This window comes from Lysobacter terrae (assembly GCF_054782215.1).
Map to the genome: position 1 here is coordinate 89,420 of NZ_BAAGSX010000010.1, position 113,100 is coordinate 202,519.

102 protein-coding genes, 2 tRNA genes and 1 pseudogene (1 of these 105 running past the window's edge) are annotated in these 113,100 nt (G+C 65.2%); 43 read left to right on the plus strand and 62 right to left on the minus strand.

The annotated features are described in order from the left end of the window. Positions 1-24 precede the first annotated feature (24 nt). Positions 25-99 (minus strand) — tRNA-Val (locus ACYVJ8_RS15350). 109 nt (positions 100-208) lie between these two features. Continuing rightward, complete coding sequence (uvrB, locus tag ACYVJ8_RS15355; RefSeq protein ID WP_460713976.1) at positions 209-2,239, minus strand: excinuclease ABC subunit UvrB; 2,031 nt, start codon at positions 2,237-2,239, stop codon at positions 209-211. 155 nt (positions 2,240-2,394) lie between these two features. On the opposite strand from uvrB, the gene ACYVJ8_RS15360 reads away from it, so the two are divergent. Further along, positions 2,395-2,937 (plus strand): GspH/FimT family pseudopilin, encoded by a 543-nt coding sequence (locus tag ACYVJ8_RS15360; protein ID WP_460713979.1) that lies wholly within the window; start codon positions 2,395-2,397, stop codon positions 2,935-2,937. Positions 2,938-2,990: 53 nt separating this feature from the next. Further along, positions 2,991-3,067, plus strand: a tRNA-Asn gene (locus ACYVJ8_RS15365). A gap of 118 nt (positions 3,068-3,185) precedes the next feature. Here the strand turns inward: ACYVJ8_RS15365 and pilV are convergent. Genes pilV through ACYVJ8_RS15385 form a run of 4 tightly spaced genes read right to left on the minus strand, consistent with a single transcriptional unit; the run spans position 3,186 to position 8,538 of the window. Further along, a complete protein-coding gene (gene pilV, locus ACYVJ8_RS15370) occupies positions 3,186-5,495 on the minus strand; it encodes a type IV pilus modification protein PilV (RefSeq protein ID WP_460713980.1) in 2,310 nt (769 codons plus the stop codon). 10 nt (positions 5,496-5,505) lie between these two features. Next, on the minus strand, positions 5,506-7,152 hold the full coding sequence (locus ACYVJ8_RS15375; RefSeq protein WP_460713982.1) for a pilus assembly PilX family protein: 1,647 nt from the start codon (positions 7,150-7,152) through the stop codon (positions 5,506-5,508). Positions 7,153-7,165: 13 nt separating this feature from the next. Then, on the minus strand, positions 7,166-7,960 hold the full coding sequence (locus tag ACYVJ8_RS15380) for a PilW family protein (protein WP_460713984.1): 795 nt from the start codon (positions 7,958-7,960) through the stop codon (positions 7,166-7,168). Then, on the minus strand, positions 7,948-8,538 hold the full coding sequence (locus tag ACYVJ8_RS15385) for a pilus assembly FimT family protein (RefSeq protein WP_460713986.1): 591 nt from the start codon (positions 8,536-8,538) through the stop codon (positions 7,948-7,950). The genes ACYVJ8_RS15380 and ACYVJ8_RS15385 overlap by 13 nt, the downstream gene beginning before the upstream one ends. Positions 8,539-8,699: 161 nt before the next feature. Here ACYVJ8_RS15385 and ACYVJ8_RS15390 point away from each other — a divergent pair, with 161 nt between their 5' ends. Then, on the plus strand, positions 8,700-9,128 hold the full coding sequence (locus ACYVJ8_RS15390) for a type IV pilin protein (protein WP_460713988.1): 429 nt from the start codon (positions 8,700-8,702) through the stop codon (positions 9,126-9,128). Between the two features lie 61 nt (positions 9,129-9,189). Here ACYVJ8_RS15390 and ppnN read toward each other — a convergent pair whose 3' ends face one another. From ppnN to grxD, 5 genes are all read right to left on the minus strand, one after another. Further along, positions 9,190-10,581 carry a nucleotide 5'-monophosphate nucleosidase PpnN gene (gene ppnN, locus ACYVJ8_RS15395; RefSeq protein WP_460713990.1) on the minus strand — a complete coding sequence of 464 codons (1,392 nt, stop codon included), beginning with the start codon at positions 10,579-10,581 and terminating at the stop codon, positions 9,190-9,192. A 117-nt stretch (positions 10,582-10,698) separates the two neighbouring features. Then, positions 10,699-14,115, minus strand: a complete 3,417-nt coding sequence (locus ACYVJ8_RS15400) for a TonB-dependent receptor (RefSeq protein ID WP_460713992.1) — start codon at positions 14,113-14,115, stop codon at positions 10,699-10,701. Positions 14,116-14,346: 231 nt separating this feature from the next. After that, positions 14,347-14,949, minus strand: a complete 603-nt coding sequence (locus tag ACYVJ8_RS15405) for a MarC family protein (RefSeq protein WP_460713994.1) — start codon at positions 14,947-14,949, stop codon at positions 14,347-14,349. A gap of 12 nt (positions 14,950-14,961) precedes the next feature. Next, on the minus strand, positions 14,962-15,708 hold the full coding sequence (locus tag ACYVJ8_RS15410; RefSeq protein WP_460713996.1) for an SDR family NAD(P)-dependent oxidoreductase: 747 nt from the start codon (positions 15,706-15,708) through the stop codon (positions 14,962-14,964). Beyond that, complete coding sequence (gene grxD / locus ACYVJ8_RS15415) at positions 15,705-16,025, minus strand: Grx4 family monothiol glutaredoxin (protein WP_460713998.1); 321 nt, start codon at positions 16,023-16,025, stop codon at positions 15,705-15,707. The genes ACYVJ8_RS15410 and grxD overlap by 4 nt, the downstream gene beginning before the upstream one ends. Before the next feature lie 184 nt (positions 16,026-16,209). On the opposite strand from grxD, the gene sodB reads away from it, so the two are divergent. Together sodB and ACYVJ8_RS15425 are read left to right on the plus strand one after the other, a co-directional pair. Beyond that, positions 16,210-16,788: a superoxide dismutase [Fe] gene (sodB, locus tag ACYVJ8_RS15420; protein WP_460714001.1), complete on the plus strand. Its 579-nt coding sequence runs from the start codon at positions 16,210-16,212 to the stop codon at positions 16,786-16,788. A gap of 149 nt (positions 16,789-16,937) precedes the next feature. Further along, on the plus strand, positions 16,938-17,432 hold the full coding sequence (locus ACYVJ8_RS15425; RefSeq protein WP_460714003.1) for a hypothetical protein: 495 nt from the start codon (positions 16,938-16,940) through the stop codon (positions 17,430-17,432). A gap of 66 nt (positions 17,433-17,498) precedes the next feature. Here the strand turns inward: ACYVJ8_RS15425 and ACYVJ8_RS15430 are convergent, their stop codons facing one another. Together ACYVJ8_RS15430 and purE are read right to left on the minus strand one after the other, a co-directional pair. After that, on the minus strand, positions 17,499-18,638 hold the full coding sequence (locus tag ACYVJ8_RS15430; protein WP_460714005.1) for a 5-(carboxyamino)imidazole ribonucleotide synthase: 1,140 nt from the start codon (positions 18,636-18,638) through the stop codon (positions 17,499-17,501). 9 nt (positions 18,639-18,647) lie between these two features. Next, positions 18,648-19,151, minus strand: a complete 504-nt coding sequence (gene purE / locus ACYVJ8_RS15435; protein ID WP_460714007.1) for a 5-(carboxyamino)imidazole ribonucleotide mutase — start codon at positions 19,149-19,151, stop codon at positions 18,648-18,650. Positions 19,152-19,208: 57 nt separating this feature from the next. On the opposite strand from purE, the gene ACYVJ8_RS15440 reads away from it, so the two are divergent. Together ACYVJ8_RS15440 and nadC are read left to right on the plus strand one after the other, a co-directional pair. Continuing rightward, entirely contained in the window at positions 19,209-19,478 is a 270-nt protein-coding gene (locus ACYVJ8_RS15440) for a Trm112 family protein (RefSeq protein ID WP_460714009.1), read from the plus strand. Continuing rightward, on the plus strand, positions 19,475-20,359 hold the full coding sequence (gene nadC / locus ACYVJ8_RS15445) for a carboxylating nicotinate-nucleotide diphosphorylase (RefSeq protein ID WP_460714011.1): 885 nt from the start codon (positions 19,475-19,477) through the stop codon (positions 20,357-20,359). The genes ACYVJ8_RS15440 and nadC overlap by 4 nt, the downstream gene beginning before the upstream one ends. 80 nt (positions 20,360-20,439) lie before the next feature. Here nadC and ACYVJ8_RS15450 read toward each other — a convergent pair whose 3' ends face one another. Next, positions 20,440-21,231 (minus strand): FHA domain-containing protein, encoded by a 792-nt coding sequence (locus ACYVJ8_RS15450; RefSeq protein WP_460714014.1) that lies wholly within the window; start codon positions 21,229-21,231, stop codon positions 20,440-20,442. A 67-nt stretch (positions 21,232-21,298) separates the two neighbouring features. On the opposite strand from ACYVJ8_RS15450, the gene ACYVJ8_RS15455 reads away from it, so the two are divergent. Further along, positions 21,299-21,664 (plus strand): DUF3301 domain-containing protein, encoded by a 366-nt coding sequence (locus tag ACYVJ8_RS15455; RefSeq protein WP_460714016.1) that lies wholly within the window; start codon positions 21,299-21,301, stop codon positions 21,662-21,664. A gap of 9 nt (positions 21,665-21,673) precedes the next feature. Here ACYVJ8_RS15455 and ACYVJ8_RS15460 read toward each other — a convergent pair whose 3' ends face one another. From ACYVJ8_RS15460 to ACYVJ8_RS15485, 6 genes are all read right to left on the minus strand, one after another. Next, on the minus strand, positions 21,674-22,168 hold the full coding sequence (locus tag ACYVJ8_RS15460) for a ClpXP protease specificity-enhancing factor (protein WP_460714018.1): 495 nt from the start codon (positions 22,166-22,168) through the stop codon (positions 21,674-21,676). 112 nt (positions 22,169-22,280) lie between these two features. Then, complete coding sequence (locus tag ACYVJ8_RS15465) at positions 22,281-22,916, minus strand: glutathione S-transferase N-terminal domain-containing protein (protein WP_460714020.1); 636 nt, start codon at positions 22,914-22,916, stop codon at positions 22,281-22,283. Positions 22,917-23,157: 241 nt separating this feature from the next. Beyond that, entirely contained in the window at positions 23,158-23,913 is a 756-nt protein-coding gene (locus ACYVJ8_RS15470) for a cytochrome c1 (RefSeq protein WP_460714022.1), read from the minus strand. Then, entirely contained in the window at positions 23,906-25,165 is a 1,260-nt protein-coding gene (locus tag ACYVJ8_RS15475; RefSeq protein ID WP_460714024.1) for a cytochrome b, read from the minus strand. Before ACYVJ8_RS15475 ends, ACYVJ8_RS15470 begins: the two co-directional genes overlap by 8 nt. 3 nt (positions 25,166-25,168) lie before the next feature. After that, positions 25,169-25,786 carry a ubiquinol-cytochrome c reductase iron-sulfur subunit gene (gene petA, locus ACYVJ8_RS15480; RefSeq protein WP_460714026.1) on the minus strand — a complete coding sequence of 206 codons (618 nt, stop codon included), beginning with the start codon at positions 25,784-25,786 and terminating at the stop codon, positions 25,169-25,171. A gap of 185 nt (positions 25,787-25,971) precedes the next feature. Beyond that, entirely contained in the window at positions 25,972-26,916 is a 945-nt protein-coding gene (locus tag ACYVJ8_RS15485) for a lytic transglycosylase domain-containing protein (RefSeq protein WP_460714028.1), read from the minus strand. Positions 26,917-27,084: 168 nt separating this feature from the next. Between ACYVJ8_RS15485 and miaB the strand changes: the two genes are divergently transcribed. Then, complete coding sequence (gene miaB / locus ACYVJ8_RS15490; protein WP_460714030.1) at positions 27,085-28,509, plus strand: tRNA (N6-isopentenyl adenosine(37)-C2)-methylthiotransferase MiaB; 1,425 nt, start codon at positions 27,085-27,087, stop codon at positions 28,507-28,509. Positions 28,510-28,530: 21 nt separating this feature from the next. Here miaB and ACYVJ8_RS15495 read toward each other — a convergent pair whose 3' ends face one another. Genes ACYVJ8_RS15495 through ACYVJ8_RS15510 form a run of 4 tightly spaced genes read right to left on the minus strand, consistent with a single transcriptional unit; the run spans position 28,531 to position 32,253 of the window. Further along, the gene (locus tag ACYVJ8_RS15495; protein WP_460714032.1) at positions 28,531-29,619 is read right to left on the minus strand and encodes an ABC transporter permease; all 1,089 of its coding nucleotides are present in this window, start codon (positions 29,617-29,619) and stop codon (positions 28,531-28,533) included. Further along, positions 29,616-30,545: an ABC transporter ATP-binding protein gene (locus ACYVJ8_RS15500; protein WP_460714414.1), complete on the minus strand. Its 930-nt coding sequence runs from the start codon at positions 30,543-30,545 to the stop codon at positions 29,616-29,618. Before ACYVJ8_RS15500 ends, ACYVJ8_RS15495 begins: the two co-directional genes overlap by 4 nt. A 41-nt stretch (positions 30,546-30,586) precedes the next feature. Further along, positions 30,587-31,537, minus strand: coding sequence for an HlyD family secretion protein (locus ACYVJ8_RS15505; RefSeq protein WP_460714034.1), 951 nt, complete (start codon positions 31,535-31,537; stop codon positions 30,587-30,589). Then, a complete protein-coding gene (locus tag ACYVJ8_RS15510) occupies positions 31,534-32,253 on the minus strand; it encodes a TetR/AcrR family transcriptional regulator (protein ID WP_460714036.1) in 720 nt (239 codons plus the stop codon). The genes ACYVJ8_RS15505 and ACYVJ8_RS15510 overlap by 4 nt, the downstream gene beginning before the upstream one ends. Before the next feature lie 371 nt (positions 32,254-32,624). On the opposite strand from ACYVJ8_RS15510, the gene ACYVJ8_RS15515 reads away from it, so the two are divergent. Together ACYVJ8_RS15515 and ybeY are read left to right on the plus strand one after the other, a co-directional pair. After that, complete coding sequence (locus ACYVJ8_RS15515; protein WP_460714038.1) at positions 32,625-33,611, plus strand: PhoH family protein; 987 nt, start codon at positions 32,625-32,627, stop codon at positions 33,609-33,611. Between the two features lie 39 nt (positions 33,612-33,650). Further along, positions 33,651-34,133, plus strand: a complete 483-nt coding sequence (gene ybeY, locus ACYVJ8_RS15520; protein WP_460714040.1) for an rRNA maturation RNase YbeY — start codon at positions 33,651-33,653, stop codon at positions 34,131-34,133. 98 nt (positions 34,134-34,231) lie between these two features. Here ybeY and ACYVJ8_RS15525 read toward each other — a convergent pair whose 3' ends face one another. Beyond that, positions 34,232-34,879 carry a DUF6496 domain-containing protein gene (locus tag ACYVJ8_RS15525; RefSeq protein ID WP_460714042.1) on the minus strand — a complete coding sequence of 216 codons (648 nt, stop codon included), beginning with the start codon at positions 34,877-34,879 and terminating at the stop codon, positions 34,232-34,234. 147 nt (positions 34,880-35,026) lie between these two features. Between ACYVJ8_RS15525 and ACYVJ8_RS15530 the strand changes: the two genes are divergently transcribed. From ACYVJ8_RS15530 to ACYVJ8_RS15550, 5 genes are all read left to right on the plus strand, one after another. Then, positions 35,027-35,890 carry an HlyC/CorC family transporter gene (locus ACYVJ8_RS15530; protein ID WP_460714044.1) on the plus strand — a complete coding sequence of 288 codons (864 nt, stop codon included), beginning with the start codon at positions 35,027-35,029 and terminating at the stop codon, positions 35,888-35,890. A gap of 55 nt (positions 35,891-35,945) precedes the next feature. Then, positions 35,946-37,127, plus strand: coding sequence for a lipoprotein N-acyltransferase Lnb domain-containing protein (locus tag ACYVJ8_RS15535; RefSeq protein WP_460714416.1), 1,182 nt, complete (start codon positions 35,946-35,948; stop codon positions 37,125-37,127). Between the two features lie 65 nt (positions 37,128-37,192). Further along, positions 37,193-38,194 (plus strand): magnesium/cobalt transporter CorA, encoded by a 1,002-nt coding sequence (corA, locus tag ACYVJ8_RS15540; protein WP_460714046.1) that lies wholly within the window; start codon positions 37,193-37,195, stop codon positions 38,192-38,194. Between the two features lie 632 nt (positions 38,195-38,826). Then, the gene (locus ACYVJ8_RS15545; protein WP_460714048.1) at positions 38,827-40,899 is read left to right on the plus strand and encodes a carbon starvation CstA family protein; all 2,073 of its coding nucleotides are present in this window, start codon (positions 38,827-38,829) and stop codon (positions 40,897-40,899) included. An 8-nt stretch (positions 40,900-40,907) separates the two neighbouring features. Further along, positions 40,908-41,102, plus strand: coding sequence for a YbdD/YjiX family protein (locus tag ACYVJ8_RS15550; protein ID WP_460714050.1), 195 nt, complete (start codon positions 40,908-40,910; stop codon positions 41,100-41,102). A gap of 22 nt (positions 41,103-41,124) precedes the next feature. On the opposite strand, the gene ACYVJ8_RS15555 is transcribed toward ACYVJ8_RS15550, so the two are convergent. The 3 genes from ACYVJ8_RS15555 to ACYVJ8_RS15565 all read right to left on the minus strand — a co-directional run bounded on the left by ACYVJ8_RS15555 (position 41,125) and on the right by ACYVJ8_RS15565 (position 46,108). Continuing rightward, the gene (locus tag ACYVJ8_RS15555) at positions 41,125-41,301 is read right to left on the minus strand and encodes a hypothetical protein (protein ID WP_460714052.1); all 177 of its coding nucleotides are present in this window, start codon (positions 41,299-41,301) and stop codon (positions 41,125-41,127) included. 152 nt (positions 41,302-41,453) lie between these two features. After that, entirely contained in the window at positions 41,454-43,532 is a 2,079-nt protein-coding gene (locus ACYVJ8_RS15560) for a S9 family peptidase (protein WP_460714054.1), read from the minus strand. A gap of 575 nt (positions 43,533-44,107) precedes the next feature. Continuing rightward, entirely contained in the window at positions 44,108-46,108 is a 2,001-nt protein-coding gene (locus ACYVJ8_RS15565) for an OPT family oligopeptide transporter (RefSeq protein WP_460714056.1), read from the minus strand. Between the two features lie 216 nt (positions 46,109-46,324). Here ACYVJ8_RS15565 and ACYVJ8_RS15570 point away from each other — a divergent pair, with 216 nt between their 5' ends. Continuing rightward, positions 46,325-48,334, plus strand: a complete 2,010-nt coding sequence (locus tag ACYVJ8_RS15570; protein WP_460714058.1) for a peptide MFS transporter — start codon at positions 46,325-46,327, stop codon at positions 48,332-48,334. Between the two features lie 96 nt (positions 48,335-48,430). Here ACYVJ8_RS15570 and ACYVJ8_RS15575 read toward each other — a convergent pair whose 3' ends face one another. The 20 genes from ACYVJ8_RS15575 to ACYVJ8_RS15670 form a co-directional block, all read right to left on the minus strand. Further along, positions 48,431-50,407, minus strand: coding sequence for an alpha/beta hydrolase family protein (locus ACYVJ8_RS15575; RefSeq protein ID WP_460714060.1), 1,977 nt, complete (start codon positions 50,405-50,407; stop codon positions 48,431-48,433). A gap of 129 nt (positions 50,408-50,536) precedes the next feature. Continuing rightward, positions 50,537-52,525: an alpha/beta hydrolase family protein gene (locus ACYVJ8_RS15580; protein ID WP_460714418.1), complete on the minus strand. Its 1,989-nt coding sequence runs from the start codon at positions 52,523-52,525 to the stop codon at positions 50,537-50,539. 248 nt (positions 52,526-52,773) lie between these two features. Continuing rightward, positions 52,774-53,667 (minus strand): dTDP-4-dehydrorhamnose reductase, encoded by an 894-nt coding sequence (gene rfbD / locus ACYVJ8_RS15585; protein ID WP_460714061.1) that lies wholly within the window; start codon positions 53,665-53,667, stop codon positions 52,774-52,776. 4 nt (positions 53,668-53,671) lie between these two features. After that, positions 53,672-54,229, minus strand: a complete 558-nt coding sequence (gene rfbC, locus ACYVJ8_RS15590) for a dTDP-4-dehydrorhamnose 3,5-epimerase (protein WP_460714063.1) — start codon at positions 54,227-54,229, stop codon at positions 53,672-53,674. After that, entirely contained in the window at positions 54,226-55,113 is an 888-nt protein-coding gene (gene rfbA, locus ACYVJ8_RS15595) for a glucose-1-phosphate thymidylyltransferase RfbA (protein ID WP_460714065.1), read from the minus strand. The genes rfbC and rfbA overlap by 4 nt, the downstream gene beginning before the upstream one ends. A gap of 42 nt (positions 55,114-55,155) precedes the next feature. Continuing rightward, positions 55,156-56,211 carry a dTDP-glucose 4,6-dehydratase gene (gene rfbB, locus ACYVJ8_RS15600; RefSeq protein WP_460714067.1) on the minus strand — a complete coding sequence of 352 codons (1,056 nt, stop codon included), beginning with the start codon at positions 56,209-56,211 and terminating at the stop codon, positions 55,156-55,158. A gap of 115 nt (positions 56,212-56,326) precedes the next feature. After that, a complete protein-coding gene (gene ssb / locus ACYVJ8_RS15605) occupies positions 56,327-56,815 on the minus strand; it encodes a single-stranded DNA-binding protein (RefSeq protein WP_460714069.1) in 489 nt (162 codons plus the stop codon). Positions 56,816-57,149: 334 nt separating this feature from the next. After that, the gene (locus ACYVJ8_RS15610; RefSeq protein ID WP_460714420.1) at positions 57,150-57,500 is read right to left on the minus strand and encodes a helix-turn-helix transcriptional regulator; all 351 of its coding nucleotides are present in this window, start codon (positions 57,498-57,500) and stop codon (positions 57,150-57,152) included. A gap of 31 nt (positions 57,501-57,531) precedes the next feature. Further along, entirely contained in the window at positions 57,532-58,440 is a 909-nt protein-coding gene (locus ACYVJ8_RS15615) for a LuxR C-terminal-related transcriptional regulator (RefSeq protein ID WP_460714071.1), read from the minus strand. Positions 58,441-58,448: 8 nt separating this feature from the next. After that, a complete protein-coding gene (locus tag ACYVJ8_RS15620; RefSeq protein WP_460714073.1) occupies positions 58,449-60,167 on the minus strand; it encodes a hypothetical protein in 1,719 nt (572 codons plus the stop codon). A 10-nt stretch (positions 60,168-60,177) separates the two neighbouring features. Further along, positions 60,178-60,759 (minus strand): hypothetical protein, encoded by a 582-nt coding sequence (locus ACYVJ8_RS15625; protein WP_460714075.1) that lies wholly within the window; start codon positions 60,757-60,759, stop codon positions 60,178-60,180. Further along, complete coding sequence (locus ACYVJ8_RS15630; RefSeq protein ID WP_460714077.1) at positions 60,756-61,190, minus strand: hypothetical protein; 435 nt, start codon at positions 61,188-61,190, stop codon at positions 60,756-60,758. The genes ACYVJ8_RS15625 and ACYVJ8_RS15630 overlap by 4 nt, the downstream gene beginning before the upstream one ends. An 82-nt stretch (positions 61,191-61,272) precedes the next feature. Beyond that, positions 61,273-61,563, minus strand: coding sequence for a hypothetical protein (locus tag ACYVJ8_RS15635; protein WP_460714079.1), 291 nt, complete (start codon positions 61,561-61,563; stop codon positions 61,273-61,275). Positions 61,564-61,616: 53 nt separating this feature from the next. Then, positions 61,617-61,919, minus strand: a complete 303-nt coding sequence (locus tag ACYVJ8_RS15640) for a hypothetical protein (protein ID WP_460714081.1) — start codon at positions 61,917-61,919, stop codon at positions 61,617-61,619. Between the two features lie 111 nt (positions 61,920-62,030). Then, a complete protein-coding gene (locus tag ACYVJ8_RS15645) occupies positions 62,031-62,795 on the minus strand; it encodes a response regulator transcription factor (protein ID WP_460714083.1) in 765 nt (254 codons plus the stop codon). A gap of 226 nt (positions 62,796-63,021) precedes the next feature. Further along, positions 63,022-63,507: a DUF4019 domain-containing protein gene (locus ACYVJ8_RS15650; RefSeq protein ID WP_460714085.1), complete on the minus strand. Its 486-nt coding sequence runs from the start codon at positions 63,505-63,507 to the stop codon at positions 63,022-63,024. 86 nt (positions 63,508-63,593) lie between these two features. Beyond that, positions 63,594-64,397 carry an OmpA family protein gene (locus ACYVJ8_RS15655; protein ID WP_460714422.1) on the minus strand — a complete coding sequence of 268 codons (804 nt, stop codon included), beginning with the start codon at positions 64,395-64,397 and terminating at the stop codon, positions 63,594-63,596. A gap of 110 nt (positions 64,398-64,507) precedes the next feature. After that, entirely contained in the window at positions 64,508-68,071 is a 3,564-nt protein-coding gene (locus ACYVJ8_RS15660; RefSeq protein WP_460714087.1) for a YadA-like family protein, read from the minus strand. Between the two features lie 923 nt (positions 68,072-68,994). Beyond that, positions 68,995-73,836, minus strand: coding sequence for an ATP-binding protein (locus ACYVJ8_RS15665; protein WP_460714089.1), 4,842 nt, complete (start codon positions 73,834-73,836; stop codon positions 68,995-68,997). Between the two features lie 157 nt (positions 73,837-73,993). Further along, positions 73,994-74,929 carry a helix-turn-helix transcriptional regulator gene (locus ACYVJ8_RS15670; protein ID WP_460714091.1) on the minus strand — a complete coding sequence of 312 codons (936 nt, stop codon included), beginning with the start codon at positions 74,927-74,929 and terminating at the stop codon, positions 73,994-73,996. A 376-nt stretch (positions 74,930-75,305) separates the two neighbouring features. Here ACYVJ8_RS15670 and ACYVJ8_RS15675 point away from each other — a divergent pair, with 376 nt between their 5' ends. The 3 genes from ACYVJ8_RS15675 (at position 75,306) to ACYVJ8_RS15685 (ending at position 78,293) form a co-directional block, all read left to right on the plus strand. Beyond that, the gene (locus ACYVJ8_RS15675; protein WP_460714093.1) at positions 75,306-76,433 is read left to right on the plus strand and encodes a sensor histidine kinase; all 1,128 of its coding nucleotides are present in this window, start codon (positions 75,306-75,308) and stop codon (positions 76,431-76,433) included. Further along, a complete protein-coding gene (locus ACYVJ8_RS15680; protein ID WP_460714095.1) occupies positions 76,430-77,221 on the plus strand; it encodes a LytR/AlgR family response regulator transcription factor in 792 nt (263 codons plus the stop codon). The genes ACYVJ8_RS15675 and ACYVJ8_RS15680 overlap by 4 nt, the downstream gene beginning before the upstream one ends. A gap of 64 nt (positions 77,222-77,285) precedes the next feature. Then, positions 77,286-78,293 (plus strand): polyprenyl synthetase family protein, encoded by a 1,008-nt coding sequence (locus ACYVJ8_RS15685; protein WP_460714097.1) that lies wholly within the window; start codon positions 77,286-77,288, stop codon positions 78,291-78,293. 195 nt (positions 78,294-78,488) lie between these two features. On the opposite strand, the gene ACYVJ8_RS15690 is transcribed toward ACYVJ8_RS15685, so the two are convergent. From ACYVJ8_RS15690 to ACYVJ8_RS15705, 4 genes are all read right to left on the minus strand, one after another. Further along, positions 78,489-79,268 carry a dienelactone hydrolase family protein gene (locus tag ACYVJ8_RS15690; RefSeq protein WP_460714099.1) on the minus strand — a complete coding sequence of 260 codons (780 nt, stop codon included), beginning with the start codon at positions 79,266-79,268 and terminating at the stop codon, positions 78,489-78,491. Positions 79,269-79,386: 118 nt separating this feature from the next. Then, on the minus strand, positions 79,387-80,847 hold the full coding sequence (murD, locus tag ACYVJ8_RS15695; protein ID WP_460714101.1) for a UDP-N-acetylmuramoyl-L-alanine--D-glutamate ligase: 1,461 nt from the start codon (positions 80,845-80,847) through the stop codon (positions 79,387-79,389). Further along, positions 80,786-82,147: a UDP-N-acetyl-alpha-D-muramoyl-L-alanyl-L-glutamate epimerase gene (gene murL / locus ACYVJ8_RS15700; RefSeq protein ID WP_460714103.1), complete on the minus strand. Its 1,362-nt coding sequence runs from the start codon at positions 82,145-82,147 to the stop codon at positions 80,786-80,788. Before murL ends, murD begins: the two co-directional genes overlap by 62 nt. A 5-nt stretch (positions 82,148-82,152) precedes the next feature. Then, positions 82,153-84,738, minus strand: a complete 2,586-nt coding sequence (locus ACYVJ8_RS15705; RefSeq protein WP_460714105.1) for a bifunctional aspartate kinase/diaminopimelate decarboxylase — start codon at positions 84,736-84,738, stop codon at positions 82,153-82,155. Between the two features lie 164 nt (positions 84,739-84,902). On the opposite strand from ACYVJ8_RS15705, the gene ACYVJ8_RS15710 reads away from it, so the two are divergent. The 3 genes from ACYVJ8_RS15710 (at position 84,903) to ACYVJ8_RS15720 (ending at position 86,653) form a co-directional block, all read left to right on the plus strand. Further along, positions 84,903-85,787, plus strand: coding sequence for a PhzF family phenazine biosynthesis protein (locus tag ACYVJ8_RS15710; RefSeq protein WP_460714107.1), 885 nt, complete (start codon positions 84,903-84,905; stop codon positions 85,785-85,787). A 70-nt stretch (positions 85,788-85,857) separates the two neighbouring features. Further along, positions 85,858-86,553 carry an SDR family NAD(P)-dependent oxidoreductase gene (locus ACYVJ8_RS15715; protein ID WP_460714109.1) on the plus strand — a complete coding sequence of 232 codons (696 nt, stop codon included), beginning with the start codon at positions 85,858-85,860 and terminating at the stop codon, positions 86,551-86,553. Next, a complete protein-coding gene (locus tag ACYVJ8_RS15720; protein ID WP_460714111.1) occupies positions 86,495-86,653 on the plus strand; it encodes a hypothetical protein in 159 nt (52 codons plus the stop codon). Before ACYVJ8_RS15715 ends, ACYVJ8_RS15720 begins: the two co-directional genes overlap by 59 nt. An 87-nt stretch (positions 86,654-86,740) precedes the next feature. Here the strand turns inward: ACYVJ8_RS15720 and ACYVJ8_RS15725 are convergent, their stop codons facing one another. The 4 genes from ACYVJ8_RS15725 to ACYVJ8_RS15740 all read right to left on the minus strand — a co-directional run bounded on the left by ACYVJ8_RS15725 (position 86,741) and on the right by ACYVJ8_RS15740 (position 88,980). Then, positions 86,741-87,493: a glycine zipper 2TM domain-containing protein gene (locus ACYVJ8_RS15725; RefSeq protein ID WP_460714113.1), complete on the minus strand. Its 753-nt coding sequence runs from the start codon at positions 87,491-87,493 to the stop codon at positions 86,741-86,743. 104 nt (positions 87,494-87,597) lie between these two features. Then, positions 87,598-88,284 (minus strand): alpha/beta fold hydrolase, encoded by a 687-nt coding sequence (locus tag ACYVJ8_RS15730; protein WP_460714115.1) that lies wholly within the window; start codon positions 88,282-88,284, stop codon positions 87,598-87,600. A gap of 9 nt (positions 88,285-88,293) precedes the next feature. Beyond that, entirely contained in the window at positions 88,294-88,731 is a 438-nt protein-coding gene (locus ACYVJ8_RS15735; RefSeq protein WP_460714117.1) for an OsmC family protein, read from the minus strand. 45 nt (positions 88,732-88,776) lie between these two features. Further along, positions 88,777-88,980: a hypothetical protein gene (locus ACYVJ8_RS15740; RefSeq protein WP_460714119.1), complete on the minus strand. Its 204-nt coding sequence runs from the start codon at positions 88,978-88,980 to the stop codon at positions 88,777-88,779. On the opposite strand from ACYVJ8_RS15740, the gene fusA reads away from it, so the two are divergent. Continuing rightward, the gene (fusA, locus tag ACYVJ8_RS15745; protein ID WP_460714121.1) at positions 88,979-91,027 is read left to right on the plus strand and encodes an elongation factor G; all 2,049 of its coding nucleotides are present in this window, start codon (positions 88,979-88,981) and stop codon (positions 91,025-91,027) included. The genes ACYVJ8_RS15740 and fusA overlap by 2 nt on opposite strands. A gap of 45 nt (positions 91,028-91,072) precedes the next feature. On the opposite strand, the gene ACYVJ8_RS15750 is transcribed toward fusA, so the two are convergent. Continuing rightward, entirely contained in the window at positions 91,073-91,768 is a 696-nt protein-coding gene (locus ACYVJ8_RS15750) for a class I SAM-dependent methyltransferase (protein WP_460714123.1), read from the minus strand. A 165-nt stretch (positions 91,769-91,933) separates the two neighbouring features. Here ACYVJ8_RS15750 and ACYVJ8_RS15755 point away from each other — a divergent pair, with 165 nt between their 5' ends. The 6 genes from ACYVJ8_RS15755 (at position 91,934) to ACYVJ8_RS15780 (ending at position 95,436) form a co-directional block, all read left to right on the plus strand. Beyond that, a complete protein-coding gene (locus ACYVJ8_RS15755; RefSeq protein WP_460714125.1) occupies positions 91,934-92,065 on the plus strand; it encodes a hypothetical protein in 132 nt (43 codons plus the stop codon). Between the two features lie 194 nt (positions 92,066-92,259). After that, a complete protein-coding gene (locus tag ACYVJ8_RS15760; RefSeq protein ID WP_460714127.1) occupies positions 92,260-92,901 on the plus strand; it encodes a LysE family translocator in 642 nt (213 codons plus the stop codon). A gap of 56 nt (positions 92,902-92,957) precedes the next feature. Continuing rightward, positions 92,958-93,527, plus strand: a complete 570-nt coding sequence (locus ACYVJ8_RS15765; protein WP_460714129.1) for a DUF1439 domain-containing protein — start codon at positions 92,958-92,960, stop codon at positions 93,525-93,527. 28 nt (positions 93,528-93,555) lie between these two features. After that, on the plus strand, positions 93,556-94,197 hold the full coding sequence (locus ACYVJ8_RS15770) for a hypothetical protein (protein WP_460714131.1): 642 nt from the start codon (positions 93,556-93,558) through the stop codon (positions 94,195-94,197). Next, positions 94,197-94,931 carry a hypothetical protein gene (locus ACYVJ8_RS15775; protein ID WP_460714133.1) on the plus strand — a complete coding sequence of 245 codons (735 nt, stop codon included), beginning with the start codon at positions 94,197-94,199 and terminating at the stop codon, positions 94,929-94,931. The genes ACYVJ8_RS15770 and ACYVJ8_RS15775 overlap by 1 nt, the downstream gene beginning before the upstream one ends. Before the next feature lie 7 nt (positions 94,932-94,938). Continuing rightward, positions 94,939-95,436: a putative toxin-antitoxin system toxin component, PIN family gene (locus ACYVJ8_RS15780; protein WP_460714135.1), complete on the plus strand. Its 498-nt coding sequence runs from the start codon at positions 94,939-94,941 to the stop codon at positions 95,434-95,436. On the opposite strand, the gene ACYVJ8_RS15785 is transcribed toward ACYVJ8_RS15780, so the two are convergent. Next, positions 95,437-97,743 carry a DUF5916 domain-containing protein gene (locus ACYVJ8_RS15785; RefSeq protein ID WP_460714137.1) on the minus strand — a complete coding sequence of 769 codons (2,307 nt, stop codon included), beginning with the start codon at positions 97,741-97,743 and terminating at the stop codon, positions 95,437-95,439. It abuts the gene before it with no gap. Positions 97,744-98,092: 349 nt separating this feature from the next. Further along, positions 98,093-98,557, minus strand: a pseudogene (locus ACYVJ8_RS15790) (SET domain-containing protein); the annotation flags it as partial. 172 nt (positions 98,558-98,729) lie between these two features. Between ACYVJ8_RS15790 and ACYVJ8_RS15795 the strand changes: the two are divergent. The 11 genes from ACYVJ8_RS15795 (at position 98,730) to ACYVJ8_RS15845 (ending at position 109,334) form a co-directional block, all read left to right on the plus strand. Continuing rightward, positions 98,730-99,194 carry an SUF system Fe-S cluster assembly regulator gene (locus tag ACYVJ8_RS15795; protein ID WP_460714139.1) on the plus strand — a complete coding sequence of 155 codons (465 nt, stop codon included), beginning with the start codon at positions 98,730-98,732 and terminating at the stop codon, positions 99,192-99,194. A 70-nt stretch (positions 99,195-99,264) separates the two neighbouring features. Next, the gene (gene sufB, locus ACYVJ8_RS15800) at positions 99,265-100,746 is read left to right on the plus strand and encodes a Fe-S cluster assembly protein SufB (protein ID WP_460714141.1); all 1,482 of its coding nucleotides are present in this window, start codon (positions 99,265-99,267) and stop codon (positions 100,744-100,746) included. A gap of 106 nt (positions 100,747-100,852) precedes the next feature. Then, positions 100,853-101,647, plus strand: a complete 795-nt coding sequence (sufC, locus tag ACYVJ8_RS15805; RefSeq protein WP_460714143.1) for a Fe-S cluster assembly ATPase SufC — start codon at positions 100,853-100,855, stop codon at positions 101,645-101,647. Position 101,648: 1 nt separating this feature from the next. Further along, on the plus strand, positions 101,649-102,944 hold the full coding sequence (gene sufD, locus ACYVJ8_RS15810) for a Fe-S cluster assembly protein SufD (protein WP_460714145.1): 1,296 nt from the start codon (positions 101,649-101,651) through the stop codon (positions 102,942-102,944). Next, a complete protein-coding gene (locus ACYVJ8_RS15815) occupies positions 102,941-104,176 on the plus strand; it encodes a cysteine desulfurase (protein ID WP_460714147.1) in 1,236 nt (411 codons plus the stop codon). Before sufD ends, ACYVJ8_RS15815 begins: the two co-directional genes overlap by 4 nt. Positions 104,177-104,245: 69 nt before the next feature. Next, positions 104,246-104,503 (plus strand): hypothetical protein, encoded by a 258-nt coding sequence (locus ACYVJ8_RS15820; protein ID WP_460714149.1) that lies wholly within the window; start codon positions 104,246-104,248, stop codon positions 104,501-104,503. Then, positions 104,500-105,048 carry a GNAT family N-acetyltransferase gene (locus ACYVJ8_RS15825; RefSeq protein WP_460714151.1) on the plus strand — a complete coding sequence of 183 codons (549 nt, stop codon included), beginning with the start codon at positions 104,500-104,502 and terminating at the stop codon, positions 105,046-105,048. The genes ACYVJ8_RS15820 and ACYVJ8_RS15825 overlap by 4 nt, the downstream gene beginning before the upstream one ends. A gap of 26 nt (positions 105,049-105,074) precedes the next feature. Further along, positions 105,075-105,398, plus strand: a complete 324-nt coding sequence (locus tag ACYVJ8_RS15830; RefSeq protein WP_460714153.1) for a non-heme iron oxygenase ferredoxin subunit — start codon at positions 105,075-105,077, stop codon at positions 105,396-105,398. A 131-nt stretch (positions 105,399-105,529) separates the two neighbouring features. Next, positions 105,530-107,881 (plus strand): TonB-dependent receptor, encoded by a 2,352-nt coding sequence (locus ACYVJ8_RS15835; RefSeq protein ID WP_460714155.1) that lies wholly within the window; start codon positions 105,530-105,532, stop codon positions 107,879-107,881. A gap of 59 nt (positions 107,882-107,940) precedes the next feature. Continuing rightward, the gene (locus tag ACYVJ8_RS15840) at positions 107,941-108,627 is read left to right on the plus strand and encodes a Fe2+-dependent dioxygenase (RefSeq protein WP_460714157.1); all 687 of its coding nucleotides are present in this window, start codon (positions 107,941-107,943) and stop codon (positions 108,625-108,627) included. Positions 108,628-108,656: 29 nt separating this feature from the next. Then, a complete protein-coding gene (locus ACYVJ8_RS15845; protein WP_460714159.1) occupies positions 108,657-109,334 on the plus strand; it encodes a PepSY-associated TM helix domain-containing protein in 678 nt (225 codons plus the stop codon). Positions 109,335-109,377: 43 nt separating this feature from the next. On the opposite strand, the gene ACYVJ8_RS15850 is transcribed toward ACYVJ8_RS15845, so the two are convergent. Continuing rightward, a complete protein-coding gene (locus ACYVJ8_RS15850) occupies positions 109,378-109,983 on the minus strand; it encodes a HutD/Ves family protein (protein ID WP_460714161.1) in 606 nt (201 codons plus the stop codon). Positions 109,984-110,209: 226 nt separating this feature from the next. Beyond that, on the minus strand, positions 110,210-110,545 hold the full coding sequence (locus ACYVJ8_RS15855; protein ID WP_460714163.1) for a ComEA family DNA-binding protein: 336 nt from the start codon (positions 110,543-110,545) through the stop codon (positions 110,210-110,212). Between the two features lie 230 nt (positions 110,546-110,775). Here ACYVJ8_RS15855 and ACYVJ8_RS15860 point away from each other — a divergent pair, with 230 nt between their 5' ends. Both ACYVJ8_RS15860 and ACYVJ8_RS15865 read left to right on the plus strand, forming a co-directional pair. Next, positions 110,776-112,266, plus strand: coding sequence for a M20 family metallopeptidase (locus ACYVJ8_RS15860; protein WP_460714165.1), 1,491 nt, complete (start codon positions 110,776-110,778; stop codon positions 112,264-112,266). Between the two features lie 153 nt (positions 112,267-112,419). Next, a complete protein-coding gene (locus tag ACYVJ8_RS15865; protein ID WP_460714167.1) occupies positions 112,420-112,680 on the plus strand; it encodes a GlsB/YeaQ/YmgE family stress response membrane protein in 261 nt (86 codons plus the stop codon). A 49-nt stretch (positions 112,681-112,729) separates the two neighbouring features. On the opposite strand, the gene cysN is transcribed toward ACYVJ8_RS15865, so the two are convergent. After that, positions 112,730-113,100, minus strand: partial view of a sulfate adenylyltransferase subunit CysN gene (gene cysN, locus ACYVJ8_RS15870; protein ID WP_460714169.1) — the end only. The gene runs 1,531 nt beyond the window's last position; 371 of the gene's 1,902 nt are visible here — the last part of the coding sequence; its start codon lies beyond the right edge, outside the window — the gene reads right to left on this strand; it ends in the stop codon at positions 112,730-112,732.

Genomic DNA, 113,100 nt, shown 5'->3' on the forward strand with positions numbered 1-113,100 from the left:
GGATCGCGCCGTTTGCATTGGATCTGGTGGGCGGTACAGGGTTCGAACCTGTGACCCCTACCATGTCAAGGTAGTGCTCTACCGCTGAGCTAACCGCCCGCTGCAGCCAAACCCCGCTGCGAGGGGCGCGCAGTGTAGCCCGGCAGCGGCATCGCGGGCAAGGCTTTTTGCCCGCCTGCCGGCTCGGAATCCGACCCCGCAGCCGTACCTAGGCCGCGAACCCCGCCTCGCGCAGGCGGCGCAGTTGGTCGCGCACGGCGGCCGCTTCCTCGAATTCGAGGTCGCGCGCGTGCTTGTACATCTTTTGCTCCATCGCCTTGACCCGCGCGGCGAACTGGGCGGGGCTGAGCGCCGCATATTCGGCGGCCTCCTCGGCCACCTTGCGCGCCCGGCCCTTGGCCTTGAGCGCATCCGGATCGACGCGCGCTCCTTCCATGATGTCGACGATGGGCTTGGCGACCGAGCGCGGCGTGATGCCGTGAATGGTGTTGTATTCGACCTGCTTGTGGCGGCGGCGGTCGGTTTCCTCGATCGCGGCCTTCATCGATTTGGTCATCGTGTCCGCATACAGGATCGCCTTGCCGCGCACGTTGCGCGCGGCGCGGCCGATGGTCTGGATCAGCGAACCGGCCGAACGCAGAAAGCCCTCCTTGTCGGCGTCGAGAATCGCGACCAGCGATACCTCGGGCATGTCCAGGCCCTCGCGCAGCAGGTTGATGCCCACCAGCACGTCGAATACGCCCTTGCGCAGGTCGCGGATGATTTCCACGCGCTCCACGGTTTCGATGTCCGAGTGCAGGTAGCGCACGCGCACGCCGTGTTCGCCGAGATATTCGGTCAGGTTCTCCGCCATGCGCTTGGTCAACGTGGTGATCAGCACGCGGTCGCCCATCGCGACACGCTCATGGATTTCGCCCAGCACGTCGTCGACCTGGGTCGCGACCGGGCGGACCTCGACTTGCGGATCGATCAGGCCGGTGGGACGCACGACCAGCTCGGTCACCTGCCCTTCGCTATGCCGCAGCTCATACGGGCCCGGCGTCGCCGACACGAAGATCGTACGCGGGGAACGCAATTCCCATTCCTCGAATTTCAGCGGCCGGTTGTCCAGCGCGGACGGCATGCGGAAACCGAATTCCACCAGCGTTTCCTTGCGCGAACGGTCGCCCTTGTACATCGCGCTGATCTGCGGAACAGTCACGTGCGACTCGTCGACCACCAGCAGCGCGTCGGGCGGCAGGTAATCGAACAGGCACGGCGGCGGCTCGCCCGGCATGTGCCCGGTGAGATGCCGGCTGTAGTTTTCGATGCCGTTGCAGTAGCCGACTTCCGCCAGCATCTCCAGGTCGAACTGCGTGCGCTGCGCGAGACGCTGCGCTTCGACCAGCTTGTTCTGGGCATAAAGCTGTTCCAGGCGCTCGCGCAGCTCTTCCTTGATCGCAGTGACCGCGTCCAGCACGGTGCGGCGCGAGGTCACGTAATGCGAACCGGGATAGATCGTATAGCGCGGCAGCTTGCGCAGGGTCTCGCCGGTGAGCGGGTCGAACATGGTGAGGTTTTCGATCTCGCCGTCGAACAGCTCGATGCGCAGCGCCTCGGCATCGCTTTCGGCCGGATGCACGTCGATGACTTCGCCGCGAACGCGGTAGGTCGCGCGGCGCAACTCGGTGTCGTTGCGCGTGTACTGCATTTCGGTGAGGCGGCGGATCAGCTCGCGCTGTTCGATGCGTTCGCCGCGCACCATGTGCAGCACCATCTTGAAGTATTCGTTGGGGTCGCCCAATCCGTAGATCGCCGACACCGTGCAGACGATCAGCGCGTCGCGCCGTTCCAGCAGCGCCTTGGTCGCCGACAGGCGCATCTGCTCGATGTGCTCGTTCACCGAGCTGTCCTTCTCGATATAGGTATCGGAGGACGGCACGTAGGCTTCCGGCTGGTAGTAGTCGTAGTAGCTGACGAAGTACTCGACCGCGTTGTGCGGGAAGAACGATTTGAACTCGCCGTAGAGCTGCGCGGCCAGCGTCTTGTTGTGCGCCATCACGATCGTCGGCTTCTGCACCTGCTGCACGACGTTGGCGACGGTGAAGGTCTTGCCGGAACCGGTGACGCCCAGCAGGGTCTGGTGGGCCAGGCCGTTCTCGAACCCGGCCACCAGTTTTTCGATCGCCTGCGGCTGGTCGCCGTTCGGCTGGTACGGCGAGACCAGTTGGAAGCCTACGGGATGGATCAATTCGTTCATGGGGCCTGCGGGGGAGACGAGGCAATCGCTGAGTGTAGCCAGTCCCGGTTATGCGGGCGGGTGCGGCGTTTTCCTACCCGACAGTGCGGGCCCGGCCGACGGGCAGCCATGAACGGCTCAGCGAGCATGCCGGCGTACGCGACCGGAGATCCTGAATGCGCCCGCCCCCGAAAGGATTCACCCTGATCGAAGCCCTGATCGTCTTGTGTGTCGTGGCGATTCTGCTAGCGATCGCCGTGCCCGCGTGGTCGAACGCGCTGGCCGCGGCCCACTCCGGGGCTGTGCGCGCCGATTTGGCTGCCAGCCTGCTGGCCGCGATCCGCCACTCGTCGTTGGCGGGCAGCGAGGTGGTTATCTGCCCGGTCGCGGCAACGGCACAATGCAGTGGCGCGGCGAACTGGGACCAGGGCTGGATGGCTTTCGCCGACCTCAACGGCAACCGGATCGCGGACGCCAACGAGACCCGGCTCGGCACGCATGAGGCGCTCCCGCACGGGGTCCATCTGCGCTCGACACAGGGACGAAAGAAGATCGTTTTCCAGCCCAACGGCGGGAATGCGGGCTCGAACATCACCTTGACGTTGTGCGACGCGCGAGGCGTCAATTCGGCGACCACCCTGGTGCTTTCCAACACGGGAAATCTTCGGGGCGGCAAACCCACCTCGGCAGCGGCCTCGAACTGCGTTTACGGCAATTGAAGCAGCCGAACGGGCTTGACCCCTGCCCGGCCCACACCTACCATACGCGTCCCGCCCGAATAGCTCAGCCGGTTAGAGCACTTGACTGTTAATCAGGGGGTCGTTGGTTCGAGTCCAACTTCGGGCGCCAAATTTGTTTGAAAAAGGCCTGCAGCGATGCAGGCCTTTTTTGTTGCCCGTCGAGCGGAAACTGCTGACGCGCCGTCGCCCGAAAACAAGAAGCCCGCCTTTCGGCGGGCTTCTTAGCATCATGGGCAATCGACCGGTGTGACGGTGTAGTTGTTGTCTTGGCCCGTATTGTTGCCTGTGTACTTACAGGTATACGACTCCGTCGAGGAATCGAGCTGCAGCGTCAGCGTCAGCGCGGCACCGTTGGCGATCGACCCGTAGTTGACCGTCGTCGCTTCCGCAATCAGCCCCGCATCACTCGGCGAGCTGCTCACCGCACCGCCGCCCGAAGCGCTCAGGATGCTGTAGTTGCGGCACATGTTGATGGTCTTGCCCTGCCCGTTGAACGTATGCGAGAACGTCGTGTTCGTCGCCGTGTCCGTGCAGGTCAAGGTCGCCTGCTTTATCGAGTCCTGGGTGTTGTAGTGGCCGACCGACAGCAGCTGCGAGCCGGTCAGCAGCGTCGTCGTACAGGTGTACGGATTCGGCCTGGACCCGCCATTGGTAGCGTAGTTGCACGTCGTGTTGGGCGCACTGATCGTCGGATACGACGACGTCGTGTCGCCGAACGTATAGCCGGTGAACGTGACGCTATAGCTGCCGCCGTTATTGCCGCTACTGCCGCCCTGGATGCGGAACTGCTGGTTATCCGTCCAGGTGGAAGCGTCGTCCGTATCGATTTCGCCCGTCTGCGTGGTCAGACCGGTATTGGAACGGCGCATCGTCGCGATCGCGTCGATGGTCTGGTTGTTGGTCGGACTGCTGCCAGGAGTGACCTTGCCGCGGATCGGCGTCGTATCTGTCGAGGTCTTGAATTCGCCGTTCGTCACGACGATCTGCGAACCGCTCTGTGGTGTCCAGTTCGCGAGTTCGCTCAGGTTGATCGACGTGAACGGAAGCACGCGCAGCACGCATTCGCGCAGGTCGGTGCTGGTCGGCGCGCCGCCGCCGGAGGCGGTGCAGTTGTTCTTCGCGTCGTTGATCGCCTGGACGGCTTCGTCCTCCAGGTAATCCACGTACAGGCCGCGATCGTGCAGCCACTTCATGCCGCTGCTGGAATTGATATCGATGGTCGCCGGGTTATTGAGCGAATGCGTCGATTCCAGCGTCGTCACCGTCGCCGGCGAGGTCAGGGGCAGGATGTTGTTGTAATTGCCCGCAGCGGCGACCACCTTGGTGTTGAGGTAGTCCAGAACGAAGTTCTGATAGTTGGTCGTCGCCGTTGCCGTGGGCAGATAGGCGCCCGTAGAACCATCGTTCTTCGTCTCCAACAGGTTCATGTAGTCGTTGTACATGTCCGCGGCGACGCGGAAGAAACCGTCGACGCGAATGAGGCGACAGGCTTCCGTATAGGTTCCGGTGAGCCGCGGCCCGGCGATGGAACCGGTGGACGAATCCAGCAAGTAATGGCCGCTCACGTGCGAGGAGTTACGCGGGTCGAACTTGGCGCCGGCGACACCCGACGGATCGTGGTGGTCGCGGCAGCACGCCGTGCACAGGCCGCTCTGCGACGAGTTGTTGTTCAGGCTCGCTTCGCCCGCTAGCGGCGCGTAGCTGGCATCTGCAGGAGAGACGTAGCGCGTACCGTCCCAATAGGTCGGACGCTTGGCTATCGCAGTGCTGCTGCGGGTACCGTAGTCACAGGTGCAGCCCACGACCGCTGTCTCCACGCGCGAGGTCGCCAAGGCCGTGGCCCCGTTGGCGCCCGTGTAAGTCAGCACGTCGAAGCGGGTTTCGATCAGGCGCTGGTTGTTGCTGTTGCCTGCGGTGATCGGCTTCGGGTTGGTCGCTGCAGTATCGGTGTTGTCGCCGATCGCGATCGGGATGACGCCGCCTTCGGTCGTCGGGTCGTGGATCATCACCTGCGGGCCGCGAACGGCGCCGCTATTGGTCATGCGCGCGAGTTTGGCGCTGTCGGCAGGCGAAAGCGCGGCGATGGCGTCTTCCAGACTGACCGTCTGGCCATGGCCTTCCGCATCCGTCCAGCCGACATTGACCTGGATGCGCTTGAACTCGTTATTGGCGACGTAGGTTGCAGCGGTCGCACCGGTGTTGGTTACCGAGGCGAAGCTGCCGCCTGCGGTCGGATACGCGTAGCGCGTGACCGTCCAGGAGCGCGTAAAAGTGACGCCGCCGATCGTTTGCGCGGTGTCAGTGCCACCGGTGATCGCCTGGTAGTCGGAGGTCGTCTTGTAGCCGCGGTAGTACTCGAGCTTCTCCTGCGCCAGGCTCAGCCCCACTGACTGGGCCTTGGCTTCTGCGGAGGCCTTGAACAGCGCGCCTTGCAGCGCCGCCAGCGCCAGCAGGCCGAAACTGAGCACGATGACCGCGATCAGCACTTCGATGAGGCTGAAGCCTGCGGCGCGTCGGGATGAGGTATGAGTAGTCATTGCATCTTCCTCAGAACGCGGTCTTGGCATCGAGCCAGGAGCCAGGGACGCGCCCGAACTTGGCGCTCTTCGGCAACTTGTGGGTATCGCTGGAAACAGAGGAGTCGTCGTAGATGACGGTCAGGCTGCCGTTGAAGTCGACACTGCCTTCGACCACGACCGCGCCGAACACCTTCGCGTTGCCATTGCCGCGCATCGAAGCGGACTGGTCGTCGCTGTGAAGGAACAACATGCCGTAGAACAACAGCTGGGAACCGATGTGCAGTTCCGTCGATCCCTGGTTGATGACCACGATCGCAGGACTTTCCGGGGTTCCCACCTGGGTCGGCAGGCTGGTGCACGCGCCGGTGACGTAGATGATGCCGCTGGACGAAGAACTCAGGCCGGAACAATCGGCCATGATCTCGGGATCGAATTCCTCGCGCATCACGTAGTCGAAGCAGTTCTGGGTACCCGTGTCGCCGCAATTGACCAGTGTGGTACCGGTGGCGTCGTGATCCGCGACTACGTTGGTCACCGGATTGAAGGTGTATTCGAACAGCGAGTCGTCGGTGTTGTCGCCGACCTTGTCCAGCCCGGCGCCCGGGAAAAACGTGATGTCAGGGAGCGTGCCGAGGTTGCTGTCCACGTCGAGAATGTCTTCGCGCTCGCGCTTCACCGAGCCGGCGTGGCCAGACAGATAGGTCGTGGCCGTATCCGAGGAGGCATCGCAGCCGCAGGCGTTATTGCTGGTGGCGCACGTGGTCTTCAGATCGGCCTCAGGCGTGGACTTGAGGTAGTCACCGACATAGCAGGTCGAAACGCTGCCGACGCCGCCACCCGAAGTGGCCTCGATGTCCACGTCATGGGGCGACCAGATCGAACCTGGCAACCCGTAGCCGCCGGCGTTCGGCGCGGCCACGATCTGGCCGTTACCCAGGCCCTGCACGTAGCCGCTGGCGATGAGCGGAACCGCGGCGGTCGGCACGAAGGAGCTGTAGGTTGCCCAGGCTTCCTTGGCTTCGGCCTGCCCGGATTCGTTGGTCAGCTGCGCGTCGGAGATTAGGTAGAGCGCGACGCGGTTGCCAGACGTAGGCTCCAGTGCGCACTGGACATTGGAAGGATCGCTGGTGTCCAGGCGGCACAGCAACGCGCGGACATTGGTAGTCGTCGCGAAGGCCGCCGTCCCGCCCATGCCCGCTTCCGCCTCGGCGACATCGGGAATGATGCTGCGGTAAGGCAGTGCCTGATTGCCGTCGACGGCACCAGTGTCCGTCCAGAAGTACAGCTTCGCGCGGCGAGCCGGAAAACGCTCCGAGAGGCAAGGATGGCCCGTCGGGAAGTCGGCGTCCGCGGTACCCACATCCGAGCACTTGACCCAGCGGCGGTTCGCCCCGGTCGCGAGCCAGCCGGTACCCGTATTCGAGATCAGCAGATTGCGGTTGGCCTTCAGGTACTCGCCCGCCAGATTGAGCGCGTATTCGGAGGCGGACTGCGCCATGCGGGCGCGGTTCTCATTCGTCGTCGTGCGCTGCTCGAAGAAACCGACGTTGCTGGAGAACACGACCATCAGCGAGATGATCACCAGCAGGATCAGCGAGATCGCCAATGTCGTGACGCCGGATTGGCGGCGGCGCGCTGCGAGACCTGCGGGAAAATGGTTGCGATGAGCGATCATGATTTCGGGCCTCTTACGGCGTTGGCGCAAGTGCACAGTCGTTGGCGTCGGCACGCAGACAGTCGGACCTGACTTTCACGTTCGATTGAACGGAGCGGCTGATGGTGCTATCGGACACCAGCACGCCGGTCAGGTTCAGGCGATATTCGCGGATGCGCAACGGCATGAAACCGGTGGATGCCGCGATTTCCTGAATACCGTGGCTGACGCCGGCGGCTGCCGTGTCGTCGATCGTGAAAGTCTGGACGTCGAGGACGCGCGGATCACTCAACGGGCACCAGCCGGAGGCCGTGTTGCAGGTCGGCGGATAGGCGGAATAATCCGGCTGTGCGCCATCGCAGGAAGGATTGACGGTGGCGGTACTTTCTGCGACTTCGATCACGCCGATGTTTCTTCCGCCGATCGTGGCGATCGCCCGGCGTATGGCGCGGATTTCCGAATTCGCCTGGTCGATGGCGCCGGGAGTACCCGGTTCGCGGTCATAGGCGTACTTGATGCAATTGGCGCCGGCAGTCTTTTCCAGATAGATCGGCGCGAATGGAGATACGTCGGTGGAGGAGTTGCTCGCTACATAGTCCATCGCGTTTTCGTCGTAGCCGGCACGCCTCAGCTCGTCGACCAGGTGATCGTTGACGTTACGCAATTCCTGCGTGAGCTTGGTGGAACGGGTGAACTCGGAGTTCGCCCGCACGCTGGAGACCGTGAACGCCAGCACCGCGCCGACGACAATCATCCCGGCCACCAGGGACACCATCAGCTCCACTAGGGAGAAACCGGTTTGTCGTGGAATCCTGATCATGGCGCGCATGTCCGGGTGGAATATTCCGTAAGAGTCATCGGCGAATCGGTAGGCTGGCAGAGATAGGCACGCGCCCAACGATCGACATAGAACCTCAAGCGGTAGTTGTTGCCGCCTGGCGACTGCACGGTCAGACCGCCGTCGTCATCGTCGTCGCTGAGATAGCCGCGCTTGGGATCAATGACCCCCAGTCCTACAGTGTCGCTGTCGGTAGGCCCAAGCGTCGGATTGCCGACCGGCGTGACGTGCCGCCAATCCGATTGCGCACTCGGGTACTGACTTACGTTGCAAGCACCGCCAGTGAAACAGTCGCAGGCCGAAGTACCGGTAGCGGCACCGATGCACATGTCCGTTCCGGACGTGCGAACTGTGACCGCGATCACCTGATTGCGCTTGAGCGCTTCGAGCCGCGCATTGGCCCAGAAGGAAACCAGCTGGTCACCCGCCCCCCGCACCGCCACCCGCTCGCGAAAATCGACGAACGCCGGCACGGCCAATGCGGTGAGGATCGCCAGGACGGCGATCGCAACCATCAGTTCGATCAGGGTAAAGCCGCGAATTTTCTTTCCCCAAGTCCCGTATTGCATGGGAGCCCCCTCGGCAGCAGAGCCTAAGATCGCCCACCGTTTCCGAGGCAGCAAGCAGCTACGGATGAACGGCCAGCATCTCCGGACAAAGGGCGGCAGCTGGAACGTCGAAAATGGAGCGTGATGTTAGGATGGCCCAGTCGACACATGGGGGGTGCCAGATGCGCAGCCGCAGGGGTTTCACGCTTATCGAACTGGTTGTGGTGATCGCCATTGTCGGGATCCTGGCAACGATCGCCATTCCCACGTTCATGGACCAGATCCGCAAGAGCCGCCGCTCCGACGCCATGCAGGCGCTCAGCGAGCTGCAGCTCAAGCAGGAACGTTGGCGCGCCAGCCACACCACTTACACCAGCACGCTGTCCGACATCGGCGGCGAGTCCCCGCTGCCGAGTGGTTACTACACCGTTGCGGCCAGCACGCCCGCGGATGCGAGCGGCTGCACCTGCAGCTCGTCGACCTGCTATGCGTTCACCGCAACGGCTACGGGTAGCCAGGCCAGCGACAGTAAATGCGCAACGATGGTGCTGAGCGTTCAGTGCGGCAAGGTCACGAAGACGTCGACGCCTTCGGGTAATACCTGCTGGTAACCGACAACAGGTAGCCGTAGGACGATCTTGCAATAGAGAAATCGAGAACCGCTGGCCTGAATCAGGCCAGCACCCGATAACAAGGTTTGTACTCCCCGGCGATCTTCATACGCCGCTGCTCGACGAACGCCCGCAACAGGGCATCCAGCGAATGCATGATGTCGGCGTCGCCATGGATCTCGAAGGGGCCATGCTCTTCGATGCGACGCATGCCGTCTTCCTTCACATTACCGGCGACGATGCCGGAAAACGCGCGGCGCAGGTCCGCCGCCAGTTCGTGCGGCTTGCGGCCGTGGTGCAGATCGAGCGCGGCCATCGCCTCGTGCGTCGGGACGAAGGGGCGCTGGAACGCTTCGGGAATCTCCACGGACCAGTTGAAGAAGAATGAGTCCTTCTGCGCGATGCGGTGTTCGCGAACCTTGCGGATGCCAGCGGTCATGCGCCTGGCGACCTCGGCGCTGTCGCCGGTGATGATCTGGTAGCGGCGCGTCGCTTCGTCTCCCAAGGTCAGGCGGATGAAGCGATCGATCTGTTCGAAATACGGCGCCGACGTGGTCGGTCCGGTAAAGATCAGTGGGAACGGCAGACCCGCGTTTTCCTCGCGCAGCAGGATGCCCAGCAGATAGAGGATCTCTTCGGCCGTGCCAACGCCGCCCGGGAACACGATGATGCCGTGACCGAGCCGCACGAAGGCTTCGAGGCGCTTCTCGATGTCCGGCATGATCACCAGGTGATTCACGATCGGATTCGGCGATTCGGCGGCGATGATGCCGGGCTCGGTGATGCCGATGTAGCGCGTGTTGCGCTTGCGCTGCTTGGCATGCGCGATGGTGGCGCCCTTCATCGGCCCCTTCATGGCACCCGGTCCGCAGCCCGTGCAGATGTCCAGGCCACGCAGCCCCAGCTCGTAACCCACCTGCTTGGTGTAGACGTACTCTTCGCGCGAGATGGAGTGGCCGCCCCAGCACACGACCAGGTTCGGGTCGGCGGGCCGGAGCAGGCGCGCGTTGCGTAGCACGCCGAACACGGAGTCGGTGATGCCTTCGCTGCTGGCGAGGTCGCGGCCGCCCTCTTCGCCGAGTTCGATGGCGATGTAAGCCAGATCGCGCACGGCCGCGAACAGCAGGTCGGCGACACCGTGAATGATTTCGCCATCGACGAACGCCATGGCCGGTGCGTTGCGCAGGTCGATGCGCACGCCGCGATCCTGCTGCTGCACTTCGATGTCGAAGTGCGGATAGAGCTCGCGCGCCGCGCGCGGATCGTCCGAAGCGCTGCCGCTGGTCAGCACGGCCAGCGCGCAACGGCGCAGCAGATCGTGCATGCCGCCGGCGGAGGCATCGCGCAGGCGCGCCACTTCGGTGCGCGAGAGCACGTCGAGTCCGCCGCGCGGATAGATGTGGGTGTTCACCGTCGGCAGACGGGTGTCGATGGATTCGAGGTTTGCGTTCATTTTTCCGACTCTTGCGTTTCTTCGTCTTAACCGGGCGACTCTAGCGCAGCGGCGCCCACAAAAAAACGGCCGGGTTTCCCCGGCCGTTTTTGCACTGCTTTGGTTCCGACAAACTGATCAGAACTCGTACTTGAAGCCCACCTGCGCCGACCACTGCGAGATGCCGTTGGTCTGGCTGTCGGCATTGGTCGGGATGCCCTGCGCGATGGTCTGGCCGAATTCCGGCGTGCCGGCAGGCGAATTGCCGCGGTAGCTGTAAACGTACTTGCCGCCGTTGATACCGACCAGGGTGGCAACCGAGTTGTTGGCGTTGAAGCCGTAGTCGATGACGTGGCCCCAGTCCTTGTTGATCAGGTTGCCGACGTTCTGGATGTCCACCCAGACCTTCGACTTGTGACCCTTGAAGAAGCCCGGCAGCTCCTGGCTGATGCGCAGGTCGAAGGTGTTGACCCAGGAAGCACGGAAGCCGTTTTCAGGGGCGAACTGGCCGCGGTAACGCTGCAGCTCGGGGTGGGCGTCCATGAAGCGCCAGAAGTCCGCTTCCATCTGCGCATTCGGCGTGAACACGCCGGTGGCGCTGATGGTGCCGAACTTCACGTCGCCCGGGCCGGCCGGCACGTAGAACAGGTCGTTGAAGGTACGGTTGTCGCCGTTGGCATCGCCGCTGAAGATGTAGCTGTACGGACGGCCGCTGCGGCCTTCGTAGAACAGGCCGACCTGGGTGTGGTAGTCACCGAAGAACGCGTGCTTCCAATCCAGGGAGCCGCTGAAGCGGTCCTTGATCTCGTAGCGCGCCGTGCTGCTGGTCGGCTCGTTGATGTTGAAGCCCAGCTGCGACCCGAAGCCCGAACCGGCGGTCGAGCTGGTCAGCGCGGCCACTTCTTCGGCATTGGTGTAGGTGTAGCCCAGGGTCCACGACCAGTCGCTGCCGGCGAACGGCTTGTTCAACGAGACCGTGAGCTGCTGGCCCTTGCCCTTGTTGGTGTTCTCGATCAGGAACACGTCGCCGAAGTAGGTGTTGCGGCCGAAGCGCGCGCCGTTGGCCGGAATGCCGCCGGTGGCGGTGGTGTTACCGAACGGACGCGGGCTGTTGGGATTCCAGTACAGCGTACGGCCGTACGGATCGGTGTAGCCCGGACCCACGTTGAGGGTGCGGTAGAACAGGCCGTTCTTGACGTCCGTCAGCAGCACTTCGGCCGAAGCGACGATGCCGTACCACGGCAGTTCGTGATCCATCGCCAGGTTGGCCTTCCACACCGACGGCAGCTCGAAGTCGTCCGCGATCGCATTGACGTTGCGGACACCTGTGCCGCCCGCCGGAATCGACGGAGCCAGGCCATTCGCGGTGAACTGGACGCCGTTGTCGCAACGGCCGTCGGCGTTCGCGTCCACGCAGACCAGGTTCTGGTACGAGATGTAGTTCATGCCCGTGCTGCTGTAGGCATTGCCGACCCACACCTGCGGCGCATCGCCCTGGAACAGGCCGACGCCACCGCGCAGCTGCGTGGGACGCTCGCTGTCGAAGGTGTAGTTGAAGCCGAAGCGCGGCTGGATGATGAACTTGTCGCTATAGGTGTGCGAGTTGTCGATACCGAAGCCACCGGTGTAACCCGCGCCGCAAGCCGCATTGGCCGTGCCCGGGGCCGCCGCGAAGCAGGCGTTGAACGGCGGAGCCGGAGTGGCTTCCGGACGATCGCCGCGCACGCCGAGGGTCAGCGTCAGCTTGGAGTTCACGTACCAGGTGTCCTGCAGGAACAGGCCGAGGTTCTTGCTGGTGTAGCGCGCCGCGATCGCGTTGGGATCGGTCGGATTGGTCTGCAGGTCGTAGTCGAAGTAACGGCCGTTGAGCAGGTTGGCGAAATTCGGCGTACCGGTCGGGCCGACCGGATTGTTCGGCACGTAGAAGCTGTAGTTGCCCCACGCGTCCTGCAGGAAGAAGTTGTAGATGTCGTTGTCGCTGTACTCGCCGCCGAACTTGACGTCGTGGTCGCCCAGCGTCCAGGTGCCCGACGCGAAGTAGTTCCAGGTCTTGGTCTTCAGCGCATTGCCCATCGAGCTACGCTCGGTGCCGATGCGGATGAAGTCGAGGCCGGAGGTGCTGTTGTTGTTCGTGCCGACCGGATTGTCGTTGCCGTTGCCGACGATGCCGTCGTCGAAGAAGATCTGGATAGTCGGCGCGTGGGTCGGGTTGACGCGGATCGCGGAATAGTCGCGGTACGAGACCTTGAACTCGGTCGAGAAGTTGTCGGACCAGTCGCTGAACAGCTGGCCGACGTAGCTCTCCACGGTCTTCTCGTGGTTGAACCAGTTGGAGCTCAGCGACAGGCCGCTGGCGCTGGAAGCTTCCGGACGCACGCGGGTCTGCTCCAGCTTGCTGTAGCGCAGGCTGGCGCGGTGGTTGTCGTTGATGTTCCAGTCGACCTTCAGTGCCTTCTCTTCAAGCTCGGTGTCGCCGCCGGTCAGGCCGCCGGCATCGAAGCCCCACACGTCGCGGGCGATGCGCTGCACTTCGGCCACGTCCGCGGCGTTGAAGTCGGCGCCCGCCACCAGCGGGTTCGTACCGGTGCTGCTGCCGGCCGGACCGATCTCGGTCTGCTTGAACTTTTCGTAGTTGGCGAAGAAGAACAGCTTGTCCTTCAGCAGCGGACCACCGAAGGTCGCGCCGTAGGTTTCTTCCTTCTTGTATTCGTCGAACGGCCGATCGGTGACGTCCAGCGTGCTGCCCGCGACGCGGGTCGGGTAATCGCCGAACCAGTCGCCATCGCGGTAGGTGCCGTAGATCGAGCCGTGGAACTCGTTGGTGCCCGACTTGGTAACGGCGTTGACGTTGGCGCCAGCGGCGCCGGCGACTGTCACGTCGTAGCTCGACAGGTCGATGTCGATGGCTTCGATGGCTTCCATCGAGACCGGCTGGCGCAGGGTCGGCATGTTGTTGCCTTCCAGGCCGAAGGTGTCGCTGGCCGACACGCCGTCGATGGTGATCTTGTTGAAGCGCGGATTCTGGCCGCCGGCGGTGATGCTGCCCGAGGCGCGATCGGTGAAGGCCACGCGCGGGTCGAGGCGCATGAAGTCCTGGATGTTGCCGTTCATCGACGGCAGCGCCTGGATCTCCTGCTGCGTAACGCTGGTGCCCGAACCCATCTTGTTGGCGCTGAACACGCTGGCGCCGCTGATGGCGACGGCCTGCACGGCTTCGAGCGTGGTGACATCGCCGGTCAGTTGCGCGTTCACCGTGGCGACCTGGTTCAGCGGCAGGTACACGCCGTCTTCAGTGTCGGTGCCGGAGCCCGACTTGGTCACGGTGATGGTGTACGGGCCGCCGACACGCAGACCGCGCGCGTTGTAGCGACCGCTCGCGTCGGTGACGGCGCGGCTGATGGTGCCCGATTCGTTGTGCGTGATGGTGACTTCTGCGCCGACGACAGGTGCGCCGCTTGCGTCGGTGACCATGCCGCCAACACCGGCGGAGGTGCTTTGCGCGAACGCAGGTGCAGTTGCGAGAACGGCGAGCAGGCCAAGCGTGAGCTTCGACATGCGGACGCGGTTGGATTGAGTCATTGTTCGGATGCCTCGAAGTGAAAAAACGGAAGACAAGCGGCGACAGGCCCGCGTCCTGCCGGCCCTTATGGCGAAAACTTCTTTTGGAACCCCCTGGACCCAGCCGCTTGGCTGGGTTAACGCCAGTTTAACCCATACTATGGCGTTTAGATTTCACTTTCTTGACCGGCGCCACAGTCTGGCGGGGGGCGGGGGGTATGGAACCGGTCAGGCCCCCGGGACCGGGATGCGCAGATAAGTCCCCAGGCCGTCCAGGAACATCTGGACCGAAATGGCCACCAGCAGCATGCCCATGAGGCGCTCGACCGCGATCAGCACGCGCGTGCCCAGCCATTTGTAGAGATAGGTGGCGCTGAAGAGGATCGCGGCGGTCGTACCCCAGGCCAGCAGCAGCGCGAGGCTCCAGTCCGCCAGGCGGCCCGGGTCGTTGCTACCCATCAGCATGACCGCCGCCATGCCGGACGGCCCCGCCACCAGGGGAATGGCCATCGGCACGATGAAGGGCTCGCCATCAGGCAGTTCCCCCATCAGCCCCTCGGGCGGCGGGAAGATCATCCGGATGCCGATCAGGAACAGGACGATGCCGCCGGCGATCGATACCGACTCCTGACGCAGGTGCATCAGCTCCAGGGCGTACTTGCCGCCCCACAGGAACATCATCAGCACGCCCAGGGCGATGGTGAGCTCGCGTGCCAATACGATGCGCTGACGTCGCGCCGGCAATCCCCGCAACAGGCTGAGGAACACCGGAATGTTGCCCAGCGGGTCGAGGATCAGGAATAGCAGTAGCGCGGCGGAAGCGATCGTCATCGGCGCAGTAGGTTACGCGGCGGCGGGAGCCCAGATCTGGCCGCGGTGCGGGGCGCCCGCAGCGGACAGCAGGGTAACGCAGTGCGGCGCATACGCCTCGGGGTCGCGGGCGATGCGATCGTTCTCCTCGACATAGGCCTTGGCGCGTAGCGGCGTGCGCATCGGACCAGGCTGCAAGCCGGAAATGCGGATCTTCGAGGTGGCCAGCTCGGACTGCAGCATGCCCACCATGCCGGCGAGCGCGTGCTGGGCCAGGCCGTAGCCACCCCAGAACGCCTGACCGACCCGCGCCAGGTCGTCGAGCACGAACACCACCGCTGCATCGTCCGCCTTGGCGAGCAGCGGGAGACAGGCCTGCGTGAGCCACCAGCGTGCGGTGAGGTCGACGTGGATTGCGCGCGCGAACGCTGCTGGGTCGGTCTGAAGCAAGGGTGTGAGCCCCGGGAAGTTCGCCGCGCAGTGCAGCACGCCATCGAGGCGGCCGAGCTCGGAGCCGATGCGCTCCGCCATCTCGGCGTAGTCGTCGGCGGAGGCGCCTTCAAGGTCCAGCGGATACAGCAGCGGCTCGGCACCCGCCGCGGCCACGGCGTCGTATACGCGGTTCAACCTCGGCACCTTGCGGCCAAGCAGTACCACGGTCGCCCCCGCACGCGCGCACGCGACGCTCGCCGCGGAGCCCAGGCCGCCGTGTGCGCCCGTGATCAATACGACGCGGCCTTGCAGTACCGGCTCCGCCGCCGGCGCGGAAGCGGCGCTCACTGCTGCTGGGCTTCGCTGATCATCCGGGCGAGTTCGCCGGATTCGAACAGTTCGAGGGTGATGTCGCAGCCGCCGATCAGCTCGCCGTTGACGAACAGCTGCGGGAAGGTCGGCCAGTTCGAGTAGCGCGGCAGATTGGCGCGGACCTCAGGGTCTTCCAGCACGTTGATGGTGTGCAGCTGCGAGGCGCCCGCGGCCTTCAGCGCCTGCACCGTGCGGCTGGAAAAGCCGCACATGGGGAACTGCGCGGTGCCCTTCATGAAAAGGACGATCGGATGGCCTTCGACTTCGGCCTGGATCCGCTCAATGACAGACATGGACTGCTCCTGCTTGGCGCTGCATGGACGTCACTGGAATGGCGCGTCCCCGGCAAGTGAGGACCGGGCAGCTGAACGTGGGGATACAATGCGTATTGTAAAAGCTTTCTCGCTGCCCCCGATGCGATCACCGGATCGTTGCGGACGGCGCCCCCAGCTTCCACTCGCCAGCAAGGAGCCAGCCATGGCCATCGAACTGCCCCCGCTTCCGTACGAACGCTCCGCGCTCGAGCCGCACATTTCGGCCGAGACCCTCGAATATCACTACGGCAAGCACCACCAGACCTACGTGACCAACCTCAACAACATGATCGCGGGCACCGAGTTCGCGGACATGCCGTTGGAGGACATCATCCGCAAGTCGCAGGGCGGCATGTTCAACAACGCGGCCCAGGTGTGGAATCACACGTTCTATTGGAACTGCCTCAAGCCCAATGGCGGCGGCGAGCCGACCGGCAAGCTGGCCGAACTGATCAACAAGGCCTTCGGCGACTTCGCCAAGTTCAAGGAAGAGTTCACCAAAGTCTCGGTCGGCACCTTCGGCTCCGGCTGGGGCTGGCTGGTGCAGCGCCCGGACGGCTCGCTGGCCCTGGTCAGCACCTCCAACGCCGGCACGCCGCTGACCGGCGAAGACAAGGCGCTGCTGACCTGCGACGTGTGGGAGCACGCCTACTACATCGACTACCGCAACGCGCGCCCGAAGTACGTCGAGGCCTTCTGGAACCTCGTCAACTGGGACTTCGTCGCGTCGAACCTGCGCTGACCCGCGCGGTTCTCGGCAAAGAGACGAAAGCGGCCGGGGCGACCCGGCCGCTTTTCTTTTGCCCGGGACTTTGCCGAAACTGACCTTTGGCACCTCGCGACGCCCGATGGAGCGCATAAGCTGCCGCCCAATCCCGAACGGACCTTGCCATGGCCACCGCCGCGCTCCCTGCCCTGCTCCCGTATGCGATGACCGCCGGCATCGGCCTGATGTACTACCGCCGCATCCGCCGCCAGTTCGGACGGCAGCCGTGGCAACCCCGGCGCACGATCGCGCGCATCGTATTGCTCTCGCTGGTGTTGGGTTCGCTGGTATTGGCCGGCATCTTCGTGCCGGGCGCCGCTTGGGCCGTCTCGGCCGGATTCGCAGCGGGTCTGCTGCTGGGCCTGTACGGCGTGTCGCTGACCCAGGTCGACCTGATCGAGGGTCAGCGCACTTACCTGCCCAACCCGTGGATCGGCGGCGCGCTGTCGCTGCTCCTGGTCGGGCGGCTGGCCTGGCGCTTCATGCATGGCGGGTTCGTGCAGGCGCAGCCGGGCACGGGAGCCAGCCCGCTGACGCTGGCTTTCGCGGCGACGCTCATCGGCTACTACCTCACCTACGCGATCGTGCTGACCGTGCGCATGCGACGGCTTACGGCTTGATTCGGCGGCATTGAAAGCAGAACGGCCGGAGATTCCGGCCGTTTCTCATTGGGTGATCGAACCGCTTCAGCGCAGCGAGGCGATCACGGGCGCGACCTGCGCCTGCCTGCCCAGAGCAGCGCCGACACGCTTCAGCGTTGCGGCGAGATCCTGGGCCGCATCGGCGCGCAGCGTCGCGTGGCCTACCTTGCGTCCGGACCGCGGCTCTTTGCCGTAGTCGTGCCAGTGACCACCGGCTTCGCCCAGCACCGCCTTCGCATCAGGCATCGCCCCGATCCAGTTGAGCATGCACGCCATGCCGACCATGCGCGTATCGCCCAAGGGCAGGCCCAGCACGGCGCGCAGATGGTTCTGGAACTGCGAGGTTTCGCTGCCTTCGATCGTCCAGTGCCCGGAATTGTGCACGCGCGGCGCGAGCTCGTTCGCCAGCAGCTCGCCGCCGCGGCTGAACAGTTCCAGCGCGAACACGCCGACGTAGTCGAGCGATTCGGCCAGCTTCTTCGCATACGCGTACGCCGTTTGCGCGGTCGCGTCATCGGCCTTGGCCGGAGCCAGGCTGGCCGATAGCACGCCGTCGACGTGCCAGTTCTCGGTCAGCGGCCACGTGCGGAATTCGCCGTCGCGTCCGCGCACGGCCACGACGCTCAGTTCGCGCTCGAATGCGATGAATCCTTCGAGGATGAGCCCGACGGTCGATGCCTGCGCACCCAGCGCGTCCCAGGCGCCCTGCGCATCGCCGGGCGACTTGATACGGAACTGGCCTTTGCCGTCATAGCCCAGCCGCCGCGTCTTGAGAATGCACGGTGTGCCCAATTGCGCGATCGCGGCGTCGAGTTCTTCGCGCGTGGCGATCGCCGCGAACTCAGGCACGGGAATGCCGAGCTCGCGGAACAGCGTCTTCTCGGCCAGCCGGTCCTGCGCCACGGCCAGGGCGCGCGGTTGCGGAAAAACCGGAACGCGTTCGGCCAACCATTGCGCGGATTCGGCCGGAACGTTCTCGAAGTCGAACGTCGCAACGTCCACCTTGGAAGCGAATTCGCCCAGCGCTTTCTCGTCGCGCCAGTCGCCGACGATCAGCGGCGCGAACTGGCCGGCGCACGCGTCGGCCACGGTATCCATCACCAGGAAGCGCAGCCCCAGCGGCGCGCCCGACAGAGCCATCATGCGGGCGAGCTGGCCGCCGCCGAGAATTCCAACCGTCGTCATGGCGAGGCCCTACTTGCGCGGATCGTCGTTGGCGATCACGTCTTCGGTCTGCTTGGCGCGGAAGGCGTCGAGCGCGCTGCCGATGGCGGGAAACTCACCGGCGAGCATCGCCGCAGCGAACAAACCCGCATTCGCCGCGCCGGCATTGCCGATCGCGAATGTCGCCACCGGAATACCCGCGGGCATCTGCACGATGGACAGCAGCGAATCCATGCCGTTGAGCGCCTTGCTCTGCACCGGTACGCCGAGCACCGGGACCGCCGTCTTCGAAGCGAGCATGCCCGGCAGGTGCGCGGCGCCGCCAGCGCCCGCGATGATCGCGCGCAGGCCGCGTTGCGCGGCAGATTCGGCGTAAGAGAACAGAACGTCGGGCGTGCGATGAGCGGACACGACGCGGATTTCGTGCGGAACACCGAGGGCTTCGAGCCGCGCCGCAGCGTGCTGCATGGTCTCCCAATCGGAGCGCGAGCCCATGACGATGCCTACCAGCGGGCTTTGTTCGGTTGCTGCCATGACGGTTCCAGGCGTCAAAAAGGTATTCTACCGGCCTTCAGCCGCACCTACATCGTCATGGACCGCAAACTGCTGGACCTGCTCGTCTGCCCCACCACCCGCCAGCCGCTGGGCCTGCTCGACAGCCGCGGGTTGCAGGCGATCAATGCGGCCATCGCGGCCGGTGGCGTCGCCCGCGGCGACGGCAGCCTACAGAGCGAGGCCTTGCGCGAGGCCCTGGTGACCCGGGACCGCAAGACCGTCTACCGCGTCGACGACGGCATCCCGGTGCTGCTGGCCGAAGAGTCCCTGGCGACGGTACAGGTCGAAGGCTTCCCTGCCGCATGAGCACTGCGTCGAGCCGCGACTTCGCGCCACCGCCGGCCGAAGCCATCGAGGCCGACGTCGCGCGGGCGCTCGCCGAAGACATCGGCAGCGGCGACGTCACCGCGGCCTTGCTGCCGGATACGGCCGACAGCGCTTACCTGCTGTGCAAGGAAGACAGCATCGTCTGCGGCCGGCCGTGGTTCGACGCCTGCCATCGTGCGCTCGATCCGGACGTGCAGATCGCATGGCGCGTGGAAGAAGGCGAGCGCGTGCGCAAGGGCACGGTGCTGGCCACCTTGCAGGGGCGCGCCCGCGCGCTCGTCAGCGCCGAGCGCGCTTCGCTCAATTTCCTGCAGACCCTGTCGGCGACTGCGACGGTGACCGCACGTTACGTGGAAGCGGTGCAGGGTACCGGCGCACGCATCCTCGACACGCGCAAGACCATTCCCGGTCTGCGGCTGGCGCAGAAATACGCGGTGCGGGTCGGCGGCGGCGTCAACCATCGCATGGGCCTGTACGACGCGGTGATGTTGAAGGAAAACCACGTCCGCGCGGCCGGCTCGATCACCGCGGCGATCCGTGCTGCGCGTGCGACCTATCCCGCGCTCCCGCTGATCGTCGAAGTCGAAACGCTCGAACAATTGCAGGAGGCGCTGCGCGTAGGCTGCGACCGCATCCTCGTCGATGACTTCGATGCCGCCACGCGCCGGGAAGCGGTGCGCATCGCGCGTGCGGAACCGTTCAACGGCCGCATTCCCCTGGAAGTCTCGGGCGGAGTGGACATGACGACGCTGCGCGCGATCGCGGAGGACGGCGTCGACTGCATTTCGATCGGCGGCCTCACCAAGCACGTCCAGGCCATCGACCTGTCGTTGAAGCTGGGTCCGCCGCCGGGCGGCTGAGCCGTCTTCGGGCATGAAAAAGGCAGGCCATCGGCCTGCCTTTTATTTAGCCGCTGTCGTCCACGGCCCGCGCCGTTACATCAGTTGCTCAATACGATCGTGATGACGGCCGCCGCGACCGCGACGATCAGGCCGATCCACAGCCACTTGCCCCCGCTGCGCGAAGTGTTTTGCGGAGCCTTGGTCGCTGCGATGTGCACGGGCTCCTGGCCGGCAGCGCCGGACAGGCGGAAGCGCAGCTTGTCGAAGCCGATTTCGTCGCCCTTGCGGGCCCTTTCCTTGATCACCCGACGATCGTTGATGAAGGTGCCGTTGGTCGCAGACAAGTCTTCGATGACCACACCGTCTTCGCCCGGCACCAACCGCGCATGGACGCGCGACAGGCCCAGATCATTGATATGGATATCGCACTCCGGCGAGCGGCCGATGGTGACCGGCCCCTGCAGCGGATAGCTGCGGCCGAACGCGCCGCCGGTGAGGCCGCGCAGCACGTACATGGGCACGATCTGGCGCACCGCGGTCACGCCGGGATCGTCGTTGGCGGCATGCGGGTACCCGACTGCGGCGCTGTTCGCGCTGCGGGGCGCCACGGCATCGACGGCGGCAAGCCGCGCCAGCACGTGATCGAAGGTCACGCTGTCGCCGGGACGCAGTGCGATCAGTCCGTCAACATGGCGACCGTTGACGCTGACGGTGGTACCCGCGGGCACTTCCAGCATCACGCCGCTCGCGCTGACGTGCAGCTGGCAGTGCTGCGGCAGCACGCCCGGCGTGTCCAGCACGATATTCGAACCCGGATCGGAACCGACCTTGTTGACACCCGGCCCCAGCAGGACCTGCGGGTGCTCCCCACCTGGAAAAACCAGTTTCATCGGCACGTCGCCCCTCCCCAGCGGACGTAGACTTGTGGCGCGCATTCAGCGCCACTACTTTGGAACGATGCTGACTCTAATCATCCTGATGATCGTGTCTGCGATGGCGTTCGCGTTCTGGAACGACAGCCGCGCGGCCGCTGAACGAGCAGAAATCCTGGGCCGTGACGCCTGTCGCATCGCGGGCGTGCAGTGGCTCGACCAAAGCGTGCACGCGATCGGCCTGCGCCTGTGCCGCATGGAAAGCGGTTGGCTGGGTTTCGAGCGCACGTTCCGCTTCGACTATTCGCATGACGGTGAAGACCGGCATATCGGGCGGCTGGTGTTGCGGGGGGACCGGCTGGTGTCCTTCAGTGGTCCCGCCCATAGGGAGGTCGGTTCGACCCTTTACATGAATGCCGCGCGGGCGGCTGATGACGACAAACAGCCCTGATTGCTTCCGTCACTTCACGATACGCAGGTGCCCACTGCGACGCGGCGTAGGCGTCGGCGGCTCGTCGCCGTCGTCCGGCGCACCGTCGTCCGGCACTACGGTCAAGGGCGCGTGCGGCGCGGCTTCGTCTTCGGATTCGATTTCGATCTCGGCCTCTTCCTCCGAGGCGGCCAGCGATTCTTCGGGCAGCGCCATGCCCTGCCCCGTCTCGCGCGCATAGATCGCCAGCACGGCCGAGACCGGCACGGAGACCGCATGGCTCACGCCGCCGAAGCGGGCGCTGAAGCGGATCACTTCGTTGGTCATCTGCAGCCCGGCGACAGCGCGCTCGGCCACGTTGAGGACGATGCGGCCGTCCTTGACCGCGTGCGCCGGGACCTGGACGTGCGGTCGCGTCGCATCGACCAGCAGGTGCGGTGTCATGCCGTTGTCGGCAATCCACTCGTACAACGCCCGCAGCAAATACGGGCGATGGCTGGTCATGGTGGTGCTGTCTTCGCTCATGGTGTCAGTGTAGCGCCGTGCGCGCACGCCCTGCATGCCAAAGGGCCCGGAAATCCGGGCCCTTCGTCTTTGTTGTCGGCCCGAATTTCCGGGCCCTTTCGCTACCGCCGCCTCAGGCGGGAATGTCGCGGAGCTTGCGCTCGACGTCCGTCAGGCTGCGGGTGAAACCGGGGTTGCGGAAGATGCGGTTGCCGTAGTCTTCGATGACCTTGCCGTCCTTCGGCAACGGCACGCCCAGCGACGGCAGGCGCCAGATGATCGGCGCCATGGCGCAGTCCGCCAGGCTCATCTCGGGATTGAGGAAGAACTTGCTGGCCTTGAACAGCGGCACCGAGGCGGTGAGCAGCTCCTTCAGCCGCTTGCGGCCGGCTTCGGCCTGCACCTTGTTACCGAGCTGGATCGCCTGGACCTGCGGGACCCAGTCGTGTTCCAGGCGCAGCATGGCCAGACGCAGGCGCGCGCGCGACAGCGGATCCACCGGCATCAGCGGCGGATGCGGATAGCGCTCGTCGAGGTATTCGCTGACCACGCTGGCCGCATAGAGCACGAGATCGCGCTCGACCAGGGTGGGCACCGAGTGGTACGGATTGAGATCGACCAGATCTTCCGGCGGACTCTGCGGATCGACTGGAATGAGGTCGTAGGTGACGCCCTTGGCCGCCAGCACCAGCCGCACGCGGTGACACAGCACGCAGTCGGTGGACGAGAACAAGGTCAGGGCATTACGCATACGTGGACTAGCCGCCATCATCGATTGCTCCTGCATCCGGTTCGACCGGCACCTCGCCGTGCTTGGCCTCGGCCGGTCATGGCGCCGCCCGCCCCCTGCGGTCGGTCGCTCAGGTTCCCGAGACTAGCGTTACTGCCAAAAAAAGTCGCCCCCCGGGGGCCACAGTAAAACGCCCGGCGTTGCGGCCGGGCCACGCCCGGCGCACGGCCGGGCGCCACAAACGAAACGCCCGGCACTAGGCCGGGCGTCAGGTCGAACGTCAGTGGTGGTGCACGTCCTTCCAGTACTCGTGCTTCAGCAGATACGCCAGCAGAGTAAAGAAGGCCAGGAACAGCACGACCCACACGCCCAGCTTCTCGCGCTTCAGCGCCGCCGGCTCACCGGCGTATTCGAGGAAGGTGGTGATGTCGCGGACCGACTGGTCGAACTGCTCCGGCGTCTGCGTGCCCGGCGTGGCGATCTTCAGGGCATGCACCGGACGGTCGCCGGTGACCTTGTCGGCCTCGCCGTATTCGGCGTGCTGCAAGCCCTGCATCTGCCACAAGGGGTTGGGCATCGAGGCGTTCGGGAACAGCTTGTTGTTCCAGCCCAGCGGGCGCGACTCGTCGAGGTAGAACGACTTCAGATACGTATAGATCCAGTCGCTGCCGCGCACGCGCGCGATCAGGCTCAGATCCGGCGGCATCTTGCCGAACCACTTCTTGGCGTCGTCCTCGTTGAGGCTGACCTGGACCTGCTCGCCGAACTTGGCGCCGGTGAAGTTGAGGTTCTGCATCACCTCTTCTTCCGACAGGCCCAGGTCCTCGCCCATGCGCGAGTAGCGCAGGTACTTGAGCGAATGGCAGCCGGAGCAGTAGTTCATGTACAGCGCGGCGCCGCGCTGCAGCGATGCGCGATCGCCCAGGTCGGTGCCCGAGTGCAGCAGGTTGCCGCCCTCGTTGGCGAAGGCGGAAGCCGAAACCAGCAGGCCCGCGGCGAAACCGGCCAGGGCGCGGACGAAATTCTTCTTAGTCATGCATCGTCACCCGTTCCGGCACCGGCTTGGTTTTGTCGATCTTGGTCCAGATCGGCATGGTGATGAAGAAAGCGAAATACAGGAAGGTCAGCACGCGGCCGATGATGGTTTCGACCGGATCGGTACCCGGGCCGGCGCCGATCTTGCCCAGCCACACGAAGCACACGGCGAGCAGCGCGAGCATGGCCTTGGTGATCCAGCCGCGGTAACGCACCGACTTGACCTTGGCGCGGTCCAGCCACGGCACCAGGAACAGGATCGAGATCGCACCGAACATCACCAGCACGCCGGACAGCTTGTGCGGGATGACGCGCAGCATCGCGTAGTACGGCGTGTAGTACCACACCGGCTTGATGTGCTCCGGGGTCACCAGGCGGTTGGCCTCGGTGAAGTTGTCGTGCTCGAGGAACCAGCCATTGAACGCCGGGGCGAAGAAGATGATGAACGCCGCGATGATCAGGAAGAAGCCGACGCCGAACAGATCCTTCACCGTGTAGTACGGGTGGAAGGGAATGCCGTCGGCCGGCTTGGTCGCATCCCAGCGGTTGCCCTTGGGACCGTACTTGATCTCGACGCCGTCCGGGTTGTTCGAACCCACTTCATGCAGCGCGCCCAGGTGCAGCACGACCAGCAGCAGCAGCACCAGCGGCAGCGCGATGACGTGCAGGGCGAAGAAGCGGTTGAGCGTGGCATCGGACGGCAGGTAGTCGCCCATGATCCACTCGGTCAGGCCGTTGCCGATGACCGGAATGGCGCCGAACAGCGAGATGATCACCTTCGCGCCCCAGAACGACATCTGGCCCCACGGCAGCACGTAGCCCATGAAGGCTTCGGCCATCAGCACGAGGTAGATGAGCATGCCGAGGATCCACACCAGCTCGCGCGGCTTCTTGTACGAGCCGTACATCAGGCCGCGGAACATGTGGATGTAGACGACGATGAAGAACAGCGAGGCACCGGTCGAATGCATGTACCGGATCAGCCAGCCCCACTCGACGTCGCGCATGATGTACTCGACCGAGGCGAAGGCTTCCGTCGCGCTCGGCTTGAAGTGCATCGTGAGGAAGATGCCGGTCACGATCTGGTTGACCAGCGCCAGCAGCGCGAGCGAACCGAAGTAGTACCAGATGTTGAAGTTCTTCGGCGCGTAGTACTCGGTCATGTGCTTGCGGTACACCGGCATCATCGCCGGCGCGCGCTCGTTGACCCAGTTCCATACGCCATGGGCGGTACGGGTGAAAATGCTAGCCATGGCTTACGCGGCTCCCTTCGGGTCGACACCGATGATGATGGTGGTGTCGTTTTCGTAGTAGTGCGGCGGAACCTTGAGATTGGTCGGCGCCGGCACGCCCTGGAACACGCGGCCTGCCATGTCGAAACGCGACTTGTGGCAGGGGCAGAAGTAACCGCCCTTCCACTCCGGATCGAACGGCTCCGGGCGGATTTCCGCCTTCAGTTCCGGCGAGCAGCCCAGGTGGGTGCACAGGCCGACGAGCACGGAGATCTCCGGCTTCAGCGAGCGCAACTCCGGGTTGGCCTTCTTGATGTATTCGGGCTGCTGATCCGCGTTATCCGACTTCGGATCGCGCAGGCGGCCGTCGAGCGTCGGCAGCGCGGCCAGGATCGCCTTGGAGCGCTTGACGATCCAGATCGGCTGACCGCGCCACTCGAGGATCAGGCGCTGCCCTTCCTCCAGGCCGGTGATATCAGCGGTCACCGGAGCGCCGGCGAGCTTGGCTCGGGCACTCGGATTCCACGACTTGATGAACGGTACCGCCGCAAATCCCGCCCCGACTGCGCCGACCACGGCAGTAGTCGCGGTCAGGAAACGGCGGCGGCCCTGGTTGACGGGGCTGTCCCCTTGGTTGGCCATCCGGCACTCCGCAAAGCTTGAAAAACGAAGTTCACGCGATCGCCGCCACTGGCGGCGGCTCGCGGCTAAAAAGACGGCGAAGTGTAACGGAAGGGTGAATCGCACGACAATCCGGCGAAACCGGAGCGAACTGCGATGAGCTACTCAGGACCGGCCGTGAAACGGCCGCTCCGACGGGCCACGGCTCAGCGCGAACCCGCGCCAGCCCCGGCGGAAGCGACGGTGCTGCCCACGGCGCGGTAGCGGTCGGCCAGCTGGGCGACCCGCTGCACGTAGCGCTGGGTCTCCGCGTAGGGCGGCACGCCCTTGTACTTGGCGACCGCGCCCTCGCCCGCGTTGTAGCCGGCGGCCGCGAGCTTGAGATCGCCGTTGAACCGCTTCAGCAGCCAGCCCAGGTACTGCACGCCGCCGCGGATGTTCTGCCCCGGATCGAAGGCGTTGCTCACGCCGAAGCGGCGTGCCGTCGCCGGCATCAGCTGCATCAGCCCCTGTGCGCCGACCCGCGACAGCGCGCCGGGGTTGTAGGACGACTCGGCATGGATGATCGCGCGGACGATCGCCTCCTCCACGCCGTACTGCGCGGACGCGCTGGAAATCTCCGAGCTGTACGCCGACGTGTTGAGCCGGATCTTGCCGAAGTTCACGCCCGGCAAGGCGCCGCAGGCGTAGCAGTTTTCGATCTGGAAGATCGGGAACTCGACCCGGGTCATCTTGACGTTGGCGACGCCGTTCGGCCGGCGATTGCTGTAATTGCGCACGCCGTTGGCATCGATGTACGAGTAGGTCACCGTCGAGCCCATGCGCAGGAAGCGGGCTTTCATGCCCGTTTCCGAACCCAGCGGCTTCGCGCCGGCGGTGGCGAGCGTGGCAGGCGAACCGGTTACGTCCATCGACGGCGTCGCGCTGCCGACATTCGCAGCCGGAGCGGCGGCGGTCGGCGCGGGGGCGGCCGGCACAGCACGGGACTTGTCGGCGTGGTAGCTGATCACCGTGCATTTGGCGCCGGGCACGCGCTTGCTGGCGTAAGCACGGGTGCCATCGGGGGTATCGCAGCGGTAAAGCGAGCCCGCCCACGCCGGCGTCGAAGCCAGCGCGCACGCAGCGACCAGAATTCCCCATGCCCCCTTCATAGCGGCGGACTATCCCTCCAATCCAAATGCTTTACAAGTCTTTGATTTGTATGAACGCGACCCCGATCGCAGTTAGGCCAGGCCCGCATCGAGCCGGGCCCGCGGCCGCCCGCTACAATGCGCGCCCCGGCGCGGACTAACCGCCGCCCTCCCGGACTACCGAACGCCATGACCGACCCGACCCTCGCCGCAGAGGCGATCTCCCCCGCCTCCCTCGTCCCGACCGCGCCCAAGGGCAAGACGGGCAAGCTCTTCATCGAGACCCACGGGTGCCAGATGAACGAGTACGACTCGGCCAAGATGGCCGACGTCCTCGCCGCCAGCGATGGGCTCGAACTGACCACGAACGTTGAAGAAGCCGACGTCATCCTGATCAACACCTGCTCGATCCGCGAGAAGGCGCAGGAGAAGGTCTTCAGCCAGCTCGGCCGCTGGAAGCAACTCAAGCAGGGCGGCAAGTCCGTCGTGATCGGCGTCGGCGGCTGCGTGGCCTCGCAGGAAGGCGAAGCGATCATCAAGCGCGCGCCCTTCGTCGATCTCGTGTTCGGACCGCAGACCCTGCATCGCCTGCCCGAGCTGATCCAGGCCAAGCGCGAAACCGGCCAGCCGCAGGTCGACATCAGCTTCCCCGAGATCGAAAAGTTCGACCGCCTGCCCGAGCCGCGCGCGGAAGGACCGTCCGCCTTCGTCTCGATCATGGAAGGCTGCAGCAAGTACTGCTCGTTCTGCGTGGTGCCCTATACCCGCGGCGAGGAAATCAGCCGCCCGTTCGAGGACGTGCTGGTCGAAGTCGCCGACCTCGCCGCGCAGGGCGTGCGCGAAGTCACCCTGCTCGGCCAGAACGTTAATGCCTATCGCGGCCCGATCATGGGCGACGACGGCCAGCCGACCGGTGAGATCGCCGACCTCGGCCTGCTGATCCGCGCCGTCGCCGAAATCGACGGCATCGGCCGCATCCGTTTCACCACCTCGCACCCGCTGGAGTTCTCCGACTCGCTGGTCGAGGCCTATCGCGACGTGCCCAAGCTCGCCAGCTTCCTGCACCTGCCGGTGCAGGCGGGCAGCGACCGTGTGCTCGCGGCGATGAAGCGCGGCTACACCGCGCTGGAGTTCAAGCAGAAGATCCGCAAGCTGCGCGCAGTGCGGCCGGACATTTCGATCTCCTCCGACTTCATCGTCGGCTTCCCGGGCGAAAGCGATGCCGACTTCGAGAAGACCATGAAGCTCATCGAGGACGTAGGCTTCGACCAATCCTTCTCCTTCATCTATTCGCGCCGCCCCGGCACGCCGGCCGCGGACCTGGAAGACACGGTCGGCAGCGAAGAGAAGCACGCGCGCCTGTCGCGCCTGCAGGCCACCATCAACGCCAAGGCGCGCGAGATCAGCGACACCATGGTCGGCAGCGTGCAGAAGGTACTGGTCGAAGGCCCGTCGAAGAAGAATCCAAACGAGCTCACCGGCAAGACCGAGAACATGCGTTCGGTGAACTTCCCCGGCCACCCGCGCCTGGTCGGTCAGTTCGTCGACGTGGTGATCACCGAAGCGATGTCGAATTCGCTGCGCGGGCGCGTGGCGATGGCGGACGTGGCGTAACTTTCGCTCGAGGCCTGCGGCTCAATCCAACCGCTTGCGGAACCGATTGATCGCCAGCGTCATCATCACGGTGGTGAACGCGATCAGCGCGAGCACATCGGGCCACAGCTCGAACAGGCTCGCGCCGCGCAGCATGACCCCGCGGATGAGGCGGAGGAAATGCGTCAGCGGCAGGACCTCCGCGATCCACTGGATCACCTTCGGCATTCCGGCGAAAGGGAACATGAACCCCGACAGCAGGATCGACGGCAGGAACACGAAGAATGTCATCTGCATCGCCTGGAACTGCGAGGCCGCCTTGGTGGAGATCATCAGGCCGAGCGTGAGGTTGGCGAAGATCAGCAGCACGGCAGCCAGGTAGACGTCGATCAGACTGCCGCGCACCGGCACGTCGAACAGCCACAGCCCCAGCAGGAGCACCACCGTGGTCTGTATCAGGCCGATGACGGCGTACGGCAGCACCTTGCCCACCATCAGTTCGCTGCGGCTGAGCGGCGTGGCGATCAGCAGCTCCATATTGCCGCGCTCGCGCTCGCGCACGATGGCGACGCCGGTGAACAGCACCATGGTCATGGTGAGGATCACGCCGATCAGCCCCGGCACGATGTTCACCGCCGAGCGGCGCTGTGGGTTGTAGAACGACACGACGTTGATCGGCTGCACCTTGGTCACGCTGTAAGCGGTGCTTTCCAGAGGCATCTGCGCCAGCTGGATCGCGGCGCTCTGCACGGTCGTGTCGCTGCCGTCGACCAGCACCTGCACGGCTTCGCGGCCTTCGGCGCGGCGGCGCTCGAAATCGTGCGGGATCACGACGCCCAGGCTGATCTCGCCCCGCCGCAGCATGTCCATCAGCGCGGACGGCGTCGTCGCCTCGGCGGTCGGTGCGATAACGCCGGTGGCGACCATATCCATGATCAGCGCGCGCGACGCGCTGGTGCCGGCCTGGTCGGCGATGCCCGTGGACAACCCACGCAGGTTGAGGTTGATGGCATAGCCGAACAGGACCAGCTGCATCACCGGAATCCCGATGATCATGGCCAGCGTGATCCGGTCGCGGCGCATCTGCCGCAGTTCCTTGAGCACGATCGCGAAGAGACGGCGCCAGTTCATGCGGCACGCTCCGTGGCTTGTTCGCGGCCCCGGGTGGCTGCGACGAAGACGTCTTCGAGGTTGGGTTCCGCGGCCTCGACCGTCGCCTGCAAGCCGGCGCTGCTCAGCGCGCGATCGAGCCGCGCGGCGACGTCGCCGTCGCTCTGCGTCAGTACGCGCAAAGTGTTGCCGACCTGGGCGACACTGAGTACGCCGGGCTGTTCGAGCAGCACGCTGCGCGAGCGCCGCGGCTGCTGCGCATGCACGGCGAGCGTGCGCCCGCGCAGTTCGTCGGCCAGCCCTTGCGGCGTGCCGTCGGCCACCAATACGCCACGATCGAGAATGGCGAGACGATGACAGCGCTCGGCTTCGTCCATGTAGTGCGTGGACACCAGCAGCGTCGTACCGCCGTCGGCCAGTTCGAAGAGTTTCTCCCAGAAGTCGCGGCGCGATTCCGGGTCCACCGCGCTGGTGGGTTCGTCGAGAAACAGCAGCTCCGGGTTGTGGATCACCGCACCGGCCAATGCCAGCCGTTGCTTCTGCCCGCCGCTCATGGTGCCGGCGAGTTGCTTCTGCCGGTCCTCGAAGTGATAGCGCACCAGCAGCTCGTCGATGCGGCGGTTGGCCTCGGCCTTCGGAATGGCCTGCACCGCGGCGAGGAATTCGAGGTTTTCGCGCACGCTCAGATCTTCGAACAGCGAGAACTTCTGCGTCATGTAGCCGATGCGCCGCCGCAGTTCTTCCGATTGCGCGGGGATGCGCAGCCCCAACACTTCGATCTCGCCCTCGGTCGGGGCGAGCAGGCCGCACAGCATGCGGATCGTCGTGGTCTTGCCCGAGCCGTTCGGCCCGAGGAAGCCGTAGACGTGCGCCTTGGGCACGCTCAGGTTCACGTGATCGACGGCGACCAGTTGGCCGAAGCGCTTGGTCACGCCGCGCGCTTCTATCGCGAGGGCTTCGCGGGCGGGAGCGGGAGCGCTGTTGGTGTTCATCGCTCGAACTCGACGCGCACGGGCAGCCCGGCGGGCAGCTCGCCGGCCGCCGGATCCAACTGCACTTCTGCGAGGTAACTCAGCCGCGCGGCGTCCTCGCCGATCAGCGCGTAGTACGGGGTGAAACTGGGGTCGTTGCGGATCATCCGCACCTTGCCGGGGATCGCCTGCTCGCGGCCTTCGACGAAGATCCGCGCACCCTGCCCCACCTTCACGTTCGCGCGAATCGGTTCCGGCACGTACACGCGTGCATAAGGCGACCCTCCAACCAGCATGACCGCGAGCGGCGCGCCGACCGGCGCCTGATCGCCGAGCCGGTACGGCAGGCTGTCGACGCGGCCTGCGCGCGGCGCGACGACATTGAGTTTCTCCAGCGTCACCTGCTGCGCGCTGGCCTGGGCTTCGGCGGCGCGCACCGCGGCTTCGCCCTGGGCGATCTGCTCGCGGCGCGTGCCGTGCTCGAGTTCCAGCAAAGCCGCGCGCGCGGCGCGCGCCTGCGCATCGGAACTGTTGGCGGCGGCGCGGGCGCGATCGACTTCGGACGCCGCGATCAATTTGCGCGCGCCCAGTGGCTGCACGCGCGCGTAGTAGGCGCGGGCGTCGCGCGCCTGCGCTTGCGCCGCCGCCAGTTCCGCGCGGGCCTGCATGAGGGTTTCGCTGCGCGCGCCCGCTTCCATTTCCTGCAGGGCTTCGCGCCGACGCTGCGCTTCCTGCCGTGCGGCGACGGTGGCCGACTCGGTGCGCGCCGCTTCCAGCTTCAGCAGCGACTGGCCGGCACTGACCTGCTGGCCTTCGCGCACGTTGATCTCGACGATGCGCTCGGCCGCGGGCGCCGGCAGCGAGATGCGGTCGTATTCCAGGGTCCCCAGGGCCTGTGGGGCATCCGTTCCGCACGCAGCGAGCGAGGCGAGCATCATCGCGGCGAGGAGGGTTCGTTGGCGGATCATGACGACTCCTTGAGCGTGGAAGCGGGCAAGGCCAGCCCGCGATCGAGCAATGCGATGGCGTGGTCGCGCAGTGCGGCGGCGTCGATGTCGCGGGCATCGAAGATGCGCTGCCAGATCGGCGCGCCGGCCGCGGGGAACAGGGTCAAACCGACCAGCGAGATGACCAGCAGACGCGGGTCCAGGTCCGGGTTGATCTGCCCTTGCGCCTGCGCGGCTGCGAAGCGTTGGGACAGCAGCACGGGCATCGGCGCCATGTGGTTGAACACCACCTCGCGCAATGCGCCGCCTTCGCACAGCACTTCGCGAACCCACAGCGCGGGCAGCCACGGATGCCGCGAGATCGTCTCGGCCATGCCGCGAACGAAGCCGGCGACCAGCGCCGCGATGTCGCCGTCGCCCGCAGTGATGGCTTCGCGCACTACCGCGAAGGCGGGCATCAGCCGCTCTTGCACGAGGGCGGCGACGAGCTGGTCCTTGTCGCCGAAGTAGTAGTGCAGCAAGGCGGGAGTCACCTGGGCTTCGGTCGCGATGGCGCGCAGCGAGGTCGCGGCGACGCCCTGGTGGACGGCGCAGGTGATCGCGGCATCCAGCAGGCGGGAGCGCAGGTCCGGACCGTCCGCGGCCGGCCGGCCGGGGGTGCGCTTGCGGCTGCCCCGCGGGGGGGCGGATTCGGCCTTGCCCATGGATTTCTGCGGTTTTTGGCGGTCGTTGCTCATGCAGCTTAAATTAATTCAATGATCAATTATTTTTCAAGCGCGCTCCGACGAGCGGTCGACGAATGCGGGGAGCCGGGCCGGTTCGCGAGGTCCCCAGCGAGCTAAAGGCTACCGGCGGCGTCGCTCGCGGACGGCTGTTAGAGGCGATCGAAGAAGCAGCTGCGCGCGCACTCGGCGATGCCCGTCATACACAAGACAATCACGCAGAAAAGGATGATGTGGGGGCCATCCGGCCCGCTCTATCCGACTCGTTCCGTGCACACCATCGCACCACCGCACGACATCCTGCCGAGCCCATCGGCTTTGCAAACGGCCGGCGCAGGCGCAAGCTTTCGCTTCTACCGAGGCGCACCGTCACGAAGACAGCCCTGATGCCTGCCCGCACCATTTCCGAATTCGCCCTCGACCCCGCCGAGGCCGAGCGCCTGGCCAACCTCAGCGGCCCCTTCGACAGCCATCTGCGCATGATCGAGCTGCGCCTGGGCGTGGAAATCGCCAACCGCGGCAACGTCTTTCGCGTGGACGGCCCGGAAGCGTCAGTGCACAAGACGGAGAAGCTGCTGCGCGAACTGTGGAACGAAGCGGCCAACAACACCCTGACCGAACCCGACATCCATCTGCACCTCACCGAGTGCGAAGCGGACGAGACCGTCGCCAACGACATCGAACCGCAGGAAGTGGTGATCCGCGTCAAGCGCGGCACCTTGCGCGCGCGCGGCGCCAATCAGGCCCGATACCTGCACGCCATCGCGATGCACGACATCAACTTCGGCATCGGCCCGGCCGGCACCGGCAAGACCTTCCTCGCCGTGGCCATGGCGGTGGAAGCGCTCAACGAGGCGCGGGTGCAGCGGCTGATCCTGGTGCGGCCGGCGGTGGAAGCCGGCGAGAAGCTGGGTTTCCTGCCCGGCGACCTCACTCAGAAGGTGGACCCTTACCTGCGCCCGCTCTACGACGCGTTGTACGAGATGCTGGGCGTGGAAAAAGTGGTCAAGCTGCTCGAGAAGAACGTCATCGAGATCGCGCCGCTCGCGTACATGCGCGGACGCACGCTTAACGACGCCTATGTGATTCTCGACGAAGCGCAAAACACCACGATCGAGCAGATGAAGATGTTCCTGACCCGCATCGGCTTCGGCAGCACGGCCGTGGTGACCGGCGACATGACCCAGATCGACCTGCCCAAGCACCAGAAGTCGGGGCTCAAGGACGCGCTGGAGGTGCTGCGTAACGTCAACGGGATCAGCTTTACTTTCTTCGAATCGCGCGACGTGGTCCGCCACCCGCTGGTCGCGCGTATCGTCAACGCCTACGACGCGCGCGACTCAGCGGACGCGCAAACCGGGCCGGCTTCCTGAGCCAACGGTTCCTTCCACCCTCTATCAAGGACTATCCGCATGACCGTCGGCCCGGTTCGTCTCGATGTCAGCGTCAGCTACGCGGTTCCACGCCCCGGTGTGCCGTCGGCGGTGAGCTTCCGCAAATGGGTGGCCGCCGCCCTGGAAAACCGCATTCGCGAGGCCGACCTGGCCATCCGCATCGTCGGCACCAAGGAAGCGCGCGCGCTCAACCGCCACTTCCGCGGCAAGGACTATGCGACCAATGTGCTGAGCTTTCCCGCGGAACTGCCGGACGGCCTGCCCAAGGGCGTGAAGCTGCCGCTGCTCGGCGATCTGGTCATCTGCGCGCCGGTGGTGGCGCGCGAGGCCAAGGAGCAGAAGAAGCGGCTGGTCGAGCACTACGCGCACCTGACCGTGCACGGCGCCCTGCATCTGCTCGGCTGGGATCACGAGAACGAAGCCGACGCGATCTGCATGGAGCAGTTGGAGCGCGAGATTCTGGCGGGCATGGGGATCGAGGATCCTTACGTCATCGCCTGAGGCGAGCATCGATAAGCACGCTGGGTGCGAGCGAGCCACGCCGTCTTCGGCGAGACGCGCTGCCCGCCCGGATACCCGACGATCAAGAGTAAAACGCGCTAGGCGTGCGCAGTCGCACCGTTATGCCGGCGCCGCCCGCTCTCGTGGCGCGCGCGCGTCCGTGCCGCCTTCTTAGCGGCTTCGGAGCGGCCCTCCGCTCCCTTCGTGCGCGCGGCCTTCTTCGCCGCCGTGGAGCGTTCGCTCGCGGTGCGCTTACGCGCCGCCGACTTCGCCTGCCGCGACAGTGCCGTCGTACTCGCCGCCGCCCGCCCCTCGCGCTTGAGCGCCTTCTTCGTCGCCCGCGAGCGAGTCGCCGACGTCGCCTTGCGCTTGCTCGCACTGGCCGTCGTCCGCTTGGACGCCGCCTTCTTCGTGGTCTTGCGTGCTGCCGTCTTAGCGGCGCCCTTCTTGGCTACCTTACGGGTCGCGGTCTTGCGCGCTTTCTTCGCGCCGGCCTCGGTGTCGTGCTGCGCCTTGCGCCGGGTTTCCTCGGAGGCCTGCCCCTTCTTCGGCGGCGGCAGGTCCACGCCTGCACGCCGCGCCTTCGACAGGCCGATGGCGATCGCCTGCTTGGCCGAGCGCGCGCCATGCTTGCCTTCGCGGATGTGCTCGATCTCTTCGTGGACGAACTCGCCGGCCTGGGTGCTGGGCGCCTTGCCCTCGCGCTTGTCCTGGCGGGCGCGCCTGAGGGTGCTTTTCTCGGGCATCTCGCGGTCCTCCGCCTGAGTCCGGCCCGATTATCGGCAGGCGCCCGCCATGCGCCTGTGAACCTTCCGGCCGCCGAAACCGCCACATCCGGGCTTCCGCGCTAGACTTTCCCGGTCCGCCCACCCCCCGGGCGTTGCCGAAACCCCATGTCCGAGGACGACAGTAGTACCCCGCAGGAGCACCAAGAGCGTCGCCGCGGCTGGTTGGAACGCATCAGCACGATGCTCTCCGGCGAGCCCAGCACCCGCGAAGACCTGGTCGAGCTGCTGCGCGATGCCCAGGCCGACGGCCTGATTGCCGCCGATACGCTGCGGATGATGGAAGGCGCGATCGCCGTTTCCGACCTGACCGTCGGCGACGTGATGATCCCGCGCGCCCAGATGGTCGCCCTGCCCGCCGATGAGCCCTTGCTGGCACTGATGAAGCGCGTGGTCGAGTCCGGCCATTCGCGCTTCCCGGTCCACGGCGAGGAGAAGGACGAGATCCTCGGCATCCTGCTGGCCAAGGACCTGCTGCGCGGCGTAGTCGCCGACAACGGCCCCGGCAGCATCCACGCCCTGCTGCGACCGGCCGTGCTGATCCCCGAATCCAAGCGCCTCAACGTGCTGCTGCGCGAGTTCCGCCAGTCGCGCAATCACATGGCGATCGTCATCGACGAGCACGGCGGCGTCGCCGGCCTGGTCACGATCGAAGACGTGCTCGAACAGATCGTCGGCGACATCGACGACGAGCATGACGAGGCCGAAGACCCGCAGGCGCTGATGCGTGCCCAGGCCGACGGCCTGTTCGTGGTCGATGCGCTGACGCCGATCTCCGACTTCAACGAACGCTTCGATGCCGACTTCGACGACGACGAGTACGACACCATCGGCGGCCTGGTGACCGCGGCTATCGGCCATCTGCCGGAAGCTGGCGAGGAGTTGTCGCTGGGACGCTTCGTATTCCGCGTCGCCTCGGCGGACGTGCGCCGCATCCATGCCTTCCACGTGGACGTGCTCAACGATGCGTGACACCACCATCCCCTTCCCGCCCGGACGCGGAAGGGTGAGTCGTACGATCCAGCGGATGCTTGGACTGATGCTGTGCCTGCTAGCGCTGCTGCCGCTGGTGGCCTTCGCACAAGCGCAGACTGCACCCGTCACGCCGCGCATCGGCATCATGGTGATGCAGCCCGGCGAAATTTTCTGGGAGCGATTCGGGCACGACTCGGTGCTGGTCGTCGATCCGGCGACCGGCGAAGGGATCTCGTACAACTTCGGCTTCTTCGACCCGAGCGAGCCGGACTTCGTGTCGCGCTTCGTCCGCGGCGACATGCGTTACCGCCTCGCCGCCGTGCCGTATGCGGACGACCTGGGGTTGTATCGCGAGGAAGGCCGCGGTGTCGGCGTGCTGTGGCTCGACCTGGATGCGTCGCAGGCGAACGAGGTCGCGGCGGCACTGGCCGAGAACGCGCGCCCCGAGAACGCGCACTACCGCTACGACTACTTCAAGGACAATTGCTCCACGCGCGTACGCGATGCCGTCGATCGGGCGTTGCAGGGCGGCCTGCGCCGTCAGGTCGAGGGCCGCTCGCAGGGCCTGAGCTGGCGCGACGAGGCGCTGCGCCTCGCGTCGCCCGCGCCCTGGATGTGGCTGGGCTTCGACATCGGCCTGGGACCGGCCGCGGACGAGCCGATGACGCTGTGGCAGCAGGCCTTCGTGCCGCGGCGCCTGGCGGACATCCTGACCGAAGCCAAGGACAACGCCGGCCGGCCGCTGGTCACGGGACGCACCGAGATCCTGCCGCATCGCATCGCACCGGAGCCGGTGGCGCACGCGCTGCGCTGGTGGATCTGGGGTCTGTGGGGGATCGCAATAGGCATCGCCATTACCTGGCTCGGCAGGCGCAGCCCGCGTGCGGTCGGCGCGATCGCGCTGCCGCTGTGGTTGTTGTCGGGTGCGATCGGTGCGCTGTTGCTGTTCCTGTGGTTCGGCACTGCGCATGTCATGGCTTGGGCGAACCACAATCTGTTCCTGCTCAACCCGCTCGCCTGGCTGGCGCTGCCGGGGGCGTGGCGGATGTTGCGCGGACGCGCGCCCGGTCGCTGGGCGGTGCGGTTCACGGTCGTGATCGCTTTGTGTGCGGTTGCCGGATTGCTGGTGCGCTGGGTCAGCGCGCAGCCGCAGGCCAACATGCACTGGATCGCGCTGCTGCTGCCGGTGCATGTGGCGATGGCCTGGGCGTTCGCCCGACGCAACCGCAGCTGACGGCACGATCCGTTGCGGTCGCGTTACGCCAGGCCGGTTGCGCGGGATCGCCGCCAGGGCGCACGATGCCGCGCATGAAGGATCCGAATCTGCCGCAATGTGTCGTCAACTGCGTGGTCTATGGCCACGACGGGCAGCGACGCGATATCAGCCTCGATGCGATCAGCGACGTGCTGGCCCATGACGATGGCAGTTTCGTCTGGGTGGGTTTGTACGAACCGGATGAAGGCATTCTCGACAAGCTGCAGGAGGAGTTCTGCCTGCACGATCTCGCCATCGAGGATGCGCACAACGCGCACCAGCGGCCCAAGATCGAGACCTACGGCAAGTCGCTGTTCATCGCGCTCCACACCGCGCAGAAGGTCGACACCCACATTCGCTTCGGCGAAACCCACGTCTTCATCGGGCCGCGCTATCTGGTGACGGTGCGCCATGGCGCGTCGAGCAGTTACGCACCGGCCCGCGCGCGAATGGAGCGCGAACCGGAGATGCTCGCGCATGGACCGAGCGCCGGGCTGTACGCGATCCTGGACATGATCGCCGACAATTACCTGCCCATCGTCGACGAATTCAGCCAGGAGCTCAACGAACTGGAGCAGGACATCTTCGCCGGCGATTTCCGCAAGGACACGGTGCACAAGCTGTACGACCTCAAGCGCGAGTTGACGCGTCTGCGCATGGCGGTCGCGCCGCTGCAGGACATCCTCGGGCAGCTGGCGCGTGTGCGCAGTGGGCTGATCGACGAGGAGATCCAGTTGTACTTCCGCGACGTGCACGATCACACCGTGCGCCTCAACGAGAGCACCGACACTTTGCGCGAGATGCTCACTGCGGCAATGACGGTGAATCTCTCGCTGGTCACGGTGCAGCAGGGCGAAACGGTGAAGCGGCTGGGTGCGTGGGCTGCGCTGTTGGCGGCGCCGACGCTGATCGCGAGCTGGTATGGCATGAACTTCACGCACATGCCTGAGCTAGCTGGGCGGTACAGCTACTGGATCCTCATCGGTGTTGTGATCGTGACCTGCGGCGTGTTGTACGCGATGTTCAAGCGGGCTAAGTGGCTCTGAATTAGCTCGTCGGCCAACGTTCCTAGAAGCACGTGTCTTGTCGTGTGCCGGACGGGCAGTCGGCGCCGGTGGGTAGTCACGACACGCCGTGAATCCATCCATGGAGGCTTGGTCAGCGGCATCCATGCCGCTGACAGTCGCGCCTACCCACCAGCACCGCCTGCCCTCCACACATCTCGGACGCGCGTTGGCAAAAAAGCGAAAGCAACTCGCTACGCTCGCTCCCCTCATCTGCCCTTCGGGCATCTTCTCCCCGCGCGCGGGGAGAAGAAGGGCATTGACGCCGAAGCGGCGATCACAACGCTCGCGGTAAGCGCTGCCCGATGGGATGGGGGTGCGGAGAGCGGACCAGGATGGTCCGCGGCCCCGACTAAAGGCAGGGATGCCGTCCGGAGGGGCGGAGCACCCCCATCGCATCGGGTAGCGCGTCCCAACGAAACCGACGCTTTACGCACCCCATCGGGCAGCGCGTCCCAACGAAACCGACGCTTTACGCACCCCATCGGGCAGCGTGTCCCACCGAAGCCGACGCTTTACGCACCCCATCGGGCAGCGCGTCCCACCGAAGCCGACACCCGATTGACCTAAACCGGCGCCCGCGAGACGCTTCGGGCTTCGCCGGAGGGACGTCAATGCATCGCTTTTCCTGGATCGTGTGGCTAGCGCTGACCGTGGTCGCGGTCGCGAGCCTGGGTACGCTGGCCCTGCACCGGGGCGAGACCATCAGTGCGATGTGGTTGGTCGCCGCAGCGATTTCCGTGTTCGCTATCGCCTACCGCTTCTACGGACGCTACATCGCCCGCTCGGCGCTGGGGATCGACCCGACGCGCGCCACCCCGGCCTGGCGGCGCAACGACGGACTCGATTACGTCCCGACCGATCGCAGCGTCCTCTTCGGCCACCACTTCGCCGCGATCGCGGGCGCGGGGCCGCTGGTGGGGCCGGTGCTCGCGGCGCAGATGGGTTATCTGCCCGGCACGCTGTGGATTCTTGCCGGCGTCGTTTTCGCAGGTGCGGTGCAGGACATGCTCGTCCTGTTCTTCTCGACGCGACGCGACGGCCGCTCGCTGGGCGAAATGATCCGCGCCGAGATGGGCAGCGCCGCCGGCCTCACCGCGATGGTCGGCATCCTCTTCATCATGGTCATCCTGCTGGCAGTGCTGGCGCTGGTCGTGGTGAAGGCTCTCGCGCAGAGTCCGTGGGGCACGTTCACCGTGGCGATGACCATTCCCATCGCCGTGTTGATGGGCCTGTACCTGCGCTTCTTCCGGCCGGGCCGAATCCTCGAAGTGTCGATCGTCGGCCTGGCGCTGCTGCTGCTCACGATCTGGGTTGGCGGCAAGGTCGCGGCCGATCCGCAGTGGTCGTCGCTGTTCCGTCTGCAGGCGACCACGCTCGCATGGCTGCTGATCGGCTACGGCTTCGTCGCGTCGGTGCTGCCGGTGTGGCTGCTGCTGGCGCCGCGCGATTACCTGAGCACCTTCCTCAAGATCGGCACGGTGCTGCTGCTAGCCATCGCGATCTTCGTCGCGATGCCGGACCTGCAGATGCCGGCGGTCTCGCGCTTCATCGACGGCACCGGACCGGTGTTCGCCGGAAAACTATTCCCCTTCCTCTTCATCACCATCGCCTGCGGCGCCGTCTCCGGATTCCACGCGTTGATCAGCTCCGGTACGACGCCGAAGATGCTCGCCAGCGAAGCCCACCTCCAGCCGATCGGTTACGGCGGCATGCTGATGGAAGCCTTCGTCGCGGTGATGGCGCTGGTCGCTGCGTGCGTGCTGCAGCCGGGCGTCTACTTCGCGATGAACGCCCCCGCGTCGCTGATCGGATCGACGGTCGATTCGGCGGCCGCGGCCATTTCCAACTGGGGCTTCGTGATCACGCCCGACGTGCTGGCCGCGACCGCGAAGGACATCGGCGAGGAAACCCTGCTGTCGCGTACCGGCGGCGCGCCCTCGCTCGCGGTGGGCATGGCGCAGATCCTGCACGGCATCGCCGGCGGCGGCGGGATGATGGCGTTCTGGTACCACTACGCGATCCTGTTCGAGGCGTTGTTCATCCTCACCACTCTGGATGCGGGAACGCGCGTGGCCCGCTTCATGATCCAGGATCTGCTCGGCATGGCGCATCCGACCCTGGCGCAGACCGAAAACTGGTTCGCCAACGTGCTATGCACCGCTCTCGCGGTGGCGGGCTGGGGTTGGTTTCTCTATCAGGGCGTCGTCGACCCGCTCGGCGGCATCAACACCTTGTGGCCGCTGTTCGGCATCGCCAACCAGATGCTGGCCGGTATCGCGCTGGTCTTCTGCTGCGTGGTGATGGTGAAGATGAAGCGCGAGAAGTATTTGTGGATCCCGCTGCTGCCGACGGCGTGGCTGCTGCTGTGCACGCTCACCGCCAGCGCGCAGAAGATCTTCCACGACGATCCGAAGATCGGCTTCCTGGCCAGCGCGCGCAAGTTCAGCGATGCGATCGCGCGCGGCGAAGTCGTGGCCCCGGCGAAATCGATCGAGGAGATGCAGCGGCTGGTGTTCAACTACCACGTCGACACGGTGCTGTGCGCCTTGTTCATCGTGGTGGTGCTGTCGACGGTGTTTTTCGGTACCCGCGCCGCCCTGGCGGCGCGACGCGCGCATATGCCGACGACCCGCGAAAGCGAATACGTGGCGATCGACAGCGTCGCGACGAGGCCGGCGTCGTGAGCGCCGGCATGACATCGCTGCTGCGCGACATTTGGGCCAATGCCGCGCAGGCGGCGCGGCTGGCGATCGGCATTCCAGATTACGACGCGTATGTCGCCCATATGCGCGAGCGACATCCGCAGCACGCGCCGATGGATCGCGAAACCTTTTTCCGCGAGCGCATGTCCGCCCGCTATGGCAAGGGGCGTTCGCGCTGCTGCTGAGGGCCGCTGAGATGCTGCGAGGCTAGCGGACGTTGTCCCAGCCGTTGCGCTTGCGGCGGTCCTTGCCGCTGCGGCGGTCGTTCTTGTCCAGCTCGAAGCGAATCATCTCGCGCCGGTCATGGCCTTGCCGCCGTTCGCCGCTCTTGCGGCGTTCCGGCCCCCGGTACGGCTCCGGCGGTTTGCGGAAATCGTCCGTCATCGTGGTCCCCTGCGATGGTCCCCGGCGCGAGCATACGCCCAAAGACCTGGCCGGAATCAAGGGGGTCAGACCGAACCTATCCGCCTGGTCCGGAGGTCCAAAGAAAAAGGGCGGAGTCGTCGACCCCGCCCTTTCCTGACCGCTTCAGGTTCTTATTGCCCGATGTGCTGCTTCAGCCAGGCATTGACCGTGTCGTGCCACTGCACGGAGTTCTGCGGCTTGAGCACCCAATGGTTTTCGTCGGGGAAGTAGAGGAACTTCGATTCGACACCCTTGCGCTGCAAGGCGCTGAACAACGCGATGCCCTGCTCCGCCGGAATGCGGAAGTCCTGCTGCCCATGGATCACCAACATCGGCACGCGGAACTGGTCGACGTGATTGGCCGGATTGAACTTCTGGTAGCCCTGCGGATTCTGGAACGGCGTGCCGCCGTTTTCCCATTCGCTGAACCACAGCTCTTCGGTCGCATAACCCATGGCCTGGTTCTCGAACACGCCGTCATGGCTCACCAGGCACTTCCACGGCGCGTTCCAGTTGCCGGCGATCCAGTTGACCATGAAGCCGCCGTAGCTGGCACCCAGCGCGCAGGCCTTGTCGCCGTCGAGGAAGGCGAACTGCTTCTGTGCCGCGGCCCAGCCCTTCTGCAGGTCTTCCAGCGGGCGATCGCCCCAGTGCTGGCTGATCGCGTCGGTGAACTTCTGGCCGTAACCGGTGGAACCGTGGAAGTCGATCATCACGACCGCATAGCCCTGGCCGGCGTAGGTCTGCGGGTTCCAGCGGTAGCTCCAGCCGTTGCCGAAGCTGCCCTGCGGGCCACCATGGATCAGGAACGCGACCGGATACTTCTTGCCCTCCTGGTAATTCCACGGCTTGACCACGTAGCCGTGCACGACTTCGTTGTTCCAGCCGGCGAACTTGAATTGCTCGAAGTCGCCGAAGCGCACGTCGGGGAGCATTTCACCCGCGCTCGGGGTGATCGCGCGCTGCGGCGCCTTTCCGTCGGGGCTGGTAACGAACACCTGGTCGCCGCTCTTGAGCGAGCCGCGCGTGAAAGCGAGCGTCGGCCCGGCCAACGCGAACGCCGACACCGAGCCCTGCGGCCCGGACACGTTGGTCACTTCACCGTTCGCGATCGAGACCGAGAACAACGGATCCTGGCCGAGTTCCTGCGCCGTGGTGTAGATGTGCTTGCCGTCGGCCGAGAGCGTGATGCCATTGGCCGAAGCATCCCAGCGCGACGCGATCTCGCGCGCCTTGCCGGAAGCCAGATCCATCACCATCAGCGCGAAGCGGTCGGCTTCGAAACCGGGACGCTTCATCGCGCGGTAGTAGAGCGTCTTGCCGTCGGCACTGAACACCGGCGTCGTGTCCCAGGCCGGGTTCGCCGCGGTGAGGTTCTTCGCCGCGCCGCTGCCGTCGGCGTTGACCAGGTACAGATCGAAGTTGGTCGACCACGGCTCTTCGTGGTCGGCCTTGCGCGCGCTGAGCACGAGCTGTTTGCCGTCGGGCGACCACTGGTATTCGCTCTCATCGCCGAAAGGCTTGGAGGGCACATCGCCGATTACGTCGGCGCCGATCAGCGTCGCGGTCTTCGGCATCGTCTTGTCAGCGCCCATGTCGGCGACGAAGACGCGATTCAGGCGGCCGTCGTTCCAGGTATCCCAGTGGCGAATGAACATGCGGTCGAAGAGCACGCCGGTGTTCTTCTGTTTGCCGCGCTCGTCCATCCGCTTCGGGCTGCAGGTCAGATCGTTGCCGCAATCGACGAAGGCGTCGGTGCTGAAGGCGAGGCGCTTGCCGTCCGGCGAGAACTTGTAGCTGCCGAGGTCGCCGGGAAAATCAGTGAGGCGAACCGGATCGCCGCCGCGCAGCGGAATCGAGTACAGCTGCATCGAGCCCGACTTCGCGCTGAGGAAATACACGCTGGCGCCGTCGCGGGAGAAGCTGGGCGAATTGACGTTCCAGCCTTCGGGCGTCAGGCGCTTGGGCGGCGCGGCATCGCGCGCGAACAGGTCCTCGATCCACAGCGAAGTCGCCGACTTGTTGGCGGCGAAATCGACGACGCGCTTGGCGAATACCAGCTGGCGGCCATTGGGTGAGAGCGAGGGCGCAGACACGCGATCCAGCGTGGCGAGGTCGCGCACCTCGAAGCCGCGCGGGGCGGCGGCCGCATCGAACGAAGGCAGGGCCGCCGCGAGGAGTAGCGGCAGGACAGCGTGGCGCAGGGTCATCGGGACTCCGGACGAACTAACGAAGGTCCCGATGGTAGGCGCCGGGCCCTGTCTGCCGCAAAGGCCGGCAGTCACAGGGCCGGAGCCGCAAAGTCAGCGGATGCTTTTGCTCGTCATCCCCGCGAAGGCGGGGCTTGTCTGCTTTAGAAGCTGCCGGCTTCGGCGGGACGCGCTACCCGCCGGGATGGGGGTGGCTGCGACCCTCCGGACGGCAGTCCTGCCTTTAGTCGGGCCGCGGACCATCCATGGTCCGCTCTCCGCCACCCCCATCCCGGCGGGCAGCGCTAAGCGCGAGCGTGACGGTCGCCGCTTCGGCCCATGCGCGTCTTCTTCTCCCCGCGTGCGGGGAGAAGATGCCCGAAGGGCAGATGAGGGGAGGCGAGCGCAGCTCGCTGCCTGCTTCTTCGTAGATGCGCCAGCGATGTGTGGGAGGGCAGGCGGTGCCGGTGCGCTCTGCGTGACTGTCGGCGGCATGGATGCAGCCGACAAGCCTCCATGGACGGATTCACGGCGTGTCACGCAGAGCGCACCGGCGCCGCCTGCCCCGCGGGGATGCATGCACGACGCTTACGCGTTCAGGGATTGCGGCGCGCCATCCCCTCGACCCAGCGGTACAGGGCGAATACCGCGGCGACGAAGGCAATGCCGCCGATCCACTTGGCCGGCCCGGCGAAGTCGTCGCCGACAATGGCCAGCGGGAAGACGTTGAAGGCAACGATGGCGGCGATCGCCACGCCCACCAGGCCCTCGCCGACGATCAAGCCAGAGGCGAGCAGGACGCCGAGCTGCTTGGCCGACTCCGGATTGGCGCTGCGCTCCGCGCGCTTGTCGTAGATCCAGCCGACGATCGAACCGACCACCACCATCAGCGTCGCCGACGTCGGCAGATAGATGCCCAGGCCGACGGCCAGCGGCGACAGGTGCGCGCCCTTGGTCGTACGGCGCAGCACCTCGTCGAGAACGATCAAAACGACGCCGATGCCGGCGCCGATCAAGATCAGGCTCCAATCGATGTTCCTCTCGATCACGCCCTGCGCGAGCGCCGAGATCAGGCCCGCCTGCGGCGCGGCCAACGCGACCTTGGGATCGACGCCCGGCGCACCCGTGAAGCCATAGGCCTTGTTCACGATGTCCAGGATCACCGGAATGATCGCCGCACCGGCGATCACACCGATGACCAGCGCCCACTGCTGCTTCGACGGCGTCGCATCGACCAGCTGGCCGGTCTTGAGATCCTGCAGATTGTTGTTGGCGATCGCAGCGACCGTGAACACCACCGCAGTGACCAGCAGAGCAAAGGCGACCAAGCCCTTCTCATGGCCCGGCTCGAGCAGCGGCTTGATGCCGAACACGAGCAGCAGCGCGGCGCCGATGACGACCAGGATGCCGATGCCGGAGAGCGGGCTGTTGGAGGAGCCGATCAGGCCCGCCATGTAACCGCACACCGTGGAAACCAGGAAGCTCATCACCACGATGTAGATCAGGCCGCCGATCACCAGCGACGACATGTGCGCGCCCAGCCCCGTTTCGTTGCCGAAGTGCACCAGCAGGAAGGCCAGCGGAATGAAGCACGCCACCATCACCATGCCGACGACACCGATCGGGATGTCGTGCTCCGTGCGCGGCAGCGACGCCATGTTGCCCGCCGCACGCACCTTCGCCGCGGCCATGGCCGAAGCGAGCCCACTGATCACCGGCTTCACCAGCTTGCTCAGCGTCCAGACCGCGGCAACGCCGATCGTGCCGGCACCCACGAAGCGCACCTGCTGGCTCCAGGTCTGCTGGGCGAAATCGGCCGCGGCGCCGCTTGCCGCGCCGCCCGCCGCCATCAATTCGGAGAAGTGCGGAACACCCCAGCCCCAACCGATCACCGCGCCCAGCAACATCGCGATGCCGACCCAAAGGCCGACGAGATGGCCGACCGCGAACAGCGCCATCGATAACGCGAAATCGAAACCGGTGACGCCGCCGCGATCGCCGACACGGAAATAACTGGCCACGTCGCTGGCGAACACGCGCGTAGCCACGACCACCGCGAACACGCCGGCGACGATCGCGCCCCAGATCACCGCGAGCAGGCCCGCACGGCTTTCCTCGGCGCCGTGCGCCGTGCCTTCCGCGCCCGGGCTGCCGACCTTCAGCACCTCGGCACAAGCCACGCCTTCCGGATACGGCAGCTCGGAATTGGTCACCAGCGCGCGGCGCAAGGGGATCGAATACATCACGCCGAGGATGCCGCCGAGCGCGCAGATCGCGAACGACACCCAATAGGGGAAGCCCGTCCACCAACCGATGATGATCAGGCCCGGCAGCACGAAGATCACCGACGACAGCGTGCCCGCGGCCGAGGCCACGGTCTGCACGATGTTGTTCTCCTGCACCGTCGAATTGCGGAAGTTGCGCAGCAAGGCCATCGAGATGACGGCGGCCGGGATCGAGGTGGCGAAGGTCAGGCCGGCCTTCAGGCCGAAGAACACGTTCGCCGCGGTGAAGGCCACGGTGATGAGCACGCCGAGGATCAGGCCTCGAAGAGTCAGCTCGGTGCGCGGCGTTGCCAGGGAGTCGGGTTGGCTCACGGGTGGAAGGTCCCCAAGGATGGTCGGGCGAGTATCGCAGAGCGCCCCCGAGAATGGCGGTTACGGGGACTCCGAACGCGCCGCAGCGCGTGTCTGCGGTAACCGATGTGACAGTGACGCCTGCCCACTGGCGCCGCATGCCCGCGGATCGCTCTGGCGCGTGGCTATACTCGCGCCGATCTGCGCTGGAGGCGCGTCCAGCATCGGGGGTTTCGCTTGTCAGTCCTTTCCACCGCCGTCGCCGGCCGCCCGGCCGCTGCCGCCTCGGACGACTTCCTGGGCCACCCCAAGGGCGTCTACGTCTGCTTCTTCACCGAGATGTGGGAGCGCTTTTCCTTCTACGGGATGAAGGCCTTGCTGCTGCTGTATTTGCTGCAGCACCACAAATTCGGCGACCGCGCCGGCCTCGACGTGTTGGGCGCCTACGGTGGGCTGGTGTATTGCGTGCCGGTGATCGGCGGGCTGCTCGCCGACCGCTTCCTGGGCATGCGCAAGGCGGTGATCTTCGGCGGGCTGCTGCTGGTGGCCGGTCATGCCGGCATGGCGTTTTTCGAAGGTCATCCGGCCACCCTGGTCAATGGCGTGGTTGTGCGCGACGAAGCCGCGCTGCCCTTCTTTTATCTCTCGCTGGCGCTAATCATCATGGGCGTGGGCTTTCTCAAGCCCAACGTGTCGACGATAGTCGGGCAGTTGTACGAAGAGAACGACCCGCGCCGCGACTCCGGCTTCTCGCTCTTCGTTGCCGGCATCAATCTCGGCGCGCTCTTCGCATCGATCGTATGCGGCTATCTCGGACAGACGCTGGGCTGGCGCTACGGTTTCGGCGCAGCCGGCATCGGCATGCTGCTGGGCCTGATGCAGTTCATCTGGGGCCGCAAGTACCTGCGCTACGTCGGCGAACCGCCGGCGCCGCTGCCCCGCTCGCATGAATGGACCATCTATGCGGCCGGCGTCCTGGGCCTGCTGCCGGTGGCGTGGCTGATGCAAGCGGTGACGACGATCCAGCTCGGCGCAGACGTCGTGCGCTGGACCTACTGGATCGTGGTGATGGCGCTGGCCGGCATCCTTTGGTCGATGTGGCATTCCTGGCGCAGGAACGATGCGGTGGCGAATGCGTCGCTGCGTAGTCATGCACCGTCGCTGGCGGCCTTCGCCTTGCTCGGCCTGGCGGTGATCTGGCTGTCCAACCGCTACGGCGTGCTGGCCTTCTTCATCGAGGAATCCACGCTCGCGCTGATCCTGATGTCGGTGGTGTTCCTGGCCGTCGGCTTCTGGTACGTCGGCTTCGTGACCCGCGGCTGCACGAAGGTTGAAGCGCAGCGCATGGGCGCGATGATGGTGCTGATCTTCGCCGCGCTGGTGTTCTACACCTTGTACGAACAAACGTACGGATCGTGGGTGACCTTCACCGACCGCCTGCTGACCAAGGACGTGGCGCCCTCGCTGGTGCAGGCGCAGCCCACGATGCAGTGGAGCGCCAGTGGCTGGCGCAACCTGCAGCTGTTCCTGGCCTCCGCGCCGTGGTCCACGTATTCGATGCTGCTCGGGCCGGTGTCGTTCGTGATCGCCGCTTCGGTATCGGATCGCAATCCCGCCTCATCGCTGCCCCGGTTGCTTTTCGGCACCACGGTGATCGCCATGCTGGTGGCGCTGCTGCGCGATGCGGTGGTGCTGCCGCAGACTGCGGGTTCGCTCACCTACCTGGGCGCACTGTTCATCGTGCTGCTGGCGCCGCTATTCGCGGTGATCTGGGCCTGGCTCGACAAGCGCGGCTTGGATCCGTCGAAACCGACCAAATCCGCGCTGGGTCTGTTCTTCGGCGGCCTGAGCTTCCTGCCGCTGGTATGGGCCGCGCAACAAGCCGGTGCCACCGGGGAAATGGCCAGCGTGTGGTGGCTGGTGCTGGCCTATCTGCTGCTGGAAGTGGGCGAAATGTGCCTGTATCCGGTCGGACTCGCGGCGGTGACGCAGTTGTCGGTGCCGCGCGTGATGAGCCTGATGATGGGAACCTGGTTCCTGGCTACCGCGTTCTCGGAAACGCTGGCGGCACTGTTCGGAAAGCTCGCGGCGATCGATGTGCCGGAAGGGGAAACCATGAACATGGTCGAAGCAGCTTCCAAGTATGCAGACCTCTTCACCTTCCTGATGTGGCTGGGCATCGGCTGCGCGGTGGTCGCTCTGCTCGCCTCGCCGCTGCTGCGGCGGATGATGCACGACATTCGCTGATCCGAACGCTGAGCGCTTCGCGAAGACTTCCGTCGCTGAGCATCCCGCAAAGAAAAACGGCGCCTTTCGGCGCCGTTTCTTTGAGCGTGTGCGGAATCAGCTGCCGCCGGCGACTTTCTTCGCGCCGATATGGCGGTCGAAGAAGTTGAGCATCTCCGTGTACAGCTTCAGATTGTTCTCTTCCTTGTAGAACCCGTGCATCTCGCCGGACTGGATGATCATGCCCTCCGGCTTGTTGCCTGCCTCGACCAACGCCTTGTACATGCGCTCGGTGTTCTCCGGCGGACAGCGCGGATCGCGGGCGCCCGCAGCCAGATAGATCGGAATCTTCACCTGGTCGGCGTGATTCACCGGCATCACGCGGTCGCGTTCGGCCTTGGTGTCGCCCAGTGCGCGCTTGAGGTAGCGAATTCCGCTCTCGCGCTTGCTCGTGTCGCTGAGGGTCATCTGCACATCGGCGTCGTAGGCGCCGACGTAACCGAACGCGCACTTGAACAGCCCCTGGTCGCGCGTCGGCGCCATCAGCGAGGCGTAGCCGCCGAAGCTGCCGCCGTAGATGCACACGCGGTCCTTGTCGGCATATCCCTGTGCGATCGTCCACTTCGTGGCATCGATGATGTCGTTCATGATGCCGTCGGCCCATTGGCCGTAGGCCATGTCCTGGAACGCCTTGCCGAAGCCGCCCGAGCCGCGATAGTTGACCTGCATGACCAGATAGCCGCGACTGGCGAACATCTGGGTTTCCCAATTGAATCCCCAGTCGTCGCGCGGTCCCATCGGACCGCCATGGACGTTGACGATCAACGGCAGGTTCTTACCGTCCGAGCCGTTGGGAATGGTCAGGTAGCCATGGATCTTCAGGCCATCGCGGGTGGTGACAGCGAAGGGCTTGACGGTGGCCATCTGCTTGGCATCGAGCCATTGGCGGCCCTGCATCAAGAAGCGCGCCTTGCCGGTATCGCGATCGTACAGATACAGCTCACCCGGGTTGCGGTCGCTGCGCACGGACACGACGATCTTCTTGCCATCGCGGGTCGCGCTCGAGAAATCCACCATCTGGCCGGGGAACGCCGACGCCAGCGATGCGTAGATTTCGGCGTCTGGATGGTTCTCCTCGATGAGCTTGACGTGCGGCGCACCGGCCTCCGTCACCACGCCGAGGATCGTATCGCCGTCCGTGGACATGATGTAACCGGCGGGCTCCGAAACGGGATCGCTGAAGAGCTCCTTGAACTGCCCTGTAGCAGTGTCGATGACGCCGAGGGCTTCCGGTGCCTTGCCATCGCTCTGCGTGGCGTAGACGCGGCCGTCGCCCGACGTGCCGATGACCGATAGGCGCTTGCCGGAAACCTTGGAGCTGTTCACCAACGTCCACTTGCCGTCGTCGCCGCGGCGGTAGAGCTCGTTCTGCGAATCGAACTTGCCCTCCGCATCTTCGTCGTCCAAGCAGATCGCAAAACGCGGAGCCTTCGCGGCATCCAGCGCGATCTCGCAATTCTCGCGCGGCGCGCGCGCCAACGATTTCCTGCGACCGCTGAGCGTATCGAACAGCACGATCTCAGTGCCGGCGCCTTCGCTCGAATGCGGGTAGTTCACCGACATGATCACGTTGGCGTCGTCGTCGCGCAGCGTGTCCAGCAGCGAGAAGCTTTCGTTGCCGACCTGCTTGCTCTTCTGGGTCGCATCACGCTGGCCGTAGAACACCAGCGGGCGCGGCTGGCTGCCGTCGGCGTTGACGCCGTACCACTCGCCGGTGCCGAACGGCCTGGCGAAGCGGCCGAACTTCTTGACCGAATTGAACACCAGCCGTTGCGGACTGACCCAGTAGAAGTTGCCGACGCTCTTTTCTTCAGGCAGCGCGTTGACCTTGACCACGCTCAGGTCTTTGGTTCGCAGCACGGTCAGCACGTCCTGCTCGCCGCGATCGACGGTCATCGCCAGATACTCGCCGTCCGGCGAAATCTTCACGCCGCTGTAGGTCGGATGCTTGACGAAGTCCTGGATGGTGGGCGTTGCCGCCGTCCCCACGGCGGGCAACATCAGGGCCAGCATGGCCCCGTACAACTTACTCATTGGCTCAATCCCCTGGTGATGTGTTTGATTTGGCCCAGGCCGAAGCGTAACGCACCGTCGCTCGGGGATCACGGCTTGCCGCAATAGAAACGGCACCCTACGGTGCCGTTTCCTCAAACATGACTACCTTTACTTACCGGTCGTACTCGCCGCTGCGGTGGTGGCCGCCGTGGCTCCGCCCAGATGCTTGCCGAGGAATGTCAGCAGGCGCGCGTAGAACTCACGACGGTGCGCTTCGACATAGAAACCGTGCCCCTCGTCGTCGTAATAGAGGGTCTCCACCGGCGTGCCCGTCTTGCGCAGGGCCGCCTCCATCATTTTCGAATGCTCGATGGGCGCGATCTTGTCCTCGCCACCGGCCGCAAGGAAAACCGGAATCTTGATGCGATCGGCGAGACGGTTCGGGGAAACGGCGCCTAGGTCTTCGCGCTTGCCGACCCAATCCTTGGACCAATTGCCCAGGCGGGCACTGTCGCGATTGGTATCGGTTTGCATCTTGGGCAAGTCGTACACACCGACATACCCTACCGCGCACCTGTACAGCGTCGGCTCCTTGGCCGCACCCATGAGTGCGGCGTAAGCCCCGTAGCTTGCGCCATACATACAAATGCGGTTGCGATCGGCAATGCCCTGCTCGATGGCCCATCGCGTGGCGTCGGTCAGGTCGTCCTGCATCGTGCCGCCCCATTGCTGGGCGCCGGCCTGCTCGAATGATCGCCCATAACCGCTGGATCCTCGATAGTTGAGCTGCAAGACTGCATAGCCCGCCTGGGCCAGCATCTGTCCCTCCGGGTCGAAGCCCCATACGTCACGAATGCCGTACGGACCGCCATGCGGAAGCACGATCAAGGGCAAACCCTTGCCGCTGCTGCCCTTGGGAAGGGTCAGATAGCCATGCAGGTCCAGTCCATCCCTCGCTTTCAGCTGGATGGGCTGCATCATGTGCTGCTGTTCTGGATCGAACCAGTCGCTCCGCGCAAGGATGTGCGATGCCTTCTTAGCGACAGTATCGAATAGGTAGAAGTCGCCAGGATTGCGATCGTTGTAAGTCTGAACCAGGGCGATGCGACCGTCAGCCGTCCGCGACGTGATGACCACTGCCTCACCCGCGAAGGCGGCTTCCAGACTGTGATACAGGCGCGCGTCTGCGGACTGCTCGTCGATGAAGCCGGTGCGCAACTTACCGTCATTGAAGAAGAAGCCTACAGGCGTACGCGTGCCGTTCTGGTAGATCACGCCAGAAGGATCTGTATCGTCGTCGCGCAACACCACCTTGCGCTCCCGCGTAGCAAGGGTCAGGGCCACGATCGCGTCAGGCCCATCTGCCTGTTCGCTCCGCAGGTACGCGATCATATTGTCGGCGGAGAAACCCACCGGATAATCGAAGCGCCCATTGGTCTCGACGCTGAGCAGCTCCCATTGCGCCCCGTCACCTGCACGATAGTAGAGTTTTCGCACGTTGTCGCTGGCGAAGCCCCAAGCGAACCGCACGACGCCCTGGTTGTCAGTGCCGAATGAAGCATTGCGTACCGGGGCCGACGTGACCTTGTTGCGACGGCCGGAATAAATATCAAGCAGCTCCGCGCTCGAGTACGGATCGGACGACCCATAGGGTTGTATGGATACGAGCACCGACTTGCCATCGGTAGGTGGAGCATCGATCGCGAATGCGTAGATGGAATCGTTCCCCTTCTTCGGCTTGACGAGCGTGCCCGGCCCGCCATCGTCGACCTGATAACCGACCAGCAACTCGGCCTTTCCGCCATTGGCGTTGATCGCATACAGCTCGCCCGTCCATTGCGGTTCCGCCAACATGCCGAACTTTTCGGCTGTGCCAAGTATCAAGCGGTCCGGCTTCGCCCAATCGAAATAGGCGACATGCGTGTTCTTGGGGAGAACGAACTTGGTGGAGAGCTTATTTGTGCCGCGCTCGAATACGACCAGGATGGTTCGGTCATCGAGCGGCACTGAGGCCGCGTAGTACTCGCCGCCTGGTGAGATCTTGATATCCCCGAACTTGTCCTTGCGCGCGTACGCATCGACATCCACGCCCGCTGCTTTGGCATCCGTCGTCAGCACACCCACCAAAAGAGCGAAGCTCAGCATCAGTTGCTTCATGCTTGTTTTCCCGGCCCGGGAAGGTGCTGCCTTGTGCTTCATGTGTCCTCCCTTCAAGTCCTTATGGATCGACGTGGCGACTTTATATTCCCGGGCATGCGGCGCCCGCCAGCAGTCGGCAACAAGGAATTGCCAACGCTGCAACGGGCGGTGATACCGGGTCGAGCTACCCCTAAGTAATGCTCGACAGCGCTGGTCGCCATGTCTGGCGCGAGATTAGCATCCTGCCGCAGAAACGGAACGCGCGCTCAAGCAGAATGCGCCAACGTCACCTTCAGGGCCTCGTCCCAAGCGGGAAGCGACAGGCCATACTCGGCACAGAGCAAGGACGTATCCAGCACAGAATAGGCCGGGCGGCGCGCGCGCGTCGGATATTCGGCGGTGGTGATCGGAACGACGCGCGGAGCGCGACTGATCAGGGCCGCGGCGCTGGCTTCGGCGAATATCGCCTCGGCAAAACCGTGCCAGCTCGTTTCTCCGCCGCAGACCAGATGGCGGATGCCCGATTCGACGATGCCTTGTTGCAGTACGCGCGCCGTGACGTCCGCGATCAGCCATGCGGGCGTGGGGCTGCCGCGCTGGTCCGCCACGACCCGCAATTCGTCGCGTTCGCCGCCGATCCGGAGCATGGTGCGGAGGAAATTGTTGCCGCGCGTCGCATAGACCCAGGCCGTCCGCAGGATCAGGTGCGCTGCGCCGCTGGCCTGGATGCCCTGCTCGCCGGCGAGCTTGCTGGCACCGTAAACGCCCAGTGGTGCCGTCGGCTGGTCCTCGCGATAGGGTTCATGGCCGCTGCCGTCGAAGACGTAGTCGGTGGAGTAATGGACCAGTTGCGCACCACTTGCGGCGCACAGTCGCGCCAGTTCTGTGGGTGCTTCAGAGTTGGCTCGAAAGGCTAGCTCGGGTTCGTCTTCCGCGCGATCGACAGCGGTGTGCGCCGTCGCATTCACCACGACGTCGGGGGCTACGCGATCGAAGAGTGCCGCGAACGTCGCCGGCTGATAGATGTCCAATGCTTCGCAGCGGCCGCCATCCGGCAGTTCGCCGCTGCGAGTGGTGACGATCAACTCGCCCAGCGGCGCCAGGCTGCGTTGCAGTTCGTATCCGACTTGGCCATTGCCGCCAAGCAGCAGAATTTTCATGCACTCAGACCCGATAGACCGGCAAACGCTCCGGGGCGACGTCGGCCAGCAACGGGGCGCGGGCGTCCTTCTCCGACAGCTGAGGATCGGAGACCGGCCAGTCGATCGCCAGCGACGGATCATCCCAGCGGACGCTGGCATCGGCCTTGGCATCGTAGGTGGCGGTGCACAGATAAGTGAACATGGCGCGTTCGCTCAGCACCACGAAGCCGTGGGCGAAGCCTTCCGGAATCCAGAAATGCCGCTTGTTCTCCGCACTGAGCACGACCGCCGTCCACTTCCCGAATGTCGGCGAACCGCGGCGGATGTCGACCGCGACATCCCACACTTCGCCCTCGACGACGGACACGTACTTGCCCTGCGGATTCGGCCACTGATAGTGCAGGCCACGCAGAACGCCGCGACTGGAAGACGACACGTTGCCCTGGACGAACTTCAGTTCCAGGCCGTGCGCGGCCAGCTTGTCGCTGTTGAACGACTCGAAGAAGAAACCGCGCGTATCGCCGAACACCTGCGGCTCGATGACGACGCAACCGGGAAGATCCGTCTCGATGATCTTCATTCGACGTGTCCGTGTTCCAGCAGGCTCAGCAGGTATTGGCCGTATCCGTTCTTGGCCAGCGGCCGCGCCAGGTCGGCGAGCTGCGCTGCGTCGATCCAACGGTTGAAGTAGGCGATTTCTTCCGGGCAGCAGACGCGCAGACCCTGACGCTTTTCGATGGTTTCCACGTACATGGACGCCTCGACGAGGGACTCGTGCGTGCCGGTGTCGAGCCACGCGAACCCGCGCCCCATCCGCTCCAGCTGCAGCGAGCCGTCGTCGAGGTAGCAGCGGTTCAGATCGGTGATTTCCAGCTCGCCGCGTGCGGATGGCTTCAAGCCTGAAGCGAAGTCGCTGGCGCGGCCGTCGTAGAAATACAGGCCGGTGACCGCGTAGTTGGACTTGGGCTTGGCCGGCTTCTCTTCGAGATCCACGACCTTGCCGCTGGCATCGAACTCCGCGACGCCGTAGCGTTCCGGATCCTTGACCCAGTAGCCGAAGACCGTGGCGCCATGATCGCGGCCCGCCGCGTTGCGCAGCAGTTCGGTCAGGCCGTGGCCGTAGAAGATGTTGTCGCCCAGTACCAGGCAACTGGGATCGCCGTTCACGAAATCGCGGCCGATCAGGTAGGCCTGTGCCAGTCCTTCCGGCTTGGGCTGCGCGGCATATTCGATCCTCATGCCCCACTGCGAACCGTCGCCCAGCAGGTTCTTGAACAGCATCTGCTCGTGCGGGGTATTGATGATGAGCACTTCGCGGATGCCCGCCAGCATCAGCACGCTGAGCGGGTAATAGATCATGGGCTTGTCGAACACCGGCAACAGCTGCTTGCTGATCGCCTGCGTGATCGGATACAGCCGCGTGCCGGAACCGCCGGCGAGAATGATGCCTTTGCGCTGGGTCATGAAATCACTTCGTTGGATTGTGCACGTCGTGTACGAGCGGCATTACGCCGCAGCGCCGATGCGTTCGAGGCGGTAGCTGCCATCGAGAACGCGCTGCACCCAGGGCTGGTTGCCGAGGTACCAGTGAACCGTGCGGGCAATGCCCTCTTCGAAGGTGACCGTGGGCGCCCAACCGAGCTCGCTCTTCAGCTTGGACGCATCGATCGCGTAACGGCGATCGTGCCCCGGGCGGTCCTTTACGTAAGTGATGAGCGACTCGCGCGCACGACCGTCCGCCAGCGGCTGGTGCTGATCGAGCAGTGCACAGATCGTCTTCACCACGACGATGTTGGGGCGTTCGGCATCACCGCCGACGTTGTAGGTTTCGCCGATACGGCCCGTCTCGAGCACTCGGCGAATCGCGGCGCAATGATCGCCGACGAATAGCCAGTCGCGCACGTTCATTCCGTCGCCGTAGACGGGCAAGGCCTCGCCCACCAGCGCCTTGGCGATGATCAGCGGGATGAGCTTTTCCGGAAACTGGTACGGCCCGTAATTGTTGGAGCAGTTGGTCGTCAGGACCGGCAGGCCGTAGGTGTGATGGAACGCCCGCACCAGGTGGTCCGAGGCCGCCTTGGAGGCCGAATAAGGCGAGTTCGGCGCATACGGCGTGGTTTCGGTGAATTTGCCGGTTTCGCCCAGCGTGCCGTAGACCTCGTCGGTGGACACGTGCAGGAAGCGGAAGGCATCGCGCGCGTCGGCATCGATCGACTTCCAGTAGTCGCGCGTCTTTTCCAGCAGATTCAGCGTTCCCACGACATTCGTCTGCACGAACGCGGCAGGCCCATCGATCGAACGATCGACGTGGCTCTCGGCGGCGAAGTTGATCACGGCGTCGGGTCGATGTTCGCGCAGCAGCCGCTCGATCAGCGATGCGTCACCGATGTCGCCCTGGACGAAGACGTGATCCGGATGGCCGTCGAGCGAGGCCAGCGTGTCGCGGTTGCCCGCATAGGTGAGCAGGTCCAGATTGACCACGCGCACGCCACTGTTGACGGCCTCCAGAACGAAATTGCCACCAATGAATCCGGCACCGCCGGTTACTAGCCAAGTTGCCACGCCAAAACGTCCTTCTATTTGCAGATCATCCAACTATCGTGGCCGCGAGGCCGCGGCAACGAAATTGCAAGGGTGTTACCAGTGAAATCGGAATGCTTGATCCGAGCGACAGCGCTCAGAACGGAATATCGTCGTCCGCGAAGTCGGCACCAAAATCGCTGGCCTTGGCCGGTGCCTGCTCGCGACGCGGCGCACCGCCCTGCGGCTGGGAGGGACGCGAAGGACGGGATTCGCCGCCGCCGGACTCACGGCGCGGGGCGCCGCCCTCGGCGCGGCCACCGAGCATCTGCATTTCGTCGGCAATGATGTCGGTGCTGTAGCGCTCGACGCCGTCCTGGCCGGTGTACTTGTCGTAACGGATCGAGCCTTCCACGTAGACCTGGCTGCCCTTACGCAGGTATTCGCCGGCGATCTCGCCGAGCTTGCCGAAGAAGGTCACGCGATGCCACTCGGTGCGTTCCTGGGTGTTGCCGTCGCGGTCCTTGCGGACGCTGGTGGTGGCCAGGCTGGCCTTGGTGACGGCCATGCCGCCCTGGGTGTACTTGGTTTCGGGGTCGTTGCCCAGGTTGCCCACCAGGATGACCTTGTTGATGCCACGTGCCATGGAGTTCGCGTTCCTGTGATTCGTAATAAATAAATGTCAACCGGCGGACGGGGACGGCAACCGCGGCCGTCAGCCGGTGCCGGCCCCTAGGCGGAGCAGAGATCCACTAGCCAGCGCTCCTGGCTATATTACCAAGTTGGTAACTTGACCCGGTCCGGGCGGCGGGCCAAGAGGCAGTTTCTGAGCTTTTGGTAGGACTTGCCCGCTTTTTCGGGGAATCCTTGGGGGTAATGGCCGCCACGGGCGTTTTGGAGCCCCCGCGGGCCGCTGCGGCGGGGGCAGCTCGAGGCGGGAGGGTCTCCCGGCCCCGCCTGGCAATGGACGAACTCGGCTTTCAGGCCGACATCATTTCGACCATGTCGCACATCATCTGCTGCTTCTTGGCGCTCAGCCGTCGCAACAGCGCGAGCATCCGGGTCTCGGTGTCGGTCTGCGCGAATTCCTTGAGGTCGCCGACCGGCTCGACCGGCTGATCCTCGAGCTGGCAGGGGCCGCGCCCGGTCGCCAGCCATTCAAATTGAACGCCGGTGGCGACCGCGATGCGGGATAGATGCCCCGTACTGGGCATGATATTCGCTCGACTTTCCCACTGCGCCACGGCGCTGCGGGTCACGCCGACCTGCAGCGCCAACTCGCTTTGCGACAGATGAGCCAGTGCACGTGCTCGGCGTATCCGGTTGGCCATCGTGAACACCGTCACCTCCTTATTGATTCAGTCAGGGCAGCAGACGCAACCGCTGCGCCTCGAATACGGCAGCCGTCCGCGAGCCGACACCCAGCTTGCGGTACAGCGACTTGATGTAGCCCTCGACCGTCAGCCGCGACAGCGCGATCAGTTGGGCGATGTCGCGATTGCTGAATCCACGAGCCAGCAACCGAAGCACCTGCAGTTCGCGCGCCGATAGCCGCACGTCTTCGCACTTGGCACCGGGACCCGCCGGCTTCTGCAGCAACGACAAGATCGAGCGCACGACACTGGGGTCGACCGGCGTGCCGCCGCGCTGAATACTTCTGATCGCCAGGATTAGCTCAACGTCCTCGCGCTGCTTCAGGACGTAGCCACTGGCTCCAGCATGCAGAGTGGCCATGGCGATATCGCCGCGATCGTGCGAGGCGATCGCCAGGACCGGCATCTGCTGGTGATTCCGGCGCATGCGCGCGACCAGCTCCAGGCCATCGGCAACATCGACATCGATCACGGCCATTGCATAAGCCAGACAATTCATGGCCTCGCAGGCCTCGGAGAAATTGGACACTGCCGTCATATGCGCGTCCTCTTCTGCCGAGCCGACAATTCGCAACAGGCGCTCACTCGTTGTCGTGTCGCCGGTCACCACCAGTGTCGGCGAGAGCCGATACCGCCACGGCGGCTCCCCATACCGAGCGCCAAACAACTCCCTCACCACCGGCCAGCGCTGGGAACCTTCCGGCAAGACGCTGTCAGAAGCGGAGCCATCACAACGCTGCAGGAGAGAAACAACTCTTGTCGGCATACCCGCGCCATCGGTTTTCGCACGATCGCAGGGTAGGTCGTCCCAAATTTCGGAGGTATTGGCAAAAGTCTTAGCTTTGCGATCATTGCGGCGTGCAGCAATCACCTGCTGCAAGCTCAGGTTGGCAGCCAAACAGGACATCAGCGCCCTGCCGAAGCATCCGCGCCTGACGGGCGCACGGAACGAGGAACCAAGGTCACTTTGACGCGCGCTGCGCGGTCGCGCCCGCGGAAATCGCTTGCCGAAATCGTTTGCGCGCCGATGTCTACGTCCGCCAATTCCGGCACGTTGGCGGCGATGCGCTCGGCAAGCCATTGCGCGCGCCGCAAACGCAGCTCCCTGTTGAGCCAAGGCGAGCCAGGCTCATCCGTGTAGCCATAGGTGTGCACGACAACGCCGATACCCTGAGCGCCGGCAAGTTGCGCCAGGGTCTTGATCTCCGATTCCAGCGACCCTTCGGAATCCACCGGGCTTTGGCTGCCTTCGCCGAATTCGAGGCGATGTTCCTCTATACGCCGAATCTGCTTTTCCAGTTGCGCGCGACCCGGGTATGTCAACGCGCCGGCGTTCAAACGCACCCCGCCCGGGATCGGCTGCACCGACGTCTTCACCGCGTACCACTTGATAAATGGAAGCGCCCCGGTCAACCGAACCTCTCCGGAGGCGTCCGCATCGATCTGAATGTCGTCCGGCAGTGTCAGCGCCTTGCGTACCCGATTCGCCACCGCTAGCGGGCCGGAGGAAATATGGGAATACAACTGCCAATGCATGGTGAGCTCGGGATGCGCGAGCACGATTCGCTGCTGCGGTTGCTCAGCGGTCGGGTCGAAGAGCGCTCGTATGGAAAGCTCGTGGAATCCGCTGCTCTTCACGTCCAGAACGACGACGCCGGGCACCTCAGCGAGTTCTGCTTCCACCTGCCGGGCCTCGCGCCAGCCCAGGTACTTGACCGACCCGATGATCAGCACTGCGCCCAGCACGATCGACAGCATCACCCACAAGGCACGGGACGGCTTCTGCGACAGAGCATCGGATGCCAGCCGATTCAGATCAGCCAACAGGTCATGGGTGAGGATGGTTCCGCGTGCCTCTCGCTCCCCGTCCGCCAGCTGCGCACCGTGCTGTGCATGAAGCGATTCGATCAGCTCATCCAGCCGCGTTTTCAGTGCCTCGGGCGGAACCCCCTGCACAAAGGCCACGACCAGCGCCACCGGTCCTGGGCTGACGAGGAGGCGATACTCGCCCACGGAAGCGCTATCCAGTCCGCCCGTCGCTGCCTCCACCGCCATGGAGTCGTGCACGAACTGCTCGATGGCCGTCAACATGCCCGCCACAGCGTCCACGTCGATGGCCGTTTGCGTTTCCGCGGACACGTGATCGATCAGCAGGCCGCTGTGGGCGCAGATCAAGAACAGATGGTCGACGTGATATCGAAGGCGATGGCGCAGGGCGATTTGGGCGTAAGGCACGCCGGTACGCCAGGCCTGCACGCGCCAACTCAGCGCCTTCAGCGTGAAGGCATCCTGCAGTGCTCGGTCCAGATCCTGAGCCAGACCGCGCAGGGACTCCTGCAAGGCCCGACGAATCGAAGGACCGATGATCGGAAAGACCGCGTCCACGACCGCTTGCGGTCGTTTGCGTACTGCGCGCTCCAGGGAGTCCGCCGTGGATTCCGCCAAGGCGTTGGTGAGACGGCCATGTCCACCGTCTGCATTCTCGCGCTCAAGCCCGTCGGCCAGCGCCGACGGCAGGTCCGACACCGTGTGGGCCAGCCGGCCGAGCTGTGCCTCGAGACTCTCTAGCCGTTGACGTTCGCTACCCCACAGCAGGTCGCGAACGCGATCGAACTCTCCGCTCATGGCTCAAGCCTTAGTCGGCGCCCGGTAGCTCCAGCGGTCCGCGAAGCCGCAAAGAGAGCTCTCCCATTAGGTCGGCCAGATCGTCACGGCCCACCTTTTCCTGGCGCAGCCTGTCGCGATCGTCGCTCGTCGAAGCGCGAATATCTTGCAGCGACGCCGCCAGTTCGGTTTGCCATTGGATGAGGGCGTCGCGCGATTGGAGTTCGAACCGGGCGAGGTCAGCGGCTACTTGCACGACACCGGCGTTGATCTCATCCCTTTGCGTGCGCATCGCCTGACCCATCCGCGCATCGAGGTCATCGATTGCTGCCGTTCTCGCACTGGACTCCTGTCTGCCCTGCGTCGACAGGCGCTCGGAGAGACCATCGAGCCGGGATTCCAGGCCAGCCACCCGTCGGTCGAACTCGCGCTCCAGCCGGGCAAGCTCTTGGGAGAGCCGGTCGCCTAGTTCCTGGAAGCGACGATCGTAGTCACGCGCCAATCCACCGAACAGCAGGTCGCGCACCTGCTCCATCTTGCGATCGCCGGCGACGATCGGCGCCGTTTCGACTGGGGTTTCGCTCGCTTTTGCTACCTGCTTTCTGGCGTTCATTGCGTTGTTCCAAATCCTGGTTGCGCTGCAATCGCTTTCAATCTCGTAATCTCCAGTTCCATGTGGACGATGGAATCGAGCAATGCGGTTCGCCCTCGTGCCATGGATTGGGCCATCACAGGATCAATGACAGGCGCGGCCTTGACTTGGAGGATGGCGCCCAGCTGCCGCGCTGCCTCGCGCTCCCCCACCAGATAGCAGGCCATCGCCATCTCATAAGCCACTTCCCGTACCTGCTCCACGTTTCCGTCTCGCAGAGCGGCGTCCAAGCGCAGGAGATTGTCGCTGGCAGCCTGCCGGTACGGCTCGATGACGCGCAATACTCGCGCCACATCGCCGCCCAACAGATCAAGCAACTCGGCAATCGGACCTTTCCGATCTTCCATCCGACGCTCCGCTTCATCGCTGCCCTCGTCGTCCGTGATTGCCACGCATGCGATCCTATAGCCCATACCAGTTCATCGTATTCGCGTGCCCCTTCCGGGCGACATTGGGAAAAGTCCTAGGACGGCCCTAAATACTTACTGCTAGAAAATGGACACGCAGAACGCCCTGATCGATGACGACAAGCTCGGCCCGTCGATGATCAGCGGTAATGAACCAGCGATATCCCGGAAACGTAAATCCCTTCAGCTCGACGCTTGCCTTCCCATATTCCTGGACGAAGTCGGCCATGGTGCTCTGCGTGACATACAACTGCCGCGCTCGCCTGTTCTGGCTGCACACGGCGAATACGATGTTGTCGACGACTTCCACATCTGCTGCGGACAAGCCCTCGGGATAGTGCGACTCGACTTCGATCATCCTGAACCTTGGCAATTTGCCAGAACGCTCCTGAGACGCAGCGGTTTTTCCCGTCATTGCCCGACGGATTCATGCGTGGACTTGACTGTAGGCGGCACCGGCGCATCTGCGAACAAGTGGTAGAGCTCGTCGTCGCACACACCATTGAAAAGCCGGCTCAGGCCGACATAGATCCGATGATCGATCAGCCCCCATTCGAGCAACGCGGCGAGATATCCCACCCAAAGATGCGTCACTTCCAAAGTCTGGCCGCTATGGCGGAGGTGATTGATGATCCGGCATCGGAGCTCGTCCTCTCCTGGAATCTCCACCGCGCCGCCCTGGGTCGCCGGGGAAAGAAGCCGCTGCGCTTGCATTGCCGATTCTCCACTCCGCGATCCTGACTCACGATTGCATCAACGCCCGCTGATTGCTTGCTAGTTTTTGGAACACCTGGTTTCGGCTCGACGAACACGACCCATTCACGTTCACCGGCTTTCTGAAATACCCGCACTCGAAGTCGGAACGGCCACCCGCGCCTTGACTCTGCGTTGGTACGGCGCGCGACCTCCTCGCTTGTCTGGCTCGACGAGCCGATAGCCGAGCTGGCGGCACGTCTGGATCAGCGGCTTGTCGAAGGGCCGATCTACTACCTCGCGCAAGTTGTAGATCTGGGATCGCACATTGGTGCCCAGTAGCCGCCCGCGATTGCCTCCCCACAAGCACAGTTCGAGTTCGCTATAGGTCACGATCGCCGGAGCCGCTTCCATCAGTATTCGCAGCAGCTTGAACTCCGTTGGAGTCAGTTCGAGTCGCCGCCCGGCGCGACGCGCCATCTGCGAGGGGACGTCCAGCACCAAGTCGCCGACGGCGAGGCCGCCGTGGTGCTTGCAGTAACGCCGGCGTGTGAGGGCGCTCAGGCGTGCATGAATCTCGGCGAAGGCTACGGGCCGCGCCATGTAGTCGTCCGCACCGGCCTCGAAGGCCGCTAATGTGCTGTCAATCGAACACTCATCACCCACCAGCAAAATGGCAGGATATTTGGATCGCAACTGCCGCAGTTTTCGGCAGGCTGTCAGCGCATCCAGGCGATTACGATGCGACAGGATGATGGCATCGAAGTCGTAGGCCTTGGCTAGGTGCCACCCGAGCGTACCCAGGGCTGCATAGTCGGCGCAGTGTCCACGCGCCTCCAGATAATCGCCCAACTGCATTGCCACACTGGGTTCGGATTCGACAATCAGGATGTGCATCGGATCGCCGAGCTCGTTTGTTCACACAGCAGGGCCTTGCACGGGCCCACACCTGAAACCTCTGCACCACCTCGCCTGTACGGTGAAGCTGACCGCTGCACTCTCACTGCTCGATCTCTTGTTTGGCCGATGAAGCAGAGTTGCACAATGCGCGTGCTATCCCAGCCTCTTTCTCCGAACAACAGGTTGCGGCTGAGCGAACACCGACTGCCATTGCATGGGCTGTCTACTTGGTGAAGTAGCCCGCGAATCGCCAGCGCCCGTCTTCGTCCCGTCGAAGCGATACGACTTCGACCAGCGCCTGGTTGTTCTGGAAAGTAGTCACAAACTCCATGGTTGCGTAGAAGCCCGGAGGAGCGCCTTGATCTTTTTGCGTAACCAGCTGCCTGCGCACCGCCATCCAGACATGGCTTGCCGGTGCACCCAGAGCCTTGCGACTTTGAGCGACCTTGGTGACGAAATCTGCGCGTCCTACAGCTTGCTTGGTGACCTGCGAGGCGCCATCCCAGAGCATTCCGGCCTGTTGGCTGTCGATCATGCCCAGCACCTGCAATCCCCATTTCGCCATCTCACCGGGATCGGTATCGCGCTGCGTCGCCTGAGGCTGGGTCGATGCCGATTGCATCGGCGCCATCGCCATCGGGGCCGCAGCGGCTGACCCGTACCAGCACGCAGCGAACAGCGCTGCGCACAGCATGTGCATCTTCTTCATCATTCATCCCCATCGCCGAAGGCGCTCCATCGCAGTCGGCAAACGATCAGTCGCGAGCGCATCCCTGCGCTCGCTCACTTCACGGATTACTTCTCGGCCCAGCCGGTGATTTCGACTCGGCGGTTGGGCTGCAGGCAGGCCACCAGAGCTTCCCGCGGCAGGGCGCCGTCGCAGGCCTTGACCGGTTCGGACTCACCATGGCCTTCGGCCGCGATAGAGCCGGACACGCCCTGCGCGATCAGATAGTTCCGCACGGTTTGCGCGCGGCGCTGGGACAGGACCTGGTTGGAGGCCTCATCGCCGATCAGGTCGGTATGGCCAACTACCACTACGCTCTGAATGGATGCGGAGCGAAGCTGCTGCGCTACGGCTTCCAACTCCGCACGTCCATCCGGCAGCATGTCGTTCAAGCCCGAACGTCCGAATGCAAACAGCGCGTCGCCCGACAGATTGAAGCGTTGCGATGGTTGCGGCTGTGCTCCTGCCGCCGGCTGCTGGTTCACCAGGTCGGCGCAGTCCGCAGGCCGCCAATGGAAGCTCTGACCCAAACCGTCCTTGTCGAAGAGGACCTTGTATTGGCACTTCATCCAACCATTGCCCTTCGGCAGATTGAACAGGTAGTCCCATTCGCGAACGTGCCAGTAGCCTTCCCGATAATGCGGCACACCGACCAGGACGTAGAGGTCGTCCTTTTCGATACCGGGCCCGATATTGCGCAAGGCCTCGAGCGTGGGGCGTGTGCCCTGGCGCGGATAGGCCTTGTCGATGTCCGGAAAGACGAGTTCGTCAGCGCCTCGACCGTCGGAGGCGACGTCGCGACTGATGTGACGAGTACAACCGGCCATGGCAAGCACGCTTGCGGCCAGGATCAAAGAAGTTCGAATAGTCATGTGGCTCACCTGATTGAAATAGCGACCCGCCTGCGCACGAGCCGACCGGGGCGGCACCCCACTGTTTTGCGCCGCCCCGGCAGCTCGCTTCCAGCAAACCGGTCTATCCCTTACCACTGGATGCCCGCGCCGACGGAGAAACCCCAGTCGCGCGTGGTATTGCCAGAGGCTTGCGCTTTGTAGACCCAGCGGCCGTTCTCGGTGGTGCCGGACAGGCCGATCGCCATGCCGGCCTCGCCCTGGTAGCTACCGAAAGCTACGCTCGCCATGCTCTTGCCTGGCAAATACGCCTGCGTCAGGCCCGCCATGGCCATGGCCGATGCCGTGGCGCCGCGATAACCGCGATCCAGAGCCCAGATATCGTTCTGCACGCCCAGGATCCGCTGGTCGGTATAGGCCTTGGACTGATCGATGGCGTAATTCACGCCACTGCGCAGCTGCGACACATTGACCGCATCGGTGTCCTGCACGCCGGCAGCGACGCCGGTCATGGTGCGGCCGCCGATGTTGACTTCACCGGTCGACGAGCTGTTGCCCACATAAGCGGCGTTGTAGTTGCTCTGCGCGCCACGCGTGGTCTGTGAGCCTGCACCCAGTGCCACGCTGTTGGCATGCGAGGCGGTAGATCCCTGACCCAACGCAGTGCTGTTGGTGGCCGAAGCCGTCGCGCCAGTGCCCACGGCGGTGCTGTTGTTGCCCGTCGCCTTGGCCTGATTGCCGACTGCAAGCGCGTTGTTGCCGCTGGCCACCGCACCGTTACCACCCGCGGAGGAATTGGTGCCTGTCGGCGTCGGCTTGACGATCGGCGCCTCCTGGCTGACCTGGAACATGCCGTCGGAGCCCTCCTGCAGGTGGGTGATATTCACCACCTGGTCCTCGACGTTGGTGACACGCTGATCCAGGTTGGTGACGTCGCCCGCAACATTTGTCACCTGAGTGTTGAGCTTGTCGATCGCCTGATTCGTCGCGTTCAACTGCGAACCATTGACCGCATCCGTGCTGGTAGCGCTCACCCGACCCGCAGCCACGTTGGTGATCGTGCGCTCGGCGCCTGTGGCGCCCACGCTGACCGTACCCACCGGCGCGGTGCCGGCATAGGTATAGGTGGTGCCGGCGATTACACCGCTCGTAGTCGCGACGACCGGAGCGGTCGCGCTACCCGAACCCAGCGCCACGCTCTTGGGATCGGTAGCGACTGCACCGTCACCAATGGCCACGCTTTGCGCGCCACTGGATTGAGCGTTCGTGCCGACCGCCACGCTGTTGGTACCGGTTGCGCCGTTGTTGGTGTAATTACCCTGCTGCACTCCATTGTCGTTGACGCTGTAGTAGTGCGTTGCACTGGCGGCCACGGTCTGGGTCAGCTGACTCACATTGACCGCGTCGGTGGGGGCCACGCCGGCGGCGACATTGTGGATGGTCGTGGGCGCACCGCCCGCATTCATGGTGACACTGGTGTAGGTCACCTCACCCGGATCGACCACACCGTCGCCATCGGTATCGGTCCAGTCGTACTTGACGGCCCGGTCGTCCAAGCCCTGCACCGTGGTGGCGACGGACTTCAGCTGCGCCACGTTGACGGCATCGCTGTCCAGCGTGCCAGCCGCTACGTTCTGGATCTGGCGGGTGGCGTCGATGTTGCCCACCGAGACCGGTGCCAGCGTGCCCTTCGTCGTGGCCGCGATGGCGTTCGCTTGCGCGGTGCCTGCGCCCGTCGGGACATAGCCCACGCCGTTGGCAGTGCTGTCCGCGACCGATTCGCTGCCGAGGGCTACGCCGTTGGCGGCCGAGGCCGAGGAGAACACACCCAGCGCTGTGGAAAAGTCACCGGATGCCGAGGAGGAAAACCCCATGGCCAAGGCACTGTTTCCTGTAGCCGAGGCGTAGCCGCCAATCGCAGCACCGCTATTCGTGACGACACTGTTTGCGCCGATGGCGGTACCAAAGTCTCCGCCAGTAGCGCTGGCTCCAGCGCCGATCGCGACTAGATGATCTTCGAAACCACCGACACCCGCAACGGCACTCGTACCGATCGCAACGTTGTCCTGGTAGCCAGCGCTGGATGCATTGGAGCCAATGGCCACCGAGCCAAGCGAACTGGCACTCGCGCCGGCACCCGCAGCCAACGCATTGACACCCGTGGCGCCATCGTTGTTGTAATTGGCTTGCTGTACCCCACCGTCATTGACGCTGTAGTAGTGCGTTGCACTGGCGGCCACGGTCTGGGTCAGCTGACTCACATTGACCGCGTCGGTGGGCGCCACGCCAGCGGCGACGTTGTGGATGGTCGTGGGCGCACCACCTGGATTCATGCTGACACTGGTGTAGTTCACCTCACCCGGATCGACCACACCGTCGCCATTCGTATCGGTCCAGTCGTACTTGACGGCCCGCTCATCGGTCGCGGCGATGGCCTGGTTGGCGGCGTACAGCTGCGAGCCGTTGATTGCATCGGTGCTGGTCGCGCTGACGTTGCCAGCGGCCACATTGATGACCTGCCGCTCAGCGCCGACCGCACCCACACTTACGACGCCGTTGGTCGCGGAGCCTTGGCCAGCAAAGGTATACGTAGTCCCGGCAATGGTCGCATCGGTTTCGGTCGTGGCGGCACGGTCGGTGGAGCCATTGCCCAGGACCACGCTGTTGCCCTGCGTGACCGAGACGCCGTTACCCACGACGAAGCTGTTGTCCCGGGCGATCGAGTTGTTGTTGCCCAGCGCGTAGCTGCCGCTGCCGGTAACCGAGTTGGGGTCGCCGATGGCGCCGCTGCCGACGCCAGAAACGTAATTGCCCGTGCCGATGCTGATGGACTGGGCCCCCAGGGCCACAGCCCCGTTGCCGATGGCGACCGAATCGGCACCCGACGCGTCCGTAGTCAGGCCCATGGCGATCGACGCAGCGCCCGAGGCAGACGACGACCGGCCAAGGGCGATCGCTTCTGTCGTTGCCTTCGACCCGTCGCCAATGCTTATCGTGTACGAAGCGCCGGTTACACCGCTGGCAGAGGCGCCGATGGCGATGTTGCTGTTTCCCGTGGCCTGCGCGTTTCTGCCGATGGCAATGGAATTCGTGCCGCTGGCTTGAGATCCGCGCATTATCGCCAGCGCGTAGGTGCCAGAAGCATTGGCGAGGCTGCCCAGTGCGGTCGAGCCAGCGCCACTAGCTGTGGCCGTAGAGCCAACGGCTGTGGCGATATTGTTGGTGGCCCAACTGTGGGAGCCAACCGCGGTGCTCCAGCCATTTACGGCATGGGCGTCGTAACCTAGCGCCACCGCGTCTGTGCCGGCCTCCGACGAGGTTCCGAATATGGTGGCTTGTGCGCCGAGAGCCCTGCTGTTGTAGCCCAACGCGGTTGCATAGTTGTAAGGCGTCGAAGCAAGTGTACCGATGGCGATTGAGTTGGTACCTGTGGCACTGGCACCATTGCCGCAGGCCACTTCGTCCCCTGATGTGAGGTCGGTCGTGCCCATGGGCAGACCGGTGACAGGGTCGACACACACGGAGTCTGCCGCCCATGCACTCATCGGCGCGGCAAGCGCGCTAGCCAGTGCAAGCGTCAAAGGCAAGGCCCGTCGAATGCGTCGTCCGCCCTTGGCACGCCCTTTAGCCAGTTCCGACGCGACTACTATCTGCCCCAAGGCAGGGTCCCACACCAGCGTGTATACCTTGTTCATTGAATTGTCCTTCTGACCTTTCATCACCGCATCGCGGCGACGTCGCTCCGTTGGAAATCCGGCGACCCCCTGTCTCCGGCCCTAAGTAGACTCGACACGCATCCTCTCGATGCTTCGTCATAGTCGAGGCGCAGTGTGAGAGCGGCCTGTTGTCGACAACACACGAAAAATCGCAATCGTTTGTTGGCTTTTTCGCAACAGACCCAGCATCTCCACTTTTGATGCTGTCGCGCTGCGGAAACAGGCACTTCCCAAACAGCGACCGCCTGCTCGCTAACGCAAACGATCCACGGAAACCGTCTCGCCCCCTTCAGCCCCGATGCTTCGTGCTCGTAGGCCTTCCGTATCGACAGGCTAGTCAGAAGTTTTGATCAGCAAAATTGGGAAAAGTCTTAGCAAAAGTGCGCCAGCACTCCTAACAACCCAACGGCTTGTTGCGCGCAGTGAAACGATGGAACTAGCGTGGAGACCTGGTACTTCGCACAGGCCCGGCCTCGCTTCGAGGACACAGACCGCGGCTTGACCGCAAGATGCGGCCACCAAGGTCATGAGGCGACAAGACGCCCCGAGAGCGCCGCGGACACGACCATGCGGCTTCAACGCGCATTGAGCGTGACCGAAAAAGGGAGCCCGACATGCCATCTCGATCGAAGAGAGACATGGCGGGCATCCAAAACCACTAGGGGAGGCGCAGCAGCAAGGTGCTTCGCCAGTGCGATTACGTGGTCAGCCCCCACATCACACCGGCAATGAGCGCGAGACCCATGAGCCAACGCTCCAAAAGCTCCAACCGATCGATAACTCGGCACTTCTTGGCGTTCATGTCGCACCGCTGCTGCTGCGGGGCTATAGGACACCTTTCCCGGCTCGAAGAGAATTGGGAATAGTCTTAAGAAAAATCCTAGATGGACGAGAGGACATCCTCAGCCGGCGATGTCACGATCCTCAGGCGCCAATGCGCAATCTTCGGCCAGGCCCTGTACACGTCTAACTTCTTGCTGGGCCATATCCACCAGTCGAATGAACGACACATCGTCGGAATGTGCGAATGCTGCGCGCTCGACCTGTTCCAGCGCACGGCCGGCCTCGTTCTGCCCCAACTGGAAGCAGGCGGACTTAAGCTTGTGCGCCAATTCACCTGCTCTCTTGCGATCTCCGCCGCGCACGGCGTTCTCCAGAGCGAGCAAATCCGTGTTGGTCGTGCGGACAAACAGATCGAGCAGGCGCCTGAGTGTCGGTGCGTCTCCGTGGAACAGGTCCAGCAACGAAGAGAACGGCGCCGAATCGGCGTGCGCCGCGAACTGCCGCCCCGCCGTCGCACCATCATTTGCGGCCACGACTGGCACAGCAGACGCGCTCTCAACGGCCGGCATGTTTGCTCCGGCAGTGCCGGCCAACAGTTCGAATAGTTTGTTCCTGAGCATTTCGATCGTCACCGGCTTGGTCAGCAACCCATCCATGCCTAACGCCATGCCTCGTTCGCGATCGGCGACCAGGACACTGGCGGTCAGCAGCAGGATCTTCAGTCGCGGGGCACCTGTGTCCTCCTCTTGTTTGCGGATGCGCTCGGCCAGGCGATATCCGTCCAGGCGCGGCATCTGGCCGTCGGTAATGAGCAGCGGGTAACGGCCGGGATGCAGTCGCAGCTTCTGCCAGGCTTCCTCGCCGTCTTCTGCGGTATCGCAGGCGTAACCCAGCTGAGCCAATTGCCGCATCAGGACTTCGCGATTGATCGGATTGTCTTCTGCCACCAGGATGGGCTGGCTGTGCCCGGCGCACACTGGCCCGTGTGGCGCTGAGGCTTCTGGTGACCGCTGTGGTAGCACCGGTTGACCTGCAATCGCGAAAGGAGCAGGAACCCCTCTCGCGAGTTCGAAACCACGCATCAGTGCCGAACGCGTCAACGGATTTCCGCCGATCCGCACGATCCCTGCCGACACTGGCGTCGTATCGGCATCGCCATCTATGACGACTATAGGCAACGCTGGCGCGGAAGGTGCATCACGCAGCGCCGCAATATGCGCATTGGCCGGTTCCCGCTTACCTATCAGCACAGCATCGACTGAAGGGCGTCCGGGATCCTGCAAACGCGCTATCGCCGCCTCCGCAGTCGTTGCGAATTCGACCTGCGCGCCAAGCCAGCACAAAGGCGCTTCGACGAATCGACCCGCGTCGTGATCGCGTGCAATGACCAGAACCCGCATACCGTGCAGCGGTTTTGGCTCGGCGCTTTCGGCGACGGCAGAGGGGGCCGGGATGATGACGCTGAGGCGTGTACCCACGCCTACCCGGCTCTCGCATTCGACCCGGCCGCCCATGGCTTCGGCCAGGCTTTTCACGATGCTCAAGCCCAGGCCGGTGCCGCCGAAACGACGCGTGGTTCCCGCGGATGCTTGCTGGAAAGGTTGGAACAACCGCTGCACGCCTTCCGCTTCCATGCCGATGCCGGTGTCGGCGACGGTCAATCGCAGGCGCTCAGGCGCGTCCATCGACAGGATGACTTCGACGCCACCGTGCTCGGTGAACTTGATGGCGTTGCCGATCAGGTTGGCGAGGATCTGACGCATACGAACCCAATCGCCCATCACGTACGCGGGGACCTCTGGTGCGACATGGATATCCAAATCGATCTGCTGCTTGCGCGCCTGTGCGCTTAGGGCCGAGGCAGCGATCTCGACGAGATCGCGCGTGGACAGTTTTGCGCACTCCAATTCGAGCTTGCCTGCGTCGATCTTCGATAGATCCAGGAAGTCGTTGATGATCGAAAGCAGAACCGAAGTCGATTCCTTGCAGGTATCCAATAACCGGCGCTGGTCCACCCCCAGTCGTGTGTGATCCAGCAGGTCGATCGTGCCCACAACGCCATTCAACGGCGTTCGGATCTCATGGCTCATCACCGCCAGGAATTCGCCCCGCTGTCGCAGTTCGCGATAACTGCGCTCCTGCGAGATGTCGTGGATCATCCCGATGAAGACTTCCTGCACGTCGTGCTTATGCGGGCGCTCGATGAATTGGCCGCGCAAACGGAACCAGATCCACTGCTCATCATGGCCACGACGCCGGAACTCGATGTCGAGTTCCCTTTCGCGACGTTGCCGCAGCGCTTCAAAGCTGCGCTCGACGGTTTCGATTTCATCAGGATGCACCAGGGCCAGATAGTCGCCGATGCCGGTCACTTTGGCGCGCGTGGCGCCGGCGGAATCGGATTCGCCCGCCTGGCTGATCTGGCCACTGTGGAAGTCGATCTCGATCATGGCCGCGCCGGACGCGGACATAGCCAGACGCAGGCGCTCGTCGCGTTCGCGCAGGCTGCGCAGATATTCATTGCGGTGACGACGCTTGGCGGCATACGAGCGGACCAGCCACGCGATCCACGCCGCCGCAAGCACGATGTAAGCCAAATACGCCCACCACGTGCGCCAGAGCGGCGGTGCGACTGCCACAGCCAGTGCCAGGCCCGGGACCCATTGCCCGCGACCATCGCGCTGCCGCACCTGCAACTGATAGTCGCCGGGCGGCAGGCGGTGATAGGCGATCGAAAGATTTTCGGGCATGTCCCGCCATTGATCTTCCAGACCGATCAGGCGATACGAAAGCCGCCGTGGCTCGCCGAAACCCGCAAGCCGGAAAGCGATGCGCCCATCGTTGTAATGGGCCTTGATCGTCTTGAGCTGTTCCCCGAGATGATTGATGAACGTGGTATCGCCCGCTTCGTAACTGCTGATGACAACGGGCACCGGGTCAGCAAGACGCAGCTTGTCCGGTTCGAGGCGCCACAGGCCTCGCGATGTGCCGAAGTACAGCGCACCGTCCGCAGCCAGCACGGCACCGCCTTTCCTTATCGTGTCGTCCGGAATGCCATCGGCGAAGGTGTAACCCTGGAAGCGGTCGAGCTTCGGTTGCCAGCGCGCGATGCCACGATCGGTCCCCAACCAAAGTTCGCCGGAGGCATCGCGCAGTATCACCTCGACGGTCTGGTCCGGCAGTCCTTCGGCGATGCCATAGCGCCGGAAGCGGATGCGGCCGTCACGCTCGACAAGACGATTCAAGCCGGCGCGCGTGCCAATCCACAAGCGGCCGGCGCTATCGCGGTACAGATGCTGGACATGATCGTCGGACAGGCTTTGCAGGTCATCGGGGTCGTAGCGGAACCGCTCCGTTTGGCCTGTCTCCGGCCAATAGCGAATCAGGCCATTCTCCGAGCCCAGCCACAGCGATCCGTTCGCCCCCGCTGCGATGCTGGTCAAGACGCCTTCGGCACCCACGCCAACGCGGCGCATGCGTTGCGCGCCAGGGGACAGCAAAGCAAGCCCCTCGGTGTGCGTGATCACCCATAGTCTTCGTTGCTCATCCAGCAGCGCCGCCGTCGTATAAACCGCCGGCTCCGTTTCGAGCGGAATCCGTTGCGGCGACCCTTGCCGCGGCCAATGCACGAGCCCCATTCCGCCGCCGATCCAGACCCCGCCTTCGCCATCGTCCAGCAGCCCGCTGATCGTATTGGCGACCCCCGGAGCCGAGGCGGACAGCAGACCGGCGACATCGGCAGGTACGGACTGCCACTGCCCGGTACCTGGATCGAATGTCCTCAGCGCCTCGCCGCATAGCGATACCAACAAGGAGTGCGGCGGGCTTGCGTCAATTGCACAAACCGAAGCGGAAGGGCTGCCGGGAAGCCCGATCCGCTTGATTCCACTTTCCCGCAGCCGCAGGCGATTCACTCCGCCGCGCGTTCCGATCCACAGGTCGTTGTTGCGATCCAGCGCCAGCGACCAGATCAAGTCATAGCGCAGACTTTGCGAATCGACGTCGCGATGGTGATAGATCGACAGCTCGCCACGTCGGGGATCGAGCCGATACAAGCCGCCGTTGATATCGATGTTGCTGGCCAACCACAGCACGCCCTGACGATCGATCACGATGTCGGTGGCGCGCAGCATCGGTACCGGCGTGGCGATCCGCTGCAAGGAGGCATTGGCCGTCTCCCATCGCCACAGTTGCGTGCCTGCGGCCAGCCACAGCCCGCCCCTGTCGTAGGCCAGCGCAGTGATGGTGTCACGGCCGGGAAGACTCAAAACCTTTCGAGGGGAGCGCTGTGGAACGTCCAGGTTCACCGCCATCACCTCGCCCTCAGCAGCGACGAACAAGGTCTGTGGCGTGAACGCATAGGCGGCCACCAGATTGCTGCGCCGGATCACCGCGGTCGCAATCCGTTTCGCCGGATCGAAACGCAACAGGCCCAGGTCCGTCTGCATCCACAGCGCGTCATGGACATCGCTGCCCATCCAGGACAGCGAGACCGGCGATTGACCGTCGGCGGTGCGTATCGGAACTCGCTCGAGCCGGCCGGTCGCCCGATCCAGGCGTTGCAGCACGCCGTCCTCGTTGCCGATCCACAGGGCAGCGGAAGTGTCCGCAAGCAGCAGCGCAATGCGGCTGGCCAGCGAAGCGCGGTCGTTCGGGTCGCGATCGATGGTGTAGAAACTCTGGCCATCGAAACGGTGCAGGCCGTTGTTGCCGCCGACCCAGACGAACCCATATCGATCCGGGAGGACCTTCAGCGCACGGCCGCTGCCAAGTCCCTTGTAGCGATCGAACAGATCGAAAGACGGCTCCCCGATGTCGCGACTCAGGCGAATGGGGGGAATCGGCGTTGCCTCCGGCGGCGCAGATGCTGGAGCGGCCTGCGCCCACCACCCCGGCAGGAGCAGCGCCGTCAGAAGCGCACAGATGACCCGGCGCCACATGGCCTCTACCGGTCCGGACATGCCCCCGCCTCGGCGTCGCCTCGGTGCCCCCACTATAGACAAAGTGCGGTGGCCTGGCGGTTACGAACACCCCGCGAAAGGGGGGGACGCGCAATCGTGCCTGCGGAAACCGAAAGCGCCAGCGGACGTCGCTTCGACTACGACGTCCGCTCCCAGGCTAATGCGACGTCGCCGCCATCGGCTCGTCTTCGAAAGCGACCGAGGCCTGCGCATTGCGCGCGCGCCACGACGAGGCGGTTTCTCCGTGCCAGGCCTTGAACTGGCGCGCGAAGCTGCACGGATCATGGAAGCCGCAGGCTTCCGCCAGTTCAGTGATCGACAACTGGCTGTTCTGCAGCAGCTCGCGAGCGCGCTGCATACGCAGGCGCATCGACGCCTTCTGCAGCGTCTCGTGATAGACGGCATGGAAGGTCTTCGAGAGCCACCAGCTGGAGAAGCGGGTGAGTTCCATCAGATCTTCGATGCGCAGCATCCGCTGCGGATTACCTTCCAGATACAGCCGCGCCTTCTGGATGCGCGAGAAGATTCGCGCCTTGCGATGGAATGAGCGGCCCGGGCAGCGCTCGATCATCGCCGCCAGCGGATCCTGCGCCGACTGCCAATGCTTGAGCAGTGGTTTCAACGCGCGCATCACGGCGGCGACGCCCGCCTCTTCCGGCAGCGCGCGACACTGGCGCCACAGGCGCAGGGCGATGCGACGGTCGTGAAGCGCGGCGGTACCGCGGCCGACGAGCAGGCCACGGTCGGTCGAATCCAGGGCGCCGTGCATCATGTCCGCAGTCAGCATCAAACCCAGGGTCAGTCCCTGCCCGCCCGACTGCACTTCCGGCATCGAGCCACGCTCGAGGGCGATCCAGTCACCCGCCCGCAGGACGAAGCTGCCTTCGGCCGCCGATACCTGGGCAGACCCGCGCAACTGCAGCCAGAACGAGAACATCGTTGCGGGGACCCGGCTCCGATCCGAGCGGGCCACGGTCACCAGGCGCATCGGCAGGGCGTTGAGGCCGGCCGTATGGGGGGAGGACGCATACGGGAAAGGCGCATGGCGCGAGGAGGCCTGAGCGTCGTGCGCGGTCACAAAGGTGTCGGGCATGGCGGGGTGCTCCTGAAAAATTCGAACTGGACGAATCCGAAGGGACGAATCGAACCTGACGATCGCTGGCGATACGCATGGCAGGGACTGGCGATCTTTGTTGTAACGCCACATCTGCTTGGATGCGCGAGGTATTCGTCCAGTTGCCCGGAAGGGCCGACCAGCAGCGAAAAAATCGACGAAACCGCCTTTTGCGGCGACGAAATGGCCGGCGACTGCGGCTGGCTCGGCCGCTCGGCGGCGAGGCTGCTTCGCCCGGACCGTCCAATGCGCGGCGATGCGCCGCAAGGCCTTCCGGGACGAGCTTGCATCCGGCCGCCGTGACGAGTACACCACAGCGCCGACACCCTCTCTGCGGCCGGACAGAAAAGGCGTAATGACCAGCTTCCACACAAACCGCCTCCAGTCCCTCCCCGGCTTGCGGCGCCTCGACCCGCTGGATCGCACCGTGCTGGCACTGACGCTGGCGGTCTGGGCGATGCATTACGCCATGCGCACGTTCCTGAGCCTGATGCCCGGCGACACCTGGATCGAACCCGGCAGCCTGGTCGCGCGCACCGTCGCCAGTTCGATAGGTGTCGCGCTGTGCCTGGCGATCCATGTGGCGTTGAAGAAGGCGAACAGCGACCGTCCCTGGCGCCTGCTCGGCTATACGCTGCTGTTGAGCTTGCCGGCGGCGCTGCTGCTCACCTGGGTGGGCGAGTACGTCTTCCGCTATTTCACCGACTACTACGCGATGTACCCCGATCGCTGGATGTCGGGCATGGAACTGGGCGAGACCTACAAGGCCTACCAGTGGAATTTCTTCGCCTGGTGCGCGTTGTACGCCGCCGCGCGCAACAACGCCGAAACGCGCCGCCGCGACCAGCAGCTGGCGGCCGCCACCAACGCCGCGCAGCAGGCACAGCTGCTGGCGCTGCGCCTGCAGGTCAATCCGCACTTCCTGTTCAATACGCTCAACACCCTGGCGGGACTGATCGTCCTCGGCCGCAACAGCGAATCGGAAAAAATGGTGCTGAGCCTCTCCCGCTTCCTGCGTTACACGCTGGCCAAGACGCCTTCGCAACTCACCACGCTAGCTGACGAGGTCGGCATGCTGCGGCAGTACCTGGAGATCGAAGCCGCCCGCTTTTCCGACCGGCTCAAGGTGACTTGGGACGTTCCGCCGTCGGTCATGCAGGCCATGGTGCCGAGCCTGATCCTGCTGCCGCTGGTGGAAAACGCCCTGAAATACGGCCTGGGCGGCTCGGACCGCCCGGTGGAAATCGCGATCGGCGCGCGCCTGGAAGGCGAGCAACTGGTGCTGAGCGTCGAAGACGACGGCGGCAGCGCGCACGGCAGCGGCGGCAGCGGCCTGGGCATCGGCCTGTCCAATGCGCGCCAGCGGCTGACCGCGCTGTACGGCGACGACGCGCGGCTGGACAGCGCGCCGCTCGAACATGGCTGGCGCAGTGTCATCCGCATTCCGTGGCAGGAAGACCTGGCGCTGGAACCCGCCGCGTGATCCGCATCCTGCTTGCCGACGACGAGCCGATCGCACTCGACCGCCTCGAGTTGGCCGTGGCCGGCATTCCGGACGCGCAGCTCGTGGCCAAGGCGCGCAACGGCAAGGAAGCGCTGACCTTCATCCGCGAACTCAAGCCGGACATCGCGGTACTCGACATCCAGATGCCGGTGAAGGACGGCTTCGCCGCCATCGCCGAGCTCAAGCCCGGCGAGCACCTGCCGGAGATCATCTTCGTCACCGCCTATCAGGAACACGCCGTGCGCGCGTTCGAAGTGCACGCGGTGGACTACCTGCTCAAGCCGGTGTCGTTCGAGCGCTTCCGCGAAGCGGTGCGCCTGGCGCGCGCGCGACTGGAAGCACGTGCCGCCGAAGTACGCTTCGCCGAACTGCAACAACTCATCGCCAGCCTGCGCGATTCCGGCACACCGGAAAATGGCGTGGTCTATGAGCGCGAATTCTGGGTACGCACCCGCGACGGCATCGTGCGCATCGCCGCCGAGAACATCGAGGCGATCACCGCCGAGGGCGATTACGTGTTGCTGCACGTCGGCGGCAAGTCGCACCTGCTGAAGGAAACCATCAGTTCGCTGGCGTCGCGGCTGGACCCGGCCGTGCATGTACGCGTGCACCGCTCGACGATCGTGAACCTCCGCCAGGTCGCCAGCCTGCGCCGGCGCGGGCCCAAGGGGCTGTCGCTGACCCTGGCCTCGGGCGGCGATTTCGCCATCGGGCCGAACTACGTGGACGCGGTGCTGAAGCTCGTGAACGCGCGCCGCTGGCGCTGAGAACGCCGCCGGCGCCGCTTTTCACGGGCAGGCGCGCGGACCGGGCCCGTATAATCGGCGGTCTATGCACGCCGATCCCGCCCCGCGCCCCGCTGCGCCACTTCCCGATCTCGCCACCATCCAGGCCCTGGCCCGCGACGACATGGCCGCGGTCGATGCACTGATCCGCAACCGCCTCGCCTCCGATGTGGTGCTGATCAATCAGGTGGCCGAATACATCATCGGTGCCGGCGGCAAGCGCCTGCGGCCCATGCTCCTGCTATTGGCGGCCGGCGCACTCGGCCACCGCGGCCCGGACGCACACCAGCTCGCGGCCGTGATCGAATTCATCCACACCGCCACCCTGCTGCACGACGACGTGGTGGACGAATCCGACCTGCGCCGCGGCCGCAAGACCGCGAACGCGGTGTGGGGCAACGCCGCCAGCGTGCTCGTCGGCGATTTCCTGTATTCGCGCAGCTTCCAGCTGATGGTCGAACTGGACCGCATCGAGGTCATGCGCATCCTCGCCGACACCACCAACCGCATCGCCGAAGGCGAAGTGCTGCAGCTGCTGCACGTGCGCAATCCGGATACGGACGAAGCCGCCTACCTGCGCGTGATCGAGCGCAAGACCGCCGTGCTGTTCGCCGCCGCGACGCGGCTGGGCGCGCTGCTCTCCGGCGCGGATGCGGCGACCTGCGATGCCTTGCACGACTACGGCATGAACCTGGGCTACGCCTTCCAGATCGCCGACGACGTGCTCGACTACGCCTCCGATGCGGAGACCCTGGGCAAGAACCTCGGCGACGACCTGGCCGAAGGCAAGGCCACGCTGCCACTGATCCACGCCATGCTGCACAGCGACGCCGCCACGCGCGGGCGCCTGCGTCATGCCGTCGAACACGGCGACACCGCTGCCTTGCCGGACGTGCTGCAGGCGATCCACGCCACGGGCGGCCTGGAGTACAGCCGTCGTCGCGCGTTCGAATACGCCGATGCAGCCGAACGTGCGCTCGACGGCCTCGCCGACAACGCCTACACCGCTGCCCTGCGCGGCCTGGCGCGCTACTCGGTCAGCCGCGAGTACTGATCACAGATCAAGAGCAACTCGCTCCGCTCGCCCCCTCATCCGCCCTTTTGGGCACCTTCTCCCCGCAAGCGGGGAGAAGGAAACGACTTCCCTCTCCCCGCGTGCGGGGAGAGGGTGGCGAAGCCGGGTGAGGGGCAGCCGGAGCCGGCCCGCGTCAAATGCGGCTCCTCTTCGAGTGCCTACGACTGCCGGCCATTACCTCGCCGCGAATTTCTCCGCGAAGAAATCGTCCATCATGTGGAATGCGCGCGTCGCCGAGCGCTCGTTGTAGCGGCAATTGCCGTCCGCTTCTTCGGGCTCGGTGAAGCAATGGACCGTGCCGCCGAAATCGACGAACTGCCAGTCGGCCTTGGCATCGTTCATCTGCTTGACGAAGTTGCTGCGATCCTCGGCCGAGACGTTGGCATCATCGGCGCCGTTGAGCACCAGCACACCGGCCTTGATGCCTTCCGGCCCCGTCTTCGCCGAGGCTTTCAGGTTGCCGTGGAAGCTCACCACACCGGCCACATCCGCGCCACTGCGCGCCAGATCGAGCACCGCGCCGCCGCCGAAGCAGAAGCCGATCGCCCCGATCTTCGCCGTATCCAACGGCACCTTTTCCTGCTGTTTCAGGATCTCCACCGCCTTGGCAACGCGTGCGGCCAGGCCTTCGGGCGCGGCGTAGGCGGACTGCAGCGCCTTCATCGCTTCCTGATGATCCTTCGGATTGACGCCTTTGCCGTAGACGTCCGCGAGCAGGATCACGTACTTGCTGCCGGCGATCCGCTTGGCCTTCTCCACGGCGCCGGCATTGACGCCCATCCAGTTGGGCACCATCACCAGGCCGGGAAGTTTCTGCTTCGCCGCATCGTCATAGACGACGGAACCGGCGAAGGCCTGCTTGCCGATCTTCCATTCCACCGGCCTGGCTTGCATCGCGGCGAGCGCTGGCATGGCGGACAACAACAGCACGGCTGCGGCAACGAGACGACGCATGGCTTTCCTCCTGGACGTTCGGACGAGCATGGACGGCGACCGTTGCCGCCACGTGAAGCCGCAATGGTGCCATCTCGACTCAGTACGACCATGGCGATCGCTGGCCCATTGCACGATGCTATGCGATGCCCAGCCCCGGAATCGCGCTGATGCTCTCTGGATCGAAGCCGGCGAGCTCGGCGAAATGGCGCCCCCGGGCGACATAGTCGCGATACGCGCCGAAGCTGGGCGCGCCCGGCGAAAGCAGCACGACCCCGTCGCCGGCCAGCGCCTCTTGCGCCTGATGCATGGCATCGGCGAGATCGCGGGCCGCACTCAGCAGAAAGCCACGCGCTTCGGCGACAGACTTCAGCAGGTCGTGAATGCGCGGGCCGTTCTGGCCCATCGTGATGATCGCCAGCGGAGCGGAGTTGCGCATCGCCGCCGCGAACTCCTCCCACGGCAGTCCGCGATCGTGGCCACCGACGAGGATCGCGACGCGGCGGCCGCGGAATACCTCCAGGGCGGCCAGACTCGCGTGCGGCGTGGTGCTGATGGAATCGTTGACGTAGGTCAGGCCGTCGCGCACACCGACGGTCTGCAGACGGTTGGGCAGCGGGCGGAAGCTCGCGGCGTGCGGCGCCAGTTCCACCGCATCGATGCCCAGCGCCTCGATGGCGGTCAACACCGCGCATAGGTTGCCGCGGTTGTGCCGGCCCGGCAGCGGCAACGGCAGCGTATCCATCACGAAGCGGTCGCCACGATACAGCGCGTCGTCGCGCAGGTGCCAGCCATCTTCAGTCCCGAACCAACGGATCTCGCTATCGGGCAGGTTGAGCGCCGACAGAATCGGATCGTTGGCGTTGAGCACCGCAATGCGCGGCTTCGCCTCACTCAGCAGGCGCAGCTTGTCGGCAACGTAACGCTCGTGCGAACCGTGCCAGTCCAAATGCTCGGGAAAGATGTTGAGTGCGACCGCGACTTCGGGCCGTACACCGCTCGCGGCGACGTCGCCGGTCTGGTAGCTCGACAGCTCGATCGCCCAGTATTCGGGCGCGGGTTGCGGATCGAGCACCTCCAACAGCGGCAGGCCGATGTTGCCGACAAGCGCCGTCGTATGCCCGCCCGCGCGCAGCAGGTGCGCGAGCAGCGAAGTGGTGGTGCTCTTGCCCTTGGTGCCGGTCACGCAGACGACGTGGTTGGCGCGACCGGCGGCATCGGCGTGCGCGCCGAACCACAACGCCGTGCCACCGATGAAGCGCGTGCCCTGCTCCGCCGCCGCTACAGCTTCGCGCTGGTACGGGCTGATGCCGGGCGACTTCACGACCACATCGAACGCAGCCAACCTGGCCGCATCCGCGCTGGTTTCCACCGTCAGCAACGCATCGTCGGACGCCTGCGCGTCCGTGGCTTCGCTGGCATTGCAGAACAGCGTCAGCGGCAGCTTCGGCAGCCGTGCGCGGATGGCGCGATAGGCGGCGCGACCCTCGCGCCCCCAGCCCCAGAGCGCGACCTTGCGGCCGTCGAGCTTGGCTATATCAAGCGGCGAATTGCGCACGCACGCGTTTCCACAAATCGGCTGGGATGCGATGTTCTTCATCGATCACCAGCAGGGGTTCGACGCGCAATTCCCCCGCGTCCAACTGCGGCTGGATCTCGCGCGCGAAGCGCTCCACCAACGCATCCTCGCGCCATTCCGGCCGGCTGCTGAGCGCTGCCATCGCGGCACGCGACTCGCGGCCCTCGCCCACGCATTCGAACGGCTTGTGGTCCTGGAATTCGAGCAGCGCATCGTAGCCGCCGGTCTGCGCAGGATCGTCAAGCAGATTGCGACCGAGGATGCCGACCAGCCGCGGCTTCGGCATGAACGGCGCCAGCGCGAGAAACACGAAGTGGCACTTCGGGCACACGCCGCACCAGCGGTTGGCTGGACGTTCGCCGAGGATGTGGAAGTTGCGGTTGCAACTGGAGAAATGCGCGTCGTAGTGATCGGTCTTGGCGAACTGACGGGCAACGGCGAGTTCGCTGAGCGGACGCAGCAGCGAGTAGTAGTGCAGATCGGCCGCGATCTCGCGCTGCACGTAGTCGCCGAAGGCCGATTCGAACGCCCAGCCCTTCGACCACTGGTGATTCACCTCGCCCGTGCCCTCGATCAGGCTGCCGTAGCTGGCCGAGCGCTCGTTGGAGAACACGACCTGATCCACGCCCAGCAGCACGGCGGCGAAGACCATGATCGCCGAGTTCACTGCGGTCACCGGGATGTGGCCGTTCCAGGCGCCTTCGCGATTGAAGTCGAACAACTGCGGCGCCAGCGCGCGGCCAAGGTTGAGCGTGGGCAGCCCGGTACGTTCGGCGCAGGCGCGGATCAGCTGTGAACCACCGATCCAGGTGACCGTCTGTTCGATGCCCGCGCTGCGCAGGGCCTCGATGCTGACCAGCGAATCCTTGCCGCCGCCGATGGCGACCAGCGCGTGTTCGCGCAAACCCAGCGCGGAAGCCGCAGGGCGATTCGTCGCCGTGTGCGGGAAGCGGATCTTGCCGTGCAGGTTCAGACCGTTGCGATAGGCGAACTCGCCCAGACCGTTGAGGTACAAAGACTCCAGCATCGCCGCCGTGTCGGCGTCGATCGCATACGATTCGATGCGGATCTCTTCCGGCACCGCCGCCTTGTAATAGCTCACGCCGGCGAACAGATGCAGCAGCTGCAAGGCGCGCTCTGCGGCGGCGGCACGTTCTTCCGTCAGCGCGAAGGGCGCGCCGGGCACGGTTACGGTTTCGATCAGCTCCGGGCCGTCATCGAAGGCGTACACCAGCTGCGCGACACCCGTCGCCGCATCGAACGTGCAACGGACGAAGCGGAAGGCTTTGATCGCGTCGCGTTGGAATTTCCAGTCACTCATTTCATTCATCCGATCACATCTTCCGTGGGCAGCGCGCGCAGGTTGTACGTATTCGCCATTGCCATGCCGTAAGCGCCCGCATCGGCCACCAGCAGCACGTCGCCTTCGTTCGTGGCCACGGGCAGCAGGCGGCTACGGCCGAGCACGTCGCCGCTTTCGCAGATCGGGCCCACCACATCGAAGGCGGCGGTGACGCCATCGTCCATCCGCGTGAGGTTGTGGATGCCGTGATAGGCCTCGTACATGGCCGGACGCACCAGGGCATTCATGCCCGCGTCGCAGCCGACGCGGCGCACGCCGTCCTTCTCCACCACCTGCGTGACTTCGAGCAGCAGTACGCCGGCTTCGGCAACGAGGTAACGGCCCGGCTCGATCACCAAGCCATAGCGCGGATACGCCGACTTGATCTCGTCCAGTCCTGCGCGCCAGGCGGCGATGTCGAAATCCTGCGCGTCGGGCGTGTACGGAATCGGCAAACCGCCGCCGATGTCGATGGTCTCGACCGTGCCGACGTTGTCGGCCAGGCCCGCCAGCTCCGCGTACACGCCGCGCCAGTGGCGCGGGTCGTCGATGCCGCTGCCCAGGTGTGCATGCAGGCCGCTGATGCGCACGCCGAGCTTGCGCGCTTCGGCGAGGAAGGCATCGAAGCGCGCGACCGGCAGGCCGAACTTCGCCGCCACGCCGCCCGTCTTCACCTTCTCGTGGTGGCCTTCGCCATGACCGAGATCGAGGCGCAGCCACAGCGTGCGGCCGCGGAACGTCTCCGGCCAGCGCTGCAAGGCTTCGACGTTGTCCAGGGTCACGGTAACGCCGCGCGCGAATGCCGCTTCGTACTCGCGCCGCGGCGCGAAACTGGGCGTGAACAGCACGCGCTGCGGCGACAGCTCCGGCAGCGTGGCGAACACATGATCGAGCTCGCCCTGCGACACGCATTCCAGGCCGAAGCCTTCGTGCACGAGCGCCTGCAGGATGGCCGGATGCGGATTCGCCTTGATCGCGTAGAAGCAGCGATCGATGGCCGGAACGGAACTCAGGTTGCGGGCGCGCTCGCGCACCGTCGCCAGGTCGTAGACATAGCGTGGCGTACCGGCATGCGCGTGGGTCAGCAGCGCCTTGCGTTCGCGCTGCCACCACTGCGGGGCCCGTTCGGCCTTGCCGTGCGCGATCTCGCGCCAGCTCGGACCGAATACGCTGGCATCCAGCACCGGCATCGCGCCGCCGCGGATCAGCTCCGCGTGCAGCTGCGGCAGCATGCCGTCGGCGTCGGCCTCGTCGATCACGAAGGTGAGGTTGAGGTCGTTGGACGACTGCGAGATCAGGTGCACGCGCTCGCGGCCGAACGTTGCCCAGATGTCGGACAACTTGTGCAGCAGCGAACGCATGCCGCGGCCCACCAGCGTGATCGCCGCGCACGGCGCGATCACTTTCACCCGGCACACTTCCGCCAGATCCGCGCTTAGCGCTTCCAGCACGTTCGAGTTGACCAGATTCTCGCTGGGATCCAGCGACACGGTGACGTTGGTTTCCGAAGAACCGATCAGGTCGATCGAGAGGCCATGGCGCTTGAAACGCTCGAACACGTCGGCGAGGAAGCCGACCTGCTGCCACATGCCGATGCTTTCCATCGACACCAGCACGATGCCGTTGCGGCGGCTGATCGCCTTGACCCCCGGTACCGTCGCGGCGGACGCGTCGATGCGCGTGCCGGGCAGATCGAAACGCTCGGTGTCGAGAATGGCCATCGGCACGCCGGCATCACGGCACGGCGCGATCGAACGCGGATGCAGCACCTTCGCGCCTGTGGTCGCGATTTCCTGCGCTTCGGCGTAGTCCAGGCGGGTAAGCAGGCGGGCGTCGGGCACGTCGCGCGGATTCGCGGTGAACATGCCGGGCACGTCGGTCCAGATTTCGACACGCTTCGCCTTGAGCAAGGCGCCGAAGTACGCGGCGGACGTATCCGAACCGCCGCGGCCGAGGATCGCCGTGCCGCCGTCGCCATGGCGCGCGATGAAGCCCTGCGTGAGCAGCATCGGCGCCGCCTGTTGCGCAAACCGCTCGACGAAACTGGCGTCACCATTGTGGCGGCAGTTCACCGACAGGCGCTGCGCCCAGGCGCTGGCATTCGGCAGCGAGACCGCATCGAGCCACTGCCGCGCATCGCACCAGCCGAAGTCGTGACCCTGCGTGCGCAGATAAGCGGTACCCAAGGTCGACGACAGCAACTCGCCCTGGGCCAGCACTTCGGCTTGCCAGTCGAGCGTGCGCGGCGTGGCGCGCGGGTCGATGCCGAGCGCCTGCAGCGTGGCCAGGCGCTCGCCCAGTACGGCATCGGTATCCAGGTCTAGTTCGACGCAGAAAGCACGATGACGCTCGACCAGCGCAGCGATGCGGCCGGCGATGTCGTTGCCATTGGCAATCGCCTGCAGCTCGTTGGTCACCCCAGAGAGCGCGGACACCACCACCAGTACGCGCGCGCCGTCCTCGGCCATGCGTTTCGAAGCGAGGCGTCCGATGGTGTCCCAACGATTGCGGCGCGATACGGAGGTTCCGCCGAACTTGAGTACAACCCAGGGAGTCGCTCCCGCTGTCACTGATGTATGTCCTTCGATGAGGTGATGAGGAAAGAAAATGTCCGCGCCGCGCCACAGGCCACTAGAATTCCGGTTGCTGACCGGGACTGCACGCGCGCACGAAGGCGCAATTCTAGTCGAAGCGGCCAGCTCCTTCCCCCCGCCGGTGCAACGAAAACCTCCAAATGAAACGTCGTTATCTGCAGCTGGACGTCTTTGCCGGCAACCCCGGCGACGGCAACCCGTTGGCCGTCGTGCTCGATGCCGAAGGCCTGGACGATGCCGCGATGCAGGCCATCGCCAAATGGACGCGCCTGCCGGAAACGACCTTCGTCTTCCCGCCGACCCAGCCGGGCGCGAGCTACCGCATCCGCATGTTCAGCCCGCGCCGCGAGGTGCCCTTCGCCGGACACCCCAGCGTCGGCACCGCTCATGCGGTACTGGAAGCCGGCCTCGCCCAGCCGGTCGACGGCCTGCTGTACCAGGAGGGCATCGCCGGCGTGCTGCCGTTGCGGGTGGTCGGCGAAGGCCGCAAGCGCACGATCGCCGTGCGCACGCCCAGGGCGCGGGTCGTGGAAACCGCCTCGGCGGAGGATCCGCGGCTGGCGCCGGCGCTGCGAGGGCTGGCGCTGGGTGAGCTCCCGCCCGTGCTGATGGACGGTGGGCGCCGCTGGTGGCTGGCGGAAATCGCCAGCGAATCCGCCCTGCGCGCCGCGACGCCGAACTGGGACGCGATCGCCGAACTGGCGCAGGCCACCGACACCATGGGCCTGTTCGTCTACGCCCGCAGCGTCGACCCCGTGTACTACTACGCGGTGCGCGCGTTCGTCGGCGCGCCCGCGCGCTTCGAGGATGCCGCCTCGGGCGCCGCCAACGCGACCCTGGCGGCCTGGCTGGCTTCGCGCGATGCGCTGCCCAGTGCCGACGGCCGCTACCGGGTCAGCCAGGGCCGCGAGGTGGGACACGACGCCATCATCGACCTGCACGTGGATGCCGATGGCGAAGTGTGGTCGGGGGGGCGGGTGTGCGATGTGGTGCAAGGCCAGATTGACTGGCCCGCCCACGACTAACTCAAAGCACCGGCACACCCAAAGCCGCGCGGGCGGCTGATAGCGGCAAACGACGACGTTTTTTCGCCTTATGACCCAACTGACCAACAAAGTAGTCTGGATCACCGGCGCCTCCAGCGGCATCGGCGAAGCCCTCGCCAGACTGGCCGCCGAGCGCGGCGCCAAGCTCGTGCTCTCCTCGCGCCGCGAAGCCGAACTCGAACGCGTGCGTCAGTCCTGCCCCCGCCCGCAGGACGTGGCCGTCCTACCGGTCGACCTGTCCGACTTCGGCGATGCCGAGGCATTGGCGACGCAAGCGGCCGCCTGCTTCGGCCCGATCGACATCCTGGTGAACAACGCGGGCATTTCGCAGCGCACCGCGATGCTGGACACCGGCATGCCCGCGTACCGCCAGCTGATGGAAATCGACGTATTCGCTCCCATCGCCCTGACCAAGGCGCTGGCGCCGGGCTGGGTCGCGCGCGGCAACGGCCACGTCGTCGTGGTGAGTTCGGTGTTCGGCACCATCGCGATGGCCCGGCGTACCGGCTACGCCGCGGCGAAACACGCGCTGCACGGCTTCTTCGACAGTGCGCGCATCGAGCTGGGCCATCGCGGGGTGAAGTTCACCCTCGCCTGCCCCGGCTTCGTGCGCACGAACGTCTCGGTGAACGCACTCGGCCCCGGCGGTCTGCCCTACGGCAAGTCGGATCACAATCGACGGCGGCATGGATCCGCGGGTGTGCGCGGAGAAGATCTGGCGCGCGGTCGAGGCCGATCGTTATGAAGTCACCATTGCCGGCATCGAGCGCGTCGCGGTGCTGATCAAGCGCTTCCTGCCGTTGCGGTTGTACACGGCATTCGCGCGACGCTTGAAGATCAATTGAGCCGAACCTGCTACGCCGAAATGAGAAGGGACCCAAAGGCCCCTTCTCTTTCCATACATCGATGAGCGATCAAGCCGCGACCGAGGCTCACTCCGCCCGCACATCCACCCGTACGCGGATGCGATCGCCCGGGTGATAGTTGGTGCGGGTGGTGTACTGATGCCCGGCGTATTCGTAGGTCACGTCGTACGCATTCACCGAGCGGTCGTTGCTGGAGTAGCCGTTGCCGACCGGGACCGGGTCGCACACGGTCACGGTGCCGACGCGGTCACGCTGGCGCTGGCTCTGTTCGTAGATCTGCCGGCCGGCCATGCCGCCGACCATGGTGCCGATCGCCGAGGTTGCGTAGCGCGCACTGCCACCGCCGACCTGGCTGCCGACCGCCGCGCCGATGAGGCCGCCGACCACCGTCGCCACCGTGGCGCCGGTCTGCGTGCCGCCGCTGCGGCGGCGGTAGTTGCCGTACTGGTCGTAGTAGCCGTCGCTGCCGTTCGCGTAGCTGCCGTTCGAGTAGCGATCGTTCTGATAGCCGTCGTTGCGGTAATAACCGTCGTTGTACCCATCGTTAGAGCCGTCGCCGCGCACGTAGGTGTCGCGCTGGTAGCAGCGCTGCGATTGCGAGGTGCGATTGTACGAGCCGTAGTCCGAGCCATAGCGCGAGTCGAACACCGGATCGACGCGGACCACGCGGGCGTAGTCGTAACGGACATTCGCATCCTGCTCGTAGCCACTCCGGTTGTAGCCATCGACGTACGGCGAGGAGCGGTAGCTCTGTGCCGAGGCTAGCCCGGTGGTGGCCGCCAGGCCCAGGGCCAGGGTGGAAACGAACAGACGCTTCATGGTCGTGACTCCGGAACGCCGATATGGCGTGCGCGGATCGTGGTTCGCAGGCGGGCAATGCAGGCTGAATCCAGCCGGCCGCGACGCCACAGGCCCTGATCGATTTACCTGGCCGACAGCCAGCTGGCGACCTGTGCCGCCAGCGCCGGCGCGCCGCGGCCCAATAGGGGACCGACGTGACTGGGCGAATCCACGCGCACGAGCTCCGCGCTCCACGCCGCGGCCAGCGCCAGCGTCAGCGCGGGCGGCACGTCTTCGTCTTCACTCGATGCGATGCACAACACCGGGCACGTCGGCGTGATCGCGTCGATGCCGGCGCGTGCTTCGTGCAGAACGCGGCCGGATTCGTCGCGCCAGTGCCGGAATGCGTACAGTGCCGTCGCGTCATCCGCATCCGGCAAGGCGCGCCGCGTCGACGCCAGCCGCGCATCGCGTCGCCATGGCACCACCTGCGGCCAGGCGCGTTCCGGCGTCGAGGAAGCCCACGGTCGTGGCGGCAACGGGTTCACCAGCACCAGCGCATCGGCTTGGTCCGCGCAGAGCATCGCCAACAGTCCGCCCAGGCTCGCCCCGACCAGCGCGCGCGGTCGCGGCAGTTGCTGCAGCGCGGCGAGCACCTGCTGCCGGTAATCGGTGAGCGTCGTGGTCGCCAATCCGGCATCCGCGGGGATTAGATCCGGCGTGGCGACCCGGATGCCCGAAGCCTCGAGCGCGCCACGCCAAAGATTCCATTCCCAGCCGCCTCCGCCCGCGCCGTGCAGCAGGAGCGCGTGCCCGATGCGTGGACGCACGCGCGGCACTCAGCCCTGCAGCGTCGCCGCGAGCGTCACCGGCACCGACAGCGCGCGCGAGATCACGCAGCCGGCCTTGGCCGCTTCGGCGATCTGCTGGAATTGTTCGGCGCTGATGCCCGGCACTTTCGCTTTCACGACGAGATTGACGCCGGTGATGGTCGGCCCCGGATCCATGCCGGGCTCCATCGTGGCTTCGGCGCGGGTCTCGATCTTGTCGGGCGTGAAGCCGGACTTGCCGAGCACGGCCGACAGCGCCATGGAGAAGCAGCCCGCATGTGCGGCTGCCAGGAGCTCCTCGGGATTGGTTCCCTTCTCGTCGCCGAAGCGGGTCTTGAACGAGTAGTTCTGGTCGGCGAACAGGCCGCTCTGCGGCGTGCTCATCTTGCCCTTGCCGGCTTGCAGGTCGCCTTCCCAGACCGCATCCGCGAAACGCTTGAAGCCCATGGCCGTGCTCCTTCGTGAGGGGCGCACAGGGTATCGCTAGCGGCGTTAGGTTTTCACACTCCCTTGCCACGCCGCCGCGAACGCCCGGCCGCCCTTGACCGGCTGCAGCGACTGCGGGAAGGTGGCTTCCCGGCTACCGCCGGTACCGCCATGACCGCCCTCGCCGAGCGACTGCTCGGAAGGCAGCGCTTCCGACGCGGACAGCCATGACGGCCCTTTCGTACCCAACCACGGGAGAAACGGCCTCATGTCCTATTCCACCCAAGACATTCGCAACGTGGCCTTGGCAGGCCACCCCGCCGCCGGCAAGACGACGCTCTTCGAAGCCCTGCTGCACGCCGGCGGCGCGATCCAGACAGCAGGCACGGTCGAACGCGGCAGCACCGTCTCCGACTTCGACCCGATCGAAAGACAACGCGGGCACTCCCTCGACGTCGGCATCGCTTCGACTGACCACGATGGCATCCACGTCAACCTGATCGACACTCCCGGTTATCCCGACTTCCGCGGCCCGGCGCTGTCCGCGCTCGCCGCCGTGGAAACCGTCGCGATAGTCGTGGACGCCGACAGCGGCGTCGAATACGGCACGCGCCGCATGATGGAGTACGCCAAGGCGCGCAACCTGTGTCGCGTACTCGTCGTCAACAAGATCGATCACGCCGATGCCGACAGCGCGCGCGTGCTGGAGCAACTGCGCGAGACCTTCGGCAACGAATGCCTGCCGCTGAATCTGCCCACCGAAGGCGGCCAGTCGGTCATCGACTGCTTCGGCAACACCAGCGGCAGCAGCGATCTGGGACCGGTCGCCGACTGGCACCAGAAGATCATCGACCAGGTGGTCGAGATCAACGAAACGGTGATGGAGCACTACCTCGACCAGGGCGAAGGCGGCTTGGGCGGACAGGAGCTGCACGATGCGTTCGAGCAATGCCTGCGCGAAGGCCATCTGGTGCCGGTGCTGTTCTGCTCCGCGCGCAGCGGCGTGGGCATCCGCGAACTGCTGGACGTGGCCGGGCAGCTGTTTCCCAATCCCGCCGAAGCCAATCCGCCACCGTTCCAGAAGCTCAACGGCCACGGCCCGGAAGCGGTCGACGCGATGCCGGATCCGTCCAGGCACGTCATCGCCGACGTCTTCAAGATCGTCAACGATCCCTTCGTCGGCAAGCTCGGCATCTTCCGCGTCTACCAGGGCACGGTGAAGAAGGATTCGCAGCTGTTCGTAGACGACGGCAAGAAGCCGTTCAAGGTCGGGCACCTGTTCAAGCTCAAGGGCAAGGACCACGTGGAGATCGAGCAGGCGGTGCCCGGCGATATCGCCGCCGTCGCCAAGGTCGACGAGCTGCATTTCGACGCGGTGCTGCACGACAGCCACGACGAGGATCAGATCCATCTGGAACCGCTGGATTTTCCCAAGCCCATGTTCGGCCTGGCGGTGGAAGCCGCGCACAAGGGCCAGGAGCAGAAGCTGTCCACGGCGCTGCACAAACTTGCGGAAGAAGATCCGTGCTTCACCGTCGAGCACGAGGCCGAAACCAACGAAACGGTGATCCGCGGCCTCTCCGACCTGCACCTGCGGGTCAACCTGGACCGGTTGAAAGACAAGCACGGCGTGGAAGTGAAATCGCGTCCGCCGCGCATCGCCTATCGCGAAACCGTGAGCGGCAAGGCCGAAGGCCATCATCGCCACAAGAAGCAGACCGGCGGTGCGGGGCAATTCGGTGAAGTCTTCCTGCGCATCGAGCCGTTGCCGCGCGGCGGCGGCTTCGAATTCGTCGACGAGGTCAAAGGCGGCACCATTCCCGGGCAATTCATGCCGGCGGTGGAGAAAGGCGTGCGCCAGGTCCTCAGCCATGGGGCCGTCGCGGGTTACCCGATGCAGGACGTCCGCGTGATCGTCTACGACGGCAAGCACCACAGTGTGGACAGCAAGGAAGTCGCCTTCGTCGCCGCGGGCAAGAAGGCCTTCCTGGATGCGATCAGCAAGGCGCGGCCGCAGGTGCTCGAACCCATCGTCGACCTCGAAGTGAACGCCCCCGAGCAGCACATGGGTGACATCAGCGGTGGCCTGGCGAGCAAGCGCGCGCGCATCAACGGCACCGATTCGGCACGCGGCAACGAGATCGTCGTGCGCGCGCAGGTGCCGCTGTCGGAACTGGAGGGCTATGCGGCCGAGCTCAAGTCGGTCACCGCGGGCCGCGGCCGCTATTCGCTGGACTTCAGCCACTACGAGCCGGTGCCGTCGCAGGTGCAGCAGAAACTGGTCGAGGCCTATAAGCCCAAGCCGGAAGAGGATTGAGCGGGGCTGGGCGCGCATCGCCGCAGACGGCGGCGATGCGGGCTTTCAGGTATCCACACCCAACACGACGCTGCCGAAATCGCTGGTCTTGCGCAGGGCGAGCTGGTAGTCATCGCCAAGCAATTCGTAGTGCCCCTCCAGCGTGCGCAGCAAGCCATCCACGCCAGGCTTCGGACATTCACCGGCCACCTTCGCGATCGCCGCTTCCGCCGCTTCGCGGCGCCAGTTGCCGCCGCGCAGTTTGATCCACGCGCGCCGCAGCTTCGACGGCTTCGGAATCTTCCCGTACTTGTGCGGGATCCACAGGTAGTCGTCGAAGATCATCACGCCGCCGACCTTCAACATCGGCCAGGTCATCACTCCATCGGCCAGCGCGCCGAACGCGGAATGCCAGCCGTCGATGTAGACGATGTCGTAAGGACCGCGCACTTGTTTGAGCATCTCGTAGCTGCGGCCCGGGTATTCGGTAATGCGCTCGCGCCACGGTGCGGTGTTGGCGCGGAAGCGCTCGTGGTAGTCGCCGAATTTTTCCGCCGGCTGGAACAGGTCGATGCAATCGATCGTGCTGCCCGGTGCGGTCAGCACGTTCTCCAGCATCCACACCGCGGATCGGCCTTCGAAGCTGCCGATCTCCAGCGCCTTCACCTCCGGCTTGCCCATGAACGGGGCGAGCCACCGCTGCCAGTTGGGGATCTGCCCTTCGAACCAGTTCGTGGAGTATTGGCAGGCGGGCCTATTCATGAAGTTCGAAATGTGGCGGGGCGCACGAGTGTAGGAGCGGGGGTGGCGTGATCGATTGCACCGTTTGCGCTTCCTGGCGCAGGCGCACATCGACCATGTGACTTGCATCGCAGACCCCAGCGCGCGACGAGCGTTTCATCGCTCCCGCAACAGGGGGTAAGACCTATGAACGCCGGAAAGCCAACCCGCTCCACCGACCGCATCGAACGACTGTCCCGAAGCATGCTCGGCGCGGCGCTGCTCGCCGCCGTCGCCTGGGCCGTGATGGGTAGCAGCATGGGCGTGTTGGCCGGGTGAGCGCCGGCGGCCGTTCGCCGGCCGCCGCTGCAACGTGGAATGTTGACGGGGGAAGTCCCGCGCCGATCCGCGCGGGCGCTGCAGCACTGCGGCGGTGGGTCCGCTGGGGGGCGTGACCCGCTGCAGTGCAAAACCGGGCGTTGCCGGCGGTTGATTCGCCGGCAACGCAGGGCCGGCGAAGCGATAATGGGCGCATGCATCTCTTCGACGCCCCCACCCTGCTTGCCTATCTCGCCGCCGCGGTGGTGCTCGTGCTGATCCCGGGCCCGGGCACGGCCTGGATCGTCGCTCAGACCGTCGCCGGCGGCACCGCCCGCGGATTGCGCGCGGGCCTCGGCCTGGAAACGGCGACCTTGATCCACGCGCTGGCGGCCGGCTTGGGCCTCTCCGCTGTACTGGCGACATCGGCGCTCGCGTTCGAATTCCTCAAGTACGCCGGCGCGGTCTATCTGGTGTGGCTCGGCATCAAGGCCTGGCGCGCGGGCGCCGAATCGCCGGTAGAACCGCAAACGGCTCCGGCAACGAATGGGCAGGAACGGGTTTATTGGCGGTCGGTGATGACCGGCGTGCTCAATCCCAAGGTGGCGTTGTTCTTCCTCGCTTTCCTGCCGCAGTTCGTGCATCCCGAGCGCGGGCTGGTGTGGCTGCAGTTCCTGGTACTGGGCGCACTGCTGTCGATGATCGGCTTCAGCAACAGCGCGATGCTGAGCGTCATGATCGGCCGCTTCGGCCGCAAGCTGCGCGGCAGTGGGCGCTTCGCGCTCTGGCGGCAGCGCGCGCTCGGCTCGTTCTTCATTGGCCTGGGGCTACGCCTGGCGCTACAGCAGCGCAATTGATGGCGATCGATTACCACGCGAGTATTGTCAGCCCACCCCATTCCGACGAGAGACCCATGATTGCTCGCCGTTACTTCCTCGCCATCGCCGGCCTCGGCGCGCTGCTGGCGCTCGCCGGTTGCTCGACCCTCAACGCCGTCACCGCGCTGTTGGGCAACCAGGTCAACTTCACTCAGCCGCAGCTGCAGCAGTCGCTGAACCGCAACTTCCCCAAGCACTACGACAAGCTCGGCGGGCTGGTGTCGATGACGTTGTTGAATCCGCGCCTGTCGATCCCGCAGGGCGACAACCGCCTGCGCCTGGACTTCGACCTCGGCGTCGGCGCGCTCGGCAGCGACAGCAGCCGGCCCAACGGCCACTTCGCGCTGACCAGCGCCGTGCGCTACGACACGACGACGCACGGCCTGCACCTGCAGGATCCGGCGATCGAAGAAGTAAATGTGCCGGCGCTGGGCGGCATGATGAACGGCTCGGCGCGCGCGCTGCTCAACAACTGGCTCGCCGGCTATGCGCGCGACGAGCCCATCTACCGCTTCGACAACAGTCTGCTCGACCGCCTGGGTTCGCGCCGCATCGGCCGCACTCAGGTCGAAGACGGCCAAGTCGTAGTGCACCTCGACCACTGACCCATACAAACTGACTAAGATCGTCCCGATGCGTATTCGCCTGATTGCATTGCTCCTGCTCCCCGCGCTGCTGATCGGCTGCGGCGACAAGGAAGCGAAACAAACCGCGGCCGACGGCAGCCCGGCCGAACAACTGCCCGCGCCGTCCGGCACGTCCGGCGGCGTGACCGGTATGCCGGCCCGTCCCGGTCCGGGCCCGGTCGGGCCGCCGGAGACGGAAGCTGCCGACGTTCCGGTGGATGAGGACGGCAATCCGCTGATGCCCGACGCGACCGCCGTCGACAGCGTGGCCGGCGAACCCACGCCCGAGGATGCCGTCACCGTCATCCGCGATTACTACGGCGCGATCAACAGCGGCGATTTCAACCGCGCCTACGGACTGTGGTCCGATGCCGGGCGCACCAGCGGGCAGTCGCCGCAGCAGTTCGCCGCCGGCTTCGCCGATACCACGGGTGTTTCGGTGGAGATGCAGGCGCCCGGCAATGTCGATGCCGCCGCCGGTTCGCGCTACATCCAGATCCCCGTGACGATCACCGCGACGCGCCGCGACGGGACGCAGCAGCGCTTCAGCGGACGCTACACCTTGCGCCGCGCCGTCGTCGACGGCGCGACGCCGGAACAGCGCCAGTGGCGGATCGCATCGGCCGACCTCAAGGAGCAGACGCAGTGATGGCGAGCTGGCGTGCACGCACTGGCCTCGCGATCGCCTGCGCGCTGTTGCTCATGGCCTGCAATCGCGAGGCGGCCCCGGTTACGACGCAGGAAGCCAAGCCTTCGCCCACATCCGCTCAAGCACCGCCGCCTGCAGCCGAGCCGCAGCCCGTTGCGGCAAAAGCCGACGAAGCGACTGCGAGCCTGGTACTCCCTGGCTCGTTCGCGCCCGACAGCACGCCCGATTCCCTGCGTCAGACCTTCGGCGCGGCGAACGTGCAGATCGGCGACGTGCCCGGTGCCGAAGGCGAAAGCTCGCGCGGCGTCATCCTCTTTCCCGACGACGCGACGCGACGCGCTTATCTGTACTTCCAGGACGCCGACAAGTTGCATGGCTTGTTGCAGGTCCGCGTCTTCGAGCCCGAGTCGCAATGGCGCATGGGTGACGGCATCAAGATCGGCACCACGCTGGCGGAACTGGCGAAGCGCAACGGCAAGCCGATCACCTTCAGCGGATTCGGCTGGGACTACGGCGGCGCCGTGCAAGACCTGCATGGCGGTGCGCTGACGGCACAACGCGAAGGTCCGGTGATCCGCAGCTGGCGCCTGGGACCGCGCGAAGCCGCCAAAGAGAACGACTACCCGACTGGCGACGCCAGCTTCCGCAGCGACGATCCGCATTACCCGAAGCAGGGCGAGGCGGTAGTGGTGAGCGAACTGTGGGTGAGCTTCCCCGGCGAAGACGACCTCTGATCGCCGCATGTCTGTCCGCGACGCTTCCATCGGCGAGGGCACGTCGGCGACTCCACGGCTGGTCCTGGACACGAACGTGTGCCTGGACCTGTTCGTCTTCGATGACGCTCGCTGCGCAGGCCTGCATCGCGCGTTGCTGGCGGCGCAGATCACGGCCGTCACCGACGAGGCCTGCCGTGAGGAATGGCGGCGGGTGCTGACCTATCCGGTGCTCAAACTGGACGAATGCATGCGCATAGCCGCGCAGACTCGCTTCGATACGCTCGTGCTCGCCCTGCCCATGGCGGGCGATGATGTTTCGGACGACCCGCCGCAAGCGCCGCGCTGCCGCGATCCGCATGACCAGAAGTTCCTGGATCTAGCCATCCGCGCGGGCGCGCGCTGGCTACTGAGCCGCGACGATCACCTGCTCTCGCTGGCCCGCCGCGCGCGGCGCGACGGACTGTTCGAAATTCTCACACCCGAAGCATGGCTGGCGGCGCACGCCGCCAGCGCTCCGCCGTAATTACAGCTCGAAGCGATACGACAGCTTGACCAGCAGCTGCTCGCTGTCGCGCAGGCTGAAGGCGTCCTGGAATTCGTCGCGGGCGCGGAAGCCGCCGCCTTCGAGTTCCTCGAAGAACGAACCGCCGCGCACGTAGGCGATGTACAGGTACGACAGCGGCGCCAGCTCGTAGCGGTAACGCACCTGGAAGCCGAGGTTGCGCAGGCCCACGTCGGGGATCGCTTCCGCCGACGGCACCGGTTCGCCGTTGGCGGCCACGCGGTAGGCCCGTTTGGCCTTTCCGTCCAGACCGATCGCTTCCAGGCGGACGCGCAGTTCCTGCTTGTCGTTGATGAGGAAGACGCTGCCGGCGTTGAGCAGGATCATGTCTTCCTCGTAGCTGCCCAGCAGATTGCCGCCGCGCCACAGCAGCCAGTCCTGGTTGTGTTCGAAGTACCAGGCGGTGAAGAAGCGCAGGCGGTCGTTGACGTGATACGTCGGCTCGAAGTCGAGCTGCAGCTGGCCCTTGCCCGGCGTGTCCAGGCCCTCGGACGTCCAGCGCGTGTTGCCGTAGAACTCCCAGTGGCCGTCGCCCTGGCGCGGGCGGTTGCGTTCGTAGAACAGGAAGTACTTCGCCGGCATGTCGACCACGCCGTTGCCGCGCAGGATCCGGTCGTCGTGGCCCGAGGTCCACGTCGCGATCTCGAAGAAATCGTTGCCGCCGTCGCGCAGCTGGCCGTTGCGGTTCATCGCGTAGGCATCGGCGATGTGCAGGCCATGGTCGTTGACGCGGCGCGAGGTCGCCCAATGCCAGTCCGCCGCGCTGTACTGCGAGGTCTCCGGCAGATTGGTGAAACGCTTGCCCAGGTCGTAGCGCGCGTAGTTGAAGTTGTTGCGCTCCAGGAAGCCGAAGTCGTTGAGCTGCAGCTTGTCGCCCAGGTGCAGCATGTACAGCTGCTGCCGCCAGCCCTCGCCCATGTCCCAGTCGATGCGCATCTGGCCGCCCATGTCGCTGCCGCTCGCGCCAGCGTCAGGCCGGCCGAAGGCATCCGTTCCCAGACCGTCCACGTCCGACCCCACCAGGGTGGTGCGGATCGACCATTGCGACGTTGGTGTCCAACGGTGATCGACTTCGTAGACGTTGGCTTCGCGCTCGAGGCAGCCGTTCGCGTCCTGGCCGTAGCAGGGCCGCTCGACGCGCGTGACCATGGCGCCGAAGCCCTGCTTCTCCAAATCGCGCGATGTACGCACCGCATAGAAATCGCGGCCCGCTTCGTCCGCCTCGGTGGCGGCGAAGACGCCGTAGTTCATCGCACCCAGGCTGCCGTTGACCTTCACCGCCGCGGTCACGTCGCCGGCGCCGCTGCCGTCGTCCGCGTTGGCGCCGATGCGGCGCGTGTAGATCAGCTTGTTGCTGGTGTTGAGCGATCCGAACGGGACGTCGAAGTAGCTCTGGTTCTCGGTGAAGAACGGCCGCTTGTCGCTGAAGAAGGTCTCGTTGGCGCTGAAGTTCACCACCAGCTGGTCGCTCTCGACCTGGCCGAAGTCAGGATTGAGCGTCGCGCTCAGCTGGAAGCGGCCGTTGGGCTTCCAGAAGATATCGGCACCGGCGTCGAAGTCGGCCTTGTGGGCGATGTTGTCGTACACGACCGACGTGTACGGCGTGATCGCCAACAGCGACTGACTGAACGCCGGCACCTCCACCTTATTGAGCGCGGTCAGGAAGCGGGTTTCCTGGAAGCTCACCGCCGGCCAGGCCGCGCGTTCGCCGGTGGCGCCGATCACGCGGTCGAGCTGAACACCCAGCGTGCGCGTGCCGTTCTCGACATCGCGCATCGGCGCGATGTGCCAGGGGATCAGCATTTCCGCCGACCAGCCGCTTTCGTCCTCGCTGGTGGCGTGGCGCCAGTCGCCGTCCCAGTCGGTGTTGAACTGGTTTTCGTTGGTGATCGTGGCGTCGATGATGCTGTTGGACAGCAACACGGTGAAGTTGTAGCCGCTACGGCCGTCGCCGTCGAAGTCGACATACAGGTTGACGCGGTCGGCCTGCGCGCCCTGGTCGCGCTGCGCGCGCTGGCGCGTGCGCGCGATGCCGGGGGCCTGCTGGTTGCGGAAGGCGATCGCCAGGCCCTTGTCGGTGGCGAGGATCCAGGCCTCGGTCGGTTGCGGCGCCGGTGCGCGCGACAAGGGCTGGGTGAGGCGGAAATCGGTGATGTGCTGGGCGCCCTGCCATTCGGCGGGATCGATGCGGCCGTCGACCTCGACCGCGGCGAAAACAGGAGGCGCGGCGAGCGCGGCCAGGATGGCGGTGGTCAGCGTTGCGCGCATGAAGGGTCCGGTGTGATTGGCTGGCGCCGCAAGCGGCGTCGCGGGCCGGACAGTTGCCCGCCTGGCCGGCAGGGTATTGCCGACTCCGGCCGTTACCGAATGGCGAAAGTCATGCCAACCAATTGCCTACTTCGCGCATCGTCCATACGAGGCGAAGTGAAGGCCGCCTTCACATCCCTTCGTAGCGCTGTCGCGCGACGGCGGCGCGCGGCCGTTTTTCACGGGACGTGCCGCAAAAAAGAAGCGCCGGGAGAACCCGGCGCCGGCAGGTGAAGGACGTGGATCAGTCCTTCTTTCCCTTGCCCTTCTTTTTCTTCTTGTCCTTTTTCTTGTTCTTCTTGGATTTGTCTTTCTTTGGCTGAAGCATGGTGCCGGTGCAGTTAGGCGATCCGCAACGGCATTCCCAGATCTTCTTCAGCTCCTTGGTGTGCTTTTCCTCGAGGCGGATGCCGTAGTTGTACGACAGTTCCTCGCCCGCGGGGATATCGCGGACCGCTTCGATGAAGACCCTGTCCTGGCGGCGGTCGTCGCCGTCGTCCTCTTCCAGCACCGCTTCGCAGTTCGGATCGCAGCTGTGGTTGATCCAGCGCGCCGAATTGCCTTCGTAGTTGGCGTCGATCACGTACTCGTCGTTGAGCGTGAACAGGAAGGTGTGGCCGGAGTCGACGTCGCCGGTATCGCCCTCGTCCACTTCCTCGTGGGTGCGGCGGCGGCCCTTGTATTCGATCAGGCGTTCGCCCTTCTTGATCGGAGCTACGGCGAACATGCCGTTGCCATGAATGGTGGAACGGCGGGTGGCGATCTTGCGGGGCATTGAAGGTCCGGCAGAAAGGGCGAAAGGCGGCGATTGTGCTTGAAAGCGAGGATGCCGTCATGGTGGACATGGCGGCGTAGAGCCACTCCCGAACCCGCTTTTTGCCATAGCTCGACTGGCCTGGCCTGAATCAGTACAATTCCAGTACGAATTCAACCCCGCCCAGCCCCCCATGCTCCGCGTCGCCAAGCTCACCGACTACGCCACCGTGGTCATGACCGTGCTCGCCGCCCACCAGGTCGGCGCGCCCGAGGCCGTGCTCAGCGCCTCGGAACTGGCTGAACGGGCCGGACTGGAGACGCCCACGGTCGCCAAGGTGCTCAAGCCGCTGGCGCAGGCCGGACTGGTCTGCGCCGCCCGCGGCGCCAACGGTGGCTACCGGCTCTCGCGACCGGCAGAGGCCATCGGCCTGATCGAGGTAGTCGAAGCGCTGGAAGGCCCGCTCGGCATGACCGAATGCAGCGTTCACAGCGGCAATTGCGGCATCGAGCAGTCCTGCGGCGTGCGCGCCAACTGGAATCGCATCAACGACGTGGTGATCGACGCCCTGCGCGGCATCACCCTCGCCCAGATGCTGGCGCCCCCGCCTCCCAAACCCATGGCCAAGCGCATCGACCTGCGCCTGGCCGCCACGTAGGGCGCCCAGCCCGCCCTCCGGACCGCATGGCCCCTCCATGCAAGCAACGAACAACTCAGTAGGCAGCCACATGGCCACCGAACTCATCGAAAACCAAGCCGTCCCCATTGGCGAAGAGTCCAATCGCGAAATCCGCGAGCAACTCGGCCGCAAGTACGAAGCCGGCTTCGTCACCGCGATCGAATCCGAATCCCTGCCCCCCGGCCTGGACGAGGACACGATCCGCGCCATCTCCGCGCGCAAGAACGAGCCCGAATGGATGACGGAATGGCGCCTCAAGGCCTACCGCCACTGGCTCACCATGACCGCGCCGCACTGGGCCAAGCTCGACATCGCGCCGATCGACTTCCAGGCGATCAGCTACTACTCCGCGCCCAAGGGCCCGAAGTACAAGTCGCTGGACGAAGTGCCGCAGGAACTGCTCGACACCTACGAGAAGCTCGGCGTGCCGCTGCATGAGCGCGCCAAGCTGGCCGGCGTCGCGGTCGACGCCGTGTTCGACTCGGTCTCGGTCGGCACCACCTTCCGCAAGGAACTGGCCGAGAAGGGCGTGATCTTCTGCTCGATGTCGGAAGCGATCCGCGAGTATCCCGAACTGGTGCGGCAGTACCTGGGCAGCGTCGTTCCTACCGGCGACAACTACTTCGCCGCGCTCAACTCCGCTGTGTTCTCCGACGGCTCGTTCGTGTTCATTCCCAAGGGCGTGCGCTGCCCGATGGAACTGAGCACCTATTTCCGCATCAATGCCAGCGAGACCGGCCAGTTCGAACGCACCCTGATCGTGTGCGAAGAGAAGGCTTACGTTTCGTACCTGGAAGGCTGCACCGCGCCACAGCGCGACGAGAACCAACTGCACGCCGCAGTGGTCGAGCTGGTCGCGATGGAAGACGCCGAGATCAAGTATTCGACCGTGCAGAACTGGTACCCCGGCGACGAGAACGGCGTCGGCGGCATCTACAACTTCGTGACCAAGCGCGGCGAATGCCGCGGCGCGCGCAGCAAGATCACCTGGACCCAGGTCGAAACCGGTTCGGCGATCACCTGGAAGTATCCGTCGTGCGTGCTGCTGGGCGACGACTCGGTGGGCGAATTCCACTCCGTCGCGCTGACGCATCACCGCCAGCAGGCCGACACCGGCACCAAGATGATCCACATCGGTAAGCGCACCAAGTCGAAGATCGTCAGCAAGGGCATCAGCGCCGGCCACGGCCAAAACTCCTACCGCGGCCTGGTTCGCGTGGAGAAGACTGCCGAAGGTGCGCGCAACCACACGCAGTGCGATTCGCTGCTGATCGGCAAGAAGTGCGGGGCGCACACCTTCCCCTACATCGAGGTGAAGCACCCCTCGGCGACGGTGGAGCACGAAGCCACCACCTCCAAGATCAGCGACGACCAGCTCTTCTACTGCCGTTCGCGCGGCATCAGTGAGGAAGACGCGGTGTCGATGATCGTGGACGGCTTCTGCAAGTCGGTGTTCAAGGAACTGCCGATGGAGTTCGCGGTGGAAGCCAAGAAGTTGCTTGAGGTCTCACTGGAAGGCGCAGTCGGATGATTTTCCTTCTCCCCGCCTCGCGGGGAGAAGGTGCCCGCAGGGCGGATGAGGGGCGAACGCAGCCACAGCGCTGAATCGCCCACAAAGACAAAACAGAGAACCAAACATGCTGAAGATCGAAAACCTCCACGTCCGCGTCGCCGGCAAGGACATCCTCAAAGGCCTCTCGCTCGAAGTGAAGCGGGGCGAAGTGCACGCGATCATGGGGCCCAACGGTGCCGGCAAGTCCACGCTCGGCAACGTGATCGCGGGTCGCGAGGGTTACGACATCGTCGAAGGCTCGGTGCAGTTCGAAGGTCGCGACCTGCTCGCGCTGGAACCGGAAGAGCGCGCCGCCGCCGGCGTGTTCCTCGCCTTCCAGTACCCGGTCGAGATCCCGGGCGTGAACAACACCTACTTCCTGCGCGCCGCGCTCAACGCCCAGCGCAAGGCGCGCGGCGAGAGCGAGCTGGATTCGATGCAGTTCCTGAAGCGGGTGCGCGAGAAGCTGGCCGTGCTGCATTTGAAGGACGACCTGCTGCAGCGCGCGGTCAACGAGGGCTTCAGCGGTGGCGAGAAGAAGCGCAACGAGATCTTCCAGCTCGCCCTGCTCGAACCGAAGCTGGCGATCCTCGACGAAACCGACAGCGGCCTGGACATCGACGCGCTGAAGAACGTCGCCGAGGGCGTCAACGCGCTGCGCTCGCCCGAACGCGCCTTCCTCGTCGTCACCCACTACCAGCGTCTGCTCGACTACATCACGCCGGACGTGGTGCACGTGCTCGCCGACGGCCGCATCGTCGAGACCGGTGGTCCCGAACTCGCGTTGCAACTGGAGGAGCACGGCTACGCTTGGGTGAAGGAGCGCGTTGCCCCCGGACGTACCGCGCCGGAACATGCCGTACCAGGAGCGGCCGCCTGACATGAGCGCCCTGCTCGACTCCTTCGCATCGGCCTTCGACACCGTGCCCAGCCGCGAGGCCGCAGGTCTGGGCGAATCGCGCCGCGATGCACTGACCGCCGCGCTGCGCGACGGCCTGCCCGGCATCCGCAGCGAACGCTGGAAGTACACGCCGCTGCGCGCTTTCGAACGCCGCACCTTCGCGCCGTCGGCATCGCTGCCGGCGGTGGTGGACGCGGCATTGCTTGCCGGCATGCCGGCGCCGCGCCTGGTCTTCGTCAACGGCCGCTTCGATCCCGCACACAGCGACACGACCGGATTGCCGAAAGGCGTGACCTTGCAGCCGCTGTCGCAGGCGCTCGCCGACGGCCACGAGCGTGAAGTCAATTTCCTCGCTCGTCGCTTCGATCGCGCGGACGAGGTCTTTGCCCGCCTCAATGCCGCGCTCGCCGACGACGGCGCGATTCTGCGCGCGGAGGAAGGCGCGGCGTCGAGCCGGCCGATCCACCTGGTTTTCGTTGGCGCTCCAGCCGAGCGCGACCTGGCCTCGCATGCGCGCCACTTCATCGAGTTGCGCGGCGATGCCGAGCTGACCGTGGTCGAGCATCACCTCGCGGCCGGCGCGAACACGCATTTCGCCAATAGCCTGGTCCACGTGCATCTGGCGGCGCGCGCACGCCTGACTCATGTACGCGTGCAGGAAGAGTCGACCGATGCCGCGCTGTTCGCGCGTACCGACGCCGTGCTGGCGCGCAGCTCGACCTATCTGCGCCTCGACCTGGAACTGGGCGGTGCGCTCTCGCGCCATGAACTCAACGTCGCATTGCTGGGCGAAGGCGCGCAAGTGATCTCCAACGGCGTACTGCTCGCCGATGGCAAGCGCCATCTCGACACGCGGCTGGGCATCGATCATGCCGCGCGCGACTCGCGCTGCGAACTGCTGTGGCGCGGCCTGGGCGCCGACCGCGGAAAGGCCGCCTTCCACGGCGGCATCACCATCCGCGAAGGCGCCGACGGCAGCGTCGCCGACCTGTCGAACAAGAACCTCCTGCTTTCGGCCGGCGCTGAAATCGATACCCAGCCCGTGCTGGAAATCCACGCCGACGAAGTCCAGGCCGCGCACGGCGCCGCCGTAGGCCAACTGGATGCGACCGCCCTGTTCTACATGCGCAGCCGCGGCATCCCCGAAGCCCAGGCGCGCGCGCTGCTGACTGCGGCGTTCTGCCGGGAAACACTCGCCGTGGTCGATGACGTTTCCCTGCGCGAAACGCTCACAACCAAACTCGATGCCGCCCTCGCTCGCATGGAGCCCGCATGAACGCCTCGCTCGCCACCGCCATCGACTGGGCTGGCGTGCGCGCCGACTTCCCGCTGCTCACGCGCGAAGTGCACGGCAAGCCGCTGGTGTATCTGGATTCCGCCAACACCGGTCAGAAGCCGGTCAGCGTGATCGAGGCGGTCGACGACTTCTACCGTTGGCACAACGCCAACGTCAGCCGTGCCGTGCACACCCTGGGCACGGAGGCGACGGACGCTTACGAGGGTGCGCGCCGCAAGCTGGCCTCGTTCTTCAACGTGCGCGCGGACGAGCTGGTGCTGTGCAGCGGCACGACCTTCGCGCTCAACCTGGTCGCGTACTCGTGGGCGCTGCCGCGCCTGCAACCGGGCGACGCGATCGTGCTCACGCGCATGGAGCACCACGCCAACATCGTGCCGTGGCAGCTGGTCGCCGAACGCACCGGCGCCAAGATCAAGGTCGCCGACATCAATGCGGCCGGCGAACTCGACCTCAATTCGCTCTACGCGCTGCTGACGCCGGAAGTGAAGATCCTGTCGCTGACGCACGTGTCCAACGTGCTCGGCACGGTCAATCCGGTCCGCGAGATCTGCCGCGAAGCACGCAAGCGCGGCATCGTCACCGCGATCGACGGTTCGCAGGCGGCGCCGCACCGCCCGGTCGACATCGCCGCGATCGGCTGCGATTTCTATGCGTTCACCGGCCACAAGATGTGCGGCCCCACCGGCACTGGCGCGCTGTGGGCGCGCCGCGAGCATCTCGTCGCGATGCCGCCTTTCATCGGCGGTGGGGAGATGATCAAGGAAGTGCGCTTCGAAGGCACGGTCTTCAACGACGCGCCGCACAAGTTCGAAGCGGGTACGCCGAACATCGCCGGCTTCATCGGGCTCGGCGCGGCGGTCGACTATCTGTCCTCGCTCGGCATGGCGCAGGTGGAAGCGCGCGAGCACGCCTTGCTGCGGCATGCGACCGAAGAGTTGGATAAGGTCGAAGGCCTGCGCATCTTCGGTCGCGCGGCCGAAAAGGCGGCCGTCATCAGCTTCCTCGTCGAGGGCGCGCACGCCCACGACCTGGCGACGCTGCTGGACCTGGAAGGCGTGGCCATCCGCTCGGGGCACCACTGCGCGCATCCGCTGATGCACCACTTCGGCGTGCCGGCGACCTGCCGGGCTTCGTTCGCGTTCTACAACACGCACGAAGAGGTCGAGGCGTTCGTGGCGGCGCTGCGCAAGGTGCGCAAGTTGCTGGCATAGGCACCCGCGGCCATTGTCGCGGGCCGGGGCCCGCCCTACGCTTAGCCGACCTCCCAGCCGCCCACCGACATGGCCGACTCCGCCGAACTGACCGCCCTGCTGCGCGAGATCCGCGACAACCAGCGCGAAGCGATGGCTCTGCAGCGCGAACACATCGCGATGTACCAGCAACAGCTGACCCGCATCGAGCGCATCAACGATCGCGCCGAGGCCATCCAAGGACGCGCCGGCAAGGCGATCCGATTCATTCTGCTGATCGCCATCCCGCTGGTCTGCGTGCTGCTGGTGCTGATGCTGATTCCCTATTTCTCCCGATTCTTCGCATGAGCCACGACACCGCACTCCAGTTCCGCAACGCCACCCCGGCCGATACCGAAGCCCTGGTCGCCCTGGTCGAATCCGCCTACCGTGGCGACGTCAGCAAACAAGGCTGGACCACGGAAGCCGACATGCTCGGCGGCCGCCGCACCGGCGCCGACGACATCCAGGCCTGCATCGTCCGGCCCGACAGCCGCATCCTGATCGCCGAGCGCGCAGCGCAGGACGGTGCCACCGAACTGCTCGCGTGCGCGCATGTAGCGGTCGAGGATGGCGCGGGCTATTTCGGCATGTTCTCGGTCCGTCCCAATCTGCAGGGCAGCGGCATCGGCAAGGCGATGCTCGCCGAAGCCGAGCGCGTGGCGCGCGAGGATTGGAAGCTGCCGGCCATGCGCATGACCGTCATCGACATCCGCGACGAGCTCATCGCCTTCTACGAGCGCCGCGGCTACCGCCGTACCGGCATCAAGAAGCCCTTCCCTTACGGCGACGAACGCTTCGGCATGCCCAAGCGCGACGACCTGCGCTTCGAAGTGCTCGAAAAGACCCTCTGATTCGGCCGTCAACGAAGGAACACGCAATGGGTGATTGGGTATTCGTCTGCGCCGCGTCGCAACTGCTTCCCGGCGAGACGGCCGTCGCCTGGGACGGTGACACGCCCATCCTGGTGCTGAACTACGACGGCGACTATTACGCGATGGAAGACAAGTGCTCGCACGAGGACTTCGAGCTATCCGCGGGTCACTTCGACGGCGACGAAGCCACCATCGAATGCGCATTGCATGGCGCCAAGTTCGACGTGCGCGACGGGCGTCCGCTGTGCGCGCCGGCCTATGCGCCGGTGGTGAAGTTTCCGGTCAAGGTCGACGAAACCGGCGTCTGGACGCGCGACGATCGCAGCTGATCCATCGTTTCCCGGGTGAAATCGGTTTGCGGCAATAGCCCGCTGCTGTTCAGCTGCTTGTAAATGCGAATCGCTCTCATTAACATGCGGGCCTGAAGCGGCAATGAAGCCGCGTATTTCTTCAGGAAGTCATGCCCCGTCACCGCCTCCCCGCCGTGAGCCCGCTCACGGCCGCCCTGTCGTTCGCCCTCAGCTTCAATGCCCTGGCCGAAGGTCCGGCAGACGCCGCATCTTCGCGCTCCGCGCGCGACCTCGATCAGGTCGAAGTCCAGGGCCAGCGCGTCACCACGTCGAGCTCGGTCAAATACACCGAGGCGCTGATCGACACGCCGCAGACGATCACGGTGGTTACCCAGCAGGTAATGGCGGAGCAGAACCTGCTCTCGCTGCGCGACGTGCTCACCACGCTGCCGGGCATCACCTTCGGTGCCGGCGAAGGCGGCGGCGGGTACGGCGACAGCATCACCCTGCGCGGCTTCAACGCGAGCACGGACATAACCACCGACGGCGTGCGCGACAGCGCCCAGTACAGCCGCACCGACACCTTCAACGTGGAGTCGGTCGAACTGATCAACGGCGCGAACTCGGTGTACTCGGGTGCGGGCTCCGTCGGCGGCAACATCAATCTGGTGAGCAAGCACGCGCGCAGCGGCGACTTCACCCTGCTGCAGGGCAGCGCCGGCACCGACAACTATGGTCGTATTTCCGTGGACACCAACCACGAGCTCGACAACGGCACCGCCGTCCGCCTCAATGCGATGGTCCATCGCAACGACGTGCCGGGCCGCGACGTGGAGGAATACGAACGTTGGGGCATCGCGCCGTCGATCGTGTTCGGCCTGGGCACCGATACACGTTTCAGCCTGAGCTACCTCCACCAGCACGACGACAACACGCCGCAATACGGCGTGCCGTATTTCAGCGCCTTCGGCGGCCCGCTGCCGGGTGCGGACCGCTCGCACTATTACGGCTACAGCAATCTCGACAAGCAGGAAATCGACGTCGACATGCTGACCGGCGTGTTCGAAAAGGACATCGGCGAAACCTCCACCTTGCGCAGCCTGGCCCGCTTCCAGCAGGTCGACCAGCTCAGCGTCGTCGATGCACCGCAAGGCACGTGGTGTCTGGCCAATGGCGTGAATCCGGCCAACGGCCAGGCTTGCGCGGCACCAAACACCTTCGTCCCCAGCGGCGGTCCGCGCGGGCACCAGCGCGACACCCGCAACGCGATCGCGATCAGCCAGACCGACTTCACCACCCACTTCAATACCGGCGCGGTGGAACATGCGCTGGTCGGTGGCGTCTCCTTCTCGCACGAAACCTTCGACCTGACGTCGATGAGTCTGCTTCGCAATCCGGACGGCACCGTGTTCACGCTGCCGACGACGTCGATCAGCCATCCGAACCACGTGCATACCGGCCAGATCAACCCGACGCTGATCGGCCGCACCGAAGGCACGCTGGACAACCAGGCCGCCTACCTCTTCGACACGCTGGAGTTCGGCGAGCGCTGGATGCTCAATCTCGGCGCCCGCTTCGAGCACAACGAAGGTGACAGCGTGGTGTGGAATATCAAGACCTACACCGCGCCCACGGCCGCCAATCCGCGCCCGGACAACACCAACATCGGCAAGGTGCTGTCCATTCCGCCTGCGGCGCGCAACAGCGACGATTTGTTCTCGTATCGCGCCGGCGTGGTGTTCAAGCCGACGGCGCACGGCTCGGTCTATCTGTCCTACGCGAACAGCAAGACGCCATCGAAGGCCTCCGTCAACGGCTCGTGCACCGCGAGCAGCACCACGGGCACCGCGAACTGCAACGTCGACCCGGAGACCGCCGTCAACATCGAACTCGGCACCAAGTGGGACATTCTCGACAGCAAGCTGTCGTTGAGCGCGGCGGTGTTCCGCAACGACCGCCAGAACTATCGCGTGTCGGATCCGAACAACCCCGACAATCCCTTGGGCGAGCAGCAGCTCGACGGCGAAGCGCGCGTCGACGGCATCAGCCTGAGCGCCGCGGGCCACCTCACCCATGCGTGGTCGCTGTTCGCCAACATGACCTGGCTGGATAGCGAAGTGCTGCAGGGCGTCTCGGACTTCTGCAAGGCGCACCCGAGCACCGCCTGCAACAACACCGCCGCCAACCCGGATCCGTTCGAAGGCCGTGCCATCAGCGGCACGCCGGAGCGTTCGGGCAGCGTGTGGTCGACCTACGAGCTGGAGCGCTGGACCTTCGGTTACGGCGTGACCTACCAGAGCGGCTACGACTGGTACAACACCTCCGGCGCGAATGCCGGCTGGATCAAGGGCTACACCACGCACCGCGCGATGGTCGGCTACCAGGTCAGCGACAGCCTGAGTCTGCAGCTCAACGCCAACAACCTGTTCGACAAGGAGTACTACACCCGCGTGCGCAACAACGGCTGGGCGACGCCCGGCGACGCGCGCTCGGTAGTGCTGACCGCCGCTTACAGGTTCTAATTCGGCACCCACCACCGCAAGCCCGTTCCGACGGGCTTGTGCACGAAGGAAGCGCCACGATGCTGCTGCACGTCCCGCAAGTTCTCACCGCCGAACAGGTCGCGCACTTTCGCTCGCGCCTGGCGCAGGCGAGCTGGGCCGATGGCCGCGTCACCGCCGGCTACCAGTCGGCGCAAGCCAAGGACAACGCGCAGCTCGCGGAAGACGATCCGGTCGCGCGTGAACTCGGCGGCATGGTGTTGCAGGCGCTGGCGCGCAATTCGACGTTCTTTTCCGCCGCCCTGCCCCAGCGCATTTATCCGCCGCTGTTCAACCGCTACGGTGGCGGGCAGTCGTTCGGTTTTCACGTCGACAACGCCGTGCGTTACGACCGCTCGCGCGGCGGCGCGGAGCCCATCCGCACCGATCTTTCGGCGACGCTGTTCCTCAGTTCGCCCGACGAATACGACGGCGGCGAGCTGGTGATCGAAGACACTTACGGCACGCAGCAGGTGAAGCTTGCCGCCGGCGATCTGGTGCTCTACCCCGGCACCAGCCTGCACAAGGTCACGCCCGTTACCCGCGGCGAACGCCTGGCGAGTTTCTTCTGGATCCAGAGCATGCTGCGCGAGGACGCGCAACGCCGGCTTATGTTCGAACTGGATGTATCGATCCGCCGCCTCACTCAGGACGTGCCTGAGCATCCTGCGCTGGTGCAACTCACCGGCGTGTACCACAACCTGCTGCGGCGCTGGGCCGAAACCTGACGCCGCCCGATTTCTTCGAACCCGACGCAATGAACGCAACGACCGCCAACGACGCCGCCCTCGCCGCACGCCGCCGCAGCAATACGGCTTATCGCTTCGTGCGCCAGATCCATCTGTGGATAGGCGCATGGGGTGCACTGGCCGCGATCATCTACGGCTTTTCCGGGTTGGTGATGAACAACCGCTTCGGCGACAACGCCTGGCCGCAAGGCGATAGCAACGAGGCGGGCCGGGTCGAGCTGCAGATTCCGGCGGCGGCGCGCAAGTCGCCGGAAGAACTGTCGCTGTGGCTGCGTGAAACCCACCGCCTCGATGCCCAGGTGATCCGCAAGGGTCCGCCGGGCGGCAAGGAAGGTAAGGCCAGCGAGGGCGGACGCAAGGATGGAAAGCAGGCATCCAAATGGAACCTGAGCGGTGGTACCGCCAGCGATTCATGGCAACTGGAATACACGCCGGGCAAAGACACGGCCGAGCTGAAGCGCACTTCGCATTCGCTGCTTGCCGCGATCGGCCGCCTGCACAAGGGCGTGGGCGGCGGGTGGGCCTGGAACCTGCTCGCCGACAGCTTCGCCATCGGCATGCTGCTGCTGGGCCTGTCAGGCATCTGGATGTGGGCGCGCGGACGCACGCCGAAACAGATGGCCGTCAGCATCCTCGCCTTGTCGGTCGTGGTGATCGTGATCGTGCTCGGGCCGGCGCTCGCCTGAGGCGCTGCCCTCGGGTCCAAGCGGAACCCGACCCCGCTGACTATCAGTCGGCGTGCGGGCTTACGCGCACGAGCAGGAGTTCGCCACCGCCTTCGATGACATGCCGCAGGCGCTCGGCTCCCGCCTGCAGCAGCGCGGTATCGCCTGCTTCCAGCGGCGGCAGTCCCGAGCGATCCGAGAAGCGCGCATGGCCCGCGAGCAGGTGCACGGCCCATGTGGTCCCGGGCTCCGCGAAGATGACCATGGGGCCCACCAGCGGCCGATGCCAGAGTTCGGCCTGCACGCGGTCGCGTCGCCACATCAGGTTGAAGTCGTGCGTCGGGCCATCCATTAGCTCGCCGGTGACTTCACGCTCGCCGGCGAAGCGCAGCTTGCTGTGCGGGGGATGAAGTTCATGGACTTCACCGTCGCCGAAACGCAGGCGCATGCCGTTGCCCGACAGCAGCACCAGTTCGCGATCGATCCCGGGAAACGAAGAGAAGGCGGAATCGCGCTCGATTTCCGCGATAGACAGCCGCCAGTTCCAATCGCCGTCCTCCGGCGCCCGATAAATCTCACGCGTCCAGCCCATCTGATTGCGCCAGCGTTCGCGGCGATATTCGTTCGCTGGGATGACCCAAGAGCGGCTGATGGATGCGGATTCGGGCATGCCCCAGTTTAGCGGGGTTGGCCGCACCGCCGGCCACGCGCTTGATCCGACGCTTCCTCCATTGAGGCGCAATCCGCCGGCCTCGCATCCTTTCGCGGCCGGCGACACGTCCTTGTCCAGGCTTGCGCGTTGTCCTCAGGCCTGCGCTTGCAGGTTCTGATCGGTTCCGTGCATCGGACTGCGCGCCTGATCTCCTTGGGGCCTCCTGCCCCAGCCCCCCGCCGCGTCAATGCTTGGTGGGCGCCGGGTGAGCCGCCGGTGTGGCGGGCGCGCGGGCAGGCGCCGGCGCACCGCCGGTGACGACGATGCGGTCGCGGTTCTTTTCCACCGTCTTGAGGCCGATGCCCTTCACCAGGGTCAACTGCTCGGCGCTTTTGAAGGCCCCATTGGCCTTGCGATAGGCCACGATGGCTTCGGCCTTGCTCTTGCCGATATTCAGTAGCACGCGGTCGATGGTCGCCGCGTCGGCGGTGTTGATGTTGACCTTCTCGGCGGCGAGGGCCGCACCGCTGAACAACAGGGCGAGAAGCAGGGTCTGCAGCAAGAGGGCGATCTTTTTCATAAAGGCTCCTTGGTTGATCCGGTCCTTGGTAGTCCGGTCCGTGGCTAAGCCGGCCGCTCCGGCCGGTGTGTCCAGTCTCCCGGCCGCCGCCGGCTCGGCCCAGCGGCGGTCGCCGCACCCGGGGGTAGGACGGAACCGCGTCCGGCGCTGGGAAAAATCCCACCTGCGCTAAACTGCCCGCCCCAACCAACCGGGCTTTTCGCGCGAAAAGTCCGCAGCCGGAAGCCCCGATGGATAGCCGCAAGATCGAGCAGTTCGTGTCCGCCAAGTGGGACGAGGAAATCGTTCCGCAACTCGTCGACTACATCCGCATCCCCAACAAGTCGCCGATGTTCGATGCCGACTGGGTCAAGAACGGCTACATGGATGCCGCCGTGACGCTGATGGAGAAGTGGGGGCGCGCGCAGACCATCCCCGGCATGCAGCTGGAAGTGGTGCGCCTGGAAGGCCGCACGCCGCTGATCTTCATCGACATCCCGGCCAGCAATGGCGGCAGCGACGAAGATTGCGTGATCCTCTACGGCCACCTCGACAAGCAGCCGGAGATGACCGGCTGGGACGAGGACCTCGGCCCCTGGAAGCCGGTGATCAAGGGTGACCGCCTGTACGGCCGCGGTGGCGCTGACGACGGTTATGCGATCTTCGGTTCGCTCACCGCGATCATGGCGCTGCAGCAGCAAGGCGTGCCGCATTCGCGCTGCGTGGTGCTGATCGAGGCCTGCGAGGAATCCGGCAGCTACGACCTGCCCGCGTATGTCGACCATCTCGCCGACCGTATCGGCAAGCCTTCGCTGGTCGTGTGCCTGGATTCGGGTTGCGGCAATTACGAACAGCTGTGGTGCACCACCTCGCTGCGCGGCCTGGCCGGCGGCAACTTCACCGTCAAGGTGCTGGAAGAAGGCGTGCACTCGGGCGACGCGTCCGGGATCGTGCCGTCGAGTTTCCGCCTGCTGCGCCAGCTGCTCTCGCGTATCGAGGACGAAAAGACCGGCCGCATCATCCTCGACGGCCTGCATGTCGAGGTTCCCGCCGAGCGCCTGGAGCAGGCCAAGGAAGCCGCGCGCGTGCTGGACACCGCGATCTTCGACAAATTCCCGCTGCTGCCGGGCATGAAGCCCATGGCAGATGACCTAAGCGAACTCGTGCTCAACCGCACCTGGCGTCCCGCGCTGTCGGTGACCGGCGTGGACGGCATGCCGCCGCTGTCGTCGGCGGGCAACGTGCTGCGCCCCTTCACCGCGGTGAAGCTGTCCCTGCGCCTGCCGCCGACGCTCGAGGGCAAGAAGGCCGGCGAGCTGCTGAAGCAGACGCTGGAAGCCAATCCGCCCAACGGTGCGACGGTCACGCTGGAACTGGAAAAGGCCAGCACCGGCTGGAACGCACCGGCGATGTCGTCCTGGCTGTCGAACGCCATCGACACGGCCAGCCAGGAATTCTTCGGCCAGCCGGCGATGTACATGGGCGAAGGCGGCACGATTCCGTTCATGGGCATGCTGGGCGAGAAGTTCCCGGGCGCGCAGTTCATGATCACCGGCGTGCTGGGCCCGCATTCGAACGCGCACGGTCCGAACGAATTCCTGCATATCCCGATGGGCAAGCGGGTCACCGCCTCGGTGTCGCGCGTGATCGCCGAACACCACCTGGCGAGCCAGCGCGGCGAAACCCGCGGCGTCGTGGCCGTGGCCGGCGGCGAGCACCACGGCGATCACGGCTGCTGCTGATTCACCCTCCGTGTCATGGAAAAGCCCGGCCCCGGCCGGGCTTTTTCGTTGGCCCCTGCGCCCCCGCGCTGCACCGCAGCGTGCCGCCCCCCGCAAGGCTGAATAGGATGGCCCGGCCCCACACCAACCAACGATTCAGCAAGGAGTACCTCCATGTTCGAAGGCGTCATTGGTTACATCATCGGCGGCGCGGTCATCGGCATCCTGGCCCGCTTCTTCAAGCCTGGCGCGGACCCGATGGGCTGGATCCTCACCATCCTGCTGGGCATCGCCGGCGCTCTGGTCGGCAGCCGCGTCGCGGCCATGCTCAACCTGAGCGGCACGCTCGTGGTCTGGGCCTGCGCGATAGTCGCCGCCGTCATCCTGCTCTTCATCTACGAAGCCATCCGCAAGAAGACGCCCAGGGCCGCATGACCCTCGACTCAGGAAGACGAAACCCCGGCCGAAGCCGGGGTTTTGTTTTTCAATCCAGCAGTTGCGCGATCACCCGTTCCGCCAGCGCCTCCGGCGCCTCATTCACCGTGTCCAGCACCAGTTCGGCGTTCTCGGGCGCCTCGTATGGCGAGTCGATACCGGTGAAGTTGGGAATCTTGCCGGCTCGCGCCTTCGCATAGAGGCCCTTCACGTCGCGCCGCTCGGCGACGTCCAGCGGCGTATCCACGAAGACTTCGACGAACTCGCCCGGCTCGAACAGCTCGCGCGCCATCCGCCGTTCGGCGCGGAACGGCGAGATGAAGCTCACCAGCACGATCAGGCCGGCGTCGACCATCAGCCTCGCCACTTCCGCCACGCGGCGGATGTTTTCCACGCGGTCCTCGTCGGTGAAGCCCAGAT

Coding starts and splice junctions, on each gene's coding strand:
- sufC (WP_460714143.1), top strand. CDS start 100,853: ATGCTGAAGATCGAAAACCTCCACGTCCGCGTCGCCGGCAAGGACATC.
- petA (WP_460714026.1), bottom strand. CDS start 25,786: ATGGCCAACCAAGGGGACAGCCCCGTCAACCAGGGCCGCCGCCGTTTC.
- murD (WP_460714101.1), bottom strand. CDS start 80,847: ATGAAGAACATCGCATCCCAGCCGATTTGTGGAAACGCGTGCGTGCGC.
- ACYVJ8_RS15820 (WP_460714149.1), top strand. CDS start 104,246: ATGGCCGACTCCGCCGAACTGACCGCCCTGCTGCGCGAGATCCGCGAC.
- pilV (WP_460713980.1), bottom strand. CDS start 5,495: ATGACTACTCATACCTCATCCCGACGCGCCGCAGGCTTCAGCCTCATC.
- ACYVJ8_RS15660 (WP_460714087.1), bottom strand. CDS start 68,071: ATGAACAAGGTATACACGCTGGTGTGGGACCCTGCCTTGGGGCAGATA.
- purE (WP_460714007.1), bottom strand. CDS start 19,151: ATGGCAGCAACCGAACAAAGCCCGCTGGTAGGCATCGTCATGGGCTCG.
- ACYVJ8_RS15735 (WP_460714117.1), bottom strand. CDS start 88,731: ATGGGCTTCAAGCGTTTCGCGGATGCGGTCTGGGAAGGCGACCTGCAA.
- ACYVJ8_RS15555 (WP_460714052.1), bottom strand. CDS start 41,301: ATGACGGACGATTTCCGCAAACCGCCGGAGCCGTACCGGGGGCCGGAA.
- ACYVJ8_RS15470 (WP_460714022.1), bottom strand. CDS start 23,913: ATGACTAAGAAGAATTTCGTCCGCGCCCTGGCCGGTTTCGCCGCGGGC.
- fusA (WP_460714121.1), top strand. CDS start 88,979: ATGTCCTATTCCACCCAAGACATTCGCAACGTGGCCTTGGCAGGCCAC.
- ACYVJ8_RS15635 (WP_460714079.1), bottom strand. CDS start 61,563: ATGATCGAAGTCGAGTCGCACTATCCCGAGGGCTTGTCCGCAGCAGAT.
- ACYVJ8_RS15535 (WP_460714416.1), top strand. CDS start 35,946: ATGCTTGGACTGATGCTGTGCCTGCTAGCGCTGCTGCCGCTGGTGGCC.
- ACYVJ8_RS15385 (WP_460713986.1), bottom strand. CDS start 8,538: ATGCAATACGGGACTTGGGGAAAGAAAATTCGCGGCTTTACCCTGATC.
- ACYVJ8_RS15475 (WP_460714024.1), bottom strand. CDS start 25,165: ATGGCTAGCATTTTCACCCGTACCGCCCATGGCGTATGGAACTGGGTC.
- ACYVJ8_RS15685 (WP_460714097.1), top strand. CDS start 77,286: ATGCACGCCGATCCCGCCCCGCGCCCCGCTGCGCCACTTCCCGATCTC.
- ACYVJ8_RS15580 (WP_460714418.1), bottom strand. CDS start 52,525: ATGAAGCAACTGATGCTGAGCTTCGCTCTTTTGGTGGGTGTGCTGACG.
- ACYVJ8_RS15675 (WP_460714093.1), top strand. CDS start 75,306: ATGACCAGCTTCCACACAAACCGCCTCCAGTCCCTCCCCGGCTTGCGG.
- ACYVJ8_RS15560 (WP_460714054.1), bottom strand. CDS start 43,532: ATGACCCTGCGCCACGCTGTCCTGCCGCTACTCCTCGCGGCGGCCCTG.
- corA (WP_460714046.1), top strand. CDS start 37,193: ATGCCGCGCATGAAGGATCCGAATCTGCCGCAATGTGTCGTCAACTGC.
- miaB (WP_460714030.1), top strand. CDS start 27,085: ATGACCGACCCGACCCTCGCCGCAGAGGCGATCTCCCCCGCCTCCCTC.
- ACYVJ8_RS15815 (WP_460714147.1), top strand. CDS start 102,941: ATGAACGCCTCGCTCGCCACCGCCATCGACTGGGCTGGCGTGCGCGCC.
- ACYVJ8_RS15455 (WP_460714016.1), top strand. CDS start 21,299: ATGCTGACTCTAATCATCCTGATGATCGTGTCTGCGATGGCGTTCGCG.
- ACYVJ8_RS15835 (WP_460714155.1), top strand. CDS start 105,530: ATGCCCCGTCACCGCCTCCCCGCCGTGAGCCCGCTCACGGCCGCCCTG.
- rfbA (WP_460714065.1), bottom strand. CDS start 55,113: ATGACCCAGCGCAAAGGCATCATTCTCGCCGGCGGTTCCGGCACGCGG.
- ACYVJ8_RS15425 (WP_460714003.1), top strand. CDS start 16,938: ATGGCCACCGCCGCGCTCCCTGCCCTGCTCCCGTATGCGATGACCGCC.
- ACYVJ8_RS15460 (WP_460714018.1), bottom strand. CDS start 22,168: ATGAGCGAAGACAGCACCACCATGACCAGCCATCGCCCGTATTTGCTG.
- ACYVJ8_RS15785 (WP_460714137.1), bottom strand. CDS start 97,743: ATGCGCGCAACGCTGACCACCGCCATCCTGGCCGCGCTCGCCGCGCCT.
- ACYVJ8_RS15865 (WP_460714167.1), top strand. CDS start 112,420: ATGTTCGAAGGCGTCATTGGTTACATCATCGGCGGCGCGGTCATCGGC.
- ACYVJ8_RS15515 (WP_460714038.1), top strand. CDS start 32,625: ATGCCTGCCCGCACCATTTCCGAATTCGCCCTCGACCCCGCCGAGGCC.
- ACYVJ8_RS15825 (WP_460714151.1), top strand. CDS start 104,500: ATGAGCCACGACACCGCACTCCAGTTCCGCAACGCCACCCCGGCCGAT.
- ACYVJ8_RS15830 (WP_460714153.1), top strand. CDS start 105,075: ATGGGTGATTGGGTATTCGTCTGCGCCGCGTCGCAACTGCTTCCCGGC.
- ACYVJ8_RS15725 (WP_460714113.1), bottom strand. CDS start 87,493: ATGAAGCGTCTGTTCGTTTCCACCCTGGCCCTGGGCCTGGCGGCCACC.
- ACYVJ8_RS15765 (WP_460714129.1), top strand. CDS start 92,958: ATGATTGCTCGCCGTTACTTCCTCGCCATCGCCGGCCTCGGCGCGCTG.
- ACYVJ8_RS15430 (WP_460714005.1), bottom strand. CDS start 18,638: ATGACGACGGTTGGAATTCTCGGCGGCGGCCAGCTCGCCCGCATGATG.
- ACYVJ8_RS15655 (WP_460714422.1), bottom strand. CDS start 64,397: ATGACTATTCGAACTTCTTTGATCCTGGCCGCAAGCGTGCTTGCCATG.
- ACYVJ8_RS15640 (WP_460714081.1), bottom strand. CDS start 61,919: ATGCAAGCGCAGCGGCTTCTTTCCCCGGCGACCCAGGGCGGCGCGGTG.
- ACYVJ8_RS15505 (WP_460714034.1), bottom strand. CDS start 31,537: ATGATCCGCCAACGAACCCTCCTCGCCGCGATGATGCTCGCCTCGCTC.
- ACYVJ8_RS15375 (WP_460713982.1), bottom strand. CDS start 7,152: ATGATCGCTCATCGCAACCATTTTCCCGCAGGTCTCGCAGCGCGCCGC.
- ACYVJ8_RS15485 (WP_460714028.1), bottom strand. CDS start 26,916: ATGAAGGGGGCATGGGGAATTCTGGTCGCTGCGTGCGCGCTGGCTTCG.
- ACYVJ8_RS15440 (WP_460714009.1), top strand. CDS start 19,209: ATGGACCGCAAACTGCTGGACCTGCTCGTCTGCCCCACCACCCGCCAG.
- ACYVJ8_RS15645 (WP_460714083.1), bottom strand. CDS start 62,795: ATGCACATCCTGATTGTCGAATCCGAACCCAGTGTGGCAATGCAGTTG.
- ACYVJ8_RS15550 (WP_460714050.1), top strand. CDS start 40,908: ATGACATCGCTGCTGCGCGACATTTGGGCCAATGCCGCGCAGGCGGCG.
- ACYVJ8_RS15775 (WP_460714133.1), top strand. CDS start 94,197: ATGGCGAGCTGGCGTGCACGCACTGGCCTCGCGATCGCCTGCGCGCTG.
- murL (WP_460714103.1), bottom strand. CDS start 82,147: ATGAGTGACTGGAAATTCCAACGCGACGCGATCAAAGCCTTCCGCTTC.
- ACYVJ8_RS15665 (WP_460714089.1), bottom strand. CDS start 73,836: ATGTCCGGACCGGTAGAGGCCATGTGGCGCCGGGTCATCTGTGCGCTT.
- ACYVJ8_RS15545 (WP_460714048.1), top strand. CDS start 38,827: ATGCATCGCTTTTCCTGGATCGTGTGGCTAGCGCTGACCGTGGTCGCG.
- ACYVJ8_RS15380 (WP_460713984.1), bottom strand. CDS start 7,960: ATGCGCGCCATGATCAGGATTCCACGACAAACCGGTTTCTCCCTAGTG.
- ppnN (WP_460713990.1), bottom strand. CDS start 10,581: ATGAACGCAAACCTCGAATCCATCGACACCCGTCTGCCGACGGTGAAC.
- ACYVJ8_RS15400 (WP_460713992.1), bottom strand. CDS start 14,115: ATGTCGAAGCTCACGCTTGGCCTGCTCGCCGTTCTCGCAACTGCACCT.
- ACYVJ8_RS15710 (WP_460714107.1), top strand. CDS start 84,903: ATGAAACGTCGTTATCTGCAGCTGGACGTCTTTGCCGGCAACCCCGGC.
- ACYVJ8_RS15715 (WP_460714109.1), top strand. CDS start 85,858: ATGACCCAACTGACCAACAAAGTAGTCTGGATCACCGGCGCCTCCAGC.
- grxD (WP_460713998.1), bottom strand. CDS start 16,025: ATGTCTGTCATTGAGCGGATCCAGGCCGAAGTCGAAGGCCATCCGATC.
- ACYVJ8_RS15780 (WP_460714135.1), top strand. CDS start 94,939: ATGTCTGTCCGCGACGCTTCCATCGGCGAGGGCACGTCGGCGACTCCA.
- ACYVJ8_RS15690 (WP_460714099.1), bottom strand. CDS start 79,268: ATGCGTCGTCTCGTTGCCGCAGCCGTGCTGTTGTTGTCCGCCATGCCA.
- ACYVJ8_RS15750 (WP_460714123.1), bottom strand. CDS start 91,768: ATGAATAGGCCCGCCTGCCAATACTCCACGAACTGGTTCGAAGGGCAG.
- ACYVJ8_RS15625 (WP_460714075.1), bottom strand. CDS start 60,759: ATGAACGCCAGAAAGCAGGTAGCAAAAGCGAGCGAAACCCCAGTCGAA.
- ACYVJ8_RS15770 (WP_460714131.1), top strand. CDS start 93,556: ATGCGTATTCGCCTGATTGCATTGCTCCTGCTCCCCGCGCTGCTGATC.
- sodB (WP_460714001.1), top strand. CDS start 16,210: ATGGCCATCGAACTGCCCCCGCTTCCGTACGAACGCTCCGCGCTCGAG.
- ACYVJ8_RS15450 (WP_460714014.1), bottom strand. CDS start 21,231: ATGAAACTGGTTTTTCCAGGTGGGGAGCACCCGCAGGTCCTGCTGGGG.
- ACYVJ8_RS15795 (WP_460714139.1), top strand. CDS start 98,730: ATGCTCCGCGTCGCCAAGCTCACCGACTACGCCACCGTGGTCATGACC.
- ACYVJ8_RS15610 (WP_460714420.1), bottom strand. CDS start 57,500: ATGGCCAACCGGATACGCCGAGCACGTGCACTGGCTCATCTGTCGCAA.
- ACYVJ8_RS15650 (WP_460714085.1), bottom strand. CDS start 63,507: ATGAAGAAGATGCACATGCTGTGCGCAGCGCTGTTCGCTGCGTGCTGG.
- ACYVJ8_RS15530 (WP_460714044.1), top strand. CDS start 35,027: ATGTCCGAGGACGACAGTAGTACCCCGCAGGAGCACCAAGAGCGTCGC.
- ACYVJ8_RS15525 (WP_460714042.1), bottom strand. CDS start 34,879: ATGCCCGAGAAAAGCACCCTCAGGCGCGCCCGCCAGGACAAGCGCGAG.
- uvrB (WP_460713976.1), bottom strand. CDS start 2,239: ATGAACGAATTGATCCATCCCGTAGGCTTCCAACTGGTCTCGCCGTAC.
- ACYVJ8_RS15510 (WP_460714036.1), bottom strand. CDS start 32,253: ATGAGCAACGACCGCCAAAAACCGCAGAAATCCATGGGCAAGGCCGAA.
- ACYVJ8_RS15855 (WP_460714163.1), bottom strand. CDS start 110,545: ATGAAAAAGATCGCCCTCTTGCTGCAGACCCTGCTTCTCGCCCTGTTG.
- ACYVJ8_RS15860 (WP_460714165.1), top strand. CDS start 110,776: ATGGATAGCCGCAAGATCGAGCAGTTCGTGTCCGCCAAGTGGGACGAG.
- ACYVJ8_RS15575 (WP_460714060.1), bottom strand. CDS start 50,407: ATGAGTAAGTTGTACGGGGCCATGCTGGCCCTGATGTTGCCCGCCGTG.
- ACYVJ8_RS15850 (WP_460714161.1), bottom strand. CDS start 109,983: ATGCCCGAATCCGCATCCATCAGCCGCTCTTGGGTCATCCCAGCGAAC.
- ACYVJ8_RS15840 (WP_460714157.1), top strand. CDS start 107,941: ATGCTGCTGCACGTCCCGCAAGTTCTCACCGCCGAACAGGTCGCGCAC.
- sufB (WP_460714141.1), top strand. CDS start 99,265: ATGGCCACCGAACTCATCGAAAACCAAGCCGTCCCCATTGGCGAAGAG.
- ACYVJ8_RS15755 (WP_460714125.1), top strand. CDS start 91,934: ATGAACGCCGGAAAGCCAACCCGCTCCACCGACCGCATCGAACGACTG.
- ACYVJ8_RS15390 (WP_460713988.1), top strand. CDS start 8,700: ATGCGCAGCCGCAGGGGTTTCACGCTTATCGAACTGGTTGTGGTGATC.
- ACYVJ8_RS15720 (WP_460714111.1), top strand. CDS start 86,495: ATGGATCCGCGGGTGTGCGCGGAGAAGATCTGGCGCGCGGTCGAGGCC.
- rfbD (WP_460714061.1), bottom strand. CDS start 53,667: ATGAAAATTCTGCTGCTTGGCGGCAATGGCCAAGTCGGATACGAACTG.
- ACYVJ8_RS15760 (WP_460714127.1), top strand. CDS start 92,260: ATGCATCTCTTCGACGCCCCCACCCTGCTTGCCTATCTCGCCGCCGCG.
- ACYVJ8_RS15405 (WP_460713994.1), bottom strand. CDS start 14,949: ATGACGATCGCTTCCGCCGCGCTACTGCTATTCCTGATCCTCGACCCG.
- ssb (WP_460714069.1), bottom strand. CDS start 56,815: ATGGCACGTGGCATCAACAAGGTCATCCTGGTGGGCAACCTGGGCAAC.
- ACYVJ8_RS15360 (WP_460713979.1), top strand. CDS start 2,395: ATGCGCCCGCCCCCGAAAGGATTCACCCTGATCGAAGCCCTGATCGTC.
- ACYVJ8_RS15465 (WP_460714020.1), bottom strand. CDS start 22,916: ATGGCGGCTAGTCCACGTATGCGTAATGCCCTGACCTTGTTCTCGTCC.
- nadC (WP_460714011.1), top strand. CDS start 19,475: ATGAGCACTGCGTCGAGCCGCGACTTCGCGCCACCGCCGGCCGAAGCC.
- sufD (WP_460714145.1), top strand. CDS start 101,649: ATGAGCGCCCTGCTCGACTCCTTCGCATCGGCCTTCGACACCGTGCCC.
- ACYVJ8_RS15620 (WP_460714073.1), bottom strand. CDS start 60,167: ATGAGCGGAGAGTTCGATCGCGTTCGCGACCTGCTGTGGGGTAGCGAA.
- ACYVJ8_RS15845 (WP_460714159.1), top strand. CDS start 108,657: ATGAACGCAACGACCGCCAACGACGCCGCCCTCGCCGCACGCCGCCGC.
- ACYVJ8_RS15495 (WP_460714032.1), bottom strand. CDS start 29,619: ATGAACTGGCGCCGTCTCTTCGCGATCGTGCTCAAGGAACTGCGGCAG.
- ACYVJ8_RS15670 (WP_460714091.1), bottom strand. CDS start 74,929: ATGCCCGACACCTTTGTGACCGCGCACGACGCTCAGGCCTCCTCGCGC.
- rfbC (WP_460714063.1), bottom strand. CDS start 54,229: ATGAAGATCATCGAGACGGATCTTCCCGGTTGCGTCGTCATCGAGCCG.
- ybeY (WP_460714040.1), top strand. CDS start 33,651: ATGACCGTCGGCCCGGTTCGTCTCGATGTCAGCGTCAGCTACGCGGTT.
- ACYVJ8_RS15740 (WP_460714119.1), bottom strand. CDS start 88,980: ATGAGGCCGTTTCTCCCGTGGTTGGGTACGAAAGGGCCGTCATGGCTG.